Below are 115,343 nucleotides of genomic sequence, written 5' to 3' on the forward strand. Positions count from 1 at the left end.
ACCTCGGCGAGCCCCGCACGAACCTGCGCCATGGTGGCGCGCTGGGCGGGCTGGCGACGCAGCCCCGCCTGCAGCAAGCGCGCGAAGCGGCGCGTCTCCGTGAAGCGCGACAGCATCTGGATGCCCTCGGGCACGCCGTCGTGCTCGATGTGAGCCCCGATCATCCCGATCTCGGTGTCCGCGCTGAAGAGGCACAAGTTGGTGATGAGCTCGAACGCCATGCAGCAGAACGCGTAGACGTCCACGGGCGGGGCCAGATCCGACTCGAGCGCGCCCCACACCTCGGGGGCACCATACTCGGCGGTGCCGCAGCCCGGGCGCATGTGACGACCGGCCAAGCCGAAGTCCACCAGCACGGGCGACTCCACGCCGCCGTCACCCTGCCGCACGATGATGTTGGAGGGCTTCACGTCCAAGTGGCCGACGCCGATGGCGTGCATGGCCTCGAGGCCGGTGGCCACGCCCTCCAGCAGGCGCAGGGAGCGCGCCATGCTGAGGTCGCTGGTCTCGAGCAGGCGCTCGATGTTGGGGCCCTCCACCAGCTCCATCACGAGGATGGGCTTGGGCCGCGCGCCCGCGTCGAAAGTCACGAAACGCGCGATGTTCGGGTGGTCGGGCAGCGCCAAGAGCGCGCCGGCCTCCTCGCGGAAGAGCCGCAAGAACTCCGCCTCGGAGAGGGTGCGCGCTGCGGCGCCCGAGTAGTCCGGCACCTTGAGCGCGAACAGGTCGGCGCGCGCCGTGTGTCGCTCGCCGGCGCGCTTGGCGGCGAACACCGAGCCACCCGCGCCGTTGCCGATGGTGTCGGTGACGTAGAACCCGCCGAGCGTGCGGCTGGGCGGCATCCACGCGGGCATCTTGACCACCTTCTTGGTGGCCACGAGCAGGCTCGGCCGCTCCGAGCGCGCGGCCTCCACCGGCAGGCGCGCGATGTACCGAATGGTGGCGCCGAGCACGTCGGCGATGGGCCGCGGAAAGTCGTGCAGCGCGGCCTCCACGAACGCGGCGGCCTCCTCGTCCAGCGGCTCGGCGCCCGAACGGATGGCGCGCTGCACGCGCAGGTCCATGAGCCGCAGTGTGGCCACCGAGTGCGGCTCGCCCACGTCCAGCATCGCAAGGCGGCGGCGCGCGCCCGCCACCAGCTGCGCGAGGTCCACCACGTAGTCCTCGAGGTCACCGAGCGGCGTGTCCGACGAGCGCTCCCCGAGCTCGGCCAGCGAGTCGCAGCGCAGCGCGGTGCCGAGCCCCCGGCACAGCCGGTTCAGCGCACCACGCAGGGCCTCGACGCGCGGCGAGCAGGCCACCGGGAGGTCGGCCGCCAGCTTGGCCATGGCGTCCACCGCCTCGAGCACACGGTCGCCGCGGTCGAGCGTCTGGGTGGCCTTCACCAGCCCCTGATACGCGTCGAGCGCGCGCTCCACCTCGGGCATCATGGAGGCCTCGGAGATGGAGCGGATGTCCTCGGCGCTCTCGCTGAAGTCGCCCGCGAAGATGACCACGTCGGAGATCTCGGCCACCTCCTCGCGCACGAGCGCGTCCATGGCGCGGGCCGAGGCGGCACACAGCGCGCGTCGGAGCCCCACCCCCTGGTCGCTGCGCAGGCGCGTGAGGAGCACGCGCGTGGTCAGCACGCGGCGCGCGCGCAGCATGTTCTCGCGCGCCTCCACCTGCGTGCCGTCGGCGTCCACGAGGTGCAGGAACGACTGCAGGCGGCGGATGCGCAGCGTGAACTGGTGGGGGTCCGCGGTGGGGCCCAAGGGCTCCCCCTCGTGGATGACCAGCCAGTTGGTGAGGCGCTGGAAGAGGTCCCCCAGCGTGCGGCGCGTGCCGTCCTCGTCGTCGGTCTCGGAGCGGCGCTTCAGCACCAGCAGGTTCACCAGGCCGTCCGTGCTGAGCAGCGCGGCGTCCAGCTCGCGCAGCGCCAGGAAGGCGGTCTGGCGCCCGAGCCGCTCGCTCAGGTCGCAGTCCTCGAGGCGCGTCACGCGCTCTTCGGTGGCCTTCAGGATCTCCTGCGCCATGCGCGCGGCCACCACAGGGCCGTCTTCCGCGAAGGCGCTGAGCGCGTCGGCCACCATCTGCGGCAGCGAGGTGGCGGCGTCGGCCTGGCGCTCGCCCAGCTCGTTGGCCACGGCGATCATGAGGGCCGCCTTGCCCTCGTCCTCGCGGTCGTCTCCGGCCAGCGCTTCGCGCAGCTGCACGCGCGCGCGCTGCGCCGCCCACACGGCGAAGTCTTCCCCCAGGCGCTCGCGCCGCAGGTCCAGCAGCACCTCGGCGATGGGCAGCGAGCCGTCGCGCACCAGCAGCTCGAGCAGCTCTTCCACGGCCTCGGGTTCGCGCTCGGCCGCGCGGGGCAGGCCCAGCATGAGCGCCGAAGGGAGCCCGCGGTCCTTGACCACCAGGTCGCTCGCCAGCAGCCGGTGACAGGCCGCCAGGGCGGACTCGGGCTGGACGGTGATGCTGGCGGCGAGGGACGCCGCCGCGCGCCGCCACTCGGTGACGCTCAGGCTGGGCGACAGGTTGTGGTGGATCTGCTCTTCGAGCGCGGGGACCGGAGTCCGCCAGGAGCCCGCGTGCCGAGGCCACGTGCCGCCACACCAGCGACTCGCGGTCGTTCAGCAGGCGGTTCCAGGCCTCGCTCACCTCGGTCGTGCGGAAGATCTGCACGCCCGACGCGTCGCCATCCGCCGCGCGCTGGGCCGCCTCACGCGCCGCGCGCTCGATCAAGCGGGCCGCGAGCCGGCGTGAGGGCAGGGACCCCATGGCCGGGCGCAGCAGCCACTCGTCGCGCAGCTCGTTGCTGGAGATGAGGGCATACGCCAGGCTGTCTGCGCGGGCGCCCGTGCCGATGGGCAGGTCCAGCGAGAGGGCCACGCGGGCGCGCACCCCCGGCCCGCTGAGCACGCGCGCGCGCCCGAGCGCCAGGCGGGTGGCCAGCGCCACGAAGGTGGCCGCGTTGCCCGTGTGCAGGCGCCGGAACACCAGGCGCCCGATCTCGCGCTTGGCGTCGCTCGGGGGCAGGGCGGCCGCGAATTCGTAGAGCGAGGCCGCCGCGAAGGGGCCCGGGAGCCACTCGAGGTCGTCGAACAGGCGGTCCGCGCGGGCGCGCTCCACGCTGCGCAGCAGGTCGTCCGGGTCCAGCCCCTCGAGCGGCGCCGGGTGTTGCAGGTTGACGATGGTGGCGCCCAGCGTGGCGAGGCTCTGACGCCACAAGCCACGACGCTCCTCGGGGTCCTCCAGCCGATGGAGCTGCGTCAGGCCTTCGAGGTAGTCGCGCGTCCGCATGAGGGCGGGTCAGCCTAGCAGCGTTCCGCGCCTGCGGGACATTTTCCTGGCCCGCCGGCGGGGGGGTGCGGGACGACTCAGAGGCTGTCCACGCGGTCGTCGTCGGGCACCGCGATACCCGCCATGCCCAGCAGGCGGAGGGCGTTGCTGGTCTTCACCACGCCTTCGCGCAGGCGGTAGTCGAAGATCATCTCGTCGCCGTCCATGACGTCCGTGAAGTGCACGTTGGTCACCTCGCCGACGCGCTCGTGCTCCAGCTCCGACAGCGCGATGTCGTGCGTGGCCGCGAGCCCCAGCGCGCCCCGGTCCAGCAGGTGGGTGAGCACGGCCCGCGCGCCCAGGTGGCGGGCCCGCGCGTTGGTGCCGCGCAACAGCTCGTCCAGCAGGAAGAGCAGCGGTGGTTGGCTGTCGGCGCCGGCCACCACGCTGCGCAGCTTGGCGAGCTCGGCGTGGAAGTAGCTGGCGCCCTTCTGCAGCGAGTCGTCCACGCGCATGCTGGCGCGCAGGCGCACCACCGGCAGCGAGAGGCTCTGGGCCAGCACCGGCCCGCCCGCGAGCGCGAGCGCGGTGTTCAGGCCCACGGCGCGCAGCAGCGTGCTCTTGCCCGCCATGTTGGAGCCCGTGATGATCAGCGCGTGGCCGGGGCCCCCCAGCGTCACGTCGTTGGGCACGCGGGCGCTCGCGGGAAGCAGCGGATGGGCGAGGCCCTCGGCATGGTAGCCCTCGCTGGCCGACACGATGCGCGGGAAGCTGGCGTCGGGATCGGAGTCCAGGAACGACCCGAGCGACGACAGCGCCTCGAGCTCACCGAGGGCCGCGAACACGCGCTCGAGCTCGGTGCCCACGCTGCGGTTCCAACGCTCCAGCTGCAGGAGCACGTGCAGGTCCCACAGCGTGAACAGGTTCACGAAGAAGTGCACCGGGAACTGGTGGCGGAACTCGGCCAGGCCAGCCCAGCGGTCGAGGCGCCGCATGTACGACGATGGCGCGGTGCCTCCCGCGTGCACGTCCTGGTGCAGCTTCTGCAGGAGTGGGTCCTCGAAGCGCGCAGCCTCCACGCACGCGAGCGCGCTGGCGTAGGCCTCGATGTACCCACGCCGCGCGGCGATCAGCTCGAAGACGTCGAGCGGGTGCTTGGCGAGGCCCAGCGCCAGCAACGCTTGCAGGGCGAACGCGACCCAGAACGCGAGCGAGGGCACGAGGCCGAGCCTGCCCGCGATGTAGAGACCCAGCAGCACCAGCGGCGACAGCACGATGAGCACCACCAGCGGCGTGCCCAGCACCCGCGGCGCGCGCTTGGTGAAGGCCAGGAAGGGGGCCGCGTCGAGCTTGTCGTTGCCCGTGGCGAGCCGCCCGGCGGCCTCGAGCTCCTGGCGGAAGTCGTGCAACGCGGCCAGCTCCCGCACGGCGCCCTGGCGCGCGAGGATCTCCGCTTCGGTGGCGGGTGCACCCAGCCAGCGCGCCAGTGTCTTGGTCCCCAGGAGCGTGCGGGCGGCATCGAGCCGCTGCAGCAGGCTGGCCGGGCCCACCAGGTCGATGTCGATGGCGTAGGGGTGACCGCCAGGCAGTAGCCCGTCGTGCGCGGCCGGCAGCTGGCTGGCACGGCCCGTCATGCGCAGCACGTGGTCGTGGTGCACGGCGGCGCGCAGCTCGGCCTGGCGTTGGCGGCCCAGCAGCCGGGCGTGCACGCCCAGCAATACCGCGAAGGCCAGCGTCCCGCCGATGGCGAGGTATAGCCCGAGCGCCCCACCACCCGTGGCCGCGCTGATGCCGCCGACCACCGCCGCCAGGAAGGCCACCAGCCGCAGGAACGACACGCGGGCACTGGTCGAGCCGAGCGTGTTGGCCTCGTCGAGAAAGCGCCGCTCGGACGCGAGCGTGCGGGTCAGCGCGGGCGTCGGCGCGGTGGCTTCGGCTGCGGGGGCGGAGGCGGAGTCTGGTGGCGGAGAGGAGGGCACGGGGGGTCGTTGTAGGCCACTGGAGGGGCCGCGGCCAGAACGCAGCGCGGATCCCCACTCGGCGTGAGCGTTGTCGGCGGAAGGCGACGCTCACGTTCACGCTCGCTGCCGTTGACGTACGTCGACATTGTCGGACTCCCTCCCCCTGTCGGGGTAGGGCTGGGCGGTCCCAGCGAGTGAGGGGTTGATCATCGTCGCCGTCGCCGCCAAGGAACGTAGACGTAGACGCAGACGTGGTCGTAGCCGTACTCGTGCTCGTAGACGTGCTCGTGCTCGTGCTCGTACTCGCCAACATCGACGTCGACAGAAAGCAGCTCCCGCCGCCCCAAGCCGACTTCTGGGCGTAGGGAGGGACGAGCAGCATCGCGAGGCGGTCGAGTTGCTGGGGCGGATGGTGTCGAAGCTGTCTCGGTAGCCGGTGGGGGGTGGTGGGACACGAGCATGAGCACGAGCACGAGCATGAGCACGTCAACGAGCACGACCACGTCTAACGACTCATCACAAGTTCGTCGGGGCAGTCCGAGGCCGAGTGGATTTTGCAGGTTTCGTTCTGGGCCTTATTTCAAGGCACTTTTGGCGCCCCGGCTTGAAAAGCCGGGGCGCCCAAGTGCCTTGATACAAGCCGCTTCCGGCCCAGCGAGAGTCGGCCAGGGTCCTTGGGCCGGCTCCGGTGACCATGGGCCGAACTTGTGATGAGTCGTTAGACGACCACGTCGACGTGGACGTCCGCCAAGGACCACGCGAACGACCACGACAACGCTCACGTCAACGTGGCCGCTGTGGTGGGCTTTGGGGGGCGCTCAGCGGCCGCGCAGCAGGCGGGTCAGGTGCTCTTTTTCCCAGGCCTGCGCCCGGGCGAAGCACTCGAAGGCGCGCTCGCGGCGGCGGAACTCGGGCGTGTGGAAGCAGCGCTTTCCGTCTTTTTCCACGGCCCCGAGGTCGTGGTGCAGCAGCTCGTGGAAGACCACGGACTCCACGTAGAAGTCGGGCACCCACTCTTGGTCGAGGACCGGGTGGATGCGGATGAGGCGCTCGTCCGCCGAGTACGTGCCCAGCTGGATGCTCTTGCGGCGACGACCACGCTGCATCCCGAGCACGCGGCGGCCCCAAGTGATGCGTGCCTCGGTGAAGCCCCCGAAGTGGCGGTCCACGATGTCGCTCATCATGGCGTCGAGGTCGTGCACCTCGCCCTCCACGCGGATGCGCGTGGAGCGCCGCTTGCTGCCGCTGATGGCGTCTTGCCGGGCAGCGATGTAGGCGTCGATGCGCCCCGAGGCGGCGCGGTCGGAGCGGCCCAGGTAGGCGCCGATGGCGTTCAGCGTGACGTCGTCGGCGTCGAGGAACATGTGGTGCAGACGCACCTCGAGCTTGCCGGCCCGGCGGCGCGCCGAGAGCATGGTGCGCCGGTTGTCCGTGAAGGCCACGCGCACGGGCTCGCGCAGCTGGGTGGCGATGTGCGTGGACAGCTGGCTGGCGCGCGAGAGCGCCTGGTCCGGGCTGCGCAGCAGGAAGGGCATGGGTGCGCTCAGCACGCGTGGGGCCTCATCGACCACGGCGGGGCGCGCAGCCGCCACCGGCGCGTGCGCACGCGCGTCGGCCCGCGCGGCAGGCGCGGCGGAGGGGCCGAAGTCGAATCCCAGCTGCAGAGTCACCGGGTGGGGCTACGGGATATGCCCCCCCTGTGTCAAGAAAGTTGCCGGCGGGTGCCGGTCTCTAGAACGAAGCTCACCGTGGTGGTGGCGCTGCCCCCGATGTTGAGGGTCTGTGCACGCCGGGCACCCCGCACCTGGGTTTCCCCTGCGCGATCCGTCACTTGGCGGGCGGCGTCCAACACCATGCGCACCCCGGTGGCCCCCACGGGGTGGCCGAGCCCGACGAGCCCGCCGCCCGGATTGACCACACACTGCCCCTCGCCACTGAATTGTCCATCGGCGATCCGTCGGCCCAGCTCCTCGGGGGCACCCAGGCCCAGGTGATGCAACAACATGAGGGCGGTGATGCTGAAGCAGTCGTGCAGCTCCACCACGTCCACGGCCTGCTGCGCGTCCCACCCGGCGCGCTGCCGTGCCTGCGCCACCGCGCGGGCGACCTCCGGAAAGGGCAGGCCCGTGCTGGGCGCGCGGCCCAGCTTCTCGGCCAGCGACATGGGCGCCGTGCGGTGCCCGAAGCCACGCAGCACAGCAAAGGAGTCACGTACACCCAGCCTGGCCAAGAAGCGCTCGCTGACCAGCACGAGCGCGGCCGCGCCGTCCGTGATCTGCCCGCAGTCGAAGCGCCGCAGCGGGGCCTCCACCAGCGGGTTCAGCACGTCGTCGAGCTCGAAGCTGCCCTCGGGGAATGCCCACGCGCGCGTCTGCGCCAGCGGGTTCCGCGCCGCGTTCTCGAACATGCGCGCAGACCACGCGAGCCCCGCCTCGGGGCCCACGCCGAAGCGCTGCGCATAGAAGCGGGCCACCTCGGCGAACAGCGTGGGCCACACGAAGCGCGCGTCCTGCGCCTCGCGCCCGTGGAAGGCGGCCACGCCCAAGTGCGCCGCCGCGGTGGCTCCGTCCACGTTTCGCATCTGCTCCACACCCAGCACCAACGCCACGTCGTAGTGCCCCGCTTGCAGCTCGGCGCAGGCCGCCAAGAGGGCCACGCTGCCGGACGCGCACGCGGCCTCGTGGCGCGCGCTGGGCACGCCCACCAGGTCTTCGTGCATGGACGGGAAGAAGCCGCCCAGCTGGCCCTGGTGCGCGAACAGCTCGGCCGTGAAGTTGCCCACGTGCACGGTCTCGACGTCCGCCCACGCGAGCCCCGTGTCGGTGAGAGCGGCCGCCGTGGTGGCGCGCATCACGTCGAAGAGCGAGCTGCCTTCGCGTGCGAAGTTCCGTGCGAAGTCGGTCTGTGCGCCGCCCAGCACGAACAGCGGCGCCATCACGCGCCGGGCACCCAGCAGGCGTGGAAGCCGAGCGGCACGCGCCGCGGCAAGAGCACCCGAGCCACAGGCCCAGCCGCGACGTCGCGCGCGTTCAGCACCAGCACCTCGCTGCGGCTCGTGTTCTCGTCGTGCACGAAGCTCAGCAGGTAGCCGGCGTCCTCGTGCTCGGGCAGCCCGGCGCGCGCAGCGTCACTCGGCGCGAAGGGGCTCTCGCTGCCGTAGCGCCCCGGCCCGAACTCGTGCGTCTGGGCGTCCCCGGTCTGCGTGTCGTACTTCACGATGGCGTCGAAGCGCAGCGTGGGCCGCCCCGCCAGGCGCACGTTGTAGCTGAAGCGCGTGGGCCTCCCCAGCTGCTCCACGTTCATGGAAGGGAACTCGGTGTTGCGGTCGTCCAGCGTGCGCCCGCGGGTCTGCCCCGTGCGCAGGTCGAAGCGCCACTCGTAGAGCTCGGCCGTCATTTGCAGGTTGGCCATCATCACCGCGTAGATGCCGTCGCTCGGGTCGATGGGCGGCAGCGGGTCCAGCACGCGGCAGCCCACCAGCACCACCTCGTCGCCTTCCTCCCACGCGTTGATGGTGTGGTAGACGTAGCAGGGCTCGGTCTCGAACCAGCGCACGCTGTCGCCGCTCCCGCCCTGCGGCAGGATGCCGAAGCGCATGGGCGTCTCGGCCGGCAGCTCGAGCCCCCAGCGCCCCGCTCGGAGCGCCTTCTGACTGACGCGCAGCGGCGGGTCCATGACGATGACGTGCTTCTCGGACAGCGCCATGTCGTGCGGGAAGCGCGGCCCCTCGAGCGCGATGTCGGTGCGGTGCACGAGCTCGCCGTCTGGGCTGATGACGCCGTAGCGCATGAAGGGCGCCACTGGTCCGTAGTCGAAGAAGTGCAGCGCCCCGGTGCGCGGGTCCACCTTGGGGTGGGCCGAGAACGTGAGCGGCCCCTCGGCGCCAAAGCGCACGGGGCCCTCGGTAGCGAGCGTGTGCGGGTCCACCTGGTACGGCGCGCCGCACATGTACCAAGAGGTGAGCCCCTTGCCGCGGAACGCGAGGATGTCCGTGTTGGACGTGTCCTTGTAGGGCGCCCCCGGCGGGTTGTCGCGCGTGGGCTCCATCAGGCCCGTGAAGAGCGAGTGCCCGGCCTTGCCCTCGCGCTCGAACCACTTGGTGCGCACGTACCGGTTCTGGTAGGTGGCGCGCCCGTCCTCGAGGCGCAGCGCGTGCACCATGCCGTCGCCGTCGAACCAGTGGTGCAGGCCGCTCGAGGGGAAGCGCGGGTTGGGCCCGTTGCGCAGGTAGCTGCCGTTCAGCTCGCGCGGCAGCTCGCCGAGGATCTCGAGCTCTTCGTGCTCGCAGCGGCGCTCGTCGTCGATGGGGGCGTAACTGCCGCTCAAGTACGGGTTCGTGTCGCGCATGGTTCTGCTTGCATAGCGAAACTCACTCCGATTTGCAACAGCCTCCTGGCCTCCGTGGAGCGCTTGGGGCACGCGCCGCAGCCCAGGCGAAGCACCAGCGGGGCCCCGCATGCGTGCGTGAGCGTGAGCGAGGGCCGCCCGCGCTGCGCGTCGCCGTACGCGATCAGCGCGACCACCAGCGGATAGAGCGCGAGGCCACGCGCGCTCAGCTGATAGGCCGGCGCTTGGCCATCGTCGCTCACGTGGCGCAGCAGCCCAGACTCCACCAGGCGCCCCAGCCGCTCACTCAATATGTTGGGCGCCGCCTGCGTGGCGTGCTGCAGCCCCGTGAAGCGCCGCTCGCCCATCAACAGCGCCGCCACGGTCTTCGCCGCCCACGCGTCCTCCAGCACGTCGCGCGCGTGGCGGTACGGCTGCCGCGTGGACCGCGCACGGGTGGCCCGGGGCGTCTCACGCCCACGCTGAGCAGCCGCGAGCGGCGGCGCGTGGTCCAGGTAGCCCACCGTCACCTGTCGGGCCGAGACGAGCCGCCCGCACGCGTCGCAGTGCGCCTGGGCCAGCAGCGCGTGAGCGGGCCCGCGCGCAGGCTGATGCCAGAGGCGTGCCGTGGCACCCCCGTGCGAAACGTCGAACGCGTCGGCCAGCGCCAACACCGGCAAGAGGCTCGCGCCGCGCTCCGTGAGGGCGTACTCGAAGCGCGGCGGGCGCTCTTCGTAGGCGTGCCGCGCCACCAGCCCGTGCTCCTCGAGGTGCCGCAGCCGCGCGGCCAGCGTGCTGCGCGGCACGCCCAGCGCCTGCTCGAGCGCAGAGAAGCGCTGACGCCCACCCACCAGCGCCGTGAGCATCAGCAGCGTCCAGCCGTCGCCCAGCGTGGCGAGGGTGCTGGGCACGGAGCTCCGTGCGATTCGGTCGCGGGTGGGCATGGGAACGGGCTATGGTATCAGCCGCATGCAACCGTCACCGCAGTTCACCCCGCCCGCCAGCTCGTCTTCGGGTCAGGGCTCCGGCGTCTGGATCTTCGTGGGCTGCGGCCTGCTGCTTCTGCTCACGCTCTGCGCCGGCAGCGGCGGGCTCATCTACTACGCCATGAACCAGGGCGCAGCGGCGGGCTTCCCTGCCGGTCCCACCGGAGCCCCCACACCGACGGGTGCTCCGGGAGATCCCGCCGTGCCTGCGCCTGCGGGCACCCCGCTGCCCTCGCGAACCGTGCAGGCCACCGTCACCCAGGCCATCGGCAACTCGCCGGCGCCGGTCAACGCCACCTGCAACTTCGTGGTCACCGCCGTGGCCGATGCCGCCAACCCTGCCAGCGTCACGTGCCGCGCGCAGGTCGTGTGCGGTGGGCAGCTGCTCTACGGAGGCCCGCAGTCGGGCTACTTCCCCTGCACCGTGAGTGACCAGCCGCCGCGCATCAGTGGGCGCGACGAGAACACCACCAGCACCGACACCGACGCGGCCATGACCCTCGACACCACCACCGGCCAGCTCATGGTGCACGACGACGCCGGTGGCCCGCACGGCGCCTTCAGCGTCACGGCGCGCATCGACTCGGTGCTCTGAGCGGCCATGGCGCGTCGCAGGGGTCTACGCTCCATCTCCGTGCCCATCACCATGGGCGCCATCGCCGTGCCGCTCTCGGCGGCGCTGCTGGTGGGCTGGACGGTGCTCTTCGGGCAGAAGATCGCCTCGCAGCAAGAGATCGTGGTGGAGGTCTGGCTGCTGGTGCTGGGCGCCATCTCCTTCACCGTCATCATCGGCGTGCTGGTGCTGCTGAGCTACTTCCTGGCCCGCGAGATCCTCGAGGTGCGCCGCCAGAACAGCTTCATCGACAGCGTCACGCACGAGCTCAAGTCGCCGCTCGCGTCCATGCGCATGTGCCTCGACACGCTGGCCCGGCCCGAGCTGCCCGAGAACCAGGTGGAGCGCCTGCTGGACATGATGCGCAGTGATGTGGACCGCCTGAACGACTTCATCGACGACGTGCTGCAGTCGAGCCGCCTCTCGCACGACGGAGACACCTTCCTCAACCTGGGCGACTTCTCGCTGGCCGAGCTGGTGGCCGAGGTGACCGACGCCACGCGCAAGCGTCATGGGCTGCCGGCCGAGGCCATCGTGGTGGACGTGCCCGAGAGCCTTCGCCTGATCACCGACCGTCCGGCGCTGCTGCTGGTGGTGAAGAACCTGATCGACAACGCGGTGAAGTACAGCAACGAGCCCACCCGCGTGGACGTCACGGCCAAGCTGGACCCGCGCAACGACCGGCCGCTCTGCCTGACCGTGAGCGACAACGGCATCGGCATCCCGCGCCGCGAGCTGAACCGCGTCTTCCACCGCTTCTACCGCGTGGACCACGAGAAGGTGCGCACCCGCAAGGGCACCGGCCTCGGGCTCTTCGTGGTGTCGCAGCTGGTGCGCAACCTGGGCGGCACCATCCGAGCGGAGTCCGACGGCGTGGGGCATGGCTCCCGCTTCGTGCTGCGGCTGCCGGTCACCCCGGCGCGGCCGAGCTGACGTCGTTCAGGGCTCCGGGACGAACTTGTAGCCGGCCCCGCGGATGGACAGGAAGTGCACCGGGTTCTTCCCGTCGGCTTCGAACCGCCTCCGCAGGCGCGAGATGAAGTTGTCGATGGTGCGGGTGTTGTTGTAGTTGCGCAGCTTCCAGACGTTCTCGAGCAGCTCGTCGCGCGAGAGCACGCGGCCGGGGTTGTCCGAGAAGTAGCGCAGCAGGTCCAGCTCCAGCTGGGTTAACTTGACTGACTCGTCACCAATCGTGACCTCGTGGGTGTCGAAGTCCACGCGCACACCGCCGAACAGGAGGGTGGCGGTGTCCAGGGGCCGCAGACCGCGGTCGGTCTCCCACTTGCGGCGGCGCAGCAGCGAGCGCACGCGGGCCAGCAGCTCGGCCAGCTCGAAGGGCTTGACCATGTAGTCGTCGGCCCCCGCCTCGAGCCCGCGCACCCGGTCGTCGGGTGACGAGCGCGCCGTGAGCATGATCACCGGAACGAAGTTTCCCGCATCCCGCAAGCGCTGACAGAGCTCGAAGCCGTTCACGTCGGGCAGCATGACGTCCAGCACGATGGCGTCGTAGCGGTCCACGCGGATGAGCTTCTCGGCCGCCTGCTTGGCGTTGGCGGCCACGTCCACGTTGTACCCGTCCAGCTCCAGGTTGAGCTTCAGGCCGGCCGCCAGGTGCGCCTCGTCTTCGACAACGAGCAGGCGCTTCGGGGGTTCGGCATCGCTCATCGGGCGAGCATAGCAGCTCGCCATGACACAACTATGACAAAGCGGGGCTCTGTTGTGATGGAAGTGCAGGCGGGCACCACCTAGGGTGCGCCCATGGCCTCCACTCCTGTCGCTGATGCTCCGAAGAAGAAGCTGAACCTCTCGCTCACCGAGGTGGTCCCCTTTGCCCTCTGCCACGTCGTCATCCTGGGCGCGTTCTACACGGGCGTCACCTGGCAGGCCTGGGCGCTGTGCTTCGGGCTGCTCTTCGTGCGCATGTGGGGCGTGACCGCCGGCTACCACCGCTACTTCTCGCACCGCACCTACAAGACCAGCCGGGTCTTCCAGTTCCTGCTGGCCTTCCTGGCCCAGACCACGGCGCAGAAGGGCGTGCTCTGGTGGGCCTCGCACCACCGCAACCACCACAAGCACAGCGACCAGGTGGGTGACACGCACTCGCCCGTGCTCGAGGGCTTCTGGTACTCGCACATGGGCTGGCTCTTCGACAACACCGCCGAGACCGACTTCTCGCGCATCCAGGACTTCGCCAAGTACCCGGAGCTCATGTGGCTCAACAAGTACTTCCTGGTGCCGCCCACCCTGCTGGCCATCGGCTGCTCCCTCATCGCGGGCTGGCCGGGCCTGATCATCGGCTTCTTCCTCAGCACCGTGCTGTGCTGGCACATCACCTTCCTGGTGAACTCGCTGGCCCACGTGTCCGGCAAGCGCCGCTTCGAGACCACCGACCAGAGCCGCAACAACTGGTTCATCGCCATGCTCACCCTGGGCGAGGGCTGGCACAACAACCACCACCACTACCAGAGCTCCACCCGTCAGGGGTTCTACTGGTGGGAGATCGACATGACCTACTACGGGCTCAAGGCGCTCTCCGCCATGGGCATCGTGTGGGACCTGCGCGAGCCCCCGGCCCGCGTGCTGGAAGAGGGCCGCGCCATGGACGTGGCCCGCAAGGCCGCCAAGAAGGCCGGCGTGCTGGGCCTGCCGGTGGCGGTGGCCGTGGACCACAGCGCCGAGCTGGATCCGGTCAGCGCGGAGTGACGGTTGCTGTGAGGGGGGCGTTGGATGCCAGCCGAGAAGTCCTGAATTAGGGCACCTGGGCTGCCATGGTTCAAGAATGGGCCATGATTCAAGGCACAATGGGCACCCCGGGTTGAAACAGGGGTCGCCTGTTTGCTCCCAGCTAGTCCTCGCCGGAGGGGAGGACTTCTCCACGAAGCGCGGCGAAGGAACCTGCCCCGGGTTTCAACCCGGGGAATTGCATCCACCCAGTCCTCCCCGCAGGGGAGGACTTCTCCAGGAACCGAGGCCAAGTCTGCCGCCTATGGGCTTCAGCCCTAGGTGCCCAATTGAGCCTCTGCAGTTGCTCCTCGAGGCCGCCGGTCCCGACCGCCGAGAGCACTCCGACGGATCGCAGGGGACACTCCAACACCGAGAGCGTATGATTCCTTGGTCGCTGCCGGCTCCCCCGGCACTTGTGAGAGGAACGCCACGGTGAAGCTCAAGCTCTGTCTCATCGCCCTGCTCGGGGCTGTCTCGGTCGGCTGCTCCGGTTCGGGTGGATCCCCGACCGGGGCGCCTGCGCAGCAACCTGGCCAGGCCGCCCGGCCGCTCTTCGAGCAAGACGGGCAGCTGGCACCGGGTGGGCACGTGAACCTGAACGTCCCCGTCGAGGCGGGGGAGCAGGTGGTCGTGACCCTCACGGCCACGGAGTTCGACCCCATCTTGGAGGTCACGCCCCCCGGCGCGGCGCCGCTCACCAACGACGACTGGCGGGGGAGCCGCACCGAGTCGCGTCTGAGCGTGATCGTCAGCGAGGGCGGCACGCTCAAAGTGGGCGTCACCAGCTTCTCGCCCGCCACGGGTGGCAGCTTCCACGTGCGCGTGGACCGGGGCGGCTTGCCCGTGGTGGCCGAGGCCGCTCCCGGCGTGACGGCAGTTCCCACCGGGGGTGCCACGCCCAGCCTGCCCAGCGGCATCGCCAGCCAGATGGCCGTGGCGCCCGCCACGCTGCAGCCCGGCCAGACGTACCAGGGCGAGATCGGCAACGGCGACAGCACGCTGGCCGACGGCAGCCGCCAGGAGCAGGTGCTGGTGAGCGGCGCCACGTCAGGCCCGCTCTCGCTCTTCATCCAGGCCCAGACGCAGGTCATCCCCAGCGCCGTGGTGCTGGACCCGCAGGGGCGCGCGCTCAGCGCCGCCAGCAACGGCTCGTACACCATCACGCAGCCGGGCACGCACCGGGTGCAGCTCATCGCGGCGGCCAACCAGACGGCTGGCTACACCATGCGGCTGAGCGCGGCGGCGGCGGCTCCGGCGGCGGCGCCCACCACGCCCCAGCTCTCGCGCACGCACCACCAGCTGCCCACCGGCGGCACGCCGCAGAGCGTGACCATCGGCCAGCGCGTGTCGGGCCAGCTCAACGGCTCGTCGGCGCTCCCCACGGGCGAGCCCATGACGCTCTACTCCTTCAACGCCACGCCGGGGCAGTCCATCACGGTGGACCTCACGTCCACGGCGTTCGATCCGTACCTCATGGTGATCGGGCCCACGGGCCGTCACTGGGAGAACGACGACGCGGGCGGCGGGCTCAACTCGCAGGTGGTGTTCGACGCCGACGCCGCGGGCACCTACCGCGTTGTCGCCACCGCCTACCGTGCGGGCATGGCCGGCGCGTTCGACCTGGGCATCACCCTCGGGCAGCGCGGCACCACGCCGGCCGCCCCCACGCCGGGCGTTCCCAGCACCGTGGGTGTGGCCACCGGGCCGGGCACCTCGCAGCGCGGCGCGCTCGCGCAGGGTGACGCCACGCTCAACTCGGGCGAGTTCATGGACACCTACGAGATGAACTTTCCGGCCGGCACCGCGGTGCACCTCGAGGCCGTGTCCACCGGCTTCGACACGTACCTCATGGTGCGCCCGCCCAGCGGCGAGCAGCTGGACAACGACGACCAGGCCTCGGGCAACACCAACGCCGCGCTCAACTTCGTGTCCACCGGCGGCTCCTACCGCGTGATGGTCACCAGCTATCGCCCCGGCGAGGTGGGTGACTACGAGCTGCGCGTCAACCAGGGCGGCGCGGCCCCGGCCACCAGCCCCACCACCAACCCGGGCACCGAGGTCGGTCACACCGGCGGACCGGGCGCTCGTCCGGCCACGGCCGTCAGCGGCACCACGGCCACGGGCGCGCTCGCGCAGGGCGACGCCACCATCCAGAGCGGCGAGTTCGCGGACTACTTCACGCGCACCTTCGAGGTGGGCCAGTCCGTGGAGATCCGCCTCACGTCGTCGCAGTTCGACCCGTACATCATCGTCATGAGCCCGAGCGGCCGTCAGCTGGACAACGACGACATCAACGGCCAGACGCGCGACGCGGGCATCAACCTGCCGGCCGCCGAGGCGGGCGAGTACCGCATCACCGTCACTAGCTACCGCCCGGGCGAGGTGGGCAACTACAACCTCACGTTCGGCGCGGGCGCAGCCGTGCCCCGTCCCAGCACGGGCACCGGTACGGCGGCCAACGGCCAGGGCGGGCGCATCTTCGGTGTGTTCGTGGGCATCTCGGACTACCCGGGCAGCGGCAGCGACCTGCCGGAGTGCGCCAACGACGCCATCAAGCTGGCGCAGGCGCTCCGTGAGCGCAGCCTCTTGGTGGAGACGCGCCAGGTGGTGCTGACCGACAGCCAGGCCACCCTCGCGAACGTGCGCCAGGCGATGCAGCGCATGGCCACGGAAGTGCGCCCCGACGACATCTTCGTCTTCTTCTACTCGGGCCACGGCAGCCAGGGGTCTCCCGGCTCCACGGACGCGCGCGAGATCGACGGCATCGACGAGTCCATCGTGCTCTTCGACGGGCAGATGGTGGACGACGAGATGGGCCGCCTGTTCGACGGCATCAATGCGCGCCTGGCGGTGCTCTCGCTGGACTCGTGCTTCGCGGGCGGCTTCGCCAAGGACGTCATCACGCGCCCCGGCCGCGTGGGCCTCTTCAGCTCCGAAGAGGACGTGCTCAGCGCGGTGGCGGGCCAGTTCCAGGCCGGTGGCTACCTCAGCCACTTCCTGCGCACCGCCTTCCAGGGCTCGGCCGACGCGGCGCCCAACGACGGCGTGCTCACGGTGGGCGAGCTGACCCACTACCTCCACCGCCAGTTCGCGCAGCACGCGGCCGACGTGGAGATGCAGGGGGCCTACCAGCACCTCGTGGTGGACCGCGGCGCGGTGACGGTGGATCAGGTGCTCTGGTCGTACCGCTGAGCGCCCTAGGCTGACGAGCGAGAGCCCGGTCCGGCGATGAGCCGCACCGGGCTTCTTCGTGTCTGCGACAAGGTCAACGTAGACGTAGACGTAGACGTAGACGTAGACGTAGACGTGGTCGTAAGCGTGCTCGTAAACGTGCTCGTGCTCGTGCTCGTACTCGCCAACATCGACGTCGACCGAAAGCAACTCCCGCCCCTCCAAGCCGACACCCCTCCATGCTCACCTTTCAAAAGCTGGATGTGTACCGCTGCTCCATCGACTTCGCGGCCATCGCCACTGACCTGTGCAAAGCGATTCCCCGCGGCCACGCGGAGCTACGCGACCAACTGAGGCGCGCCGCGTTCTCGGTTCCACTCAACATTGCCGAAGGAACCGGTCGAGTGACCGCGGCGGACGGGGCGCGACACTTCGCCATCGCACGCGGTTCGGCGATGGAGTGCGCGGCAGTGCTCGACGTCGTTCGTCTTCTGGGGGTCGGGACGGACGAGCAGCATCGCCAGGCGGTCGAGTTGCTGGGGCGGATGGTGGCGATGCTGTCGAAGCTGTCCCGGTAGCCGGTGGGGGGGTGGTAGGGACACGAGTACGAGCACGAGCACGAGCACGTCTACGAGCACGAGTACGACGACGACCACGTCTACGTCTACGTCTACGTCAACGTGATCGTAGGCTTTGGGTCACTCGTCGAGGAACTCGTTGGAGCCGCCACCACCGCCCCCGCCCCCGCCGTAGTCTTCCTCCGGGGCGCCGCCGTAGTAGTCACCCTCGGCGAGGTTGTCGAAGCGGGTGTACTCGTTGAAGAAGCGCACGCGCGCGGTGCCGGTGGGGCCAGCGCGCTGCTTGCCGATGATCACCTCGGCGATGCCGCGGTCTTCGGTCTCTTGGTTGTAGACCTCGTCGCGGTAGATGAACCAGATGGTGTCGGCGTCCTGCTCGATGGCGCCGGACTCGCGCAGGTCGGACAGCTGCGGGCGCTTGTCTTTGTTGCCGCGGCTCTCGACGCCACGGTTGAGCTGCGAGAGGGCGATGACGGGCAGCGACATCTCCTTGGCGAGGCCCTTCAGGTTTCGGCTGATCTCCGAGATCTCCTGCTCGCGCGAGTCGTTCTTGGAGCCCGAGCGCATGAGCTGGAGGTAGTCCACCACGATGAGCGAGAGGCCGTGCTCGCTCGCGATGCGGCGCGCCTTGCTGCGCAGCTCGAGCATGGAGATGGCCGGCGTGTCGTCGATGAACACGGGCAGCGTGCTGAGCAGGCCGGCGGCCTTCGACAGCTTGGGCCAGTCCTCGCGGATGAGCTTGCCGGTGCGCAGGCGTGTGCCGTCTACGCGTGCTTCGCTGCCGAGCATGCGCTGGGCCAGCTGCTCCTTGGGCATCTCGAGCGAGAACACCGCCACGCCCTTGCCCGACTTCACCACCGCGTTGATGGCCACGTTGAGCGCGAACGAGGTCTTACCCATGCCGGGACGGCCGGCGATGATGATCAGGTCGCCGGGGTGCATGCCCGCGGTCATGGCGTCCACGCGGGTGAAGCCCGTGGGCAGGCCGGTGATGGCCTCGCCGCGCTGAGCCGCCTCCTGGATGGTCATGAAGGTGCGCTTCACGATCTCGCGGATGTGCTCGTAGGGGTTCTTGGCGCGCTCTTTGGCCACGTTGAAGACGCGGCTCTCGGCGGTGTCGAGGAAGTTCTCGATCTCGCCGTAGTCGCCGTAGCCCTCGGCCGCGAGCTCGTGGCAGACCGAGAGCATGCGCCGCACGATGGCCTTCTCTTTGACGATCTTGGCGTGCGCCTCGATGTTGGCCACCGTGGGGATGCTCATCGACAGCGACAGCAGGTAGTCGTCGCCGCCCACCGAGGCGAGCTTGTTCGCGCCCACCAGCGCCGAGCGCAGCGTGACCTGGTCGATGGGCTCGTTGCGCGCGAACAGCGTGCGCATGGTCTCGAAGATGATCCCGTTGGCCGAGCTGTAGAAGTGCTCGGACTCGAGGACCTCGATCACGATGTTCATGGCGCCGTTCTCGAGCAGGATGCCTCCCAGCACGGCGCGCTCGGCGTCGAGTGAGTTGGGCGGCACCCGGCCGGTCGAGGACTCGCGGTTCATCGTGGCAGCGTGTACCACGACGCGGGCTCCGGCAGTAGTCGGCCAATAGCGTGACCAACGAGTCGTGTCGCGCGTGGCGTAGAACGTCATCCAGTGTCGGATAGAGTGTGTTTTTGGGGCTTCTCTTGTGAGCGCCCCGCACGTATCCTCCGCGCAGCACGCGGGACCAGGGCCAGTCGGTCCACCGCCAACTCTCGGAGTGAATTGGATGTTAAATCAATCGACCACGCGCACGAAGCGCGTGTTGGCTGGCCTCGTCGCGGGAGCGCTCGGCCTGACCCTCGGCGCCCCCACCGCAGAGGCCGGCGGCTTCGACATGCCGGGCATCGGCACCCGTGGGCTCGGCCGCGCCGGTGCCTACGGTGTTCGCACGGACTCACCGCTCGCGCTGCACCTGAACCCCGCGAACCTCGCGCGGCTCTCGGGTATCAACGCCGAGCTGAACCTGCACATCGCGAGCCTGCAGTCGTGCTTCGATCGTGACGGAACGCCCACGCGGGACGGCGAGGGCGGGGTCCGTGCGCAGGAGACCGACACGCCTGGCAACGCCAGCGACTTCGGGAACCCGAGCGACTACGCCGACATCGAGTACCCCGAGGTCTGCAACGCAGCGGGACTGTTCCCGATCCCGCAGCTGGGGCTGTCGTTTCGGCCGCACGAGCGCGTCGGCCTCGGCGTGGGCTTGATCGCTAAGAACAACATCGGCCACCGCACCTTCGGCGCGGCGGGCGGCGACAACATCGGGACCTACGCGGTCCCCGGCACGCCGACCGGGCGACTGCCCGTCTCGAGCCGCTACGACGTCATCGAGGCCAACGTGCTGCTCGCGTTCATCGCCGTCGGTGCCGGCGTGGAGATCCATCCTCGCCTGCGCGTGGGCGCCACCTTCGGCTACGGCTTCGCGAGCACTGGCTTCACGCCGGCAGTCGCCCCAGTGGCCAGTCAGGACTTCGCGCGCGACATCATCGCCGTGGTCGACGCGCACGACCGCTTCGTTCCTCGCATTGCGTTCTCCATTGACGCCGAGCCGGTCGACGGCCTCGAGGTCATGGCCGGCTTCACCTGGACCGCCGACGTCAAGGCGTCGGGCGACCTGAACCTGCGGCCCGTCTTCTGGGGCAACATCGAAGACCAGGTCACGCAGCCCCGCCTCCCGGCCGACGAGGGCTGGGAGGACGTGACCTTCCCGGTGAACCTGACCGCGCCGCAGACCTCGGTCATCAGCTTCGGCACGCGCTACGCGATGGCGCGACCGGGCGCGCGCACCACCTCCGATCGCGTGGCCGGCGTGCCCGCTCCCACCCTGGCCGAGGGCGAGGTCTCGCGACCTTTCGATCCGATGCGGGATGAGGTCTTCGACCTCGAGCTGGACGTCGTGGTGACCCTCGGCAGCCGCGTGGACACGTTCAACGTGGTCGCGAGCCCCGTCGAGGGCCAGCGCTTGGTCTCGGGCGTGCTCACGCTCCCCGCGCCTCCGCCCATCGACCTCCCGCACAACTGGAAGACCCAGGTCATGGTCGCGCTCGGCGGCGACGTCAACGTGCTCCCCGAGGTGTTCGCGCTGCGCTGGGGCCTCGTCTACGAGTCCCACGGCGTCGAAGCGGGCTACGAGCGTCTCGACTTCACCCCCTGGCAGCTGTTCGGTGGGTCCTTCGGCATGACGCTGCGCATTCAGCGCTTCGAGCTCTCGCTCGGCTACATGCACACGCACTACTTCACGGTGAACAACAGCAACGAAGACGCGCAGGTGCGCGCTCCCAGTGCCGCGGGGCCCGGCGAAATCATCAACGCCGGCCGCTTCACCGCCAGCGCCAACCTGCTGTCGCTCGGGTTGTCGTACCGCTTCCAGTAAGCGGCGGCGTGGTGGATGACTCGACCCCCTGGGCGGTGTGCCTCGGGGGTCGATGTCTTTCGGGGGGCTGGAGGGCTCGGCTTGGACGTGACTGAGCGTGGGATCAGTTGGCGCACCGAATCACAGTGAAGTTCCCCGTTACGCCGTGGCTAGGACCGTCAGCTTCCATACTGCCGAACTGGAGCCGCGCGGAGACGGAGTCGTTGTCGACGGCTGAAATGTGCACGGTTGCGCCGACTGCGGCGTGCGACTCGAACCCGTCGACTCTGCGATACCAAGTCACCACCTGGTTGTCGTATGAGCCCACCACGAACCCGGGCACGCTGACCGCCATGTTGAGGTCGGTGGACGACACGCCCTTCAGTCTCGGCGCAGACCCGGTCGACAACCACCTCCTGCTCCGCACCTTCACCTACGACACGCTGGGCCGCCGCGTGGCGTCCACCGATCCGGACAGCGACTCGCGGGCGAGCGGCACCACCGCCGCCAACCGCACGTGGCGCTACCTGTACAACGACGTGGGCGACCTCGCCGCGGTGCGTGACCCGCGCGGCTGCGGCCAGAACTTCTACTACGACCACGCGGGCCGGCTGATCGCGGAGGACTACGTGTGGTGCTCGGAGGCGATGCCCCCCGGCGACCTGCCCGATACAGCCTTGCCCGTGGACGCCATTGGCATGGGCGTGGTGGGTCCCAGCGGGCAGCTGGTGGATGCCCGCTACTTCTTCGACGAAGAGCCCGACTTCGACCTGGACGTGACCCTGAGCACCACCCCGCACTGGGTGGGGCGCATGAGCGGCGCCACGGACCGGGCGCAGCGCAGCGTGGTGGTGTACGACCAGCGCGGCCAGCCGCGCGCCGCCGCCCGGCAGATGGCGGTACTCCCGCGCGCTCGCCGTTTGAACCCCACGCTGGCGGCGAACCTGCAGGCGACGGGGCTGCGCGCGCCATTGGCCCCCAGCACGCGCCGCTGGGACGAGGACCACACCTACGTGGCGCGCACCACCTATGACTACCTGGGCCGCCCTGTGTCCATGGACTACCCCAGCGACCCCGACTGGCTGGCCATGGGCGGCATGGGGCCTGCGCCCGAGGTGGGCGCCTCGCTGCGCTACAACCAGCTGGGCCTGTCGCTGGGCGTCACGCTGGCCGTCTCGCAAGACGGGGAGACCCTGTACGGCGTGCCCATCGTGCGGAACGTCACCTACAACGCCAGCCGGCAGCCCGTGCGCACGGACTTCGGCGACGAGCAGGTGATTGGCCCCCTGTTCACTGAGGTGAGCTACGACCTGCGCCAGCGGCCCGTGCGTGCGCGAGCGGTGCGCCAGCCTGGTGACGGCGCTGTGGCCCCCGAGCTGAACGCCGTGAGCGTGGTGCACGACTTCCAGTACGCGTGGGACGAGGTCAACAACCTCACCCAAGTGACCGACGCGCGCGCCAGCGCCGAGTGGTCCGCTGGCTACCGCCCCTGGCGCCAGGACATCTCGCACGACGCGCTCTACCGCGTGAACCGCGTGGAGTTCACGTACATGAACGCCGAGGGCGTGTTCGACCCGGGCTACGACGACGCCGCCACTGACTGGCGCCGCGAGCAGCTGGACGAGAACCTGGACGGCAGCACGCACGAGGAGCGTGACCCCATGCACCGGCGCCCGGCGCCCATGATCTCGCAGAACGGCGCCACGCGCGTGCGCGACCTAGTCTACGACTACGACTGGCTGGCCAACCAGACCGAGTGGACCGACGACCAGGGCGTGTTCTACGAGCGCTCGGCCGGCCTGCTGAGCAGCGGCAACGACGACCCGGGGTTCACCGCCCTGTCACCCGCGCCCCGCCCGAGCGCGCTGTACCTGAGCACCAACATCCGCGAGGCCCCGGCCACGCGCCAGGTGGGCGTGGACCACGGCGGCTTCGTCACCCTGAAGTACGGCAACGACGGCAACGTCACCGAGATGACGGTGCGCAGCCAGTGCCGCGACCGCTCCGCCACGCTGGTGTGCGCCGACCCGCAGACCGCCAGCCTGGCCACCCGCCAAGCCACGCTCGAGAACAACTGCCGCTGTCAGGCCGAGCAGCACTACCGCTACGACTGGGACGAGCTCAACCGCCTGAGCGAGGCGCGCCGCTATGACCGCCAAGCGGCTGCGGGCGCGTGGCGCCTGATGGTGCAGCAGCGCTACCGCTACGACGCGGGCAACGTCCGCATGATCAAGGAAACCATCAACAACGGCAACGACGGCGCGTCCTTCGCGGCCACCACGCTGCACCCCTTCCCGGGCGACTACGAGCGCCGCGGCCTCGAGCACGACTACGCGGGGCGCACCTACCACGCCAGCACCGCGCTGGGCACCGAGACCCAGTACATCGTGGGCGGCGCCCGCCTGGTGTGGGCCAGCAACGAGCCGCGCGACCCCAACAACCCCAGCCTGACCCGCGAGCAGCGCCTCACCCTGCCCCTCACCGACCTGGTGCAGAGCACCGCCGCCGTGGTGGACCTCCAGAGCGGCGACCTGCTAGAGCACACCACCTTCTACCCGAACGGGGCCCGCGAGACGCACCACACCACCGACGAGGTGTCCATGCAGCTGGAGCCGATTGGCTTCACGGGCAAGGAGGCCGACGAAGAGGTGGGGCTGGTGTACTTCGGCGAGCGGTATCTGATTCCGCGGGTTGGCCGGTGGGCGAGCGTGGACCCGCTGAGCGCGCATGCCATGGGCGGCGGGGAGGCGATGAATGGGTTCCACTATGTGAGTGGGAACCTGCTGCAGGCTCGGGACCCCTTGGGGCTGGATGTCTGCGGGGTCGACAAATCATGCGACCCAAACGACCCCAACACCGACGCCACACGTTCAAACCCGGACGGGACCGCTGCGAACGCCCAAGCACAGGACGAAGAGCGGCGCGAAGAGGATGAGCATCGCCGCGCGGCATCACCAAGCGCCATCGCCAGTGGACCGGATGGCGAGACCATCGACGCTTCCAGTCAGCTGTGCGACACGGATCAGTGCGTTACGCCGCCTCCCACGGAGCGTGCCTTTCGCGCCGCCCCGCCGCTTCCCGTTCAACGCCCCATCCCTTTGGAAGAGCCTGCGGAAAATTTCGTGCCGGACGGGCCACCTGCACCGTCGGATGAGGAGTTGGCGGAGCGGCAGGCGGATTTGGAGGCCGAGACACGTCAGATTGTTCCCCACGCAGGTTGGGCCACCAGTTTAACTGCGAATCTCTCCGCCATAGCTGGCTTTGGGGGCACTTTCAGCCTTGGAGGCGTGGTGGGCGAGGAAGTCTACGACAACGGTGATGTTGACACTGTGCGTGGTATAGTGCTCACCTTCGGTGGTGGAATTGGGGGTGATCTGGGAGGAAGCGTCGGTGTGAATCACGCGGATACGCCGGAATCTATGGCAGGCTGGGGCACCAACTATAACTACGGATTTGGCCTGAACGGCGCTCTCTCGGAATCCGATCCTCCGGAGGACGACCCCTACCGATTCTGGTCCGGAGGTGGTGTATCTGTCGGATTGGAGGCCGGAGTATCGGTTACGAGAAGCTTTACTCTAGTGATCGATCTCTGGCCAGATTGAGTCGGGAATGTTCTGCAATGCACTTTGAATCAAGCAGTCTTATCGGTGAGTTCGCTGCGATGCTACTTGTGGTGGTTGTCGTTTGGGGCGCGTTCTCCCACCGAAGAAATCTGTCATTGCGAGTGTCTTCTATTGGCTGGGTCGCAATACTCGCCTTCGCTCTAGTTTTGGGCGTTATTGCAATGGGTCGACATCGCGCTCTGCTTAGTTGTGCGGAGCACACCGGTGTTGTCCATAGTGTAACGCGCGAAGGAAAGTATCATGTTCTTCACATTGGTCATCACCGGTTCTACGTACATGGAGCAATCTCGACGGGAGGATTCACGCGACTTGACGAACTCGATGTTGGTCGTGAGTACGCATACTGTCATGGGCGATTCACCATCTGGCGGATCCGCTCGCTTTAGAGCCTGTCGATGCCGAAGTGGGCGCGGATCATGAAGCAACGACCTTGAGGAAGGGCTTCCGGTCGTTGGCTTCGAAGTAGCGCGAGTGCCAGGTCTGGACGGTGCGCCAGGAGGGCGGCGTTCAACAGCTATCGACGCGAGAGCCATGCGTCCACGTCGGCGACGTAGGATTCGAGATCGCCGAGGTGATTCTCGACGACGTCGCGGACGATGCGGAGGTCGACCACTTCGTAGCCGTGGACGACGACGTTCCTGAAGTCCGCCATCCGCGCCATCTCGGTGGCACGGGTGGCCGCGAGCAGTCCGTGCTCTGCGAGCTTGGCGAACGCATCGCTGTTCGACCGAGGCTCTCCGAGACCCTCCTCCGAGATCAGGTGGAACGCCACGTCGAGCGCCGCCTGGATCGCGAGCTGGAGGGTGTGCACCACGAAGCGCTCCTCGCGCAGGTCGGTGTTGGCGTCCAGATTGGCGTCGTAGCCGGCGGCCGAACTGGCGTCGTAGCGATCCGAGGCGAAGTCCACGCTGACGTCGCAAATCGCGACCGCGGGGGTCATATCCCGGGCGGAGCTGGTGGGCGCGAAGCGGCCCGCCACGTCGTAGACCACCGGCTCTCGATGTTCGTCTACGACGTGGCGGGCCGCTTCGCGCCGGCTCGTTGCTAGAGGATGTCTTGCTCGCGCCTCCAGTGCGGCTGCATGAGGACGCGGTTGACCTGCTTGAGATCCACGCAGCGCACGCGGTCACGGACGGCCTCGAGCATGGTGGCGACGCAGAGGTTGCGTGCGCGGCGGAGGAGGCCCTCCGAGGCGCGGACGATGAGCTGGAGCGCATCGGGCGTGAAGGTGCTGTGCGCGAGGGCGACACGGTCGAGCTGCTCGTGGATGAAGGCCAGCAGGTCGTCGGGGGCGAGGCGCTGCATCAAGACGGAGTAGGTGACGCGGCTCTTGATGTCGTCGTTGACGCTGAGGGTGAGCTTGTGGAGCAGCTCGGGCTGCGCGAAGAGGATGAGGTTGTGGTTCTTGGGGAAGTCCTCGAGGAGCAGGCGCAGACGGCGCAGAGCGTGCACGTCCATCAGGTGTGCGTCGTCGATGATGGGGGCGAGCATCTTGCCGAGGTGATTGACCCGGTGGGCCTCTTCAATGAGGCGGCGCTCGCAGAGGAAATCGCGGCCGTCGGTGTCGAGCTGGAACGCCTCGCAGAGGATGCGTAGGGTGCTGTGATAGGTGTGCAGGGTGCGGTTGACGACGGGCGCGATGAGACGCTTGGGGTCGTGTTTGCAGAGGGCCTGCTTGATGACGGTCTTGCCTGTGCCCGGCTCGCCGACGACGAGGCATAGGCCACCCTGCTGGCAGTGGACGCGGAGCGTGTCGAAGACCTCTTGCTGATGCGCGAGGAGGGTGAGGTCGACGTGCTCGTGCTCATTCAACACCTGAGTCGGCGGGTGTCTGACTGGGTGTCATGACCATCCAGGCCATCGCACCGTCTGCTTCTGCGCGGTCGAGGACTACGCGGGCTTCGACTTCGCAATGCGCTCGAGCTCCGAAGCGACGGCCGCCTTGTCGATGCGTCCTTCGGCGACACCCATCGTCAGTTCGTAGAACGCCTCGGAGCCATGATCGAGAGTGATCCCGTTCAGATCGAGGAAAACCTGGGCGGCAAGCAGCCCCGCCCGCTTGTTGCCGTCGATGAAGGGGTGGTTCGAGACGATGTGAAACAGATAGGCCCCCGCCATCGCGAAGAGGCCCTCGTGCGCGTAGGCGCCACCGAACGAAGCCTGAGGCTGGGCCAAGGCCGACTCCAGGAGTCCACGATCACGCAGGCCCGCGCCGCCTCCGAAGCGAACGAGCTGAGCCTGGTGCAGCGCGAGCACCACCTCGACCGTGAGGAACTCGATCTCGGCAGAAGCGTCGCTCACTTCGCGAGCTTCCGATACGTCTCCTCGTGCGCGTCCATGAGCCGGTCCGCAGCGGCGAGCGCGCGGTCCATCAAGGGCGCCTTCCTCACCGGGCGGATGATGAGCGCCTCGCCGTCGGTCGTGACCTCGAGCGGAGTGTCCTTGTTGATGTCCAGCAGCTCCAGAATCGGGCGCTCGATGATGAGGCCTAGGCTGTTGCCGACCGCGGAGAGCTTCTTGACCATCATGGGTGCCTCGTTCTTACGTGCGTAACACGCTGAGTGTAACGCCACGGCGCGCGCCAGCGCCAGCTGCCGACGGTCGAGCCTCGACCACCCGACCGACCAGCGCTCGGTCCAAGAGGGTCGGGGACGCACAGCGGCCAATGTGCTCGCGGACCAGCGACCGCGCTGATGCGTGGAATGATCATTGCGCCGGGGGCTATCGGCGCGAGAGCCATGCGTCCACGTCAGCGACGTAGGACTCGAGATCGCCGAGGTGATTCTCGACGACGTCGCGGACGATGCGGAGGTCGACCACTTCGTAGCCGTGGACGACGACGTTCCTGAAGCCCGCCATCCGCGCCATCTCGGTGGCCCGGGTGGGCGCGAGCACACCGTGCTCGGCCAGCTTGGCGAACGCATCGCTGTTCGAGCGAGGCTCGCCGAGACCCTCTTCCGAGATCAGGTGGAACGCCACGTCGAGCGCCGCCTGGATCGCCAGCTGGAGGGTGTGCACCACGAAGCGCTCCTCGCGCAGGTCGGTGGAGATCCGTGTCGGGTCCGCCATCGTGCGGAGCTCGTGCAAGCAGCGCAGAACGAAGGCGAGCTTCTTCTGGACGAGCGCGACGTCGGTCATGACGCGACCCGACGCGCGCGGCGCAGCGCGGCCTCGCGGATGCTCGCCAGTCTCGGCACGAGGTCGAAGTACTCGTGCCGCTTGCGGACCTCGAACGCGATGCGGCGCGGGCGGTCGCGGTCCAGCACCAGCACCCCGTCCCGCAGCACGCGATGGACGAGCTCCACGTCGGCATCGTCGATGACGACGAGATCGACCTCCCGGCCGACCGCGCGCTCTAGGTAGAGCGCGAGCTCGGTCGGGAGATCCTCGAGGGTCCCGGACGCGGGCTTACCGCGCAGCACGGCGATGTCCACGTCGCTGTCCGGTCGCGCGCTCCCCCGCGCCACGCTCCCGAAGACCCAGGCCGCGACCACGTCGCCCCGCTCCGCGACGGCTCTCCGGACGGCGTCGATCGAAGGGTTCATCGGGACAACCATACCACGTGGAACCCAGGCGGAGCCTAAGGAGACCATCGCGCGGAAACTGGGCAATACGTGTCCGGGTGCGCCGACACACGGGTGGTGACCAACGCCAACGACGCCGCCATCACGATCGCGTGTGCCTGAGAGAGGACCAGCGAGTCGATGGTCAGAGCCAAGCCATGGGCGCGGGTGGAAACCGAACTCGACGGTGCTGCCTTCGCGTTCCCCGTTCCTGGGCGGTTGGTGCTGCTCGGCTCGGACCCAGCGGCGGTCGACTTCTACGACGCGCTCGGAGCCCTGCCCTGCGCGCCAGCGGCCTGGAAGGCGCCACCGGGAATGGTGGCGAGGGTGATCCCCGCCACGGTTTGTGCCACGATGTCCACCGTGGCTGCCGCGCTCCGAGACTGACACCATGCCGAAGCTGACCCGCGAAGAAGCAGAAAATGCCTTTCTCCAGACGTTCGAGCGGGCCGCGCCGCATGATCACGGTGGCGTGCTCGTGGGTGGCGTGCCGGTGGCGTCGAAGATCGAGCCGCCCAGCACGCTGGCCGAAGGCGGCCAAGCTCGAGCGCACGGCACCGGCAAGACTCGCTGACGGACGACCAGCGCTGCTGGCGCGGATTCCGGGCTTGCTCACCTAGCCGGGAGGGGGCGACCATCGGCTCGTGCAGCTCGGAAGCGCCCGTGTGAGTCGTCGTCGGCCAAGATGGCCGTCCCCCGACGCGCGTCGCTGGGTCGGCTCGGGCATGCTCATCGCCACCATGATGCTCGCCGCGTCCTGCGACCGCGCCATCGACGAGGCCACGCTCACCCGCGAGACCGAAGAAGCCCAGCAGGCCGAAGCCGCCGCACGGGAGCGCTTCGGGACCGGCGACGAGCGCACCGCGTGGACGCTCACGGTCACCGGGCGCGTCCCCTCCACCACGGTGCTCCCCTTCCGCGAGGTGGAGCGGCTCGCCACCACGGAGTACCTCGCGAAGCCCACCAACGAAGACGCGGACCCGCCGCCGGCGCGCTTCCGTGGGGCCCGGCTGGTGGAGCTGATGGCACGGGCGGAGGCGCCGGCGGATGCCGCGGAGGTCACGCTGGTGGCGAACGATGGCTTCCGAGCCACGTTCGCGGCGCCGGACGTGCGCACCTACCCGGTGATGCTCTCCATCCTGTGGGACGGCGTGCCCATCACGCGCAGTCGCGGCGGGCCGCTGCTCTCCACGGTGCCGAACTTCACCGAGCCGGCGATCGAGGAGCGGTACAACTACTCGTGGTGGGTGTTCTACGTGACGCACCTGGTGGTGGACACCGCCGAGGTCGCGCTGCGCATCGGGGACTGCACGCTCGGTCGGACGCAGCTGGCCGCGCTGCCCCCAGCCGAGGTCACGGTGCGCCACGGCTTCCGCGTGGGCTGGCCCAGCGGGGAGCTGCGCATCGCTGGCGTGCGCGTGCGGGACGCGCTGGCCGCGTGCGAGGCGGCCGTCGGCCCAGGCGACCGCGTGCGCGTGCGCGTGATGGCGCCGGTGCCGGACGGGGACGGTCACGCCGTGCGGCTCGACGCCCGGTCCATCGCGGACACCGACGTGCTGCTCGGGCTGCGCTTCGGAGCCGACGACCAGCCCATCCCGGCGCGGCTCGGTGGCCCGGTGGTGCTGGTCTTCCCGCCCGGCGTGAGCGGGCCGAGCCAGAGCGAGTGGCCCACGTTCGTGCGTGGCCTCGACGTGGAACGCGGGAGCGCACCATGAGACACGAGACCCGGCCGTTCCGCTCCATCGCCGCGCGTCTCTCGCTCACCACCACGGCGCTCGTGGCGAGCGTGCTCGTGGCGGTGGTGGCCGTGTGGACCACCAGCCAGCAGCGGGCCATCCGCGACGCCACGCAGCACGAGGCCAGCTCCATCGCCACCAGCCTCGCGGCGGCGTGGGCCAACGAGCTCATCGACGAGAACTGGAGCCAGATCCGCACCATGCTCAGCGTGGTCATCGAGCAGAGCCCGGACATCGTCTATGTGTTCGTGACCGACCGGCGGCAGCACGACCGGGTCATCGCGGCCGTGCCCGACGACCAGATCGACCGCTTCGTGCCCGACCTGGTCCCGCTCCGTACCACCGAGGCTGCGAACGCCGACACCCAAGACGCGCGCGAGCTCGAGACGCACCTGCTGCGCGACGTGACGTTCGAAGGGGAGCCGCGCGCGCGCCGGGGCGACCGCATCGTGGAGGTGGCGGCCGACATCCGCGCCTTCGAGGGGACCGAGAGCTTCGGGGTGCTGCGCGTGGGCATCTCCACCGCGCGCATCGAGCGCGTGCTGGCCGACACCGCGAAAGACGTGGTGCTCATCGCCGCGGGCTTCCTGGTGCTGGGGCTGCTCGGGTCGCTCTTCGTGGCCCAGCGCATCGCGAGCCCGGTCCGCTCGCTCGAGCGCAGCGCCGCGCGCATGGCCGAGGGAGACCTCGCCCATCGCGCGAACGTCCAGCGCACCGACGAGATCGGGGCGCTCGCGGCCACGTTCAACGACATGGCTGGCACGCTCGAGGCCAGCTTCGGGCGGCTGGAGGCCACCGTCACCTCGTTCGAGCGCTTCGTGCCGCGCAAGTTCCTGGGCGTGGTGGCGCCCGACGGCATCGAGAAGATCCGCGTGGGCGAGCGGGCCACGCGCACCATCACCATCCTGTTCAGCGACATCCGCGGCTACACCTCGCTCTCCGAGGCCATGAGCGCGGAGCAGATGTTCGAGCTGCTCAACGACTACCTCGCGCGCATGGGCAACGAGATCGACCCGCGCGGCGGCTTCATCGACAAGTACATCGGCGACGCGATCATGGCGCTCTTCGACGAGGAGCACACGGACGAGGCGCTGCTCGCCTGCCTCGCCATGCGCCGCTCGCTGGCCGAGTGGAACGTGGAGCGCAAGGCGCGTGGTGAGCCGCCCATCGACACCGGCATCGGCCTGCACCGCGGCGAGGTGATCATGGGCACCGTGGGCTACCGCAGCCGCATCGACTCCACGGTCATCGGCGACGCGGTGAACCTGGCCTCGCGCATCGAGGGCATGACCAAGAATTACGGCTGCGCCATCCTCGTGACCGACGAGGTGAAGGACGCGCTCCTGCACCCGGAGCGCTTCAAGATCACGCTGGTGGACGCAGCGGTGAAGGTGAAGGGCAAGGACATCGCCGTGGCGCTCTACTCGGTGGAGGAGCCCGCGAACGTGCCGAGGCCGGAGCTCGGCTGAGTCGCCGCTCGTGACGGTTGGCAAGGAGGGCAGTCGGTCCCTACACTCGAAGGATGCAGCCCATGCTGATCCACGTTCCGACGCTCGCTGAAGAGGTGGCGCCGTATCGGGCGCTCTCCGACGTGCAGCGCGCGGCAATGCTGAGAGCGGTGTGTCGAGCGGGGGCGCGAATGGCGCTGGCTCGTCCTGATGCGGCCGCCGTCCTCGCCTATCGTGACCCCGTGTCGCCCGAGACGGAGGCCGCGCTGGCTCGGCTCATCCGCGAGTTCCGGCGCTCATGAGCATGCCGGTCGCCCCGGTCGACCCACTCGATGCGGCGTTGCACCTCGGCGATCACATGAGTGCCGCGGGTGTCTCGTATGCCATCGGTGGCGCGCTGGCGTACGGTTGGTGGGCGGTCCCCCGCGCGACGATGGATGTCGACATCAACCTGTTCGTCGAAGACCAGCTGCTCGACGCAGCGCTCGACGCACTCTCGGCGGCGGGAGTCGAGTTCGTGCGCCCCGCAGCTCGCGCAGAGCACGAAGCACGCGGCATGTTCACCGCCATGCTCGGGCCGTTCCGAATCGATGTGTTTACGCCGAGCATTCCGTTCTCGATGGAGGCCGCACGCACCAAGGTCCTCATCCACATCGAGGGTCGCCCACTGTGGGTGCTCTCGGCCGAGGCCATCTGCGTGTTCAAGATGCTGTTCTTTCGCCCCAAGGACCTGGCCGACCTCGAGCGTTTGGTCTCGCTTCGCGCGGACCTCGACGGCGCCTATGTTCGGAAGTGGCTGGTGGACATGATGGGTGAGGACGACGTGCGCGTGCAGCGCTGGGACGAAGTCCTCGGCAGCTGAGCGTCGCGCCGCTCAGTCCGTGGCCTTGGCCCGCAGCGCCCCGGCCTTGTCGCGCAGCCCGGCGTTCGCGAACAGCCGCGCGGCCAACGTCCACGCGCGCCTGGCCCTCTCCAAGTCGCCGGCCTGCTGCGACAAGTCGCCGGCCAGCTCCACCGCCTCGATCACCGCGCGGTCCAGCACGGCCTCGTCGTTCACCCGTGCGCTCAATCGGCCCTCGTGCTCCGCCCAGCTGGCGCGGTCTTTGGCCACCACGGCGCACGGCAGACTCAAGGCGTGCAGCGCGGCCAGCGCGCCCACCTGGCCGAGCACGTCGGCCATGCGCCACGCCACCTCGAGCTCGCGCAGGGCTTCGTCGTAGCGGGCCTCGCGGATGAGCACCAGGCACAAGCCGCCCACGATGGTGGCCTCCAGCTGGGCTGCGCCCTGGCTCTGGCTGATGCCCAGGGCGCGGCGGTAGTGGGCCTCGGCCTCGGCCAAGTGCCCGGCACGGCGGTGCAGGTCGGCCAGGTTGTTGAGGGTGGAGGCCACGCCAAAGAGGTCGCCCACGCGCTCGAAGAGGGCCAGCGCTTCTTCCAGGTGGCCGGCGCTGGCGGTGGGGTCGTGGGGCGACGAGAAGCCCAGGCCCGCCAAGCTCGCCGCGGCCCCGTGCATGTCGTCATATGCGCGGCAGGTCTCGAGCGCGGTGAGGTATGCCCCGAAGGCCAGCGGGTGGTCTCCCCGCAGGGTGGCCGAGAAGCCGAGGCCCCGCATGGCGCGCGCGGACTCCACGCGGCGGCCCAGGAGGTCGAAGTCCTGCGCCGACTCGAAGAGCAGCGGCTCGGCGGCGTCCAGCTTGCCCAGGTGCACGTCCAGGTAGCCGCGCAGGTAGCGCGCGTGCGCCAGCTGGAAGGGCTGGTTGGCGAGCACGGCCAGGTCCAGCGCTTCGTCCGCCAGGCGTGACGCGCGGGTGAGGGCGCCCTGCTTCCACGCAGCCTCGGTGCGCATGAGCAGGTTGTCCACCCACTCCACGTGCTGAGGGTCGGCCTCGATGTCGATCAGCGTGCGCGAGTGCAGGTCCAGCAGCTGGAGCGAGCGCTCGATCTCACCGCGCTTGCGGCGCACGTCGGCGGCGATGCGCAGCGGGGCCACGGCCTCGCGCAAGCGGTTGGCCGCGCGCAGGTGCATGGCCAGGCGCTCGGCCACGTCCACCTCGCCGTCGGTGAGCTTGGGGCGCAGCACGTCGGCCACCGCGCCGTGCAGGTGCGGCCGCACGTCACGCTCGCGCGCGCTGCGCTCCAAGGCCTCGCGCAACATGCCGTGCACGAAGCACACCTTGCTCATGGTGTGGTCGAGCGGGTCCTCCAGCTCCATGAGCTGCGCGCGCAGCATCTCGCTCAGGAAGTCCTTGGGCACGGCCAGGCGCAGCACCAGGCACGCGCTGCGCCACTCGTCCACGGGCACTACGCGCCCGAAGGTGGCGGCCAACTCGAGCGCCACGCGGCCGTCCTCGATGCCCTCCACGGCGCGCGCCACGCGCTGCGTCCACACGCTGAAGAGGTCGTCGGGCAAGTCGGCGCTGGCCCCCTCGCGCAGGGCGAAGCCGCGCTTGCTCAGCTCCAGCACGCCGCGCTGCACCCAGTCGCCGATCAGCTGCGTGGCAAACAGCGGGTTGCCGGCCGTGCGCCGCGCGATGCTGGCCGCCAGCTCGCTCTCGAAGCGCAGCAGACTGGCCACCAGCGTGAGGTGCTCGGGTGGGTCCAGCGGGCCCACGCGGATCACGGTGACGTCGGAGCGTGCCTCCATGAGCTCCAGCTGCGCGCGCTCGGCCGGCCGCTCGGCGATGGCCTCTTCCTGCACGGTGAGCACGAACAGCAGCGGCAGCGGAGTGGCCGCGTAGTCCAGCACGTACTCCACGAAGTAGAGCGTGAGCGCGTCCCACTGCACGTCGTCGAACGCCACGATCAGCGGCCGCTCCGCGCTGGCTCGCTGCAGCAGCCGCGACAGCAGCGCGAAGCGCGCGGAGGGCTGCACCACGCGCACGGCGTCGGTCTCGTCCGCGCTGCTGGCGGGCGTGGCCAGCGCGGCCAGGCCCTCCCACTCGCGCTCGTCGTCCACGCCCTCGGCGCGAAGCAAACGGCGCACGCGCGCCAGCGTCATCTTGCGGTCGAGCCCGCGTGTGTTGAGGCGCTGCTCGGCCAGGCGCAGGAGCGCGTCACCGGCTTCGCTGTCGGGCTCGTGCTTGGCGCGCAGCACCTCGGCGCTGCCCACCTCGTGCGCGCGCTCGCACACCCACGTGGCCAGGCGCGTCTTGCCGAAGCCGCTGGGCCCCTCCAGCACCAGCACGTGCGGGCGCGCCTCGTGGCGCACGCGCCGCAGCGCATCCCACATCTGATCGCGCGCCACCTGGCGGCCCACCAGCGGCACCTCGCGCACACCGAACAGCCCGAGGCCTGCTCCCAGCAGCGTGTCCGGAAGCGGCTCCTGCGCGGTCATCCAGCGCTCGGGAGTGGGTGGCGCCTCACTCGGCTCCCACAGGCTCTCGTCCGGCTCGAAGGGGATGATGTCGGTGATGACGGTGGGCTGCGAGCGCGCCGACGTGTTCGAGACCTCCTGCAGCTGCGTGGAGAGCGACACACGCTGGCTGTCGGGGGGTGGCACGCGCGGAGGACGCTCGCTGACGGTGCCGTCGTTCGTGATTTCGATGGGCGCCGAGGGCTTCGACTCGGCCTCGCCCATGACGGTCATGGTCTGCGTGGCCACGACCTCGCCGGTTTCCCAGGGCGACGGGCCGGGCTCGTCGCTGGGCCGCGGCGGAAGGTCGCTTGCGGGCAACCCGGCCACCAGCTTGTCCAGCGCGTACAGCGCGTCGGCAGCGCAGCGATAGCGAGCCATCGGGTTCTTCGCCAGCAGCCGGCGCACCCAGTCTTCGTAGCCATCCGGCACCAGGAAACGGGGCACCAGCGGGAGCGGGATGGAATGCAGGTGCGCCTGCGCGTGCTCGGCCTCCGTGCGCGCATCGAACGGACGGCGCCCCGCGGCCAGCTGATACGCCAGGCAGCCCAGCGCATAGAGGTCGGTCCACGGACCGAAGTCGCGCATGGCCCCGCGGAACTGCTCGGGCGCCATGTAGGCCGGCGTGCCTGCGGCGCGCGTGCGGCCACCCGCGTCGTCCTGCGTGATGACGTGCGCCAGGCCGAAGTCGGTGAGCTTCAGGTCCGGCGGGTAGTTGGGCGCGCGCCGCACCCACAGCACGTTCGCGGGCTTCAAGTCGCGGTGCACGATGCCGCGCGCGTGGGCGTGGGCCAGCGCCGTGAGCAGGCGCGCCAGCACGGCATAGGTGGCGTCCCAGGTGACGGCCGGGTAGGCCGACGCCAGCGTGCCCTCGGCCAGCTCCATGACCAGGAAGGGGCTGCCCGCCACCAGGCGCCCGCGCGCTTCGTAAGCCGCAGCGGGTGTGATGACGCCGTGGTCCAGCACCGACACGATGGCGTCGTGATTCAGCCGGGCGACGGCGCGCACCTCACGGCGGAAGGTGGCCAGCGAGCGAGGCTCGCGCGCGCGCTCGAGCGACAACACCTTCACCGCGACGGGCTGGCCACGCTGCAGGTGCACCCCGCGCCAGACGGCACCCATTCCGCCCTGACCGATTTGGTCTTGGAGATAGAACGCTCCCAGGCGGACGGGATGCCCCATGGGCCGACGGTATCACGGGCGGGGGGCCGCGTGGCGCGCTTCGATGGCCTGCACCTCGGCGTCGATCAGGCGCTGCAGCATGCGTGGGAACGGCCACATGAAGAGGTACGCCGGGCCCGTGAACTGCAGCAGGATGTACGCGTGCAGCGTAGGGTCGGCCGCCGCGCGTGGGCCGTACACGTCGGCGTAGGCGCGCAGCGTCTCTTGGTAGGCCCGCCACTCGATCCACGCCCGCCCCATGGCCATGCCCACGGGCAGCACCGGAAGGCCGTAGATCAGCGTCATGCCCAGCACGCCGTAGCGCCGGAACTGGCGCAGGTGCACCGCCTCGTGCCGCAGCGTGATGTAGCGCGACTCGTCGCTGCGCGTGTCCCATGACGTGGGCAGGTAGATGGTGCGGCCCAGCACGGTGGTGTAGGTGCTCACGTAGGCCGACTGGCCGCCCAGCGTGAGCCCGCGCAGCAGCTTGTCGATGCGCTGCGACCACGGGTGGTCTTGCTTCTTCACGATGCGCAGGCCCGGGAACTCCGCGCGAAGCTCTTCGAGATACGCGTCGGTGCGCGGCGAGGCGGTGCAGGCCGACGGCGGCCGCGAGCTCACGGCGTGCTTGCCCCGGCCGGTGCTGCGGGCTTTGGCTTCTGCGCGGCGGGCTTGCTGGTGGCCCCAGGCTTCTGCGAGGCGCCGTTGTTGTCGAGCTCCACCACCAGCGCGAACAGCATGGCGATGGGCGGCGCGAAGAGCAGCGGCAGGCTGGTCCAGGCGGTGTCTTCTGGCGCGCCGAAGACGCTGAACGAGACCTGCGCCGGGATGAAGCGCACGGCGGCCCAGTAGAGCGCGGCGCTCACCGCCAGGCCGAACACGCCCTTGAGCAGGCTCTCGAGCCAGGCCTCGTGCAGCCACGGCGGCCGGCCCGCGACGATGCCCGCGGTGGCACCCGTGCCCATGGCGATGGGATCCCCGAGCAGGTCGCGCGCCACACGCCAGCCCAGCCCGAAGTGGAAGAAGCACGCGACCAGGATGCCGAGCGCGAGGCCCTTGAGCAGGCCGAACAGGATGCGTTTCTGCACGCGTCGAGGGTAGCAGCCCCGGGGGCCCATGGGCAGCCCAGTGCTACTCGGGCCGAATGCGCGGCCGGCCCGCGTCGCGCTGGACCTCGGCGGGGTAGGGGCAGTGCCGGCAGCCGCTCCCGCAGCAACGCTCGCGCGCGGCCAGCGCGGCCGCGGTCATCACGAAGAGGCCCGAGCTGGGGTCCAGGTAGCCTTGCTGGCCCCGCGCCTCGGCTTCGTCATGCGCGCGCTGCGCTGCCGCCGGGATGGGCGGATCGTGAGCAGCCCGCACGCTAGCCGCGGCCCGTGCGGTAGCGGTCGGTCCAGCGTGGCAGCGCCGGCGCGCGGCTGGTGAAGGGACCCAGGTCCGTGGAGCTCAGCGTGTGGATGAACAGCAGGCGCTGCCCACGGCGCTCGCCCTCGGCGTGCCGCAGCATCTGTGCGAAGGCCTTGGCGGTGTACGTGGGGTCCAGCTCGATGTCCTCCGAGAGGGCCAGCTCGCTCGCGCGCGTGGCGGCGTCATCGGGCTGACCGTAGCCCGCGCCGCGGCTCTCGTCGGTGATGGTCACCAAGCGCTTGGCGGCCTCGGCCACGCGCGGGAAGCGCGGGTCGCGCGCGTGCAGGTCGTGCACCACGCGCTCGATCAGGCCGTCCACCATGGCGCGCGGAGCTACCAGGCGGGGCGTGACTCGCGCGGCGATGATGGGCACGCGCAGGCCCCCTGCGGCCAGCCCCACCGCGAACCCCACGGCGGTGCCGCCGCTGCCGAGCGCCATGTAGATGGCCTGCGGCTCGGGCGTCTGTCCGGCGTCGATCTGGGCGACCAGCTCGAGGCCCGCGTCCACGTAGCCGAGCGCCCCCAGTGGGGAAGTGCCGCCATGCGGGATGAGGTAGGGCCGCCGGCGCGAGAGCCGCAGGCGCGCCATGACGCGCAGCAGCTCTGCGGGCGCGAGCGCCGAGTGCCGCACGGGGTGGTGGGTGGCCCCGGCGCCGAGGCCCGCCAGCAGGTTGCGCTCCACGTGCGAGGTGAAGGGCTGCGGGACCAGCACGCCGTGCACCGCGAAGCCGTGCCGCGCGCCGTGAATGGAGGTGGCTAGCACGTGGTGCGAGCCGAACGCTCCCACCGTGAGCAGCGTGTCGGCACCCTGGGCCGTGGCCTCGCCGATCAAGTAGGCTAGCTTGCGCGCCTTGTTGCCGCCGTAGTGCTGCGCTGAGCGGTCATCGCGCTTGATGAACAGCTCGGTGCTGGTCATGCGGCTGAGACGCGGGAGCGCGGTGACCGGGGTGGGCAGCGGGCCCAGCAGGTCGGCCCGCACCAGTGTGTCGAGTCCGGGGAAGCGTTGTGCGAGCGTGTGGGTCATGAGGCGGGCGTCTTGGGCGGCTTCTCCTGAGGCTTGTCAGGCTTCTCGCCCTTGTCCAGCTTCGGGTGCTTGGTGGTCGCTGGGCTCGCCCCGGCGCCCTCCTCACCCACCGTGGTTTCGCGCGGCCGCGCGGCCTTGGCCTCTAGCGTCGCCAAGTGCGCCTCCGCGCGCTCCAGCAGCTGCCCCTGGAAGGCCGACGCGAAGCTGGCCGAGAGCAGCCTGCCGCGTACCTGCCAGAGCTCCGGGTCCACGGGGTCGCGCAGCACCTGTGGCTCGCACTGTGGCGTGGTCCACGGAGACGCCAGCACGGCGTCGCGCAGCGCGCGGCGGATGTCGGCCGCGTTGCCCTTGCTGCCGAGCCGCAGCACCACCTCCTGCACGGTGTCGCCCTCTTCGTCGCTCACGATGGGGATCTGCATGAGCATGCGGTTTGGCACGGCCACGCGGTGCCCCTTGCTGTCGCGCAGCCAGCTGGAGCGCAGGCCGATGCGCTCCACGGCGCCGGAGAACTCGTCGGAGCGGATCCACATGCCGCGCCGGATACGCCGCTCGAACACGATCACGATGCCGGCGATCAGGTCGGGCATGACGTCGCGCATGGACCAGCCCAGCGCGGCGCCGCTGGCCATGAGGATGAAGTAGACCACCCAGCGGACGTTCGCGGGGACCACCTGGATGACGAGCGCCAGCGCGATGAGCAGCGCCAGCAGGCGCGCCGCGACCTGCACGAAGGACAGCAGCGTGGGCAGCCAGCCGTCCCGCAACAGCCGTGCGCGCAGTCGCTCGATGACGCCTGAAATCAGGGCCATGAGCGCGAGCAGCGCGAGCAGGCCGAGCGGGCCAATGCCTCCCGTGGGAATGCCGGGGATGATCTCGCGCAGGCCCTCCCACGGGTCGCCCACCTCGGTGGGTGGCACGAAGGGCATGGGCACCTGCACGAAGGTGGTGGTGGGCGCGGGTGGCGGTACGGGTGCGACGACCGGTAGGACACCGGCGTCAGCGGGCACACCGGCGTCGACCACCAGGGCAGCGGGTGCAGCGACGCTGGCGTCCGGCGGGCCGGCGTCCGGCAGCGCTTCGCTGGGCACACCGGCGTCCATGGCCTCGCTGGCTGCCGACGGGGCCGCGAGCGGCGTGGGGGCCGCGCTGGGATCGGTGGTGTCGGTGTGGGGTGGGTCCTCGGCGGCCTCGCGGTCCGCGTCCGCTTCGACTCCGACGGGGGGCTCGCTCGGCTCGCTGTCGCGGCCTTCCGGAGCGCCCGCTTCTCGGGCTGTCGCGTCGGCTTCGCTGACGGAGCCCTCGTCCTGCACAGGCACCCCCGCGTCGCGGGCTGCGGCGCGTCGTCGCCATGCGGGGCGCGCCGGTGCGTCGGCGGCGTCCGCCTCGGTGTTCCGCGCGGGCGCAACCCCTTCGGGCGGCGGGGTCTGTGCCGACAGCGGCGTGACCATGCCGAGCACCGTGAGCAGCGCGATGCAGCGGCCCACGAGGAGCACTCGGCAAGGGGTGAGCGAGGCGCGCACGGTCATCGCACCCAGCCCTTCTCGATGAGCACACGCGCCAGCGCGCCGCGCAGGTGCACCTCCACGCGGTAGACCTGACCGTCCATCTCTTCGAGGAGGCCCAAGTGCGCCAGCCGCGCCAGCTCGGCATGCGCCGTGCCTTGGTCGATGCGGAACAGGTGCGCCTGCACGCGCGGGTGCATCCAGCCCTGGCGCATGATCTGGTAGAGCGTGATCAGCACCTCGTCCGGAAGCCGCGAGAGCGCCGCATAGGGCGAGGGCGGCACGCGACCCACGCGCACCAGCTCGTCGTTCTGCACGCCACGGATGGACGCCAGCCAGAGCCGCAGCGCGTCGCGCACCAGACCACCGCTGGCCGCGTGCAGCTCCTGGAAGTAGTGGTCCATGGGCCCACGCAGGCGGCTGGCCGAGCGCGCCAACCAAGCCTCGAAGCGCGAGTCCCCGTCCACGCTCTCGAACGCGGTGCCGAGCCCGCTGTGGCTGGCGCGGTCCATCACGGCCCCGCGCAGCGCCTCCGCCGAGAGCGGCTCGAGCCGGATGCGGTCGGGGAAGGCGTCGGCCAGAGGCGCCACGCTACTGGCGTAGCGGAAGAACACTTCGTCGGCGTGCAGCAGCCAGGCGTGTCGGCCGCCGTCGGCGATCACGATGTCCGCAAAGCGGCGCAGCGCCTCGAAGCCGCCCGGCTCCATGCTCAGCAGCCAGTGGACACCATCCACCACCACCAGCTGGCCCTCGGAGCCACCGCGCACCACCTCGTCGAAGACGTTCGCGTCGCTGGGCGCGGTGAGCGTCACACGCCTCACGTGCTTGAATCGCCCGGTGCGCACGATGGCGTTCGACACGGCGGCCTTGCCCACGCCGTCGATGCCCACCAGCACCACGCTGCGCATGCGGCCCTTCACGCGACGCGCCAGGATCTCCTGCGCGTGGTGGATCTCGCGCTCGCGCCCGAGCAGCACGTCGCCGGCCTCCATGGTGTCCGCCGAGAAGAGCCGCTTGTAGATCACGGGCAGATCCGCGCGTGGAGCCGGGGCCGCAAAAGCCTTCGGGTCCATCGCGGGCGGCCGCACCACCCCCTTGACGCCCAGCGTGTCGCGCCAGCGCTCGTAGCGCTCTTCGCCGGCGATGAGCCGCAGCGAGCCCATCACCTGCCGGCGCAGGCGCGCCAGCGCTCCTGGCAGCTGCTCTGCCCGGTGGCGCAGCTTGCGGCTCTCGGTCTCGCGCTTGAACTCGCGCAGGCGCGCCCGTGAGAAGTCCCCGGCGGCCAGCAGGCTGCGCAGCTCGCGCAGCTCTTGCTGCACGGCCTCGCGCAGGCGTGCCCCGAAGAGGGCCGGCCAGGTGGCCGAGCGCGAGACGAAGTCGTCCATGATCGCCTTGTGGCGTTCGAGCGGCACCCCGATCATCTCGGCCAGCAGCTCGCGCACCTCGCGCGAGACCTTCTCGTCCGCCACCACGTCCAGCTCGCTGGTGGCCAGCTCCGTGTTGAACGCCAGCTTGCGCTCGAGGTCCTGCAGCGCGGTCAGCAGCGGCTGCACGTGCCGCGCGATCTCATGGGTGGTCGCCCGCAGCTCCGGGCCGATGTGCGCGTCGATGCGCGCCTGCACGATGTCGCGGAACGCCACCTCCACGGGCTCGAGCGCCGCGGGCAGCTTCCACTCCCCGGTGCCGACGTGCCCCTCGAGCACGTCGTAGCGGCTGGTCAGTGCGCTGGCCGACACGGTCAGGGCGTCCAGCAGCGGCGCCACCTTGGACTCGTCGCGCAGCTCGTCGTGCAGCTGCAGCACCACGCGGCTCGCCTCCGAGCCCGCGCGCTCCGCCTCCTCGGTGAGGAGCCTCACCTTGGCGGCCAGCGCCTCTCCGCCCTGCTCCACGGCGAGCGCCTCGTGGAACCCGCGCAGCGCCTCGCCGAGGGCCTGCTGCACGCGCTCCACCTTCTGGTAGACGCGGCGCTGCAGCTCCCCCTCGAGCCGCTGGCTGTGGTCCACCATCACGTCCTTGACGCGCGCCTCGAGCCCCACGAGCTCCAGCTCCATGGCCAGCATTCCGTAGGTGGCGGCGCTGGCGCGACGGTGCGCCACGATGTCGGCGCTCAGCAGCTCGATGGCGCGCAGGCGGCGGGCGAACACGCGGCTGCTGCGGCGCTTGCGGGACGGCAGGTGATAGGTGCCGTAGACGGCGGTGTCGCGCTTCAGCGACTTGAGCCCGGCGGCCAACGCGGTGGCAGTGCGCAGCGTCCCGTCCTGAGCGATGCGCCGCACCTCCTCGAGGCCGATGGCCAGCTCCTCCTCCACGTCGGCACGCAGCGCCTTCAGGCGCGCCTCGACGTCCACCACCGCGCGGGGGCGCTCGCTGTCCGCCTCCGCCCCCGGGGGGGTCTCCACGGCGGGGCGTGCGGCGTCGTGGTCCAGCTGTGCGGCCAGCGCGTCGTAGCCGCGCACGATGGCATCGAAGATGCTGCGCGTGCGGTTGGCGAGGTGACGATCACCCTGCACGAACAGCGCGATCAGCGCCTGCAGCTTGTCGGGGGCGGTCCCGCTCAGGTGGAAGCGGCCCAGCTCACGCAGCGCGAGTTCGCGCGTGGGCTCGGGCTGCCCCAGCAACCGCAGCCCTCGGCGTTTGGTGTTCAGGGCGGCTCGCTGCACCGACTGCAGCAGCGTCTCGTCGTTGCGCCCCGAGAACGACTGCGGGTCGTAGGGCACCGTGATCACCTGCGGGAGGTTGGCCACGATGGTGTCGAGCGCCTCGACGATGTCCTCGGGCTTCCATGTCACCTGCGTGATGCGCGAGCCGCGACCCAGCACGATCCCGCGCCACCGCTCGGCCAGCTCGGCCTGCTCGCTGCGCAGGGCGGGCGCGGCGTCACTCGCGCGCTGGTCCTTCACGCTGCGCGCGCGCACCACCAGGCGCCGGTGATGGCGCAGGAACTCACGGCGCAGCGCACGCAGGTAGGCCTCGGCGTCGGCGCGCCACTCGCGCAGAGGCCCGGACGACACGTCACGCACGATGGCGTGCAGGTCCAGCTCGAGGTCCTTCACGCGCTGGTCGAGCGCGGCCGAGCCCGACGTGAGCGACTTGCCCCACGGGTTCTTGCGCTCCTGCTCGGGCCACGTGGCGAGAGCGTCGTCGGCGCGGCCGTCCTCTGCTGCAGAGGCGGCGTGGGGGCGCGAGCTGGTGGTGGTGGGAGGCGGCGGAACGCTCAGGTGAGGCAGGTCGGCGTCGCCGGTCGCCACCGTGGCCTTGCCCTCGCCCGCCAGGCTGATGGCCAGCTTGAAGAGCACCGGTCCGAACAGCTCGTTGAGGGCGATGCCGCCCATCACCATGGTGCCGAGCGCGATCCCCTTTTCGCCGTGGATGCCCATGAGCTGGTTCGCCAGCGCGAGCGCAACGCCGGCCTGCGCGATGAACCCCAGCCAACCGTACTTCACGGTGTTGGGCGGGGCCCCTCCCAGCCGCGCGCCCGTCTTCACGCCGATGTAGATGGAGAAGAAGCGCAGGGTGCACAGGCCCATGGCGAAGGGCAGGGCCTGCTGTAGCTGCTCGATGTGCAGGCGCGCACCCGCGATGGTGAAGAACACCACGAAGGTCGGGAGGGACAGCTGCTCCACCTTCTCGATCAGGTGCTCACCAGCCTTGCTGAAGTTCCCCACGATGAACCCCAGCGTCAGGAACATCAGCAGCTTGTCAGCGTGTACCTGGTCGGCCACGAGCGTGGCCGTGTAGACCACACCCACCAGGAAGATCATCAGCTCCTTCCCCACGAAGCGCAGGTACAGCACCACGCCGAGGCCGAGCACCAGGCCGAGGCCCACGCCGCCGCCCACGTGCTGCGCGAGGTAGGTCCCAATCGAGACGACCTGCTCGCCTGCGATCTTGGCGGCGAGGAACTTGCCGACCACGAACGTGACGATGACCAGCACGTCTTCGAACACGATGGTGTTGAGCACCGTGCGGCTCATGGGGCCCTTGGCCCCCGTCTCGCTGATGATGGCGAGGGCCGCTGCGGGGGAGGCTGCGAACGCGATGGCCGCCACCACGATGCCGAGCCCCAGCGCCTCCATGGGCGAGGCGAGCCCCAGACCGGGGAGCGCAATGGCCGGGATGAAGCCGCTGATCAACACCACGAAGGCCGTCACCGACAGCATCACCAACGTGTACTGGCCCGCGATGATGGACAGCATCACGCGCATGCCCTGACGCACCGCCGCGAGCTTGAGTTCACCACCCGCGCTGATGGCGATGAGGGCGATGGCCAGCGTGTCGAACAGGCTCAGCTGCTGGATCACGCTCTCGTTCAGCACGCCGCGGTCGAACGGTGCCCAGGGAGCTTCGACGCCAATCCACGACGCGATATGGGGCGCGAGCGAGTGCGCGATGGAGGGCCCGAAGAAGAGCCCGGCCAGCAGGTAGCCTGTGATGTGCGGCAGGCGCACCACCTCGGCGAGCTGCCCGATGGTGTAGCTGCCCAGCACCACGAACCCGAGCGCGAGCATGCCGGTGGGGTCGAGGTCTCCCACCATGGCCGTGCCGGCCCACTGGTGCAGGAAGATCAGCACCACGACCAGCGCGACCACGATCACGAGCTGCAGCAGGGAGCGGCCCTCGTGGTGTCCATTGGACGGCTGCGTGGAGGGAGGCTGGCTCATGTCAGCGCTTCCAGAACCCGGGCACGAACAGTGCGAAAATGGTGAAGAACTCGAGGCGCCCGAGCAGCATGCCCAGCGAGAAGACCACCTTGGTCACAGGCTGGTAGTGGGCGAAGTTGTCGGCGTGACGCACCGCCGTGACGTCCCCCATGGCCGGCCAGACCAACTCGTGGAAGGGAGCCGGCCCCATGTTGCTGAGGCAGGTGAGCATGCCTCCGAACGCCGTGGGGACCGGGCAACCCTCGATCCAGCACACCGCGAAGGCGCCGCCCGCCAGGCAGCCCATGTAGATCAGGAAGAAGGCGGCCACGTCCGCCAGCACCTCGTTCTCCACCACGGCCCGGCCCATGCGCACGTTCAACATGGTGCTGGGGCGGAAGCTCTTCTTCACCTGCGCCACGGACTGCTTCACCAGCAGCACCACGCGCTCTACCTTCAAGCCACCGGCCGTGGAGCCACTGCAGCCGCCGATGAACATGATGAAGATCATCAGGCCGAAGGCCGGCGAGGGGTAGACGGTGTAGTCGTCGGTGGTGAAGCCCGTGGAGGAGACCGTGGTGCCCACCAGGAACAGAGAGCGGCGGAAGGCCAGCTCGAGCTGCCCGTGCACCCCGCTGCTGTAGAGCATGGCCGTGATGGCCAGCGTCGCGCCCACGACCAGCGCCAGGAACACCTTCAACTCGACGTTCTGGAGGACCCGCCGCAGGGAGCGGTCGCGAAACAGCGCGTAGTAGAGGGCGTAGTTGACGCTGGCCACGACCATGAAGATGGCGATGACGTACTCGGCTGCTGGGTTCTGGAAGGCGCCGATCGAGGCGTCGCGCGTGGAGAGACCGCCCGTGCCCATCGTCGCGAACGAGTGACACAGCGCGTCGAAGGTGCTGATGCCCGTCAGGCGGAGCGCGATCACGAGGACGATGGTGAGCAACGCATAGAGCTTCCAGAGGACCACGGAGGTCTCGGCGATGCGCGGCCGTAGCCCCTCGGCCGTGGTGCCCGGCACCTCGCCCCGGAACATGTGCTTGCCACCCACGCCCACGTTCGGGAACACCGCGACGAAGAGGACCACGATGCCCATCCCGCCGAGTCCCTGGATCATGGAGCGCCACAGCAGGAGCGGCCGCGAGAGGCGCGCCTCGATGTCGGTGATGACCGACGCGCCCGTGGTCGTCAGGCCGCTGACGGTCTCGAAGAACGAGTCGGTCGCGCTCATGTCGGCGCCGTAGAGGAAGGGCAGGCCTCCCACTAGGCTCGCCGCCAGCCAGATCAAGCACACCGCCAGGATGGCCTCTCGGCGCGAGAACTGCGCCCGCTTGCGCGTCTCGCCCGTCTCGCCCACCCACGCCATCAGCGCGCCCAGCACCAGCGCGCTGCCACCCGCCAGGCCCAGCGCGAGGTAGCCCTCTCGGGCGTCCGGCTTGCTGGGGTCGGGCGCGACGAGCTCGAAGAGGAACGCCGTCACCAAGCACAGCCAGATGCACACGCCGAGCCCGATGACCACCGCGCCTGCCGGCCGGAAGACCGCGCGGTAGTCACGCTCGTTGTGCCGTGCCACTAGCCCGTAGACCAGCGCGGCGGTGCCGAGCAGCAGCAGCGTGCTCTCGTGGTGCGCGAAGGGGAGCTCGGGGCGCAGCCCGGTGAGCACGGCATAGCCCAGGAGGAACGCCCCCACGAACAGCCCGAGGGCTCCGCTCTGGCGCACGCGCCGAAGGTCCATGGGGCGCTCGCGCTTCAACTGTGCCTCGGTCGGAAGAGCCGCTCCACCGCCTTGCGGGCGTGGCTCTTGGTCATGACGATGACGCGGTCACCCGCGCTCAGCTTGGTGCTGCCGTGCGGGATGACCACCTGGTCGCCGTGGATGATGGCGCCCAGCAGCGCGCCGTGCGGCAGGAGGTCACGCATCTTGGTGAGCTCGCGGCCCACGGCAGGGCTCTGCGAGCTGACGGTCAGCTCCACCACCTCGGCCTGGCCGTCCTCCAGCACCGTGAGGCTGTGCAGCATGCCGCCGCGCGAGAGGCGCAGGATGTGGTCGCTCGCCACCGTGCGTGGCGAGAGCACGATGTCGATGCCCAGCTGCTTGTAGATGGGCACGTAGTCCGCGCGCTGAACCGTGACCGCGGTTCGTGAGCAGCCCACGCGCTTGGCCAACAGCGACGCCATCAGGTTGACCTCGTCCATGGCCGTCACGGCGCAGAAGAGGTCATAGGAGTCCACCTCCTCTTCTTCCAATAGGCCCTGGTGCGTTCCGTCGCCGTGCACCACGTCGATGCCCTCGAGCTCCACGCTGATGGCCTCGGCCGTGTCGCGGTTCTTCTCGATGAGCATGACCTTCGCGCCGGAGCGCTTGAGCTCACGCGCCAGCGACTTGCCCACGACTCCGCCGCCCACGATGCACACACGCCGCGCCTCGCGCGTGCGGCTGAACTGTCGCTCTGCGGCCAGCACGCCATCCGGCGATCCGATCAAGTAGACCCGGTCACCGCGCTGGAAGACGTCGTCGCCACCGGGCACCTCCAGCACTCCGTCGCGAACGATGGCGGCCACCAGCGCGTTGGTGGGCAGGTCGATGCTCTTGAGCGCCTTGTTGAACAGGCGCGACTCGCCCTGTAGCTCGATCTGCACGAGCTCCACGCGGTCCTGCGAGAGGTCGATGACGTCGCTGGCGCCGTGCGAGCGCGCCACCCGCGCCAGCTCCTGGGCCACCAGCACGCGCGGGTTGATCACCACGTCCACGCCCAGCAGCCCGTAGCGAATGCCCTCGGTCCAGTTGGCCCACTCGTCACCCTGGGCGCGCGCCACCGCCTGCTTCGCGCCCAGCTGCTTGGCAGCGAGCGCGGCGATGAGGTTCACCTCGTCGTGGTTGCTGACGGCCACCACGATGTCGGCGCGCGACACTCCCGCGCGGTCCAGCACCTCTTGGCTCGCGCCGTAGCCCACGATACAGGCCACGTCGTAGTGCTCTTCGGCGTAGGCCACCGCCTCGGCCGAGGCGTCTACCGCGACCACGTCGTGACCCTCGTGGTCCAGCACGCTCAGCAGGTGTCGTCCGACTTCACCAAGGCCAATCACCACGATGTACATCAGTAGCCGTCCTCGCGAGGGTCGCTCGAGTCCACGCTCTCGCGCGGCAGCTGGGGTGGGCGCGGTAGCGCGATGGACACACCCACGGGCACCACGCCGTGCGGGGCCCCGTCTTGCTCACCGTCGGGGATCCCGTCGCCGTCTTTGTCCGCGTCGGCGCTGTCCGCCAGCTCGCGGTCGAGATCGCCGGCGTCCACCAGCAGCGCCCGCAAGATGCGCGGGGCGACCAGGTCGTTGAGGATCACCGACCCGAGGATCACGGAGTACGCGATGTCGATGGCGGTGGTCTCCGGGAAGATGCGCTCGTAGACCAGGCGGAACGACACGGCCATGGCCACCGTGACCGAGCCGTGCGCCAGGAGGCCGCGGTAGAGGTCGCGGCGCAGGTCGCTGCCGCGCGCGCCGATCCAGCTGCCCAGCCACTTGCCGGCCAGCCGCAGCCCCACGAAGACCACCAACCCGATCAGCGTGGGCAGCCAGGGGGAGGGCTTCCAGAGCGTGCCCGCCAGGATCATGAGGACCAGCGCCATGGGCTTCTCGGTGCTCTGCAGCGTGGCGCGGATGCGTCGGCCGCTCTTGCTGAGGTTCACCAGGAAGATGCCCAGCACCACGTTCACGGCCAGCGGGCTCAACCGCAGGAAGTACGCGGCCCCCGACGCGAACGTGATGATGCCCACCAGCGCCAGGAAGCGACCGTTCTCGGACTCGTCGGCGCCCATGAAGGGCGTGAACAGCGCGCCGAGGCCAGCCCCGAGCCCCAGCGTGATGAGCCACCACTCGGCGGCGTCGCTGGTGCCTTCGGAGCTGCCGTGGAAGACGGCGAACACCACGCTGAACGCGATGATCACGAGCACGTCACCGAAGCGCGCCGCGCGGCTCAGCAACGGGGCGAGGGTCCCCTGGATCTGGTAGCGCCGGCTCAGCAGCTCGAAGGGCGCGGCCGAGTCGGCTGCGGCACAGCACGCCAGCACCGACGCACACACGCCGGCCGTGCGGGAGTCCACCTCACCAATGAAGCCGCTGGTGAGCATCAGGTAGGACGCCGCGCCCGTCAGCGTTCCGGCCAGCACATGGTGCAGCAGCACGATGGACCAGGTGGCCCCGGTGGACGCGCGCAGCTCGTCCGTGTCGAACTGCGTGCCGCGCAGCAGCCCAACCCAGCCGGCCGCGAGCGCGATCACGGGAAAGAGCGAGCTCAGGTTGTTGAGGGCGTGCAGCTGCGGCACCTCGGGGCCCAGCAGGTAGCCGAGCAGCAGGTACTCCACCCCAGCCAGCACGAGGAAGCGGCGCTGCACGCGCTCCACCAGCGTGTTGGCCACCAGGTAGCAGAAGCCCACGGCCAGGATCCCGATCACGATGGTGAACGTGCCCCCGCGTCCGCCGGTCTCGACCGCGTGGCCCGTGGGCCCTTGGAGCGCGTCGCCCACGGCCAGCGCCGCGTCGAGCGTCAGCCCTGCGTCTGGGATCCCGCCGTCCAGCAACCCGCCGAGATCTGCGGTGCCCGCGTCCACAGGGGCTACGCCGAGGTCCAGCGCGGCCTCGAGGGGGGCCAAACCGATGTCGCCGACGCCTGAGTCGCCAGCGGCTTCCACCGCGGCGGCACCCCATTCCATCGGCAATCCGGCGTCCGTGACCCCTGCGTCAGGCGCTGGTCGCCGCTGCGAGAGCACCCGAGCGGGCGCGAGCGCAGCCGCAGCTGCCAAGGCAGCCCAGCGCTTGTAAGGAAGAGCACTCATCGGTTCGGGTCAGTGTGACCCGAAGCGCCCCCAAAAGGGAAAGTTGCGGACCTCTCCGTGGGGCCCGCGGCCGAGGCTCACGCGGGGCGCTTGCGGATGCCGTCCAGCACGATGCGGACCAGCATGGTGCCCAACTCGGCAGGCGACAGGTCGATGCGTCCGTCGAGGTAGAGCAGCCCCAGCGCCTCCACGGCACCGACCACGGCGGTGGCGGACACGCGCGGATCCGGCACATCGAGCAGGCCGTGCTCCACGGCCACCACCGAGAGCGCGATGGCGGCGTCCGACAGGTCGCGCGAGAGCTGCCCGATGCACGCGCGCGCGCCCACGGACGGCGCTCGATGTTCCTGCAGGTAGAGGCGCACCACGTCTTGCATGGTGCTGGCGGCGATGGCGATGTGCGCGCCCAGCGCCACGTACGCAGCCGTCACGTCCGCGTCGGTCTTGGCCACCTCGAGCGCGCCGCGGCAGGCGCTCATACCTTGGCGGATCTGATCGGCCAGCGGGCTCATGATGGCCGCGACCAGGTCCTCCTTGTCATCGAAGTAGCGGTAGAAGCTGCCCTTCGCGACACCCGCCTCACGAGTGATCTCGTCGATGGTGACCGTCTCGATGCCGCGCTCGAGGAACTGTCGGAGACCAGCGCTCACCAGGCCGGCGGTGCGCTCGCGCCGATTTTGGTCGCGCTTGCCACCCACGGGGCCTGGACGCTCCTTGGGGATCTTGTGGGGGGATGACATCGGCCGGGAGCATATCAAAAGCCGACCTTCACGCGGGTATTGACAAACGCTGACGTGAAGGTCACTCTAAATAGGTGACCGATTGGTCGCGTTACTGTGGGACACGCTCCCACACGAAAGGACAACGCCCATGCTCGGAATCCCGCTCGGACTGCTCGCTGCCAACGCCACGGAGTGGGCCGTCCACAAGCACGTCCTGCATGGCCTCGGCCGGCACAAGTCCTCGCTGTGGGCGTTCCACTGGCACGAGCACCACCGCAACGTACGCAAGCACCACCACTACGACGAGCACTACGCCACGCATCCCTTCCGTGCGAACGGCCAGGGCAAGGAGCTGGCGGCCCTCGCGCTGGGTGCGGCCGTGCTGGTGCCGCTCATCCCCGTAGCCCCGTTCTTCGTGGGCACCATGTGGTACAGCGCGGCCAACTACTACGTGAAGCACCGCCGCTCACACCTCGACATCGAGTGGGCCAAGCAGCACCTGCCCTGGCACTACGATCACCACATGGGGCCCAACCAGAACGCCAACTGGTGCGTGACGCATCCCTTCTTCGATCACGTGATGGGCACGCGCGAGCCCTACCTGGGCACCGAGCGCGAGCTGCGTGCCCGTGAGCGACGCGCCGGCCAAGTGGACGCAGGGGCGCTCTCGACCGCGGCGGCCTGACGCCCTCCGGTGGGAGGGGACGTCGACGCCGACCTGCACGGCACTTTACCTTGTGCCGCGCGTCGGTGATTCTGTCGCCAGCGCCGATCCGAGTTTGGAGCGGCCTCGTAGTGCACGGAGAGATATGCCCGCTTCCCGAGAGTCCTCGTCGCTCCACTTGCTTGCTCCACGCTCCGCTTCGGGGGCCTTGCTGCTCACGGCGTTGCTGGCCTCGGCCTTCGGCAGCACATCCGTGCAGGCGCAGACCGGGGCGGGCGCCCCGGTCCAAGACGAGCCCGTCGAGTCCGTGGAGGACACCGCCCGCTCGCACTTTCGCGTGGGCCAGCTGATGTACGGCGAGGGGCGCTTCGACGAGGCCGCTGCCGAGTTCGACCGCGCCTACGAGCTCTCGGGGCGCCCGCAGCTGCTCTACAATGCGTTCCTGGCGCACCGTGACGCGGGGCATGTGCCCGAGGCCGTGGCTCGCTTGCGGCAGTACCTCGAGCAGACGCCCGACGCCGTAGACCGCGAGACGCTCGAGCGCCGCTTGGCGGCCATGGAAGAAACGCTGGAGCAACAGCGCCGCGAGGCGTCGATGAGCGCGGAAGAGCGTGCTGCCCTCGAGGCCGAGCGCGCGCGCATCGCAGCGGAAGCCGACGAGCACCGCACGGATGCCGAGCGTCTGCGTGAGGATCGCGAGCGCGAGAGCCAGCGCCGCAACCCGACCCCGCTCATCATCATGGGCACGGGGGCGGGCGTGTTGGTGGGCGGCGTCATCCTCGGAGTGATCACGCAGACCACCAGCCTGGCCGACCTCGAGGACAACTGCCCCAATGACGTGTGCGTTAGCGGCTTCGACCTCGACGGGACCCGCAGCGAAGCGCGCCGCCGAACGATCACGACCGATGTCCTCCTCAGCGTGGGGGCCGCTACCGCCGTGACAGGCCTGGTGCTCTTGCTGATTCAACGCAAGCGCTACGCCGCAGACGATGACGAGGCATCGACAGCGAGCAACCGCCACACCGACGTTGCGGGTGGCTGCGGACCCCAGGGATGCAACATGAACGTTCAGGTGACCTTCTGATGACCCACTCATCCCGTCTCTTGGTCGGCACGCTGCTCGCGCTCGCCTCCTCTGGCTGCACCGTCGTGGCCGACCTCGACAGCTACATCAGCGCCGACGACATCGGCTGCGACATGGAGATGGCGGTGCGGGACTTCTCGCCCCACTTGACCGACCGAGTCTTCTTCCAGGCCGTCACGCGCGACGACGCTCAGCTCCTCCGAGCGATGGCCATCATCGATCCGCTGGGGGATGCCGACCGCAGCTTCATCATGCCCGACGCCATCGGTGAGGGTGCCCACGCCTTCAACTTCTGGGCGGACGAAAACGGCAACGGCGTCGTGGAGACCAGTCCGTTCAACGGGCCCGACCACTCGTGGCGCCTGGAGGACGTGTGCAACTGGGCATCGACCTGCATGGGCGAGGACGCCGACCTGCCGAACTGCTTCAGCCATGTGGCGCCCTTCGACGCCATCACGGACCCGGCTGAGCCCGGGAACAGCCTGGTGCTCAACCTGACCGGCCTCCCCGCCGACACGGGCTTCGTCGAGGTGCACCTCATCGAGGTGGACGCGGTCGCCCAAGTGCGTCGCGTGGTGGGCCTCTACCGGCGAGACACGCCCTTGCAGGGTACGATGGACCCGGAAGCGGACCCGGAAGGAACCCGGTGCGCCATGGACGCCGACAGCACGCTCATCGAATGCACACTCGTTCTCCGAGGCCTCGCGGTACCCGGCCGGCGCTACTCTGCCGACGTCGTCGTGGACCTGGATGGAAACCGCGAAATCAACGGCACCACCGAGGTGTTCAGCATCACCGAGTCGGACGGCAGCGCGTACGCGAGCCCCGTGGTGCTGGACGTCTCGACCTTCGATCCGGCTGGCGCGCTCCCGGAAGAGGGCGTGCTCGTCTCCCCGCTCCCTGCTCCCTGAGGGCTCGCGCCGTGGCGGTCGACAAGCACCCCGTGACCCAAGCGGTGCGCGCTCTGCGTGCCGCCAAGGTCGCCTATGAGGGCCACCTCTACGAGTACGTGGAGCGCGGTGGCACGGAGTCGAGCGCGGCCGCATTGGGCGTGGACGAGCACATCGTCATCAAGACCATCGTGCTCGAGGACGAGCGGGCCAAGCCGCTGGTGGCGCTCATGCACGGCGACGCCAGCGTGTCCACCAAGGCGCTGGCGCGACACCTGAACGTGAAGCTGGTGCGGCCCTGCGACCCCGCGGTGGCCGAGCGCCACACGGGCTACAAGGTGGGCGGGACTTCACCTTTCGGGCTCAAGCGGCCGCTGGCCATCTTTGCGCCCGAGAGCGTGCTGGCGCTGCCGCAGCTGTTCATCAACGGCGGGGCGCGTGGCTTCCTGGTGGCCATCACGGGCGCGGACATCGTGCGGGTGCTGCAGCCCACCGTGGTGGACTGCGTGGCGGCATGACGTTCAGTCGAGCGGCTGCGTGAACGGCCGCACCTCGACCGCGCACGCCCGGCAGCGTGGCGAGGCCGTCGCGCACTTGCTCGGCTTCCGCCACCACCACCAGCGCCATGTCGTCGGGTGAGAGCCGCGCGCGCAGCGCCTCGTTGGCCTGCTGCAGCGTCACGGCGCGCATGCGCGCGGGGTACTTCACGAAGGCATCGGGATCGAGCCCAGCGCCGTGGCGGTCGAGCCGGATCTCGAGGCGCTTGCTGGGCGTCTCCACGTCGAACGCGTAGCTGCCCGCGAGAAACTGCTTGGCGGCCCTCAGCTCGCGCTGCGAGACCCCGCGCTCCACCCAGCGCTCCATGAGGCTGATGTGCAGGCGCGCGCAGGCCAGCGTGTGCTCGGCCTCGGGGGCGCTCTGCATGGACCACAGCTCGCGCTTCTCGGCGCGCCCCAGCGAGCTGCTGGCGCCGTAGGTGAAGCCACGGCGCAGGCGCAGCTCGCCGTTCAGGCGGCTGGCAAACGTGCCACCGAAGACGGTGTTCGCCACGATCAGCCCATCCAGGTGCGGGTCCGTGAGGTGCGTCCCCAGCGTGCTGAACACCATGGGTGTCTGCGTGCGCTCGGGCTTGTCCACGATGCGCACGCGACGCCCCCGCGCCAGCTTGGGCGTGGGCGACTTGGGGCGCGCGCTGCGGCCCGCGGGCAGGTCACCGAAGTGGCGCTCCACCAGCGACTCGGCCTGCGCGGCGGTGATGTCGCCCGCGAACCCGAAGACCAGGTTGCCGCGCCGCAGGTGCTGCGCGAGGAAGGCCCGGCCCTGGGTGACGTCCACGCGCGCGAGCGATGCGGGGTTGCCCACCAGCGAGCGCGCGAAGGGGTGGCCGTCGAGCGCCAGCTTGCGGACGTGCCGTGCGGCGAGCGAGTCGTCGTCGTCCAGCTGCGCCATCAGCATGGCGTGCGTCTCGCGGCGCTGGCGCGCGAGGTCTGCCGGACGCAGCGCAGGCGTTCGCACCAGCCGGGTGAGCAGGTCGAAGAACGGCTCCACGTGCCGCGTCAGCACCGAGCCCGTCACGCGCAGCGCGCGCCGAGCGGTGGACACGTGCAAGCGCGCGCCGAGCCCCGCCAAGAGGTCCTCGGTGCGCTGCTCGGACATGCCCATGGGGCCCATGCGTAGCGTCTTCAGCGTGAGCCGCGCCAGGCCCTCGAGCCCCTCCGGGTCGAACTCGGCGCCCGTCGCGATGCGCAGCGAGATGTCCACCACCGGCAGCGCGTGGCTCGACTCGAGGAAGATGGGCATTCCGCGCACGCTCGTGCGCTCACAGGCGAAGGCCGTGCTGCTCACGCGAGCTCCCCGCGACCCGCTCGGTCAGTGGCCCGTGCCGCAGCTCGCGTGCGCTTCGGGCGCGCCTTGGTCCCGGCCTCGGGCTTCGCCGCGGGCCGCACCTCCACCACCACGCGCGCGCGCCCGTCGAAGAGCTGCTGCGCCACGCGCTGAACATCCTCCGGGCGCATGGTGCGGTAGGCGTCTGCCCGCACGAAGACCTCGCTCGGATCGCCCAGCACGGCGTCGTAGAAGCCAATCTGCTCAGCCTTGCCGGCGGCGGTCTCCATGCTGGTCAGGAACGACAGCTCGGCCTGGTGGCGCACCTTGTCGAGCTCGGCCTTGGTGACCGGCTCGTGCGCCAGGCGCAGCAGCTCGCGCTCCACACGCGCCTCGGCGGTTTCGACGCTCACACCCTCGCGAAGGTCCGCGAAGATCTCGAACAGCGTGCCGTCGCGGAAGGGCGCGGCGCTCGCATACACCATGGACGCGAGCTCGCTCTCACGCGTCATGGCGCGCGTCAGGCGCCCGCTGAGCCCGCCGGTGAGCAGCTCGCGCAGCACGCCGAGGATGGTGTTGTCCGGGTCCAGCATGCCCGGGGCGCGGTAGCCCATGAGCAGCTTCGCGGTGGGGGTGGGCTTCGTGAGCGCCTTGCGCCGGGTCTTCAGCAACCGCTGTGCCGCGGGGGTCTCACGCCGCTCGATGGTGGCCGGACGCAGGCCGCCGTAGGCGTCGCGCACGCGCTCGAGCACGTCGGCCTCGCTCACGTCGCCCACCACCACCAGCGTGGCGTTGTTGGGGGCATACCAGCGGCGATAGAAGCGCAGGCAGTCCTCGCGCGTGTACTCGGCGATGTCGCGTGCCCAGCCGATGGTGGGCCACCCATAAGGGTGCTTCGCGAACGCCAGCGCCCAGAATTGTTCGGAAGCCGCGCCGTACGGGTCGTCGTCCACCGACTGGCTGCGCTCGTTGCGCACCACCTCGCGCTCGCGTGCCCACTCCGCCGGCTCCAGCTGGAGGTTGCTCATGCGGTCCGACTCGAGCGCGATGGCCAGCGGCAGCGCCGACTTGGGCAGGTTCTCGTGGTACTGCGTCCAGTCCGTCCAGGTGGAGGCGTTGTTCTCCGCGCCCTGGGCCTCCAGCAGCTTGTCGAAGTCCCCGGTGGGGTGCGCGCGCGTGCCGAAGAACATGAGGTGCTCGAACATGTGGGCGAGGCCGGTCTTGCCCGGCTCCTCGTCCCGCGAGCCCACGCGGAACCACGTCTGGTAGCTGATCACCGGCGCGCTGGCATCGGGCAGCACGTACACGCGCAGCCCGTTCCCCAGCCGGTAGCGCGACAGCTCGAGCCCTGGCCCGAAGGGAACGCGAGACTCGAAGTGGATTCGGCGGTGCCCTCGGACACCGTGATTGAGCTTCTGGGCGAGCGCGTCGGTCACAGGGGTCGGAGCCTGCGGGCCGGCGAGTGCAAGGTCAACCGGGAAACCGGGACGGAGTCCGAGGCGGAGGCCGAGACCGAGGCGGAGGCCGAGACGGAGACCGAGACGGAGACCGAGACCGAGACCGAGGCGGAGGCCGAGACCGAGGCGGAGGCCGAGACCGAGGCGGAGTCCGAGTCCGAGTCCGAGTCCGAGTCCGTGGCAGCATCCGAGTGCTCCCGGCGGACCGCCACCCGCGAGTGACACGTGTCATCCGAAATCAAGCGCGGAGCGTCTTTCCGAGTGTGAGCCGGCACCGAACGACGATGCCGATGCCCCGGTTGATGCGAGCGCGGACGCGCGAGTAGGTGGGGAAGCCGCTGTCGCTGCCAGCAAGCGGCTAGGTGAAGACGCGCGAACGGTGGATTCAGGCGACGGCCTCGGTCTCGGACTCGGTCTCGGACTCGGACTCCGTCTCTCGGTCGGCCTCCGTCTCGGTCTCGGCCTCCGCCTCGGTCTCGGTCTCGGTCTCGGTCTCGGTCTCGGTCTCGGTCTCGGTCTCGGTCTCGGTCTCGGTCTCGGTCTCGGTCTCGGCCTCGGCCTCGCCCTACCCGACGGTGTACACCTCGGTGCGGTTTCGTCCGTTGCGCTTCGCTGCGTACAGCGCCTGATCGGCGGCGCTGATCAGGTCGTGTGGGTGCTCGACGGGTACCTGTGGGGTGGCGGCTACGCCCACGCTGATGGTGATGGGGATGATGGTCTCGTCGAACGAGAACTCGTACTCGGCGATGAGCTGGCGGATGCGCTCGGCGAAGGCGCGGGCTGCGGCCATGTCGAGGCCGCGGCTGAGCACGGCGAACTCTTCGCCGCCGTAGCGGGCGAACACGTCTTCGCGGCGGATCATGGTGCTCACCCGCTCGGCGAAGGTGGCCAACACCGAGTCGCCGGCCAGGTGGCCGTGCGTGTCGTTGACCGGCTTGAAGTGGTCGATGTCGAAGAGCATCAGGGCCACCGGAGTGCCGTGGCGCTTCGAGAACGCCACTTCGCCAGTGAGCCGCTCGTTGAAATACTTCTTGTTGAACGCCCCGGTCAGGCCGTCACGCAGCGCGGACTCCAGCATCTGCCGCTGGAACTTCTCCTCGAGCGCGTCGTGGTAGCTGAACTTCAGGATCGTTGTCGTTCCGATCTGGATCTTGTCGCCGTCCTGAAGGGCGTGGAAGCGCACCTGGTGACCATTCACGAACGTGCCGTTGGTCGAGTTGTTGTCCGCCACGATGACGGTCTCGCCGCGGTTGATGATCTTGGCGTGCAGGCGCGAGATCTCGTTGTCGGGCAGCAGGATGGTGGCCTCGCTGCCGCGTCCCACGGTGGCCTCGCCCGGGGGCAGCCGGTACATCTCCCCCACGTTGGGGCCCGCGATGACGATGACGTAGGCGTTCTCGCGCGCGGCGGCGGTCGAGATCTGGGCGGCGATGGCGGTGGGGTCACCGACCATGGTGCGCTCGTCCGAGAAGTCGTCGTTGCCCATATCGGTCAGTGTATCCGTTATTTGTGGCCGAATCTACTTTCAGCCGCGCCCGACAGCGACACTGGACGAGCACCGCGTGAACGAGGGTTCACGGCACACGGGCGGAGTGTGCACCGGCGCAGCGCGTGCTTCCTTCTCTACGAGCGCTGCAGCCGAGGACGGGAACTCACGCCATCCGCACATTCACGCTATCCTTGGGTTCGGACTCCCTGGCTGGCTGCTCTCTGCCGGAGCTGGCACGGATCGTGGATCCCCTCGAGACTACCATGCGCCAAACGTACGCTTTGATGTTCGCCCTCTTCGTCACGGCCGCCTTCACCTCGGGCTGCCGGTCCGAGAACTACTACTGTGACGCCGACGGTTGCTTCCTCTGCGACGGGCTCGGCTGCCGACCGGTGGAGGCCCCGCCCCGGCCGGACTGCAATGGCGACTACGAGTGCCCGGACGGGCGCTTCTGCACCGACATCGGCTGCGTGACCGAGTGCACGGGCGACTCGGACTGCCCGCAGGGCACCGAATGTCGGGATGGTGTGTGTCTGAACCCGACCGAGCCCGAGCCGGAGCCGAACCCCGGCACGTGTACGCGCAACTCGGACTGCCCAGCCGGCAACAACCTCATCTGCGTGGACGGCGTCTGCCAAGTGGACAACACCTGCGGCGCCACGGGCTGCGAGTGCTCCGACACCGTGCCGTGTGCGACCGGCTTCAGCTGCGTGGACGGGAGCTGTCGCGCCGACGACTCCATCTGCCGCTTCAGTCACGAGTGCGGCACCGGGCGCATCTGCGTGAACGGCGAGTGCCGAGAGGGCTGCGAGGACAGCACCACCTGTCCCACGGGCCAGACCTGTGAGAACGATGTCTGCGTGGACCTCCCGCCCGTGGACGAGTGCGCGGACAACACCGACTGCGGCGCCGGTGAGATCTGCGTGGACGCCGAGTGCGTGACCGGCTGCACCAACGACACCATGTGCGGTGCCGAGGAGTACTGCCTGGGTGGCATCTGCGTGTACGACGACCGCCCGCAGCCCTTCTGCTCGTCCAACGCGGACTGCCAGCCCGGACGTCCCTGCGTGGGTGGCGTGTGCCGCACGCCCTGCGAGACCAGCATGGAGTGCCTCAGCTTCGACGTTCAGTTCCGTGTCTGTCAGAACCTGTTCTGCGTGACCAACAACGAGGCCACCTCCAACTGCGAGCTCAGCCAGGACTGCTCCACCGCTGGAGACACGTGTATCGACGGCGTCTGCCGCTGACACGCTAGCTGCCGCGAGAACCTACGAGCGCCGCTCACCCACACGGGTGCGCGGCGTTCGCGCTTTCGGAGCCCCAACCGCCGGGGCACGTGTTCGGGTCGGCGTCAGCGCTCAGGCCAGCGACTCGGGGTGCTCGAGCGCGTCCAGCACCGCGTAGGCGAAGCTGGCGCCCACGTGGCCGTCGATGACGCGGTGATCGAAGCTGAAGCTCAGCATCATGAGCTTGCCGGGCACCACGGCGCCGTGCCGGATGACGGGCTTGTCCTTGATGCGGTGCACGCCCAGGATGCCTACCTCCGGGTAGTTCAGCACGGGCGTGGCCAGCAGGCCGCCGAGCTTGCCGAGGCTGGTGACGGTGAAGGTGCTGCCCGAGAGCTCGTCCGCGCGCAGCGTCCCAGCACGGGCGCCTTCGGCGAGTCGCTCGATCTCGCGCCCGATGGCGAGCAGGTCTAGGCGCTCGGCGTTTCGGATGACGGGCACCAGCAGGCCCGCCTGGGTGGCCGCAGCCACTCCAATGTGGAGCGCGCTGCGCGTGACCAGCTCGTTGCGCGCCTCGTCGAGGTAGCTGTTGAGCATCGGGTACGCGGCCAGCGCTCGCGTCACGGCTTGGATGATGAAGGGCAGGTAGGTGAGCTTCACCCCCGCCTCAGCCGCCTGCGGCGCCAGCAGGTCACGCCGGGCCAAGAGCGGGCCCACGTCCAGCTCCTCCACGAAGGTGAAGTGCACGGCGCTGCGGGCGGAGGCCTGCAGGCGATCCGCGATGCGCCGCCGCATGCCCACGAAGGGCCGCCGAATGTCGCCAGCGTCTGCGGTGGTGGGCGCCGGCACCTGGGCGTGTCCACCGGCGCCGCCATCTGCTCGATGGGCAGCCGTCGCGGCCTGCGCGCGCACGTCGCTGTCCTGCACGCGGCCCTCTGGACCAGTCGGCCGCACCGTCCGCAGATCCACGCCCAGCTCCTTGGCGAGCGCGCGGACGGCGGGCGTGGCCTGCGGCTTGGCCTCGAAGTAAGCACCCCCTGCGGCCGGGACGTCGGCGGCCGCGGGCTTCGGGGCACTGTTCCGCTGGAAGTAGCCGGCGCCTGGGAGCACATCCCTCAGGTCGCCCACGGCGGTCGCCGCGGGGCCCTCGCTCTCGATGGCGGGGGCCTTCGCCGTGCTCGCCGCACCGGCCGCGTCGGCTTCCAAGAGGCCGATCACGATCAAGACGTCGCCCACCTTGGCCGTCTCGCCCGGCCCGAAGCGCAGCTCGCGCACCCAGCCGCTGCGCGGCGCCCCGATGGTGACGGTGGCCTTGTCGCTCATCACCTCCAGCATGGGGGCGTCTTCGGTGACCGTGTCGCCCACGGCCACGTGCCACTCCACGATCTCGCCCTCGGTCATGCCCTCGCCGAGGTCGGGCAGCTTGAACTCGAACTGTGTGCTCATGGTCTTCCTAGAAGCCGACGGTCTCACGCAGCGCCGGCACGATGCGCCGGGCGAGCGGAAGGTAGTCGTCCTCGAGCGCGTAGGGGAAGGGCGTGTCGAAGCCCGTGACGCGCCGCGGCGGCGCCTGGAGGTGCACGAACGCGTGCTCGCACACCAGCGACACCAGCTCGGCGCCGAAGCCACACGCCCGCGGTGCCTCGTGCACGATGACCAGCCGGCCCGTCTTGCGCACGCTCTCGAGGATGGTCTCGAGGTCCAGCGGCCACAGCGTGCGTGGGTCGATCACCTCCGCCTCGATCTGGTCGTCGCCCGCCACCTGCTCGGCCGCGGCGAGCGCCTCGTAGAGCATGGCGCCCCACGCCACCACGGTGACGTCCGTGCCGGGGCGCACCACCGCGGCCTGGCTGAGCGGCACCTCGTACGGGGCCGTGGGCACCTCCATCTTCACCGCGCGGTACACCCGCTTCGGCTCGAAGAAGAGCACCGGGTCGGGGTCGTTGATGCTGGCGCGCAGGAGGCCCTTCGCGTCGTACGGGTTGCTGGGGCAGACCACCTTGAGGCCGGCCGTGTGGATGAACAGCGCCTCGGGCGACTGGCTGTGGTAGAGGCCGCCTTTGATGCCGCCCCCGAAGGGCGTGCGCACCACCATGGGCACGGTGTACTCGCCGCCGCTGCGGTAACGGTACTTGGCGGCCTCGCTCACCAGCTGGTCGAAGCCCGGGTAGATGAAGTCCGCGAACTGGATCTCGGGGATGGGCTTGAGGCCGTAGAGCGCCATGCCGATGGCGGTGCCGAGGATGCCGCTCTCGTTGAGTGGCGTGTCGATGACGCGCTCCTCGCCGAAGGCCTCGTGCAGCCCCTGCGTGACGCGGAAGACACCGCCCACGCGGCCCACGTCTTCGCCCAGCACCACCACGTCCGGGTCCGCCGCCATCTCTTGATGGAGCCCGGCGTTGATGGCCTGCACCATGTTCATTTCCATCACGTGGTCCCTCGAAGGTGCCATGGGGTGTGCGCGTACACGTCTTTCCGGAGCGTGTCGAGCGCAGGCTTCGGGCGCTCTTCGGCCACGCGCAGGGCCTCTGTGATCTCGGCCTCGACCGCATTGCGCAACGCCTCGTCCGCCCGCTCGTCCAGCTCTCCCGTCTCGAACAGCGCGCGCTGCATGCGTGCGATGGGCTCCTGCGCCATGGCCGCCGCCACCTCCTCGTCGCTGCGGTAGAAGCGCGGGTCGTCCGAGCTCGAGTGGGCATCGAGGCGGTACGTCACCAGCTCGAGCAACGTGGGCCCTTCGCCCGCTGCCGCAGCCTCGAGCGCGTCACGCGTGGCGCGGTACACCGCCAGCGCGTCGTTGCCGTCCACCTGCTCCCCGCGGATGCCGTAGGCCACGGCCTTGCAGGCGAAGCCATCCGACGCGGTCTGCTTCGACGCCGGCAGGCTGATGGCGTAGCCGTTGTTGCGGCAGGCGAAGACCACCGGCGCACGCCACACGCCCGCGAAGTTGAGCGCGGCGTGGAAGTCGTTGCTGCTGGTGGCGCCGTCGCCGAAGAACACCAGCGCCACGTCGTCTTTGCCCTTGAGGCGCGCCGCGTAGGCGATGCCCACGGCGTGCGGGAGCTGCGTGCCGATGGGCGCGCTCACCGAGAGGCAGCGGTGCGCCTTGCTGTGGAAGTGGTCGGGCATCTGGTGACCGTGGGCCGGGTCCGCGTCGTTGCCGAACATCTGGTCGAGGTAGGCCGACAGCGGCGCCCCTCGATACAGCAGCGCTCCGAACTCGCGGTAGCACGGCACCAGCCAGTCCTGCGGGCGGAGCGCAGCCGCGGCGCCCAGGATGGCGGCCTCCTCACCACGGTGCCCCACGTGGAAGCCAATCCGCCCCTGGCGCTGCAGCGCCATCAAGCGCTCGTCGAGGCGCCGGCTGAGCAGCATGGCCCGGTAGAGGCGCAGCTTGAGCTCCCGCGGCACCTGCGTGGGGAGCTCGCTGGTCTGTCCACTCGGGGATCGCCGCCTCTGCCATGCGCGCTCGTCCAGGCTGGTCACGCGCTCGTTGGCGGGGACAGAAGCAAGGTGACGGGCTCGGGGCATGGGGACCTCCTGTGTGGGTGGCGGTGTCGGTCAGGGCTCGCGTACGAGCGGCAGGCGCGGCTTGCGACCGTAGCGGTCGGCGCTGGCGGTGCCCTCGGTCTTCAAGACTCCATGCAAGAACGCCTCGGCGGCGCGGTAGCTGCTGCGCACCAGGGGCCCCGAGGCAACGAAACGAAAGCCGAGCTCGCGGCCCGCAGCGGCGTAGGCGTCGAACTCGTCGGGCTCCACGTAGCGCACCAGCTCCGCGTGCTTGGGCGTGGGGCGCAGGTACTGGCCGATGGTCAGCACGTCCACATCGATCTCTCGGAGGGCCTGCATGGCGGCGAGCATCTCTTCTCGGGTCTCTCCGAGGCCCACCATCAGCGAGGTCTTCGTGATGGCACCGGCCTCCTTAGCCCAACGCAGGACGCCCACGCTCTGTTCCCACGAGCAACGCACGTCGCGGATGGTGCGCTGCAGGCGCGGCACCACCTCCACGTTGTGGGCGAACACGTCGGGCTGCCCGTCACGGATCAGCGTGTCCACGTCGCGGCGCACACCCTGGAAGTCGCCCACCAGCGTCTCCACCAGCAGGTCTGGGCAGCGCTCCTTGATGCGGCGCACCGTCTTCGCCACGTGCGCCGCGCCGCCGTCCAGTAGGTCGTCGCGGTCCACCATGGTCATGACCACGTAGGCGAGGCCCATGCCCTCGAGCGCGCGCGCGGTGTTCTCGGGCTCGCGCGGGTCCGTGAGGCCGCCCGGGTCTCCCGTGTTCACGGCGCAGAAGCGGCAGCCGCGCGTGCACGTCTCGCCCAGGATCATGATGGTGGCGGTGCCCTGGCCCCAGCACTCGAAGATGTTGGGGCAGCGTGCCTCTTCGCAGACCGTGTTGAGGTCCCGCTTGCGCATCTCGTCGCGCAGCTGGTTGAACTGCGCCTGCTGCTCTCCGGCGGGCAGCCGGACACGCAACCAATCGGGCTTTCGGGCGGGCAAATTCATCGGGTGATTTCAACGTAGGCTGTGGGCCGGGGGGCGTCAATCAACGCGGCGCGGGCTCGACCCCGGGGAGCGACTCGGGCACGCTGCGGAGCCGGCCCGGGTGACGGGTCCACGGCTCCGCACCATGAACGACCGGTCCCTGTTTCCAGCACTGCGGCGCGCGCTCTGCACCACGCGAGGCATTGGCTTCGGTGCCTGCGCGGCGTTCCTCGTGGTGGTGGCAGGGTGTGGGCCCGACGCCGAGACCCCCTCGGCTCCCGCGCCCGAGGGCGTGGCGCCCACGGCGGCCCCCGCGAGTCCGGCTCCGGGTCTGCAAGAAGCTCCTACAGCGCCTCGCCCAGCAGCCCTCCCGCCGGCACCCCCGGCAGACGTTCGTCCCGTGGGCCCCTATCAGGCCGACCATGGGCGAGACTGCGACGGCTGGCCGCGCCTGGCGCTCGAGACGCCGCCCTCGACCTGCGTAGGGATCGTCGCGCACGCCACACACCCGGCCATCGCGGCGGCGGGGCCTCGCTTCAGGCCGCGCTCCATCGTGCAGGACCCGGCGCGGGACGACGTCTTCTGGATCATCGACGGAGGGGCTCAGCGTGACCACGCCGGCCGCGTCTTCCGGCTGCGCACGGCGCTGCGCCCAGGCGAGCCGCCTGCCGTGCACCTGGTGCTCACGCGCCTCCACCGGCCGCACGGAGGCCGGGTGGGCCCCGACGGGAAGGTCTACGTGGGGGAGGTGGACGGTATCTTCCGCTTCGACCCCACCGCGGTGAACGTGGCCATCGACGGGCTGCCGCCCGCGCCGCCGGGGCCCCAGCCCGTGGTCGCGGTGGCCCGCGAGGCCGTGGTCAGCGGGCTCGCCACCCAGCTGCGCCGCGAAGACCGCATTCGCTACCACCCGCTTAGCGCATTCGTGTTCACGCCAGGCGGGGACCTGATCGTGAACCGCGGGTCGTCCACGGACCGCTGCCTCGAGTCGTTGCCGGCCGCGCGCTGTGAAGACGAGGCCGACGACCTCGCGTCGCTGGTGCGCTACGCCTACTTGGGCGCGGGGCGCTACGCCACGGAGCCCGAGGTGCTGGCCCGCGGGCTGCGCAACTCGGTCGCGCTCGTGGCTCACGCGAGCGGCACGCTGCTGCAGGGGGAGAACGGGGCCGACTTTCAAGAGGCCGACAGGCCGCACGAAGAGCTCAACGTGATCGTGGCGGGTGGCCACTACGGCTGGCCCTACTGCTTCGACGCGCGCGGGCGTGACCCGTCGTGGGCACACTCGGACTTTCACTGCGACCCCGCGCGCAACCTCACCTATCACCCGCCGCTGCGCCTCCTGCCGCCGCACGGCGCGCCGCTGGGGCTGGCCTACTACGACCACCCGGCCATGCCGATGCTCACCGGCCACCTCTTGGTGTCACTGCACGGCTATCGAGCGGCGGGGCATCGTTTGCTGGCGCTGCCGGTGAACGCGCGGGGTCTGCCGCCGGCGCATGGCGGGGAGCTCACGCTGCTGGGCGGTTGGGACGCGAGCGAGCGGGGGCCCAAGGGAGCTCCAGTGGAGCTGTGGGTCGCGCGCGATGGATCCGTGTGGCTGGTGGAAGACAAGAACGGCACGGTCCTGCGCATCGCCGCGGAGACCTATGCGCCGAGCGCCGACGCGGACCCTCACGCCAGCAGCGGTGAGGTGGTGCAGCCACCGGACGCCGTGTTCGCGGGCCTGCGCACCGAGGTCCTCGGTCCGCGCTGTGGGGCATGCCACGCGTTCCTGCTCGGTCCGCCGGGCGACGCGGCGCAGGCGCTGCGTCACGAAGGCTGGCTGGCGCTCGATGGCGACACCACCGCGCTCGAGCTGCGCATCACGCGAAGGCACGAGCGGCCGATGCCACCCGCAGCGCCCCTGCCCGCAGACGAACTCGCGCGGATCCGTGCTTGGCTCGCGGGCCAACGCTAGACGTCAGGCGTCGCAGACGCGCGTCCACTCGAGCAGGATGGCCTCCTCGATGGCGTCCTCGTCGTCCGGGCTCAGGTCGCGGAAGTGCAGCTCCAGCTCCACGGCGCCAGGACCCGTGTCCACACGGCGCCCCACGTGGCCCCACACTTCGAGCGGCTCGGGGCGCGAAGGAAGCGCCAGCACCACGTGCACGCGCCGCCCGATCTGCTCCGCCCAGGGCTGCCCACGCAGCAGCGCCCCGCGGGACGTCAGGTCGCGCACTCGGTACTCGCCCACCGGGTCCCCGTCGGCGCCGAACAGCAGCGCGCTCCCACCCAGATCAACGTGGCTCGCGCTGCGCGTCGCCGACTCCACTAGCTTCGTGTGTGCCATGCCCTTGCTCCCGACGTGAGGGTTCGTTCGTTCAAGCAAGAAGGTTCCGGCGGGCCTTTGCCGGGCTCGGGTATGGTGATAACGTTATCATCTCCCTACGAGTGATGCACGTGTCATCACGGCAGTCGGGAACGGGGGTCACTATGAAACGAACAATCCGAGAGGTGCTCGATCAGAAGGGCAAGGCCGTGCATTGCGTCGAGGTCGATGCGAGCGTCATGGACGCGGTGGCGATGATGAACCAACACCACGTGGGCTCGGTCTTGGTGTGCGACCGAGAGGTGTGGGTGGGCATCTTCACGGAGCGCGACGTCCTCACGCGGATCGTGGCGCCGCGCCGGGACCCGGACACTACGCGGGTCCGTGATGTCATGACACCCGAGCTCTTCACGCTCACGGCGGAGCACGACCTGGGCGATGCGATGGAACTCATGACCACACGCCGCTGCCGTCACGTGCCCATCGTCACGAAGGGGCAGCTCGACGGCCTGCTCTCGATCGGCGATGTGACCAAGGCGCTGCGCGTGCAGCTGGTCAACGAGCTGCACGAGCTGGAGACGTACATCGCCAGCCCGTACGTCTCCTGAGCGGTCGGTCATGGTTCTAGTGGCCAATCCCGCGGCCGGCTGATACCAAGCGGCATGCGAATCCGCTTCGTCATCTTGCTGGCCCTTTTGGGGCTCACGAGCACCGGTTGTGCGACCGAAGAAACCCAGCGCGTCGCGCCGGGAGCGGCTGCCGCGTCTCAACCCGGCGAGGCGGCGCCGAACGTCCCGGGTCCCGCTGCCCCCCAGGCGGGAGCCCCGGGCGACCCCTCCGTGCCGCCCGCCCTCGACCCCAATGGCGCACAGGTTGCCGTGCAGGGCGCCACGGGGACCGTCCAGAACACCCGCACCATGGAAGAAGTGGGCATGGCCATCGAGGCGGCCATCGCGGCTGCTGCGGCGATTCCGGCCAACGGCGACGACACCTGTGCCATCTCGTACCGCGGGCTGGAGGCGATGGTCGATCAGCTCCACCGCACGATGCCCGACCAGCCCACCAACCCGCTGCCGCCGCGTGACGCGTACCTCGAGATCTGCCGCGAGCTGCCTCAGGAAATGCAGCAGTGCCTCGTCATCGCCCACGCGGTGGATCACCAGGACGAGTGTGAGCGTGCCAGCGCCAACCTCGACCCCGCGCTCCGCGCTCGCATGGAAGCCATGATGGGTTCCGGCGCGGCGCCCGCCCCCTGAGCCGCGCGCCCTCGCTCAGGCCGCGACGACCATGTTGCGGCCACCGTGCTTGGCGGCGTAGAGCGCCTTGTCGGTGATGTCGAAGAGGCCCTCGGGAGTCTTCGCGTGCGTGGGGAAGGTGGCCACGCCCAGCGACGCGCGTACCTGCAGCTTGCCGTTCTCGGTCTGGAAGACCGTCTCGCCCAGCTCCTCGCGGACGCGCTCGGCCAACAGGATCGCGCCGTCGGTGTCGGTCTCCTCGCACAGCACGCAGAACTCCTCGCCACCGAAGCGCGCCACGAGGTCGGTCTCGCGCTTCACGCGCATGAGGATCTGCCCCAGCTCGCGGATCACCACGTCGCCCGTGGCGTGACCGTAGGTGTCGTTGACGCTCTTGAAGTGGTCGATGTCCGTGACGATCAGCGACAGCTTGCGGCCGAAACGCTCGGCCGAGCGCACGCGGCGATCGAGCTCGTCCAGGAACGCGCGCTTGTTCAGGCAGCCCGTCAGGCCGTCCGTGGTGGCCATCTCCTCGAGGCGCGCCACGGCCTTGGCGTTGCTCAGCGAGACCGCTAGCTGGTTGGCCAGCACCTGCAGGGCCGGGCGCACGGCGTCCCCGAAGGCGTCCCTACGCCGCGCGGCGAGGGCCAGGGTTCCGATGGCGTCCTCGCGCACGATCAGCGGCAGGATCAGCAGCGAGTCCATGCCGCGCAGGTTCTCGCGCCGCGTGTAGACCGTCTGCTGGCGGGGGTCGAAGTCGCCGCGGTACGGCAGGTAGTGGTGGTTCTTGACCGCCATGGCCGTCAGCGAGTTGTTGTCGCGGAAGGTCAGGTTCTGGAACTCGTCCGCGTGCACTCCCACGGCCTTGCGCACCGTGTGGCGGCGTGAGTCGGCGTCGTAGAGCGTGATGGCCGCGAATTCGTAGGGCGCGATCTGCTGCGACGCCTCGAGGCCCGCGTCGATCACGGCGGCTTCGTTGAGGGCGGCCCCCAGCATCTGGGACGCGCTGAACAGGATGCTCTGCTCGCGCTTGCCTCGCTCGAGCTGCACGAAGACGCGCTCGTTCTCGAGGGCGCGCAGCACCTGGCGGATGGCGCTCTCGAACACCTCTTCTTCGCGGGCGCTGAAGGGCCTGTCGGCCAGGCGGTCGCCACAGAGCACACCACGCACCTGGTCACCCTCGCGCACCGGGACGCCGATGAACGCCTGAATGGGCGCGCCGTCGGCGTAGTACGGGAGGCCCTTGTAGTTGGGGCGAATGTGCTCGAGGTTGGTCGTGATCTGGCGGCGCACCACCGCGCCCAGCGCTCCTTCGCCGGCCGCGAATGGGCCCTCGGCGATCTCGTCGGCGTTGGTCACCAGCTCCACGATGCGCAGCTGCTCGCCGCGCTCGTCGAGCATCAGCAGCACGCAGGTGTGCAGGTCCAGGCTGCGGTGCAGCAGGTGCAGCACGTGGTAGAGCGCGTGGTGCACCTCCTCCACGGAGGACTGGAAGAGGCGCTCCTCGTCGTGCGCGCGCCCGCTGGCGGGGGCCACCAGGCGGAACATGCGCGACTCCTCGCGGACCTTGGCCTTGTCCTCGTCCAGCGCCTTGATGCTGCGCTCGCGCACCCGAGCGATCTCGACGCGCGTGAACATGAGGTTGAGCGCGCCGAAGAAGACGATGAAGACCGCGTGCAGCACGAAGGGACGGGCGCTCGCGTGGTCCTCGGTCATGAACCAGATGGGGGCCTCGAACAGCAGCGCCACCAGCACCAGGCCGTGCCCCATGGGCTTGCGCGCGAACGACGCCAGGAACGCGACCACCACGTAGACCAGCGGATAGAGCGGCCCCTCGAGCCCGCCCATCAGCTGCACCAGCGCGTGGCTGGCGATCAGCAGCAAGAGCCCCAGCTCGAGGTCCAGCCGCACCCCGCGCCCCTCGGTCTCGATGGCCTGGCTGCGCAGGGACGCGCGCTGCGCGAACAGCGCCAACCACAGCACCGAAGCCGCCGCATGTTCCAGCCCCATGGAGTCGGGGCCACCCTGAAAAGCGCCGAGCCAGACCACACAGCCGAGCGCCAGCGACGCGATCAGCACCGCGCTCGCACGGACCGTGCGCCGGAGGGAGAGCGCTGCCGTCACCATGCTCGACATCAGACGGCGGTGGTACGTCGGCGGCAGGCGAACGGGCAAGAAACCGACGGAGACCGAGACGGAGACCGAGACCGAGACCGAGACGGAGACCGAGACGGAGAGACCGAGTCCGAGACGGAGGCCGTGGCCGAAGGCCGAAGCCGGGACCCCGCCCGTCCGCGACCGTTCACCCGCGGTGCTGATAGCGGTGTGTGTCAAACGAGTTGTCGCCTGAATCTTTAGGCGGCCTTGCCCACCGTGGGTGAGACGGTGATCGCGGGCCGGTCCGGGTTGAGGTGGACCACCGAGGGGCGGTCCCACGGACGGACGTTGCGTGTCCAGCGCTCGGGGTGCTTTGCGTGGGCCTGTTCGTAGACGAGGCGGCGGTGGGCGAGGATCGGGAGGTCGGCGCCCACATGGCGAGCCTGCGGAGTGACGAAGCCGATGGCGGAGTGCAGGTGGTCGTGGTTGTACCAGCGCACGAAGGCCTCGATGGCAGCGACGGCTTCCTGCAGGGGCTGGAAGCGACTGGTGTGGTCGGGGCGGTACTTCAGAGTGCGGAAGAGCGCCTCGATGAAGGGGTTGTCATCGCTCACGCGGGGTCGACTGAACGACGACACGATGCCGAGGGAGGTCATCATCGCGAGCATGGTCGCGCCCTTCATCGGCGAGCCGTTGTCCGAGTGCAGGACGATGCCCTTGCTGGTGACGCCGAGCTGGTTGCAGGTGGCTTGGAGGAGCAGCGCGGCGAAGTCGTCGGACTCCTGCTCGTTCACGCCCCAGCCCACGATCTTGCGGCTCCACACGTCGAGGAAGACGTAGAGATAGAAGAACTTCCCGCGGACCGCAGCGGGAAGGTACGTGATGTCCCAGCAGAGCAGCTGGTTCGGGCCCGTCGCCGCGCGGGCCTTCGGGCGCTTGTTCGTGCGCGCCTTCACGGGGCCACGATGCGTCTTCAGGCCGTGCTCCTCGAGCACCCGGTACATGGTGGACTCCGAGCACAGGTAGTCGCCCTGGTCGGCGAGGCGCGGCACGATCTGCCGCGGCGAGAGGTCGCGCATGGCCTCGCTGGTGGCGACCTGCACCACCTTCGCGCGCTCCGCCTCGCTCAGCTTGTTGGCCGGCGGCGTCTTCGACCCGTGACGGCGGTCGTCGCCACCCTGAGGCCCCTGCTCGCGCCAGCGTTGGAGCGTCCGCGCGGGCAGCCCGATGACCTCACAGGCCTCGCAGGCGCGCTCCGGAGCGGACGGCTTCGTCGACGAGGGAGAGGATCATTTGCCGCGCCTCCCGATGTGTCGTCGTCCTCGTCCCCCCAGAGCGCGTGGACTTTTTTTGCCAGCACCAGCAGCGCCGCCGTCTCCGCCAGCGCCTTGTCCTTGCGGTTGAGCTCACGCTCGAGCTCGCGGATGCGCTGCTGCTCCTTCGTACGTGGGCGGCTGCCTCCGAGGGCGGCCAGCGCCTGCTCCCGCCACTCGGTCACGGTGGCTTCGTGCAGCCCCTCCCGGCGCAGGTACACGCCGAGCTCCGAGCCCATCAGCCCCGCAGTCTCTCGCACCACCCGGAGCCGTTCGTCTGGAGACCAGTCTTCCGGGCGGCGGGCCTCACGAGGGGGCGGCTTCTTGTCCGTATCGTTTGCCACGAGCGCCACGCTAGCCGCTTGTCGCAGCCACCGCGAGAGGGTGACCTGGGAGACTCCGCTGGTCTCCGCCAGCGCCCTCGCGGACGGCCCACCCGGCAGCATCAGCTTCTGGATCATGCCTGTTTGAACTCATTCGAATATCGACCCATCGGGTCCCTGCCTGCCTCGCCCCCGAGGTGGTGTGGTGCGGTTCCTGAGCCGGGCTATGCACCCGCCGGAGGCGACAACTCACGCTGACACAGGGGGATAGCCATCAGCGCTCGAAGCTCGAGGAGGAGCACAACGCCGGGGCCGCGGCGCCACGATCACCACCCTGACGGCGGCAGCGACTGGGCACGGGCCAGGACGGCCGCTTTCATCAGCCTGCCACCACGCTGTCTGGCGGTCGGAGCATGGGCCGCCCCCCTTCAGTGGCGTTCACGACGGCCTCGGCCTCGGACTCGGCCTCAGACTCGGACTCGGCCTCGGCCTCGGACTCGGCCTCGGCCTCGGACTCGGTCTCGGACTCCGTCTCCGTCTCGGCCTCGGACTCGGCCTCGGACTCGGCCTCGGACTCGGACTCACCGCGGCAACAACGGCAACACTTCGAACCGTCGGGCGTCGCGGCTCTCGGTCTCCTCGGCCGGGGTCCACGACTGGTCCGCCTCGAGACGAAACGAGCCTTCGAACGCGGCGGGGGCCCGCGTGCCCCAGTCCTCCGGGGACAGCATGGAAAAGAACAGCTCGCCCTGGTCGTCGCGGTAGAGGTGGTACGTCTGCCCGGGCTTTCGGCGGAACGGGCAGCGGGCCGCGTTGAGGCGCAGGTCGCGCTCGGCGTCGCGCAGGACCGCCTCGGCCTGGGCGCGGAGGCTGCGCATCTGCTCGGCGATCAGCTCGAGGCGCCGCGTGGTGACCGCGTTCACCAGAGCGTTCGAGGACTCCACGCGTGCCGCGAGGTCCTCCATGTGGAAGGCGGGAGCCAGACGGCTGACGGGGTAGGGCGAGCTCGCCTCGCGTCCGCGATGCCGCTCGTCGGAACCCTTGTCTGCCCGAGCGCCTTGGTCGTCCATCACGAAGAGGTAGCGTGCGCTCGCCGCAGAAGCAAAAGCTGGCGAAAACTGGCGCTGGCCGGCGTGCAGGGCACACTCCGCCCATGTCCGAGGACGACGAACCGCTCGACGCAGAAGTTGCGCCTGCTCCGCGTGCCAAGCGCAGCCAAGCGCCCGCGTCCGAGACCACCTTGCCCGGGGCGAGCCAAGACGTGGTGGTGGACCTTCAGCGCAGCCTCACCTGGCTGCTGCCGTTCGCGATGCTGGTGTGCGCCATCGTGGCGGTGCCGCTGCGCATCCTCGCGGAGGAGGGTCTGCCCCGCTACCGCGCGCTCCAAGCGGAGCAGGTGGACCTGGACGCCCAGAACGAGCGCATGCGTCGCGAGGTGCGCGACCTCCAGCGCGAGGTCGAGGCGCTGCGGTCGGACCCAGGGGCCATCGAGCGCATCGCGCGCGACGAGCTGGGGATGGTTCGCCCGGGCGAGGTCATCTTCCAGTTCAACGAGTAGGGGCTGGCGCAGACGGGTCGCGGTCCAGCTGCCCGAAGAGCGCCTCGATCAGGGCGCGGTCGACCGGGCCGGTCTCGTCAGGGACGGCCAGCGCCGCGGACAGGGCCAGCGCCAGCGCCTCGCTGGGCGCCAAGCGCAGCACCACGTCGATGGCCGCGCGTGCGCCCTCACGGTCGCCCACCGCCGCCAGGAACATCGCGTCGTGGAAGCGGCGGTACAGCACCTGCGCGCGCGTCTCGGGGTCCAGGTTGGGCCCCGCCTCCGCCAGCAGCTCCGTCCAGAGCGCTTGCTGTCCCGCGCGGCCCTCTTGGATGTCGGTGTCGGTGGCGCCGCCAGCCAGCACCCGCACGTAGAGCCCCTCGGGGGCCAGTGTCTCGTAGAGCGAGAGCGGCACGCGCGCGTCCAGCTCGATGAAGAGCGGACGCTCCGCCGCGAGAGACTGCAGGTCCGGCTCGCGCAGGTCCCCGGTCAGCTCGAGCCCTGCAAAGAGCTGCCGCAGCTCGGGCGCTTCGGACAGCATGCGCGCCGGCAGGTTGGGGTAGTGCATCAGCGGCATCGGAACGAACGTCACGTCGGGGCGCAGCCGCTCTTCGCCGAGCGTGCCCATCACGCGGAACACCGTCTGCGGCGAGTAGAGCAACACCACTGCGCCCGTGGGCAGGTTGCGCACCAGCGCGTCGTCGAACCGGTCGGCCACGTCGAAGCGCGCCAATGAGGCCTGCTCGTGGTGGAGCGGTATCTGTACCAACGATCCACACGCGAGCAGAGCCACCAGCGCCAGCGCCGCGCGGGGCCAGCGCTGCTCGATCAGCCCGACGACGACTCCCACCCCGGCCGCGCCCAGCAGCCCGAGCGCCATGAACGCGGGCAGCAGGTAGCCGAGCGCGTCGGGGTTGTCCCGCACGAAGCCGAGCCAGGCGCGTCCCGCCACGAACACCAGCGTGACCAGCCCCAGCAGCACGCCCAGCCGGCGCGTCTTGGTGAAGCGCGTGAGCACGTAGAGCCCCAGTACCGCCGCACAGAGCCCCAAGGGGTGCAGGTCCAGCAGCAGCTGCATGATCACGTCGGCGAAGCGCTCGCCGAGCGGAAGGGGCACCCCGTCACCCTGGTTGCCTTGGAAGGCGGCGGCCGACACCACCCAGTAGAAGCGCCCCGGAGACGTGGGGTCGCCCAACGTGAGCAGGGGATCCCGCGCGGCGCGGATGGGCAGGTAGAGGTAGAGCATGAGCCCCGCGGCCACCAGCGCGGCAGCCTGGGCCAGCGGGCGCGCGCCACGCGCCAGGACCACCCGCGCCATGGTGGGGGCCAGCGCAGGCAGCAGCAGCAGCGCCAAGAAGTGATGCGTGGTGAGGGCCAACCCGAACGCCACTGCGGCCACGCGCACGGCGTGCGTGTCGCGCAACGGGAAGCGCGACTCGATGTACACGGCGCGCTCGAGGATCAGGGCCGAGAGCGCGGCCTCGAGCGCATAGACCTCGGGACGCACGCCCTGGAACCACCACGAGTACGTGAGGACCGTGAAGAGGGTGGCGCCCAGCGCGAGCACGTCCGAGGTGGTCTCGCGCAGGCCGAGCGCATCCAGCACGTGCCGCCCCGCGCGCTGCATGAGCGCCGCCGCCGTGGCTGCCGCGAGGGCACACACCAGGGCCACCCGAAACGCGAGCGGCCCGAGGGGCAGGATGCGCGCGAAGCTGAGCGTCAGCCCGGCCAGCGGGTGCCCCGGGGGGTGCGAGATGCCCAGGTCGGACGCGACCGCCACGAACTCCCCCGTGTCGAGCCAGTGCGCCACGCCCGAGCTGGTGCCCACGAACACCGCGAGGGGCACGGTGCCAGCCGCAAAGGTGGCCACCCAACGGGGGAGGGGAGCGCGCATCGGCGCGATGATGGGCCGCGCCGGGTGAGCGGGTCAAACGCCTGCGTGGACCCGGGGGCGCTCGTCTCGCCCGTGCGGCGCGCCTCGGCTACGTTGGCGCGTGGCCAAACCCCCGCCCAAGACCGCACCCAGCACCAACGCGGCGCCTTTCCACAGCCCGTTTGCCGCGCTCGGCGGGCTGCGGGATGCACTGCCTGCCCCGGCCGAGACGCCCGTGTCCGACGTGTCGGAGGCCCCGCATCCGGCCAGCGCCAAGCCTGCGGCACTGGGCAAGCTGGTGCTCCAGCGTGAGAAGAAGGGGCGCGGCGGGAAGACCGTCACGCGCGTGCGCGGCCTCCCCGCGAGCGAGCTCGACCGCTGGGCCACCGACATGAAGCGGGCGCTCGGCTGCGGCGCGAGCGTGGAGGACGGCGAGGTGATCCTGCTCGGCGACCTCGTCAGCCGCGCCGCGGACTGGCTCGAGGCCCGCGGCGCGTCACGGGTGGTGCGCGGCAACTGACGCACGCCCACCGTGTGCGCCTCGCCGAGGGCGCGCGCGCCACGAGCAGCCCTTCACCAAATGGCGCGCACCCGTGCGTTGAGGGTGTCGATGAAGAGGATGTGCGACCCCCGCCACGCCTCCACGCCCTCGGGCTGGTCCACACGCGCGCTGCCGGCCGTCGTGCCGTCGCCCATGAAGCCACCCATCCCGCTCACGCCCGCGATGGTGGTGATGACGCCTCCCGTGATCCGCCGGAGCCGGTCGCGGCTCCGCTCCGCGATCACGATGGAACCATCGCCCAAGGCGGCGACCGGTCCGAGCTCGAGGTCCGCGGAGAGCGCGCCGACACTTTCTCCGGTCGCGTCCGCACCGCCGCCAGCAACGACCGTGAAGCTCCCGTCCGGCGCCACGCGGAGGATGGCGTACCGGTTGAAGTTGCTGATGTGCGTCAGCACATACACATCAACCGATCCTGGGATGGGGGCCACATACTTCACGAGGCCGCTGACGAGGAGCGTGCCCGACACGTCACCCCCCGTGATCAACGTTCGGATCACGCCGGCTGTGTCGATGTACCGCACGGGGAGGCCCCCTCCGCCACTCTCGGGTGTGAGGTACACCACACCCGTGTCGCTCACCGCCAGGTCCACCACATTGTTGAGAGTCGCCAGCGTGGCTTGGTCCCCGTCACCGGTGTAGCTGCACGTGCCAGTCCCAGCGACGTGGTCGAGGAGGCCACTCGTGAGGTCCACGGACCAGACTCGGCAGCCGAACTCGAAGTAGAGGCGATTCACCGCAGGGTTGCCCGCGATCAGGATTCCCCCGATGGCCGAGAGGCCAACCGAGGTTGCTGCAGCCCCATCGCTCGCGAGTGTGAGCGAGCTGGCGCCCCCTCCCGCCAGGACGGTCGTCCGCCCACTGTTGCTGACGCGCAGGATCCGGTCGCCGGCTGTGTAGGCGAAGCTGCCATCTCCCAGCATGGCGAGCGAGTTGTACTGGCCCCCCACCGAGCCGCGCGCGTCTCTCGCGGGCCCCGGGACGCTCCCATAGGTGGTCGAGCCCGCGCCGTTGACCACCGTGAAGATGGTGCCCGCCGCCGGCGCCGTGCCCGTCAGCGCCGCCGTGGTGGAGGCCACTCCGAGCGACGCGAACTCCACCGTCTCGACGCCCAGCCCGAGGCCAGCACGCGGCGTGTACGTGACCCGACCCATCGCATCCGTGACGCCCACGTAGCCGCTCGCGTCCGAATAGTTCGCCCCCGTGCTCACGCCCTCCGTGAACATCGACACGGTGCGCCCTGCGATGGGCATCCCCATGCCGTCCGTCAGCATCACCTCGATGGGCGCGCCGAAGGGCATGTGCAGCGCCGCGCTCTGCGTCCCGCCGGACATCACCGTGAGCGTGGGGCAGCCCAGCGCGCACGAGGAGTCGTCACAGTCGGCGTCCCCGTCGCAGTCATTGTCGAGCACGTCATTGCACACCTCGGTGGCGCCGGGCTTGGCCGCGAAGGCCGCGTCATTGCAGTCGGTGCTGTTGCTCACGAAGCCGGCTGGCGCGCCGCACGCGCTCATCATCATCGCGGGGTTGCCGAACCCATCCATGTCCTGGTCGCGATACCAGACCGAGATGGTCGCGTCTTCGTCCACCGTCATGTCGCAGTCGTCGTCGGTGCCGAGCGTCGTGGTGCAGTCGTCGGCGCGGCCGGGGTTCCGCTGCGGGTTGGCGTCGCTGCAGTCGCTCCCGAGGGCCGCATGTCCGGCCGGTGCCACGCAGGCCAGCACGGCGGCGCCGGTCCCATAGCCGTCGCTGTCGCCGTCGCTGTACCAGGCAGTGGGCATCACGGCCTCGTCCACCATGGAGTCGCAGTCGTCGTTGATGCCTGCGAGCCCCGTGCACGTGTCGCTGCGGCCCGGGTTCACCGCCACGCGCGACTCGTCGCAGTCCCCCGCCGTGGCCGTGTGCCCAGCCGGCGCCGCGCAGGCCAGCGTGGCCGCGCCGGCGCCAAAGCCATCACCGTCGGTGTCGCGGTACCACGCCGTGAGCATGGCGCCCTCGTCCACCATGCCGTCGCAGTCGTCGTCCACCAGCGCCACGCGCGTGCAGTCGTCCGGGACTGCCGGGTTGCGGGTGGCGCTGGCGTCGTCGCAGTCGCCCGCGGTTGCCACATGGCCAGACGGGATGACGCAGGCCATCAGCGCCGCGCCCGCACCGTAGCCGTCGTCGTCGTTGTCGCGGTAGTAGGTCCGCGGCGCCAGGTCTTCGTCCACCGACACGTCGCAGTCGTCGTCCACCCCGATCGTCGTGCCGCAGTCGTCGGGCACGCCGGGATTCCGCGCCGCGCTGTTGTCGTTGCAGTCGCCGCCCAGCACGCTGGTGCCCACCGGCTGGGTGCAGCCCTCCATCGGCGCGCCGGCGCCGTAGCCATCGCCGTCACCGTCCGTGTAGAAGACGCGGGGGGCCAGCGTCTCGTCCGTCCGGCCGTCGCAGTCGTCATCCACGGTGGCCAGCGCGGCGCAGTCGTCGAGGGCCGCGGGGTTCACGCGGGTGTCCGTGTCATCGCAGTCGCCCGAGCGTGTCGCGGTCGCCGCGTCGCTCTGGCAGGCCACGATGGCCGTGCCCGTGCCGTATCCGTCCCCGTCGGCGTCCGTGAAGAACGAGAGCGCGTTGCCGCCTTCGTCCACGTCCTCGTCGCAGTCGTCGTCCACTTGGGGCTGACCCCCACAGGCATCCGAGCGCCCCGGGTTCGTGGAGCCGTTCAGGTCGTCGCAGTCGCTCGCGTCCAGCACGCGTCCGGGAATGACCGCGCACGAGCTGACCGTGGCGGCGGGGTCACCGAAGCCGTCGCCGTCCATGTCCGCATACCACGCGCGGTCGGCAGCGCCCTCGTCCACCATCGTGTCGCAGTCGTTGTCCCACACATCGCACAGCTCGAGCCCACCCGGCGCGATCGTCGGGTCGCGGTCGTTGCAGTCCGCGGTGGCCGCAGCGCAGGCCGCGTCCGGCACGCCATCGCTGTCGTCGTCCTCGAAGTCGTGGGCCCCGATCTTGAAGTCAGCGCGCCCACTGCAGTCGTCGTCCACCCCGTTGCAGCGCTCGCGCGCCGTGGGCGCCACGTTCGCGTCGCCATCGTTGCAGTCGCCCAGGCGAATGGCCCGGTTGGCCGGCGGCACGCACGAGTCCACCGGCAGCGCGTCGGCGCTGACCACGCCCCAGCCGTCGCCATCGGCGTCCACGTACCAGGGCACGGCCAGCGTGTGCTCGTCCGTGGCGCCGTCACAGTCGTTGTCGAGCACGTCGCAGATCTCGGGTGCCGTGGGCCGCACCGAGGCGCGCGTGTCGTCGCAGTCGCCGCTCCCGCTCGCGAAGCCCGGCGCGCCCGGACAGGCCAGCGCCGTGGACGCCGTGATGCCCACCCCGTCGTGGTCGGCGTCGCGGAAGAGTTCCACCAGCAGGCCCTCGTCCACGGTCCCGTCGCAGTCGTTGTCGAGGCCGTCGCACACCTCGGGCACGCTCGGGTTGGTGCCGCGCCGTGCGTCGTCGCAGTCCTGCCCACAGGCGGCGCCGTTGCAGCACAGCGCCGAGCTCACGCCGTCGCCGTCCACGTCGCGCTCGCCCACCGTGCTGGGGTCGCAGTCTTCGTCCACCCCCGCCCCGTCACACACCTCGGCGTTGCCCGGGAAGCGGCTCGCGTCGTCGTCGTCGCAATCGGCGCCTCCGCACACCACGGAGCGCACGCCATCGCCGTCGATGTCGGGGTTGCCGGTGCAGTCCGCGAAGCACTGCGCGGTGCTCTCTTCACACAGGCCCACGGGGCAGCCCGCGCTCACCACACACCCCAGGCTGTCCGCGGCGTCGTCGTCGGGGCTGCAGCGCTCCACGCCGTTGCAGAAGAGGCCGTCGTCGCAGTCCGCTTGGCTGCTGCAGCGCACTGCAGCGTCGCCTCCGGGGGTCACTCCACCGCCGCCGCAGGCGGGCAGCGCCATGGCCAGCGCGACCAGCGCCGCGGCCCGCATGAAAGAACCCACCCCTGAATCCCCAGAAAATGACGTGCCCAAGAACCCACCTCTTCCACGGCGTTGCTGCGCCCGCCGCCCACGTCTGTGGCCGGCGTGGTCGAGGATAGACCTTCTAGCCAGACATCAACACGGTGGATGTTTGAATAAGGAGCGAATAAGGTCGTCCACCACCGCCGCGGCGTACGTTGAGCGCCGTCCCCTCGCGGCGCGGGCGGGCGAGACAATACCAAGGGAGAACAGTCATGGTAAACGTGAAGCGGGTTGCGAGCTGGGGCCTCATGGTGGCCCTCGCATGGGGGTCTCAGGCGGACGGTGCATCGGCGCAGTTCAACCGCTTTGCGCGGTCACTCCGCTACAACAACGGGGACGTCACATCCACGCCGGTGTCGGGGCGCACCGGAACGCCGCGCGCACTGAACACAGGCACCGAGCCGCTGCCCATCGCGGGCGTCGCGTTCATCAACTCCGGCAACAATACCTGCATCGTCAAGTCGCGCACCCGGGGGCCGGGCGTAGTGTCGAACTACGACTTCGAGCGCAGCGCTCCGTCGTGCATGTCAGTGACTGCCGGCGTGGTCACCCGCAGCGTCGACGCCCCTGCGGCCACCTTCATCACGGGCCTCGAGGTCTGCCTGCCGAACACCCCGGACACCACCACCGGCGACCGTATCGCGGGGGTGCGCATCCACCTCTCGCGCGTGGAGGCCGACGGCACCGTGGTCTCCATGAACAGCAGCGAGTCGGCGGTGACGCCCGACTGCGCCAACTGGCAGCCGCGCGTGGACTGCCCCGCCAACAGCCTGGCCGTGAACGTGCTCGCCCAGACCAACCCACAGGGCGTGATTCGTGGCGGCCTGGCGCTCAGCTGCGCCGCGCTCGTCGGTCCACCGCTGCGCGCACCGCTCGATGGCACCAACTGGGGCATCAACCTCACCCCACGGGTGGTTGGCGCGGGCTTCACCGGGCCCAGTGGTGCCACGCTGCGGCGCATCGAGTCCGACGGCATCGTGCAGTCGGCGGTGGTCGGCCGTGGCTCGGACGGCAAGGTCTGCGCGGTCCAATTGGTGGTCCGCACCGTCACGCGGGGGGCGAACCAGGGCCGGGCTCGGCTCTATGGTGAGATGCTGCGTACGGGACTGTGTGCCCAAGCGGGTCAGCCGGTGGTGTGGTCGGAGCCAGGTCCCATCGAGAGCAACGACGCGCTGATCAATCGCATCAGCGCACACCGCAGCATCGCCGCACCGGGCGCGGGCACCAGCGTCTCCGTGGAGGACGGTCGCTTGGTGGTCCGGACGGCCGACGGGGCCGGGCTCGCCTACGAGAACGTGCCGCCACCGGTTCCAGGCCTCGTCAATCCCCAGGCCGACGTGACGCACACGCGTCACTGCCCGTCCGACCACGTGGTGACGGGCGTGATCCTGTACGAGGTCAACGGCGCGTACATCGACCAGAACGTCAGCTGCTCCCCCATCGACCGCCCGGCCCAGCTCACCAGCGGCACGCGCGTCCGCCCGCGCTAGCCCACACCGTCAGTCGTCGACCAGCGTGCACGCCACGCTGGTCGCGATGCCGTACCCCGCCGCGCGGGCCATGGGCATCAGTCGGCAAGCGTCGCCAGGCCTGCGGCGGCCGCTTCGGAGTGCCAGGTGTTTCCATCCGTTCGGCACTGGGACGACTGAGTGCCCGCGCTGTAAGGACTGCCCGCGTAGTTCACGTAGTTCCCGTAGTAGAACTCCTCTGGGCCCATCGTGTCCTCACAGGCTCCCTTTAGGTCGGCCGTCGGGCAACCGCCCGTGCGCACCGTTCCCTGGCAACTCGCCTGGGCACTCTCGAGAGTTTGGTTCCCACTCGCTTGGTAGATGTGGCAGATGCCCCGCGTTGCCGACTCATCGCACGCGTAGGAGCCGCTTGGGGGCGGCCATGTGAGGTCCTCACCGAAGCCGCAACCTGGAAAGGCAAGGACGGCAAAGATCATGACGATTGAAGGACGTTTCATGCGTTGTCTCCTGAAGGTCTACTGGCGTTCTCGCGGTTTGGTGATTTCGACGACCCCGCGAAACCACTCTTCACGCCCACTGCCGCCTTGCCCCGTCACATTGCCCCAGACGACGCCGTTCTCATTCGAGTGCCCAAGAACCCAGGATACATCGATCTCACGCCCCCTCGACATGTGTGGGAGGGAATAAGGTCCGAATAAGGTTGTCGATCGCCGTCAGTCGTCGACCAGCGTGCACTCCACGCTGGTCGCGATGCGGTACCCCGCCGCCGAGTGCTCGAGGTCCTCCGCCAGCCCCGCGCGCCGCAGCCCGCTGATGGCCACGTACACCCGGTTGGCCGCCGCGCTCGGCATGATCCGTTCCCCCGGCCAGCACGCTGCGCACAGCGCCATCACGTCCAGTGACGCCCCCGGGTTGTCGATTCGCTGGCGCACCAGCACCACCAGCATGCGCGCCAGCACCGTTCGGCGCGCGAGATCCACGCGTGGACCCTGGCCACGCTCCAGGAACGCGCCTGTCACGCTGGTCCGCAGCGGCGGCCGTGCCGCATGGTCGACCGGGCCGTAGGCTTTCGCCAGCGTGAGCGCGACGCGGTTCTCGAACGCGGCCGGGTCCGGGCGGCAGCCGATCAGCTCGCGCACCCGGTTGGAGACCTCGATGGTCTCCTCCACCGAGGCCCGCTCGTTGGGGTTGGCGTGCACCACGTGGCGCTCGATCCAGATGATGCGCCGCACCAGCTCGATGTCCTCGCTCAGCGAGTTGCCCGAGATGGCGCGCGCGATGGACGTGTTGATGTCCACGAACGCCAGCATGCCGCGCAGCAGCATCAGCACCGCCACGAAGTCGCTGCGCTCGCTGGCCTCGCCGCCCACCGAGATCTCGGGGGCCTGGAAGAAGCGCGTGCGGGCCACGAGCGCGCCATGCTCGTCCTGCACGGCGGTGTTGTGTCCAAGCCCCACCAGCCAGAAGCGCCCGTCGCGCGCGAAGAGCAGGTTGCCAAAGCACAGCGTGCCGATGAAGCGCGCCGCCGGGTCACGGCCGGGCTCTCGCGCGCTCGCCAGCAACGCGTCCCGCACGGTCACGATGAAGCCGTCCGCCTCGGAGTGCGTGGCCCGCGAGCGAGCATCGGCGCCCACGCGAACGAGCCCGTCGAGGTCCACGCAGGCGGGCACGTCCAGCACCACCATGCCGTCCGCGAGGAAGTCTTCCCCCTCGAGGGTGGGGGCGATGGCGGGATGCGGCGGGAGCGCGTGCGCTTGCATCAACCGTCGGAGTGCCCTCTCCGAAGCGGGTGTTCGGCGCAGCGCCTCCACCAGCACCACCGAACGCTGGGTGTGCCGGTCGCGCGCCGAGGAGAGGCGAAAGGCCGAGGTGGCCGAGATCGGGGCTAGCTCACCGAACCGCAGGTTGCGGCCAGTCATGACCATGAGAGGGGATGCCTTCGACTGGTTGGCGTGGGGGTCTCCAGACGCGCGATGGTCGCGATCTCTTCAATCGGCGTCAACGTTGGGATGAGGCGTCACACGCGCGTTACCGTGACCAACTGGTCCGTGGCGGACGGGGGTCCGCTTGCTACCCTCCCCCCGACACGATGTTCGACTTCTTCCGTCGGCTGCTCGGCGAGCCAGCTCCTCAGCCCATCCCCGATGCGCTCTGGGACGACGTCTTCGCGGGCATCGTGTGGTTCGACGACCTCACCGAAGGGGAGCGCGCGCGGCTGCGCGAGTTCGCCGCGCGCTTCCTGGCCACCAAGAAGTTCGTGGGGGCCGGCGGGCTGCAGGTCACACCTGCCATGGCGCTCACCATCGCCATGCTGGCCTCGTGGCCCGTGCTGCACCTCGGCTTCCGAGAGCTGGGTGGCTGGACCAGCGTCATCGTCTACCCCGGGGGCTTCCGTGCCCAGCGGCGCGACGAGTGCGACGAGACGGGGGTGATCTCCGAGTACACCGAGGACCTGGTCGGCGAGGCGTGGGAGAAGGGGCCGCTGATCGTGTCGTGGTCGGAGATCGAAGAAGACCTGGCCAACCCGGACGACGGAACGTGCGTGGTGCTGCACGAGGTGGCCCACAAGCTGGACGCACGCAGCGGCGAGATCAACGGCGCGCCAGCCTTGCCGCCCGCCATCCCGTTCGAGCACTGGCTGGCCGTGCTGCAGCAGGCGTTCGAGGCCCTCGGCGACTTGGTGGAGGCGGACCGCGAGGACGAGAGTCTGGTGGACCCGTACGCGGCGACGGCCCCCGAGGAGTTCTTCGCGGTGTGCTCGGAGTACTTTTTCGTGCGCCCCGACCTGCTCGAGGAGCAGTTCCCGGACTTCGCGCGGCTGCTGCGCCTCTACTACCTGCCGCACTCCGTCAGCGGCAGTACTCGTCCGTCGTCGTGAACGCGACGATCTCCACGCTGGTCTGCGCGGGGATGACGAACTCGCTGGCGCCGCGCTCGCTCGCGCCCGCAGCCCAGTCGTACGTGTAGCCGAGGCGCGTCCAGGGGTAGCCGCCTTCGCCGTAGGAGCGCCCGCGCAGGTCGTCGAACCACGCGCGGTGCGCGTGCGTGCCCAGCTGGACGTCTTCGGCCACGTCGCTCGCGGCGCAGGTCGTGGCGCTCACGCTCGGGTCGGCGCACGGCCGCACCACCGTGCTGGGCCGCGCCCACAGCGTCACGAAGTAGGGCTTGCCCGCCCCCGGGCGGATGCCCAGGTACTCCGTCAGCCGCTCGTTCAGGGCTTCGCCCGTGAGCCCCGTACCACGGCAGAACTCCTGGACCTCGGGCGCAGCGGTCACCCAGATGGCGCGCCCCAGCGGCACGGTCTGTCCCACTTGCGCTTGGTAGCCGTCCCAGTCGGTCCAGGCCACGAGCTGCACCCAGGGCTCGCCGGCTTCATCTCGTCGCCAGCTCAGCGACGGCTGCTCCGGCGTGAGCGCGATCAGGTCGTTCACCACCTCGTCCGGGTCGGCCTCCGCAGCGTCCAGAAGCGCCCGCGCGATCCGCTCGTCGGCCGACAGAGCCGCGGACGGCGTCTCCACCTGCACGGTGTGACCGGCGCAGGCCGAGAGGCCGCCCGTGGCAAACAGGGCGAGGGCAACCCGCCGGAAGACGAGACCATGACGCGAGCGCGTGTGCAGCATGCCGCATGTGGTACACCATGCCTCATGGCGTCCCTGCATGATTTCTCCACGTCCAGCCTCTCGGGCGAGCCCGTCGCGCTGGCCGACTTCGCCGGCAAGGCCGTGCTGGTCGTGAACGTCGCGTCTGCCTGTGGGCTGACGCCGCACTACGCCGGCCTCGAGGCGCTCCAGCAGCGCTACGCAGACCAGGGGTTCTCGGTCATCGGGTTCCCGTGCAACCAGTTCGGCGGGCAGGAGCCCGGCAGCCCCGAGGCCATCGCCACCTTCTGCTCCACCACCTACGGCGTCACCTTCCCGCTCATGGCCAAGACCGACGTCAACGGCGACGCGCGGCACCCGCTCTTCGCGTGGCTCTGCGGCGAAGCCTCCGGCCCCGAGGGCAAGGGCGACATTCGCTGGAACTTCACCAAGTTCGTGGTCGGTCGCGACGGGGCGCTGGTCGCGCGCTTCGGCCCCACCACCACCCCCGAAGACCCCGCGCTGGTGGCCGCCATCGAGCGCGCGCTGAGCTGAACCCACGTGCCCAGCCTCTTTACCAGCGCGCTCCCCGTGGACGAGCGCATCCGCAAGAGCGTCGACCGCCTGGAGCTCGGCTTCAGCAAGCACGGCATCGACGCGTACGGCATCGACAAGGCCGAGCTCGCGCGCTTCTTCACGGCGCTCGAGTGGGCCTACCGCAAGTACTTCGACATGGAGGTCCACGGCACGGAGCACATCCCGCTGAGCGGCCGCGCCATGATCATCGGCAACCACTCGGGGGGCGTGGCCCTCGACGCGCTCATGGTGTTGGCGTCCTGCTTCTTCGAGCTGGACCCGCCGCGCCTCGCTCAGGGCATGGCCGAGAAGTTCATCAACAAGGTGCCGGGCGCGTCCCAGATGGCCAGCCGCCTCGGCCAGTTCACGGGCCTGCCCGAGCACGCCGACCGCCTGCTGCGCGACGAGCGCCTGCTCATGGTCTTCCCCGAGGGTGCGCGCGGCACCGCCAAGCTGGCGCGGGACGCCGACAGCCTGGTGCGCTTCGGCACGGGCTTCATGCGCCTGGCCCTCAAGACCCGCACGCCCATCATCCCGGTGGCCTTCGTGGGCGGCGGCGACGCCATCCCCACCGTGATGAACCTCTACAAGCTGGGGCAGCTGCTGGGCGTCCCCTACATCCCGATCACGCCGTACTTGGTGCCGTTCCCGAAGCCCGTGAAGCTGCAGCTGCTCTACAGCGAGCCGCTGCTCTTCGAGGGCGACGGGAGCGAGGCCGATGACGTGATCCACAGCTACGTGGAACAAGTTCGTGCGCGCATCGCCTGGCTCATCGAGCAGGCCCGCGCCTTGCGAGCGGGCACGCTGCGGCCCGAGGAGTTGGAGCTTCGATGAAAGTCTTGATCACGGGCATCAGCGGCAAGCTCGGGCGGCTGGTCGGCAAGCGCCTCGATGGCCTGGGTCACACGGTGCTCGGTGTGGACCGGCGCCCCTGGGCGGGTGCCCCGGAGCGCGTGCAGATGTTCCAGGTGGACATCCGCAAGCGCCCCGCCGAGGACGTGTTCCGCACCGAGCGTCCCGACGCCGTCATCCACATGGCCACGGTCACGCACCTCACGCACAAGAGCCCGGACCGCTACCGCATCAACCTGCAGGGCACGCGCGCCATCGTGGAGAACTGCCACCGCTACGAGGTGAAGCAGATGCTCTTCGTGGGGCGCCACACCTACTACGGCGCGGCGGCGGACTCACCGCTCTACCACACCGAGGACGAGCCCCCGATGGCGCTCAACAGCTTCCCGGAGCTGGCCGACCTGGTGGCCGCCGACCTCTACGCAGGCAGCGCGCTCTGGCGCTACCCCGAGGTCAACACGTGCGTCCTGCGGCTCTGCTACACGCTCGGCGGCAGCAAGCACGGCACGCTCGCCAACTTCATCCGCGGGCCGCGCGTGCCCACCGTGCTCGGGTTCGACCCGCTCTTCCACTTCATGCACGAGAACGACGCCGCAGACGCCATCGTGGCCGCGCTCGACAAGAACCTGCGGGGCGTCTTCAACGTCTCGGGCCCGCCGCCAATGCTGCTGAGCGACGTCATCCGCGACGCGGGTCGGCAGAACGTGCCGGTGCCCGAGGTGCTCATGAACCTGACGCTCGGGCGCTTCGGGCTCCCGCGTCTGCCCACGGGCGCGGTCGACCACCTCAAGTTCCCCATCGTCATCGACAGCGCAGCCTTCAAGAAGGCCACGGGCTTCCAGCACGCCTACGAAGAGTCCGAGGCGCTCACCGCGTATCGCAAGTCCGACTGACGAACGGGGGCGGCGGGGTCAGTCCACCTCGGGCGTGCCGTGGTCTGGCGCGGGTCCGAACCGCAAGTGATAGCTGTAACGGGCGGAGCCCCCGGTGGCGGGCTGCGTCACGCGCAGGTGCCCTGCGGCCGCGCCCACACAACGCTGGAACGTGCGGTCGAAGATGGTGAAGTTCTCGAGCCGGATGTCGCGCACGCGCCCCTCGGGCGTGACCGTGAACGTCAGGAACACACGCCCGCGCTGGTGCGCGCTGTGGGCTGTGAGCGTCTCGTAACACGCAGCGATCTGCGGCGCGATGCGGTCGACCGCCTGGCGCACGTCCTCGTTGTTGGCGCGGCCGAGGCCGTCCACACGCTCGGCCTGCACCAGGAAGAGCTCGCGGCTGAGCCGACGGCCAGACTCCAGCACCTCCGTGGCGGGGTTCGCGGTCTCGGCCGGGTGCGGGGTGGTCTCGCCCTCGTGCTGCACGACCACCCGCGGTGTGGTGGTGGCGGTGCTGCCCGTGGCTCCGGTGGTTCCCGTGGTTCCCGTGGTGGTGCCGGCAACGTGCGTGGTGTCCGTGTGGGTGCCCGCCGCGTGGGTGCTGCCCGCGTGCGGAGCGGCCTGGCCCAGGCAAGCGCGCAGCTCACCCACGATCACCCCGAGGCGCAGCTCCAGCGCCTCGGCGCTGTGCACCGCGTCGCGACGCGCGGCCTCTCCCGATGTGCTGGAGCGGGCCTGGCGCTCTGCTTCCTCGAGCAGCCGCAGCGTGCTCCCCAAGCGCTCGTGCTGGGCTCGCACGCACGGCACCTCTTGGGTTAGCCGCTGTGCCGTGGCCGCGATCTCGGCTGCGGTCTGCGCATGCGACGTGCGGGGTGTTGCGAGCGCCAGCAGCGCGAGGGCAGTGGAAGCGGTCACGAGGGCGAAGGGATGCGCTCGGCTCATAGGGACTCCAAGGGTCAGTGCAAATAGCGATGGGACAGGGGGGGCCGCGCGTCCGACGCGTCAGCGGCCCAGGATCTTCAATCCGCGTTCTCGCTGGAGTGTACCCTCCGAGCCAGCGCCACCGGCAACTTCCCGCGCCGCCACCGAGGCGCTATAGTTCGGGGATGCGTAGAGTGTGGCTCGGGTTGGTCCTCTCCCTCGTGGTGGTGGGCTGTGGTGGCGACGACGGCACGATGACGATGGTGGGCGGGTTCGGAGACCCCTGCGCGCGCCCCTCGCAGTGTCGCGCCGGCCTCATGTGCAACGGCAGCGGCGTCTGCATGCCCATGGGCGGCAGTGAGGAGGGCGCGGTGTGCCAGCTCGACCTCGACTGCGCGGACGGCCTGCGCTGCGACGCGTTCCGGCGCTGCGCCACGGAAGGCGACGCAGACGTGGGCGAGCTGTGCGCCGGCTCCCACGAGTGCCAGTCCGGCCTCGTGTGTCAACTGCAGGGTGTGAGCGCCACGTGCCAGACCAGCGGCACCGCCGACATCGGCGACGTGTGCACCAACGCCGCCACGTGCCTCGGCGGGCTGACGTGCACGCCCGCGTCGCCCTCGCCGTTGTGCACGAGCGCCGCCCCCTTGCCCACCAACTCGCCGCCCCCGCTCCCCAGCGTGGGCTTCTGGGCCGGCGTCACCTGCGCGGAAGACAACGACGCGCCGCGCGCCTATTTCGACGTCCCCACCAATTCGGAGCTCGACGGTGACTTCTATCGGCTGCCCTTCCCGAATGACGTTCGTCGCACCACCACGGGGCTCGATCTCTCCACGCACCCCACGCCCGCCACGGCGCTGAACATCGACGCCATCGACCGCTACCTGCGCGCGTCGGAAGAAGACCTCGATGGCTTCAGCACCAACCCCGTCGTCTACTTCCGCTTCTCGCGCGGCTACGACTGGGACACGAGCGGCGGGGCCATCCACTTCATCAACGTGGACCCCGACTCGCCCGAGTTCGGCCGGCAGCACCTCGCCGGCTGGCTCAATACCTTCGGCCCCATCAGCAAGTACATGTGCGAAAACTGGCTGGGTCTGCGCACGCTGCACGGCGACCCGCTTCTGCCCGGCACCACCTACGCGGTGGTCCTCGACACCTCGCTCCTGCCGGCCACCGACGTGGGTGGCACCTTCGCGCGCTCGCCGGACCTGGACGCGGTCCTGGGCGGCACCCGGCCCACCTCCGTTCACCTGGGCCCCGCGTGGGACCACTACGCGCCGCTGCGGGACTTCATCGCCGACGGTGCGGACTTCGTCATGGCCGACGTGCTCAACGCCACCGTGTTCACCACGCAGAGCGAAGTGGACATGGACGCCTTCCGCGACGCCGTGCGCGCTGAAGCGGTCCCCACGCTGTCGGACCTCACCCTGTGTGACACCGGCGTCACCTCGCCTTGCCTCGACGCCACCACTGGGCGCGGGGCCTGCGGCGCGGCCGACCCCGACTTCTACGAGCTGCACGGGCGCATCGCGCTGCCCATGTTCCAGGCGGGCACGCCGCCCTACGCCACCCCCACGGACGGGGGCGCCATCGCCTACGACTCGTCGGGCGCTCCGATCGTGGCGCGCACCGAGGACGTGTGCGTGGCCATCACCATCCCCAAGAACGCCACCATGCCCAACGCGGGCTGGCCCGTGCTCATCACCGGGCACGGCACGGGCGGCTCGTTCCGCGACGCCATCGACGGCGGACGCGCGGACGAAGTCTCGAACGGCACGGCGGGCGCCACCACCGTCAACGCCGCCACCATCTCCATCGACCTGCCCATGCACGGCTCGCGGCGCGGCGCCACCACCGAGGGCCCCGAGACCCTCTTCTTCAACTTCGTCAACCCACGCGCCGCACGGGACAACGTGCTGCAGGGCGCGGCCGACCTGCTGAGCGTCATCTACTTCCTCGAGCAGGGAGCGGTGGCAGCGGTCGACTCGCCCACCAACGAGGCCTTCTCGTTCGACTCCACGCGCCTCGCCATGTTCATGCACTCGCAGGGGGCCACCCACGCGGCGCTCATGATCGCGGACGAGCCGCTGGCGCGGAACGTGGTGCTGAGCGGCGTGGGCGGTGACCTCACCCAGTCGCTCCTCAACAAGACGCAGCCGGTGGACATCCGGGCGCTCTTGCCGCTGGCGCTGCTGGACATCGGGGGCGACGGTCGCCTTCCCACAGGCGACTTCCATCCGGCCCTCGCGCTCTTCCAGATGTTCTTCGACTCGGCCGACCCCGTGAACATCGTTCGCCGTCTGCACCGCGCGCCGCGCGTGGGCCAGGTGGGCACGCACGTCTTCATGACCTACGGCATGGGCGACACGTACAGCCCCGAGGCCACCATGCAGGCGTACATCACGGCCGGCAGCATCTCCGCCGTGAACCCACGCATCGCTACCTTCAACGTGGCGTCGGCCGATGCCCCGGTCAGCGCCAATCGCTCCGTCAACGGCGAGAGCATGACCATCGCTCACCGCCAGTATCAGCCCATCGCGCCCATCGACGGTCACTTCGTCGCGTCGCAGACCACCGAGGGGCGTGCCGACACCGCGCGCTTCCTGCTCCAGGCGCTAGCGGGTCAGACGCCGGTCATCGGCCAGTAGTCCGGGCGGGGCTGCAGAGGTGTCGCCCACTGACGACGCCTCTTCAGTACGCGAGGTTGCTCTCGCCCTCTTGCCGCTCGGGGCCAGCACCCACCTCTTCCATGACGTTGCCGCCCATGTCGGCGTAGCGGAAGCCCTCGGCGATGCGGAAGGCCGGGCCGTCATCGGCACGCACCACGATGTCCACCGTGATGGGCTCGGGCACGGACGGCGTCTCCACCTGCAGCGTCTGCGGGTCTACCAAGCTCACCTTGGTGGCGCGCTGCGCTCCGAAGTAGACCGTGTAGCCGATGTCCGGGCGGAAGTTGCGCCCCTGGATGGTGATCCGCTGCTGGCCCTGGATGGCGCCGGCTTGCGGGTCCACGCGCAGGATCTCGAGCTCGCCGGTGTCTTCACCGCAGGCCACGGTCCCGAGCGCGGCGGCCGTGCCGAGCAGCAACGTCCCCCCCCATCGCGTGAGGCGGCTTTTGAGCGAAGGGCGGGCTGAGGTGGCGGGCGCGTGGTGCATGATGCGCAGGACGATATGTGATGCGCTCGAAGGGCGTCAAGGACGAGCGCCGCCCCCACCCGGTCCCGGTTGGCGCGCACCCCCTCCGGGGCAGTCCGAGAACGTGGTCGACGCGCCGCGCCGAGGCCCTTACAATGGCCAGCGAGCAAGGATCCCTAGAGCCCGTGGCCAAGCAAAACCTCCTCCTCGTCGATGCCGACCAACGCAGCCTGCGCGTGTTGGAGGTCAGCCTGCGCAAGGCCGGCTACAGCGTCACCACCTGCGCAGACGCGCTCACGGCCATCGAGATGATCGGGCTCAGTCGCCCTGATATGATCATCAGCGACACCCGCCTGCCCGACGTGGACGGGTTCCAGCTGGTGGAGCGGCTGCGCGAGAGCGAGGACTCCCGCGAGATCCCGTTCATGTTCCTCTCGAGCGACGGCTCGGTGGAGAGCAAAGTGAAGGGCCTCGAGCTGGGCGTGCAGGACTACCTGACCAAGCCCATCTACATCAAAGAGATCATCACCCGCGTGAACCTCGAGCTGCAGCGCCGTCAGCGCGTTGGGCTCGAGCGCAAGAGCGTGGAGACCAAGACCCGCTTCAGCGGTTCGCTGGCGGACATGGGCCTGGTGGACCTCCTCCAGACCATCGACATCAGCCGCAAGAGCGGCGTCCTGCACCTCACGTCGCCCATCGGGCAGCGTGGCGCCATCTACTTCGACGTGGGCGGGCTCAAGCACGCCGAGCTCGGCAAGCTGCGCGGCGAGTGGGCGCTGTATCGCTCCCTGGTCTGGAACGAAGGCAACTTCGAGCTGGAGTTCCGGCCGGTGCGGCTCGAAGAAGAGACCATCTCCATGAGCACGCAGGGGCTCTTGATGGAGGGCATGCGCCGGCTCGACGAGTGGGGGCGCTTGCTGGAACAGCTCCCCCCGCTGGACGCGGTGTTCGAGATCGACGAGGCCGAGCTGCGTGATCGCCTGGCGGAGATCCCGGACGAGATCAACGACGTCCTCAAGTACTTCGACGGCGTGCGCTCCCTGATGGACGTCGTGGACGAGGTGGCCAAGGACGACCTCGAGACGCTGGCCGCCATCTCCAAGCTCTATTTCGAGGGCTTGATCGTGGACAGCGGCATGCGCACCTCGCTGCTCACGCCGGCTTCGGCCTTCAGCGACACCACGTCGGAGTCCGGCCTGGACGACTCGGATCACGAGATGGACGAGGAGGCGGCCGCCATGGCTGCTGCAGGCGTGGTCCCGGGTGAGTCCGGCGACATGCTCGTCTCATCGGGTGAGACCCCGCTCGAGCCCGAGGACTTCGGCCAGACGCTGATGCCCACGTCCAGCCTCGGTCCCGCCTCGCTGGCCGGCATGCGTGCTGCCGACTCCGAGCCACCACCCGCGCGTGAGCGGCCTCAGCGCGAGCGCTCGGACACGTCTCCCGGCATCGCGAGGGGCGACATCGCGCAGGCTCAGCTGGACCGCAACTCCGCGGAGCGCGCGATCGGGATGCTGGGCGACGACGAGCCCACGGCTCAGCCAGCGTCAGCGGCCACCCCGGCTGCGCCCGCCGGCGGCCCCGACACCCCGGCCGAGACCGACACCGACGCGCGCCCCACGGCGGTGGACACGGCCCCGGTTTCCCCCGCGAACCCCGAGCTGCCCGCGGCCCGCGAGGACGCGCGGCCCGAGCCGCCTGCCGAAGCGCCCGCCGAGGCGTCCGCCGAGGAGCCCCGCGAAGTGCGAGCCTCGCGCACGCCCGCCGAGACCCTGCCCGGCAACGTCATCCGCTTTCCGCAGAAGGGTGGCGCCGCGCTGGCGCTGGCCGAGCCCGAGGCAGAGCGTGAGGAGCCCCCGCCGGAAGCCGAAGACCCACTGCCCGTGCAGGACCCGGCCGAGGAAGACACCAACACGGCCAGCAAGGGCAACAAGCCCAGCGCGTCCACCGGACAGAGCGGCGCCCATGCGCGGCCCAGCGATCCTGGCGTGGCCGCCGTGGTGGGGGTGCCCGTCCCCGAAGCCGCTGACTCCCCCGCGCGCGCGTCGTCGCCCGCACCCGACACCATCCCCACCCGTCCGCAGGAGGGTGGCCACGACGCTAGCGACTTCTCGGACGAGTTCTTCGTCGCCGAGAGCTACGAGTCCACGCGTGCCTCCCAAGTGGTCGCGCGCCCCGACCGCACCGCCGACTTGGCCCCCGAAGAGGCTGACCGGCCCGCCCCCTCGGCGTCCGATGTGGCGTGGCGCTACTTGGGGTTGCTCACGGCCGCGGCGGTCATCGTCTTCTTCGTCTATCACCTGGCCACGCGGGACCGTGAAGGGCGCTTCGGCGACATCGGGCACCCTGCACACGTGGTCACTCCGGACATCCGCCCCACGCTGCCCACCGAAGCCAGCCCCGCGCCCGAGGCTCCGGTCGCGGACGAGGCGGCCGCCGATCCACAGCCCGAGGTGGCCGCGCTCCCGGACACCGCCGCCGCGGTGGATGCCGGCGTGGCTGCGGTGCCCGCCGAAGTCCCGTCCGTGGCCGAAGTGGCCCCCGCCGCGGCCGCTCCCAGCGCGGCGCTCGAGGAGGCGTTGGCCGCCGCGAGGGCGGCGCGCAGCCGTGACGCCCAGGCGGCTTGGGAGGCGGTGCTCGCCATTCAGCCGGCCTCCGCCGAGGCTCTCGAGGAGCTCGCCTGGCTCGCCATCAATCGCCGCCAGAACCAACAGGCACGCGATTTTGCCCGGCGCGCGGTCGCCATCGACGCCACGCTGTCACGCGCGTGGGTCACGCTGGGCGCAGCGCTCCAAGAGCTGGACGACGACGCTGGGGCCCGCGTGGCCTACCAGGCGTGCGTGGACCACGGCGCAGGCCGCAACGTGCGCGACTGCCGCACCATGCTGCGCATGCTGGGCACCCCCTGAAGCCAGGCGGGACGCGAAACGCGTCGGCTGCTGCTCAGGTCATGGAGAGGCCGGCGCGGAGTGGCCGGGCGGCTCAGCTCTGGGGAGAGCCGGCGATGATGTCCAGCTGCACGGACTCGCCGTTGCGGACCTCGAGGCGGTAGCGGCTGTTGGCGGTCTGCACGTAGTAGACCTCACTGCCGCAGATCCGGAGGATGCGCTTCACCGGCGTGGTCACGTACTCGTGCAGGCCATCCGGAAACTCGATGACCACGACCGAACCCTTACGAGGTGGCCGTAGCAGTCGCCCCACTACGGCGCGACCGGGTTTCCGTCCAAGCTTGCGCAGAACAACTTCCACGATGGGATCAAGCTAGCACACTCGCTCTCGCCAGCAAAAGCCCTGCGTATGGAAATTCGTCGCCAGCTCGAAATGAAGCGGGTTGTGGCGGACGGCTAGCGCACTTGAAAGCGGAACGAGACTACGGCCCCGTCGGGCAGGGTGCTGCCGGTGACGCGCATGAGGGGGGGAGACACGCAGCGGTTCAAGACCCCGAGGTCGATGCCGGCGGCGCCACGCTCGCGAAACCGGACATCGGTGACTGCCCCGGCCGCCACGCTGACGCGCACATCCGCCTCGCCCGCGGTGCCCAGGCAGGCTCCCAGGCGGTCGAGGGTGCGCCAGACGCTGCGCTCGAGGCCGTGGTCGCGCGGGCAGGTGTCGTTGGGGCACTGGAAGTAGGCCACGCGGCCGTGCTCCAGGGTTCGCTCCCCTCCGGGCGTGTCTCCGGTGGTGCCGGGCTGGGGGACGGGGGCGGCGTCTCCGGCCGCCTCGGGCAGTGGCGCGTCCGCAGCGACCTCGGCTTCGGCAGCCGTGGCCTCCGCGTCCGCGGCGGCTGCTGCCACACCCACATCCACGGCCCCCGCGACCGCCAGCGTGTCGGGGCCGGGCTCCGGGGCGTCCGCCACCGGGGCCTCGTCGAGCGGTTCGTGGGGTGAGGCGGCAGAGCCTTCGCCCGCAACGGGCTCGAGCGCCCCAGCTTCGGGCCGCGGGGCCACCAGCGACAGCTTCAGCAGCAGCAGCCCGAGCGCCGTGCAGCCCAGCGCCACCGCGAAGAGCGACAGCGGACGAGGGGTGCTCCCGCGAGGGTCGGCGATACGAACGATGGGCGACATGACGTTGGCTGCCTAACGCGCGCCGGGAGCCTTGTAAAGCCCGGGCGGGCCAGCCCTCAGGCGGCCGTGTGGAACGCCGCCAGGCTGACCTGGAGCTTCTTCTTGGCGCGCGCCTCGAGCTGGCGGACGCGCTCCTTGCTCACGCCCATCTCGGTGCCCAGCTTCTCGAGCGTGCAGGGATCCTCGGCCAGCATGCGGGCGGCCACGATGCGGCGCTCGCGCTCCGTCAGCTCGTGGAGAGCGCTGTCGAGCGCCTCACGCACACCCTGGATGGCCTGCTCACGGGCGACCAGCTCCTCGGGGTTGGGCACGTCCATGCCCATGCGCTCGAGCGCCGACTGACGGTCCTCGTACTGGGCGTCCACCGACACGTCGCCCTGCGTGAGCAGCGGCCAGAGCTTCTCGGCGCGGGCGCGCGGCATGCCCGAGCAGGTGGCCAGGTCGGCCGCGGACTGCACGTCCTGGCGGCGATAGGCCCGCATGGCGCGGCGCTCGGTGCGGGTGGTGCCCAGGCGCACGATGCGGTAGCCGCGCACCACGTAGTCGCGGATCTCGGCGCGGATCCAGTACGCCGCGTAGGTGATCAGGCGGCAGCCCTTGTCGGGGTCGTAGCGCGTGGCGGCCTTGAGCAGCCCCAGGTTGCCCTGCTGCACCAGGTCCTCGATGGGCACGCCCCAGCGGCGGTACTCACGGGCGATGCGGATGACGAAGGGCAGGCTGGCCTCGATGAGGCGCCGGCCCGCGTCCTGGTTGCCGCTGCAGTAGAGGCGCGCCAGCTCGCGCTCGGCCTCGGGGTCCAGGGTCTGGACGTGCTGCAAGGACGCGCGGTAACGATCGAGGGAGGTGACGTTGCTCATCGGGGATACTCCAGGGTGCTGCGGCGCGTCATTGCACACCCCGTGCCTACCTTTCGCCTTCTGAAATCATTATCATTTTCAGAATGACGCGGCGCGTCGTGGCGATAGCATCATCACCGCCGCGGCAGAACGCCGCACCCCGCTCCGCGGACCTGCCGCAGTGCCGCGGTTCGGGGCTTGCGCAGCCGCCGCGTTGACCCTAGCCCGCTGTCCCCGTTCTGGGCTACTCGGGGTCGCAGGCCACGTACTCGCTGGCCAGCCCCGGCGTGGGGGTCTGGGCGAACGCTCCCGCCGGCACCGTGACGTTCAGCGCGATGTCCTGGAAGCGCACCAGCGTGTCTGCGTCGTGGCGTTCGTCTTCGAAGTGCACCACGAAGGGCAGCTCCACCTCGGCGGCGCCGTCCTGCACCACGCGGTAGTCCTCGTAGCTCACGCGCCACACGGTGGCCCCGCTGGCGTCGAAGAGCTCCGAGCGCACCAGCCGCAGGCGCTGGTCGGCCGGTCGAGCGTTCCGGTCCGCCGTGGGCACCAAGAACGCCAGCTCCTGGCGCCGGCCATCGGGGGCGCGCAGCGTGACCGTGTAGCCGTCTCCCTCGCAGGCCATGCTGGCCTCGGCCGGATCGAGGCGCGGCGTGTCACCCATCAGGAAGCGCGCCACCTCGGCGCCCTCGAGCGACACCCCCAGCAGCCGCGCGATGTTGGATGGACAGGTGGGGCCTTCCAGGAAGCGGTTCTCACGAACGTCGGTGAGCTGGAAGCGCTCGCCGTCGCTGGTCAGGATGGCCGCCGCGCCGAACTGGGTGAGCACGTCGAAGCGCACCCGGTCGGGGCGCTCGAGGAACATCATGACCGTGCCGCGCACGCGGCCTTCGCGCCCACGGGTGTCCACGCGAGCCTCGGCCCGGACCACGCGCGTGACGGCCCGGGCATCACGGTGCGCGTCGAGCGCCGCCGCAGGCCCCGTGTGCGGATAGGCTGGGCAGGCGCCGCTCGGGCCACAGCCGCTCACGCCGGTCCACGCCACGGCGAGCAGGCTCAGCACGCCGAGGCTGCGCAAGCCGCTGACGGGCAGAGAGGAGCGCGGGCGTGGAGCAGTGGGTGATGGGACGAGGGGCGAGACGGGCATCGCCCGAGTGTATCGCCCCCAGCAGGCCGCGCGACCCAATCAGTTCTCGGGCGCGCCTTCGTCGATCCACTGGCGGATGACCGCCATGAACTCGGGCGGGAACAGCCGGCCGCCGGACGGCATCGGGTCGCCGCAGCTCGGGCTGTTGTTCTCCATCTTGTCGATCAGGAGCGAGCCGTCGGCGTCGCCCGGGATGATGAGGATGCCGTTATCCTCGCCGCAGTCCTCGCCTTCGGCCCCGCGGTTGACCATCTGGTCGTAGGCCAACTCGATGTTGCTGAGGTCCAGCTGGCTCTCCTCCCGGAAGTCCGGCTCGCCGGGGCCATGGCAGCTGTCGGCGCAGAACGGCTGGATGAGCGTCTCGTAGATGGAGGCCCAGTTCGGCTCGGGGGGGTCCGCCAGGGCGTCCACACGGTAGACGCAGTCGGTGGACCCGCGGCAGTTGCGCCCGGAGTCCTGAGGCGTGTTCGGGATCTCGTAGCGCTCGACCACCGGCAGGCCGCACGACAGCCAGTTCGCCACGATGCGCCGGCCCTCGCGGGTGCCGGCCTCGGGGAGCGCCTCACCCTCGTCGACGCCACCCACGAAGAAGGGATCGGCCGTGTCCACCCGCACATAGGTGCCGGCCTCGTCGCGGATGTCGCTCCCCAGGCGCCCCGGCGGCATGGACCCCCGCTGCAGCTCCTGCAGGATGTGGTGGCGGTAGTCGAAGGCCACGGCCTGGTTGGCGCGCAGCCGCGAGACGGCGCCCGGCAAGCAGCCCGAAGCATCGCAAGGGACCGAAAAGTCGAAGTCGAGCCCGGTGGGAACGCCGTAGCGCTCGCCTTCGGTGGCGGCGTTGGAGTGGCAGAACTGACCGTCGCCGCAGCTCACCTGCATGAGCGCCTGGCCCGCGAACATGGGCGTGCCGTTGTTCGGGTCGCCCACGATGCCCGTGTTCAAGTACACGATCTCGCGCGCAGCGAAGGGGTCGCAGGGGCCGACATCGACCGTGCAGCCGGCCGACGCCAACAGCAGACCGGCCACCAACCACGCCGGCGTGGGGTGCAGCACAGGCCGCGCGGACACTTGCAGGGACGAAGGAGCGACGCTGACCGCCGACGGTTGCGGGGCTTCGAGGGGGGAGTATGAGCTGTTCATGAAGGTCTGCGGGATGCCCCGCTCGGACGATACCTTGCGACGCATGCGTGCGCTGGGTCAAGCTTAGCTGCCGATCGCGCCCTTCGAGCCACTCGATGACGACTGCTACCACCACCCGCCCGCGCCGCGAGCGCAACCGTGAGGCCACTCAAGCACGGATCCTGGCCGCCGCGGAGGCCGAGTTCGCCCAGAAGGGTTACGACGGGGCACGGCTGCGTGACGTGGCCGCCCGCGCGGGGGTGCACCACGCGCTGCTGCACCACTACTTCGGCGACAAGGTGGGGCTCTTTCGTGCGGTGGTGCAGAACGCCTTTGCGGGTGTCTCCACGCGCGCGCTCGCCGCGCTCCGCTCGGGGTCGTCCATCCGCGCGCTGCTCGAGACCTACGTCAACATGCTGATCGACTTCCACACCCAGAACCCGAACTTGGTGCGGCTGCTGCACTACGCGTCGCTGGATGTGTCCTCGCCGGCGTTCACCGCCATGGAGGAGGTCACCCGCGAGATCAGCGCGCCCGTCATGGAGGCCGTGGGCCGCGCTGTGGAGGCCGCGCAGCACGCCAAGGTCATCCGTCAGGACATCGACGCACGTCGCCTCGTGAGCCTCTCCATCGGCGCCGTGGCCTACGTGTTCCACGAGGACCGTTTCTTTTCGCTCTTCCACGGCGGCGAGGTGCGCGCGCCCGAGTCGGTGGAGGCGCACCGGCGTGCCGCCATCGCGTTCGTCAACGCAGCGGTGTTCCCATGAACGACGTGCGCTGGGGGGCGCCGTACGAGGGGGTTCGCTTCGGGCTGCGGCCGCCGGCCGTGGCCGAGGCGGGCGGCTCCATCCTGGTGGGGCTGCTGTGCCACAACGTGGGCAACGCGCCGGTGCGCATGTTCGGCTTCCACCCCGCGTATCCGCGTGCGCTGCGCGTCTCGCCGCCCAAGGCCGACCGCCCGTACATCCGCGTGTCGTTCGGCGACGTGAACGTGCTGCACCCGCTCGATGCGTTCTCGGTGCTCGCGCCCGGCGCCACGCTCGAGACCTCGCTCGATCTCTCGTTCGCCTTCGACCGCCGTGGTACGGGCACCTGGCAGCTGGCTTTCGCCTACGACGCCGTGCGCACGGGTGCCCACTTCGTGGCGTACCGCGGTGGCGACGAAGCGCCTCAGAGCCCCGTGGTGGACCTGCTGGTCAGCTACTCGCGCTCGCTGCGCGACGCCGGCATCGACGAGGCCACCGAGGCCAAACTGGATGGCGCGCTCTACGCTGGCGAAGCCCGGCTGTTGGACCTGCTGCGGCATCATGGCGCAGGCGGGGTGGCGTTCGCAGCGCGGCGTGTGGCGCGCGTGCTCTCTCCGGGCGCCGAGTCCATCGCGGGATGGAACGCGCTCGACGCGCTGGCGCTGCTGGGCCCGCAGGCCATCGACGCCGTCAACGTGGCGCGCGAAGAGATCCCGCACGCCGACCGGGCGCTTGCGTTCGCCACGCGCTGGCTCGCGTTCCGGCACGGGTCGTCGCCGGACCCCTACGACCTGCCCTTCGTCACCATGCTGGACCGCATCGTCGAAGAGCCAGCCACGCGCGGCAACCTGCTGGTGGGCTGGACCGGCGTGGACTCGGCCATCCATGGCCTGCGGCGGGTGCAGATCTTCGGCAACGGCGAGCGCATCGTGACCTCGCGCGACCCGGGCTCCGAGTTCAGCCGCACGCGCCGCACCATGCTGCGCCCGCACGAGATGCAGGCCCTGGTGGAGGCCATTCGGCACAGCGCCGTGTGGCTGGCCGCTCCGCTGCGCGAGCAAGGCCTCCCGGACGAGCCGCGCCCCGCGTTCGAGGTGCAGCTCGGCATCGGTGGCCCCTTCAGCCGGCAGGTGTCCATGTGGAACGGCGAGTGGCGCCGCGGCCCCTCGTCCCACCTGGCCGAGCTCATGGATCGGCTGGCGAGCGACCACATCGGCGAGTCCATGCCGCCGAGCTGAGGCGTGCGGAGGCTCTACAAGGAACGGTTGACCCGAGCCCCGGGTTCGACGTCTAATGCCCCGTGGCCCAGCGAATTTGTCACGGACGGTCTCACACGGACGACTCGCGACGTGTGAGCGAGTGGGGGAAATCATGATCCGGACCAAGTTCTGGGGCGTGCGAGGGAGTATCCCCGTGCCCGGCGCCACCACCGTGGGGGTGGGCGGCAACACCAGCTGCGTGCAGGTCACCTGCGGGGACACGCACATCGTCTTCGACGCGGGCACCGGCCTGCGGCTCTTGGGGGCCGAGCTGGTGCGCAAGATGCCCGTCTCGGTACACCTGTTCATCAGCCACGTGCACTGGGACCACATCCAGGGCTTCCCGTTCTTCGCGCCCGCGTTCGTGGGCGGCAACAAGATCCACATGTACGGCGCGTCCAACTCGCGCGGCACGGTGGAGTCCGCCATGGCCGGCCAGATGGAGTTCCCCAACTTCCCGGTGAAGCTCAGCGAGCTGGGCAGTGAGCTCATCTTCCACCACGTGAGCCCCGGCGACGTGGTGCACGTGGGCGCCAACGTCTCGGTGCGCGCGGCGGCGGGCACCCACCCCGGCGGCGTGCTGGCCTACCGCGTGGACTACGAGGGCGCCTCGGTGGTCTACGCCACGGACACCGAGCACAGCGACGACGGCGAGCTGGACGAGCGCTTGGTGGAGCTGGCTCACGACGCAGACGTCTTCATCTACGACAGCATGTACACGCCCGAGGAGTACGACGGGCGCGCCGACGGGCGCTCGCGCATCGGCTGGGGGCACAGCACCTTCGAGGTGGGCGCGGCCATCGCCACGGCGGCGGGCGTGAAGCAGTACGTGCTCTTCCACCACGACCCGGAGCAGGACGACGCGGAAGTGCGCGTCAAAGAGCAGCGCGCGCAGGCGCTCTTCCCGAACGCCATCGCCGCCCGCGAGGGCCTCGTGCTGGAGTGCAGCCGCTAGCTCAGCGCCCGGCGGGGCCCAGCAGCTCGCAGCTCAGGCCCAAGAACAGGGCTCGGTAGGCGTCGTCCGCGTCGCCCCCGCTGGCCGCGTGGCGTTCGATCAGCATCTGCGGGGTGGCGTCGCCGCGCACGGAGTCCAGCACCGCTTCCCACGCAGCAGGGAGCGAGAACGCCAGGCTGGGGACCGACGGGGAGAGGTTGCTGACCAGCACGCGCTCCTCGAACGGCAGCAGCGCCGCGAACAGCTCGCGCACGTCGGCGGCGGCCACCGCGTCGCGCAGCAGCTCGAGCGAGTCGATGCCCAGCGGGAAGGTCTCCTCGTGGGAGCGCAGCTCGGGCACGAACGCCCACTCACCGGCGCGCCAGCGGAAGGCCTCGAGCAGGCGCCAGCGCACCTGGCTGGCGATGACGCGGAACAGCTCCACGGGGCGCAGCACGCCCAGCCCCACCAGCGCGTCGCCGATGCGCCCGCCGTAGCGTGGCAGCAGCGCGAGGGCCATCTCCACCTCCATGCGCAGGCAGTGCCCGTTGGACACCAGGTACTCGCCCAGCAGCTCGCGTGACTCGGTGGAGGCCACGTACTCGGGCTTGCCGTCCACGAAGTAGATCTTCTTGCGGCGCTGCCCATCGAACAGGTGCAGCACCCCCGTGCGGCGCGTGACGAAGGTCTGGAAGAACAGCGGCAGCAGGCGCGTGACCCCCAGCGGCCCGCGCTGGTCGGCCTGGGCCAGTTCCTCCAGCTGCCACTGCAGCGCCGGCGACGTGACGAAGCGCGTGAACTCGGGCAGCCGCGTGATGGCCGCGAAGCCGTCTTCGTCCTTCGACACGCGCGTGCGCGCGTCGATCTGCCCGCTGGTCACCAGCTCCACCAGCTTGGGGAAGGAGAACGGCCCGAGGATGTTCCCGTTCGCGTCGAGCACCCGGTAGATCTCGGGCGACGTGAGCACGGGCCGCACGGCATTGAGCTCCGTGCGCAGGTCCATTTCGCTCGTGTCGAACAGGTTGGTGTCGCCCTTCACGTGGTCCGGATCGCTGCTGCTGACCGGGCTGATGGGCAGCCGCTCGATGAGCGCCGCCAGGCGCGCGGGGCCGTGGGCCATGCCGCGCTGCCGCATGATCTCCGCGCAGCGGTGAGCGAACGCGCCCGCCGACAGACGGTCCCGAGGTTGCCGCGCGAGGGCCGCGATCAGCAGCTCGCGCACGTCCTTCGGGATCTGCCGGTCAGTGGACGTGAGCGCCTGCAGGTTCACGTCGCGGATCTGCAGCAGGATCTCGATGTCGCTGTTCCCGCGGAAGAGCGGCTGCAGCAGCAGCAGCTCGGCGAACACGGTGGCCAGGGTGAACACGTCGCTGCGGGAGTCCACGCGCTGGCCCACCACCTGCTCGGGGGACATGTAGCCCAGCTTGCCGCGCACCTGGCCCGAGCGTGTTTGGGGCAGGCGCAGCGCGGCCGTGGCGATGCCGAAGTCCGTGAGCTTCACGTGCCCTGTGCGCGTGAGCAGGATGTTCGCGGGGCTCACGTCGCGGTGCACGATGTGCAGGCTCTCGCCGTTCTCCGCGCGCAGGTTGTGGGCGAAGTCCAGCGCCTCGGCCGTTTGCGACACGATGTGCAGGGCCACGTCGAGCGGCACGCGCCCCTGGGCCGCGGCGGCGTTCAGCAGGCGGTGCACGGTGGTGCCCTCCACCAGCTCCATGGCCAGGAACAGGGCGCCGTCGGCCTCGCCGAAGTCGAACACCTGCACCACGTGCGGGTGCGTCACGCGCACGGCCAGCTGCGCCTCGGCCACGAACAGCTCCACGAACTCGGGGTCGCTCGCGAACTGCGGGAGGATGCGCTTGAGGGCCACGCGCTTCTTGAAACCCCGGCTGCCCTCGCGGCTGGCGATGAACACCTCGGCCATGCCCCCGGTCGCGAGCCGGCGCTCGACGAGGTAGGGGCCGATGCGTTGGGGGGTGGCCACACCCGTACCGTGACAGAAATAAAGGAGTGTGTGTATGCTGGTCGCCCCACGATGACCGAACGAAAATCATCCGCACGGACGAGCACCAAAGACACTCTCCTCGGCAAGGTGGTTGCCGGCCGATATCGCCTCGAGGCACGCCTCGGCGAGGGGGGCATGGGCGTCGTCTACCGGGCCCGGCACGTGCTCATCGAGCGTGTGGTAGCTCTCAAATTGATCCGCCCCGACCTGCGCGGCGAGACCCACCTGCGGGCCTGGATGCTGCGCGAGGCGCGCGCCGCCAACCGCGTGGATCACGCTCACATCGTAGATATCCACGACGTCGGCGAGACGGAAGAGGGCGACCTCTACCTGGTCATGGAGTACCTGCTCGGCAGCTCGCTCTCGAGCGAGATCGCCAAGGGCCCCATGCCCATCACGCGGGCGGTCGACGTGCTCGAGCAGATGTGCGCCGCCCTCGCGCGCGCGCACGACCTGGGCGTGGTGCACCGCGACCTCAAGAGCGACAACATCATGCTGACGGTGCGCGGCGGCCGTCAGGACTTCGTGAAGATCCTGGACTTCGGCCTGGCCGCCTTGGCGCGTGACCCGCGGCTGGCGCCCAAGGGGGCCGTGTTCGGCACGCCGGAGTACATGGCGCCCGAGCAGGCGCGCGGGGAAGACGCGCAGGCCAGCAGCGACTTGTACGCGCTCGGCATCCTGTTCTACGAGATGGTCACGGGCCGTCTGCCGTACCGGTCGAGCGACCGCGACGAGCTGCTGGAGATGCAGCGCACGGCGCCCGCGCCCGACCCGCGCAAGCTGCGCCCCGAGCTTCCGGACGGCGCGCGCAACATCATCTTGAAGCTGCTGGAGAAGGACTCCACCAAGCGCTTCCGCGACGGCCACCACTTGCTCGAAGAGCTGAAGTCGGTGCAGCGCTCGCTGCCGTCCACGCCGTGGGACCTGCGGATGAGCGAGGCCCCGGTGGGCCCGCCGCCGCCGCCGCCTGCGCCCACGCCGGGCGTGGTGGAGTGGAGCCGCCGCGCCGCCAACTTCCTGCGCGCCACCGCGCGTGCGTACCCCAACGGCCGCGCGCCCGAGAAGGTGCAGCAGTCGGCCGACCGCATGTGGGAGCTGGCTGCGCGGGCTTCGCGCCTCGAGGGTGAGCTGGCGTCGCACTCGCGCAAGCTCGAGGCCATCGAGAAGCGGGGCCGTGCGCTGCGCGCCGAGATTGGTCGTAAGGTGGAGGAGCTGGCCGGCGAGGAGTCCCGCGCGCTGCGAGAGGCGGCCCTCGAGCGCGAGCGGGCCCACGACATGACCGAGCGCTCGCAGTCCGCGCGCGCGGAATATGACCGGCACCGCGCCGTGGTGGACCGTGGGCAGGCCGACGGGCGCACCTACGAAGCGTTGGGGGCCGAGCGCGCGCGCATCGAGACCTTCAACCAGGTGCACTCCGAGTACAGCGAGCGGGCCACCATCAAAGAGCAGTACGGCGCCGGCCTGCGCAAGCAGATCGACGACCTCAAGAACCAGCTGCAGCGCTACAGCGAGGCGCTCGAGAACGACCTGCAGGCCGGGCGCGACCGCATCGCCACGCGCGTGCGCGAGGCCCTCGGCTACGAAAAGGGCTTCCAGGAGGCCAGCGCCGTGCTCATCGAGCACCTGCGCGACAAGCCCGAGTGCCGCGAGCTGCTGGAAGAGGTCATCGAGGCGGGCTCGGAAAACTCGAGCGCGGCGCCGGGCGCGTGATCAGGGTGCCCGTGGCTCGCGCCTGTTGATTCCACACATCTTGCTAGGGGGCCGATTCGCCTTGCTGCAAGGCACTATGGGCACCCCGGACTGAAGTCCGGGGCAGCATCCCGGGCCTGGATCAATGGCGGAAGTCCGCCCCCTACCGGGCGCGGACTGCGTCGTTCAAGGTCGGATGGGTGTCGAGTTCAGCGCCATCCACCACTTGGAGCTCACCACTTCCCCTGCTTGGAACTGCCCAGTCCGGGCCCGTTAGGGGCTGGACTTCCGCGCCTGTCGGGGCGGGGGATGCTGCCCCGGCTTTCAAGCCGGGGTGCCAATGCCCCTTGAAACAGGCCCGATTCATGATGACCAGAGCCTGCCAAGACTTGTGTTGAATCCTCAGGCGGAAGCCGTGGGTGCCGAGTCCGCGCTCAGCTTCACGGTCACCCCGAACACCTCGTTGAACAGGTCGGCCTTGCGCTCGGCCGTCCACAGCTCGAGCGAGGCGTCTTCGTTGGCCGTCACGCCCACCTGCAGCGTCTTGCCGCTGCGCACGATGCTGAGCTTGTCCACCTTGCTGCGGTGACCGCGGTCGAGGGCGTCGGCCACGCGCAGGATGGCGGCCAGGCGCCGCACCCGCTCGCGCGTGTCTTCGTCCAGCGCCTTGAACTTGGGGTGCCGCGTGGTGGGGAACGAGCGGCGGTGGTAGCGCGCCACCTGCGCGATGACCTGACGACGCTCGAAGGGCAGGCCCATCACCTCGCTCGACTCGATGATGTACTCCGAGTGCTTGTGGTGCCCCGACGGGTTCAGGAAGTCGCCCACGTCGTGCAGCAGCGCGGCCAGGCGCAGCACGGATCTGTCTTCGTCGGACAGCCCGTGGATGCTCTGCGTGCCGTCGAAGAACTCGAGGGCCAGCGCGCTCACGCGCATCGCGTGCCGCTCGTCGAAGTGGTAGCGCCGCCCGAGCTGTAGCCCAGCCGCCAGCAGCTTGTCGCGCTCGGTGCCGTAGTCCCACACGCGGTAGTGCTTGGCGATGAGCTCGGTGAGGATGCCGTCTTTCACGCCCACGCCGGGCGCCACGATGGTCTTCACCTTGGCCAGGCTCGCGATGCGCGTGACCACCTGCAGTGCGGGCACGATGACGTCGGCGCGGTCGGACTTGATGCTGTAGCGCTTCTCACGCTTCTGCGCGCTCATGCCGCTCATCTCGGCCAGCATCTCCTTCGCCTTCACGATGTCGATGGTGGGGTGCCCACCGACGGACGTGCTGGCCGGGCACAGCTTGGCGATGGCCTCGAGGTTGCCACCGGTGCCCACCACCACGTCCCACTTGCGCAGCCGCAGGTCCTTGCGGTGCGGCTCGAGGACGCGGTCTAGGTACTCGCGCACCAGCTTCTCTTGCTTGCCGGTGACCACCCCGTCGCCGTCCAAGAACGCTTCGAGGATGCGCACGGTGCCGATGGGCAGCGAGAAGACGAAGTCAGTCTGCTCGTTCTCGATGTGGGTGACCTCGAGGCTGCCGCCGCCGAGGTCCATCAGGAGCGCGTACTCGCCCAGCATCATCTTGCTGCGCACGGCCATGGTGACCAGGCGCGCTTCTTCGGCGCCGTCGATGGGGCTCAGCGTGAGGCCGGCCTCGTCGCGGATGCGGTCGATGAGCACGCGCCCGTTCTTGGCGCCGCGCGCCGACGCCGTGACCACCGCGCGGTAGTTCTGGACGTCGGCCTCGTCCATGGCGTCGGCGAACATGCGCATGGTCTCGACGGCCTGGTCGATGACCAGCGGGTCCAGGCTGCCCGTCTGGAACACCGAGTGCCCGAGGCGCACGGGGATGCGCTCGCTGCGGAACGTGCTGACCCGCTGCGGGTCCGTGGCCTGCGCGATCTGGAGGCGCATGGCGTTGGAACCCACGTCGATGGCAGCGAAGAGCGGCATGTGGCGCGCAGTATAGCTACGGACGCGCGGAGCGGACGGCTACTCATCGTCGTCGTCATCGTCGTCATCATCGTCGTCGTCGTCGTCATCATCGTCGCTCTGAACGCCTTGCTTGGCGAGGGCGGCTTGGCGGTTGGCCTGGAATTTCCGGTCGAACTCGGCGTCGGCCTTGTGGCTGTCGCGGGCCATGTTGATCATCATGCGGGCGATGTAGGCCATCACCAGCGCGGCGAAGAAGGGGGCTGCGCTGTACAGGTAGAAGAGGTACTTGTCGCGGTTCAGGTCCACCAGGAGCGCGTCTTCGCTGATGGTCAGCCCCATGTTGGCGAAGATGGCGCGGTCGCCGGCGCTCACGCCCTCCCAGAGGATGTCGCGCGCGATGCCCGTGAAGACCTGCGTGCCGATCACGGCGCCGTCCACCTGGGTGTCGTAGGCGATGCCGCGGTCGATGTGCAGCAAGAGCGGGACGGGCTGCCCCGGCTGCCAGTCGAGCGGCACCACGGGCACGAACTGCTCCACCTGCGAGACGCTGCCGTCGGTGGTGGTGGTGAGCTGGTAGGCCTGCTCGTAGAGCGCGCGGCCGCCCGTGATGGTGACGTTGCCGGAGTCTGGGCGCTGCCCCGCGGCCAGCTCGGCCAGCGTGATGGTGGAGCTGCCGAAGTCGAGCGCGTGGCCCAGCTGCGGCAAGAGCGCGACGGCGATGGCGATGGGCACCAGGGGGAAGAGCGCGATGACCTTCCAGTTGACGTCGTCCTTCCAGTCCTTCGGCTTCTTTCCCTTACCCATGATCCCACCCTTGGGGTTCCCCTGCACCGCTGCGGCCCCCGCGGGGCGGGGGGGGGGGGCGGCACGTACCCGTCGCGGCGCAGGTTGCCGCGCGCCGTGGGCCACGGCAGGCAGTTGGTGGAGGACCCGGCCACCTCGTAGATGAGCGTCTGGCGCTCGCCGTCCACGCCGTCCTTCAGGCTGACCACGATCTCGAGCGTGCCGTTGCCGTTCACGTCGCCGATGCTCGGGATGGGCATGGCGCCGCGGCCCGGCAGCGGCAGCTGGTGCAAGAGGTTGCCGCCCGCGTCCAGCACGAACAGGTGGCTCACGTCCTCGTCCGGCGAGTAGCTGGCGAACACCACCTCGGGGATGCCGTCGCCCGAGAGGTCGGCCGCGATGACGCCGCCCGTGAGCACGCGGTCGCTCTGCGTGTAGGCGTAGACCCAGACCTGCTCGCCGCGCGCGTTCACCGCGTGGATGCGCCCGTCGAAGCCCGCGAAGAGCACCTCGAGGCCCGCGCTGGCCGGGTCGAGGTCCAGCACCGCGACGCTGTTGTTCTGGCCCACCACGTTGGTGCCGTCGAAGTCCCACAGGCCCGCGCGGTAGTCGGGCACGTGGTAGGGCGTGAGCCAGTTGGCCGGGCGCGTGCCGTCGGGGTTCACCACCCACAGCGCCACGCCCTGCAGGCGGTCGCTCTGCGCCGCGTTCTGCACGCTGCCCAGCACGATGAGCTCGCGCCCGCCCACGCCGTCCAGGTTGGCCACCACCGGCGAGCTGTTGGTGAAGTGCGCCTGGAGCGCGGTCTGCTCCATCTCGGCGTAGCCCTGCTGGGCCTCGGCGTAGTCGTGCAGGAAGCGCACCCCCAGCACCTTGGTGCGGTCCTCGAAGATGCTGGCCGCGTCGAAGGCGCGCCCCGTGCCGTCGTGGATGCTCAGGTAGGCGTTGTCGTGCGGCACCACCACGTCCACCACGTCGTCGCCGTTCAAGTCGCCGAGGCCCACGTTCTGGTCGAACGCGCCCGTCACGTAGCAGGCCTCGTCGCAGCCCGACGCGCCCGTGGTGTTGGGCGGGAAGCCGGCCACCGCGTTGCCGTTGGCCTCCACCGCGAACACCACGTCGCGGAAGGCACCGCTCTCGAGGCGCTGCGTGGTGCTGGCCACCAGCTCGAACGCGCCGTCGCCGTCGATGTCGCCCGCGGCCAGGCTGCGCAGCTCGTCGCGCACGTCGGTGGGGAAGCCCGGCAGGCCGTTGCCCGCGGCGTCGTAGGCGTAGATCTGCCCGCGCGCCGCCACGGCCACCTCGAGCCCCGCCGTGCCGGGCAGGAGGTCCACCACCACGGGGCTGCTCCAGATGCGGCCTTCCACCTCGTGCTCGCGCAGCAGCGTGCCGTCGGCGTGCCAGACCTGCAGGCGGTCGTGGGGCGGGACGAGGATCTCCACCACGTCGTCGCCGTCGAGGTCCACCAGCGCGGGCGAGCCCGACCAGCCCTCGTGCCAGCGATCGAAGAGGGTGCGGATGAGCGTGGGCTCTGGGACGGTGGTGCTGCCCCCGCCGTTGGCCGCGTCGCAGCTGGCCGTGGGGAGGGGCGTGGGATCGCTGCCCAGGTCGCCGGGGCCGCTAGAGCCGCTGCTGCCGCAGCTGGCGATGCCGAGGGCGGTGGTGGTGGTGAGGGCGAAGAGGAGCGAGCGCGACATCCGGATACTGTTCCACGGGTGGGGATGGCGTGGGTAGAGTCCCTGGATGGGTTCGGGGGTGGGTGGCGTGGTCGCAGGCTAGGATGGGCAGCCACGGCTGGAAGCCGTGGGCAGCAGACCAGGCCTCGGCATGCTGAAAGTCCACCCCTGTCGGGGCGGACTACGTGGCGGAAAGCGGGGTGCGTTGGTCGCCGAGGTACCCGGACGCAGGGGGTGGTTCCGCTTCTGTGGGTTGGCGCGGGGATTGACGGCACCGGCGGGTCGCGTTAGACACCCGCCTCTCCTGGCCGAGTGGCGGAATGGCAGACGCGGCGGATTCAAAATCCGCTTTCTTCGGGAGTGCCGGTTCGAGTCCGGCCTCGGCTACCAAGGCTTGTTTTAGGGCGGTTCCAGCGATGGGACCGCCCTTCTTCTTGGGCGCGCTGGAGGAGCTGGGCCCCAATGGGGCCCCAATGGCCGGTTTTGGCACGGCTCGATTGGGTCCCAGGTGCTTGACCCGCGCCCTTTGGCGCGCAACGTTGAAGCGGCGCTGGAGACGGCGCACACGAGCCTCGGGCCCTATGCAGTCCCTCCCCTCCTTGCACGCCCGAGGCTCGACCTTTCTGGCCCCCGTTCACCTTCGCGTGAGCGGGGGCTTTCGTTTGCTCCCGAACGGCACGGCCGCAACGCCCGTACCTACAGGTCCAGCATCGCAAGCGAGCGGTCGGCTTCTTCCATCGCCGCGTCGAGTGCCGACGGATCTCCTGTCAGCTCGGCAAGAAGTGCGTCCGCCAGGTACACCACGGCCAGGCACTTTGCGCTGACGCTTTGGCGAGTCTGCACGATGTGGCCGAGTTCCACGCGATACTGCGAGTCGACGCCGAGTGACTGCATGCTGCCACCTACGTGCCGTCGCTGAGAGATGTCGCGAGCGATCTTGAGCACGCGGTGGCCGATGGCCTGCTCGGGGACTGGCAAGTACGGGACGAGGCGCACGACGCGGGGAAGAACGCTGGAGTAGTCCATCGCTGCGACCATATCTCGGAAGGGCGACGAGTCCAAGGCTCAGGCCTGGGCAGATGCTGAGCGGAACTCTGGGATCACCTCGTCCAGCGGCAGCAGGGGACCGAGGTTGAGCTCCGCGAGCGAGCGCGCTGCACGTCGGTACCGGTTGATCATCACGCTGGATGTGTGCCCCGTGCGGTCCTGCACCCACGTCTCGGTGCGTCCATTGGCGAGCGACACGGTGATCATGGTGGCGCGCAGGTCGTGGGCCCGAATCGGCTGACGTGAGGCCGTGCGCTCGAACAACGTCGAGCGGTCCACGCCGGCCACATTCAGGTGCTTCCGAAACTGAGCGGCGAGCTGCTTCATGTGGACGTGGAAAACGGTGTCGCCTGCGTCAGACGGGGTCGCATCACCTTCCACTTGGCCAGCGCCCGGACGACACCGGGATCGAGCGCCCAAGCGCGGGGCTGCTTGGTCTTGTTCTCGTCGAGCGTGAGAGCACCGCGTTCCAGATCGACGGCGGACCACGTGGAGCTGCTCGACCTCTGACACGCGCATGCCCTCGCGTGCGAGGAAGCCCCAAAGCAGCCGATGCTCGAGCGGCACCGCGGTGCAGGCCAAGAGCTGCGCATCCTCGCCGGGGTACAAGTAGCTGAACGCCTTCGTGCACTTCGCACTCGGCAAGAAACCACGAGGGAGTGGGTTCGTGGTTCGGAGCCGCGCGGGGTAGACAGCAAGCGCGAGCACGCGGTGCATGAGCTGCGCGACGTGGCGTCGGGTGGCAGTGGCAAGCCCAGGCGGCAACGCGCGCATCACCGCGTCGGCATGGTCCAGACCAAACTCCGCGACCGGCACGTGGCCGACAAGCGGGTACACGTACTTCGCAAGCCGCTCGCGGTCATCGGTGCGCGACGACTTCTGCTTCACGTGGTCGGGCCAGCGCGCATGTAATCGCTCCTCCGTCCAGTCCTCGGCGAACGACTGAAACGTGGTGCCGATGACGCGCGGTACTTCGATGTCGCCCTCGCAGATCCGTTCCACCGCCTCCAGCACGTCAGAGAGGGCTCGGCCGTTGCGCTCAGCGGCTCGCTCTAGCAGGGGTGGTGCGACCTCGATGTGTCCAGTGGCACGAAGCCGCGTCAGGATGTCGACCAGCTGACCGACAGCGTGTTGCGCAGTTAGAATGTTATGTAAACTTTCCGTACAACAGCTTGAAAGTGTTCATGTTTCCTATGGGCTCGCTGGGCGCGGTGATCGCGGCCGTGTGGGGACGGCGCTCGCGCTAGCCGAACCGCTCTGAGGGCCGAGGCGCCGCCGCAGAAACTCCATCGTGGTCCGAGGGGAATGGTCCATCGTTCTCCTATGAGTCCGTTCTCGTTGGAGGCGCACGCCGTGCGCTGGTCGGGGGTCATCCACCCCGAGAGCAAGGCGCAGGTCTCCGTGAACGTGCCCGACACGCAGGCGGGGTTCGCCGAGCTGCGGCAGGCGCTGCAGGACGGTGACGCGCTGGCCGCGGACACGGCGGTCCGCGCGGTGCCCATGCCGTTGACCATGCTGCACGACCTCGCGAAGCACTGCCTCGCCACCGTGCGAGAAGCTGCCCTCGACGTGGCGGCGGGCAAGGGCGCGCCGGATCCTCGCTGGGCGATGGCGCTGTCCGAGATGGCTGGCCACCAAGGGGCTCATGGCAAGCCCGAGCTGGCCCCCGCGCGCGACCTGTACCGGCCTGCGAAGGGGCTGCGCGTCAATCGGCTGCGCGAGCTCGGCGGCGCGCTAGCGGTGCAATGTCTCCGTCCTCGGCAAGCACCGCTGGCTGCACTGCGAGCGGCACCACCAGCTGTTCGGCTCGGCGCTGGTGGTGGAGCACCAAGATCCGTGGAAGCGGCCGCTGGTCGTGGGCAACTGGCTGCTCTCGTTCGGCCCGCGGCACTTCGACGCGGCACGCCGCGAACACATCAGCTCGCACTTCACGTGGACCTCGCTCGACCGCGCGGCGAAGGACGTGTCGTTCTCGTGGAACGAGACGGTCTTCAGCGCCGCCGTGATGGACGGCTTCGCGATCCTCGGCACCGCCAACGGTGTCTTCACGGTTGCGCCCGGTGGCCAGGCCGAGCGCCTGGTGGAAGGCCGCTGCTTCGGCATCGCCACCGATGACGCGCACTTCGCCGTCGTCGTGGGCCGCACGGTGCGGCTCTTCGATGCGGTCACCCGTCAGCAGATCATCTCGTTCTCGCTCGGCAGCGACACGTATCGCGTGACGCTCACCAAGGGCTGCATCGTCGCTTCCGACTACGCGCGGGCCTGGGTGTTCTCTCGCACCACGAACGCGCTCGTCCTCGACTCGGGGGAGCGCCGGGAGCCTGCGGCGCAGCCACTCCGAAATGGCCACACGCTAGTGTCCGCGGGTGAAGTGGTGGCCGCCTTCGACGCGCAGGGCGCGCTGCAGGGCAGCACCTCGCTGCCCTACGATGGTCAGCTCGTGGGGGCGACGGACACGCACGGCATCTTTGGTCCGGTGTCGGGCGGTGTGCCGCGTACGCAGCCCGACGGGCTGTATGCCATCGACTCACGCGCCCAGGTGGTGAGCGCGCTGCGCTTCGACGACCCGGGCTACGCGCCCCGCCCACTGCGCACGCGCTACGGCGGCGGCACCGAGACGGACGGTGGTGTGATCCTCCACGACCGGGTGCTGGTGGTCAGCGGCTCGGGCGCGCTGCTCTCGTGGGACCTCGCCACGGCGAAGGCCGTGCGGGTGCTGATGGAAGCGAAGCGCATGCCCATGGCCAAGGGCGTGACCGAGACACGCTTTCACACCACCAACCCGCGCGACGAGTGGCCGGTGCCCGGCGTCGAGGTGCAGGGGGCGACCTTCCTCGCCGTGGGCTGCACGTATCGAGGCACCACCGGGGTCTCGAGCGGCGTGGCGGTGCGTGTGCGCAACGGCGCTGTGGCCACCTTCGTGGGCTGCACGCTCGGTGGTGGCGAGGGCGGCGGCATCGAAGCCGAGCAAGGCAGCACCGTGGTGCTGAAAGACTGCGACATCGGGCCCGGCGCGGTGAAGCTCGGCGCGGGCTGTCACCTCGTCATGCTGTGATGGATTGCCTGTGTCCGTCGGACCGTGCGCGCTTGACATCGAAGCATCATTGTCGCACGTTGATATCATGAAGCGCACGGTGATATCACTCGAAGAGCGGGATAAGGCTTGGCTCGACGCCACCGCCGCGCGTGATGGGACGCCCGCGACCGAGCTCGTGCGTCGCGCGGTGAGGCTCCTGCGCGACCGTGAACCTCTCGATCGGCAGCCCTTCGACGAAATCCTGCGCAAGACACGTGGGTCGTGGCGTCGCGGCGACGGTCTCGCGTATCAGCAGAATCTGCGCGATGAGTGGTGATGTCGTCCTCGACTCCGTGATCCTCATCGATCACTTCAATGGCGTCGAAGAAGCCACGGCCTATCTCGCGCAAGTGGGTGAGGCGGCCGCGATCACGGCGATCACCCGTGCCGAAGTGCTAACTGGCTTCGACACTGCCGACGTGCCGTTGGCGCTGGCGCTGCTCAGCCGCTTTCGGCTCATCGCGATCGATGGTCCCGTCGCCGATCTCGCGGCTGCGCTTCGTCGCGAGCATCGCTGGAAGCTTCCTGATGCCCTTCAGGCTGCCGCGGCGCGTCAGCACGGCCTGCGGCTGGCCACCCGCAACACGAAAGACTTCCCACCGGCGAAGCACGCGTTCGTCGTCGTTCCCTACACCCTTCGCGCGAAGTGACCGCGGGCGAGCTTCTTGACGATTGGCCTGGTCTTGACGCCTAGGCGGGCGGCCGCCGGCGGACGTCCGGCGATCCGCCAGCACGGGGCTCTGTGCGCCGTGTGATTCCTCGGCGCCAGCGCAGGCATCCGGCGTGCAAAGGCCGGGCACGTGCCCGCCGCCGCGCACACTTCACCGTCGCCGAACCTGCTCACCTACCAGCGGCGGGATCCGAGCGCGGGCCCGCTGCACCAGCTCCTCAGCGCTCGGCTCGAGTCGTACCTCGAGGCCCGCAGCGAGCGCCCGCTCCCCCGCTTCGTCACCGACGCCCTTCACGGCTACCTGCGCTGCGGCATCCTCCGGCACGGCCTCGCCAGGTTTCGCTGCGACGACTGCGCGCAGAGCCGACTGCTGGCCCTGAGCTGCAAGCAGCGCGCCTTCTGCCCCCGCTGCGTGGGGCGCAAGATGGCCGATCAGGCCAAGCACCTGGTGGAGCAGGTGATGCCGCCAGTTCCCTACCGCCAGTGGGTCCTCTCGTTTCCGCACGGCCTGCGCTGGCGCATGGCCCACGACCACGAACTGACGCGGAGTGTCTGGGCGATCGCCCGCAAGGCGATCGACGGCCTCTACCGCGCTCGCGCTGCCAACGTGGGCCCACCCGGCCACCACGACAGCGCCCGGCCGGGCAGCGTCATGGCCATCCAGCGCTTCGGCGGCGCGCTCAACCTGAACGTGCACTTCCACGCGTTGTACACGGACGGATCGTTCCACGAGCGCAGCGACGGGCAGGTCGTGTTTCTGCCGACCAGTCCGCCCACCGTGCCCGAGATCGAAGCGCTGGTGACCCGCATCAAGCTGCGAGTGGCCTCGCTGCTGGAGAAGCTGGGCCTCGGCACCGACGACGAGGATCCCGACCAACTCACCTTGGACATGGGCGAGCTGTACGCGGAGGGCGTCTTCAACAAGGGGGCCAAGCACCTGCGCCACGGCGCTCCCCGCGGCCCTAGCCCATTCGTCCGCAGAAAGGCCCACGAAGATGGCTTCGACCTCGACGCCCACGTGAGCGTGACGGCTGGAGCCCGCGAAGAGCTGGAGCGCCTGGTACGATACATCCTTCGGCCACCCTTGAAAGAGACGCGGCTGAGCCTCCACCACGATGGTGTGGAGCTCACGTTGAAGACGCCATGGCGCGACGGAACCACTCAGATCCGCATGAGCGCCGAACGCTTCATCGACCGCCTCGTGGCCCTCGTCCCCCGCCGCGCGTCAACACACTGCTCTACGGCGGCCTCTTCGCCGCCAATGCCCGCCTACGCCCCCAGGTGGTGGCTCACCGCCGCGCCGGCGCTGCCGCTCGCAAGCGCCCGCGCCCTCAGAAGGCCAGCAAGCCCCGCAACACCGCATGGGCCGAACTCATGCGCCACAGCTTTGGCCTGGACGTCCTGGCCTGCCCCCACTGCGGCGGCCGCATGCGTCACGTGGCCACCGTCCTCCGGCACGCCAGCATCCAGCGCATCCTCCAGCACGAAGGCCTCGACACCGCGGAGCCCCGCGCCCGCTCTTCTCCCCTCAGTACCGACCTCCGCCACAGCCAGGAGACCGGTTGGCGCGGACGTACCGGAAGGAGGACGACTTTTCTGGTCGACACCAGCGACGCCTGGTGGTGCGCCAGACACCCCCGCGAAGCCGGCAAGGCACCGCTCCGTCGGCGCTCCATCGAACGCCCGGTCACCGATAGAATTGGCAGCCAAGCCTCCCCTCGTGCCACCCTTCCTGGGCCGGCAGGGGCTTCATGCGCGCTGACCGACAGCGTATTGCGCAGAAGTCGGTTTGAACGAAGCCGCTCCGCGGCAGGCCTGATGTCGCGCGGCTGAGGGACATCGCGACGTTCAGGGGCACGGCGGCTTCAACGGATCGACGCTGTGGATTGAGCCCGTCCATCGGGGACGTGGCCAAGCCATGGAGGCGAGCGATGGGCGAAGTACGAGATCGAATGGAGCAGGACCTGTTCCTGCGAGGCGTTGCCGCGAACACGCGGGAGACCTACCTGCGGTACGCAAAGCAGTTCGTGGCGTTCCACAGGCGCGACCCGCGGGCGCTGGACACGGAGGAGGTGCGCGCATGGGTGATGCACCTTCGACGAGCGGGCCGGGCTCCGAGGAGCATCAACGTGGCGCTCAGCGCGCTGCGCTTTCTCTTTGGGGTGACGTTGCGTCGCCCCGAAGTCATGCACTCGATCCGTCGCGTGGTGGAGCACGACAAGCAGCCCGCCATCCTCTCTGGGAGCGAGGTGCAGCGGCTGCTCGACGCCATCGAGCGCCCTCGCGACCGCGCCCTCGTCATGCTGCTCTACGGCTCGGGGCTGCGCATCTCCGAGGCGCTGTCGCTGACGATAACCGACGTCGACTCGGGACGCGGTGTGCTGACCATCCGCCACACCAAGGGGCGTCGTGACCGCATCGTGCCGCTGCCGGCCGTCACGCTCGAGGCGCTGCGTGAGTGGATGCGTCTGCGTCGACACCGGAGCGAGGGTCTGTTTCCAGGGCGCAAGGGTCGGGCGTCGCTGACGCGCGAGGCGGTGCACGCCCTGCTGCGGCTCGCGGCCGTGCGCGCGGGTCTGACCAAGCGCGTCTATCCGCACTTGCTGC

Annotated in this window: 92 protein-coding genes, 1 tRNA gene and 1 pseudogene (2 of these 94 running past the window's edge); 41 read left to right on the forward strand and 53 right to left on the reverse strand. The window is 70.0% G+C overall.

Features of this window, described 5'->3' with window-relative positions:
- From IPI43_05320 to IPI43_05345, 6 genes are all read right to left on the reverse strand, one after another.
- Positions 1-2,393, reverse strand: partial view of a protein kinase gene (locus IPI43_05320; protein MBK7773543.1) — the 5' portion only. Its footprint begins 49 nt before the window's first position; the window shows 2,393 of its 2,442 coding nt (coding positions 1-2,393); the start codon lies at positions 2,391-2,393; its stop codon lies beyond the left edge, outside the window.
- 963 nt (positions 2,394-3,356) lie between these two features.
- Complete coding sequence (locus IPI43_05325; GenBank protein MBK7773544.1) at positions 3,357-5,237, reverse strand: DNA mismatch repair protein MutS; 1,881 nt, start codon at positions 5,235-5,237, stop codon at positions 3,357-3,359.
- Positions 5,238-6,037: 800 nt separating this feature from the next.
- Positions 6,038-6,889, reverse strand: coding sequence for a hypothetical protein (locus IPI43_05330; GenBank protein MBK7773545.1), 852 nt, complete (start codon positions 6,887-6,889; stop codon positions 6,038-6,040).
- A 32-nt stretch (positions 6,890-6,921) separates the two neighbouring features.
- Positions 6,922-8,154, reverse strand: coding sequence for a thiolase domain-containing protein (locus tag IPI43_05335; protein MBK7773546.1), 1,233 nt, complete (start codon positions 8,152-8,154; stop codon positions 6,922-6,924).
- Positions 8,154-9,566: a carotenoid oxygenase family protein gene (locus tag IPI43_05340; GenBank protein ID MBK7773547.1), complete on the reverse strand. Its 1,413-nt coding sequence runs from the start codon at positions 9,564-9,566 to the stop codon at positions 8,154-8,156. Before IPI43_05340 ends, IPI43_05335 begins: the two co-directional genes overlap by 1 nt.
- Positions 9,542-10,489 (reverse strand): helix-turn-helix transcriptional regulator, encoded by a 948-nt coding sequence (locus tag IPI43_05345; protein ID MBK7773548.1) that lies wholly within the window; start codon positions 10,487-10,489, stop codon positions 9,542-9,544. Before IPI43_05345 ends, IPI43_05340 begins: the two co-directional genes overlap by 25 nt.
- Positions 10,490-10,514: 25 nt before the next feature.
- Here IPI43_05345 and IPI43_05350 point away from each other — a divergent pair, with 25 nt between their 5' ends.
- Positions 10,515-11,126, forward strand: a complete 612-nt coding sequence (locus IPI43_05350; GenBank protein ID MBK7773549.1) for a hypothetical protein — start codon at positions 10,515-10,517, stop codon at positions 11,124-11,126.
- A 39-nt stretch (positions 11,127-11,165) separates the two neighbouring features.
- Positions 11,166-12,077 carry a HAMP domain-containing histidine kinase gene (locus IPI43_05355; protein MBK7773550.1) on the forward strand — a complete coding sequence of 304 codons (912 nt, stop codon included), beginning with the start codon at positions 11,166-11,168 and terminating at the stop codon, positions 12,075-12,077.
- 6 nt (positions 12,078-12,083) lie between these two features.
- Here the strand turns inward: IPI43_05355 and IPI43_05360 are convergent, their stop codons facing one another.
- A complete protein-coding gene (locus IPI43_05360) occupies positions 12,084-12,809 on the reverse strand; it encodes a response regulator transcription factor (GenBank protein MBK7773551.1) in 726 nt (241 codons plus the stop codon).
- A 93-nt stretch (positions 12,810-12,902) separates the two neighbouring features.
- Between IPI43_05360 and IPI43_05365 the strand changes: the two genes are divergently transcribed.
- The 3 genes from IPI43_05365 (at position 12,903) to IPI43_05375 (ending at position 17,617) form a co-directional block, all read left to right on the forward strand.
- Positions 12,903-13,847, forward strand: a complete 945-nt coding sequence (locus IPI43_05365; protein MBK7773552.1) for an acyl-CoA desaturase — start codon at positions 12,903-12,905, stop codon at positions 13,845-13,847.
- A gap of 453 nt (positions 13,848-14,300) precedes the next feature.
- Positions 14,301-17,060 (forward strand): caspase family protein, encoded by a 2,760-nt coding sequence (locus tag IPI43_05370; protein ID MBK7773553.1) that lies wholly within the window; start codon positions 14,301-14,303, stop codon positions 17,058-17,060.
- A 218-nt stretch (positions 17,061-17,278) separates the two neighbouring features.
- A complete protein-coding gene (locus IPI43_05375) occupies positions 17,279-17,617 on the forward strand; it encodes a four helix bundle protein (protein MBK7773554.1) in 339 nt (112 codons plus the stop codon).
- A 120-nt stretch (positions 17,618-17,737) separates the two neighbouring features.
- On the opposite strand, the gene dnaB is transcribed toward IPI43_05375, so the two are convergent.
- Positions 17,738-19,159: a replicative DNA helicase gene (gene dnaB / locus IPI43_05380; protein ID MBK7773555.1), complete on the reverse strand. Its 1,422-nt coding sequence runs from the start codon at positions 19,157-19,159 to the stop codon at positions 17,738-17,740.
- Between the two features lie 208 nt (positions 19,160-19,367).
- On the opposite strand from dnaB, the gene IPI43_05385 reads away from it, so the two are divergent.
- Positions 19,368-21,011: a hypothetical protein gene (locus tag IPI43_05385; GenBank protein MBK7773556.1), complete on the forward strand. Its 1,644-nt coding sequence runs from the start codon at positions 19,368-19,370 to the stop codon at positions 21,009-21,011.
- 332 nt (positions 21,012-21,343) lie between these two features.
- On the forward strand, positions 21,344-24,592 hold the full coding sequence (locus IPI43_05390; protein ID MBK7773557.1) for a hypothetical protein: 3,249 nt from the start codon (positions 21,344-21,346) through the stop codon (positions 24,590-24,592).
- A gap of 535 nt (positions 24,593-25,127) precedes the next feature.
- Here IPI43_05390 and IPI43_05395 read toward each other — a convergent pair.
- From IPI43_05395 to IPI43_05420, 6 genes are all read right to left on the reverse strand, one after another.
- Complete coding sequence (locus IPI43_05395; protein ID MBK7773558.1) at positions 25,128-25,604, reverse strand: DUF86 domain-containing protein; 477 nt, start codon at positions 25,602-25,604, stop codon at positions 25,128-25,130.
- A gap of 53 nt (positions 25,605-25,657) precedes the next feature.
- On the reverse strand, positions 25,658-26,425 hold the full coding sequence (locus IPI43_05400; protein MBK7773559.1) for an AAA family ATPase: 768 nt from the start codon (positions 26,423-26,425) through the stop codon (positions 25,658-25,660).
- A gap of 78 nt (positions 26,426-26,503) precedes the next feature.
- Entirely contained in the window at positions 26,504-26,914 is a 411-nt protein-coding gene (locus tag IPI43_05405; protein ID MBK7773560.1) for a type II toxin-antitoxin system death-on-curing family toxin, read from the reverse strand.
- Entirely contained in the window at positions 26,911-27,138 is a 228-nt protein-coding gene (locus tag IPI43_05410) for an AbrB/MazE/SpoVT family DNA-binding domain-containing protein (GenBank protein ID MBK7773561.1), read from the reverse strand. Before IPI43_05410 ends, IPI43_05405 begins: the two co-directional genes overlap by 4 nt.
- A gap of 196 nt (positions 27,139-27,334) precedes the next feature.
- Complete coding sequence (locus IPI43_05415) at positions 27,335-27,751, reverse strand: DUF86 domain-containing protein (protein ID MBK7773562.1); 417 nt, start codon at positions 27,749-27,751, stop codon at positions 27,335-27,337.
- Positions 27,748-28,158 carry a nucleotidyltransferase domain-containing protein gene (locus tag IPI43_05420; protein MBK7773563.1) on the reverse strand — a complete coding sequence of 137 codons (411 nt, stop codon included), beginning with the start codon at positions 28,156-28,158 and terminating at the stop codon, positions 27,748-27,750. Before IPI43_05420 ends, IPI43_05415 begins: the two co-directional genes overlap by 4 nt.
- A 186-nt stretch (positions 28,159-28,344) precedes the next feature.
- Here IPI43_05420 and IPI43_05425 point away from each other — a divergent pair, with 186 nt between their 5' ends.
- The 6 genes from IPI43_05425 (at position 28,345) to IPI43_05450 (ending at position 32,222) form a co-directional block, all read left to right on the forward strand.
- A complete protein-coding gene (locus IPI43_05425; GenBank protein ID MBK7773564.1) occupies positions 28,345-28,563 on the forward strand; it encodes a hypothetical protein in 219 nt (72 codons plus the stop codon).
- Positions 28,564-28,567: 4 nt separating this feature from the next.
- Positions 28,568-28,750, forward strand: a complete 183-nt coding sequence (locus IPI43_05430) for a hypothetical protein (GenBank protein ID MBK7773565.1) — start codon at positions 28,568-28,570, stop codon at positions 28,748-28,750.
- 151 nt (positions 28,751-28,901) lie between these two features.
- Complete coding sequence (locus IPI43_05435) at positions 28,902-29,891, forward strand: hypothetical protein (protein MBK7773566.1); 990 nt, start codon at positions 28,902-28,904, stop codon at positions 29,889-29,891.
- Positions 29,888-31,381, forward strand: coding sequence for a HAMP domain-containing protein (locus tag IPI43_05440; protein MBK7773567.1), 1,494 nt, complete (start codon positions 29,888-29,890; stop codon positions 31,379-31,381). Before IPI43_05435 ends, IPI43_05440 begins: the two co-directional genes overlap by 4 nt.
- A 62-nt stretch (positions 31,382-31,443) precedes the next feature.
- On the forward strand, positions 31,444-31,662 hold the full coding sequence (locus IPI43_05445) for a hypothetical protein (GenBank protein MBK7773568.1): 219 nt from the start codon (positions 31,444-31,446) through the stop codon (positions 31,660-31,662).
- The gene (locus IPI43_05450) at positions 31,659-32,222 is read left to right on the forward strand and encodes a hypothetical protein (protein ID MBK7773569.1); all 564 of its coding nucleotides are present in this window, start codon (positions 31,659-31,661) and stop codon (positions 32,220-32,222) included. The genes IPI43_05445 and IPI43_05450 overlap by 4 nt, the downstream gene beginning before the upstream one ends.
- A gap of 12 nt (positions 32,223-32,234) precedes the next feature.
- Here the strand turns inward: IPI43_05450 and IPI43_05455 are convergent, their stop codons facing one another.
- The 11 genes from IPI43_05455 to IPI43_05505 form a co-directional block, all read right to left on the reverse strand.
- Positions 32,235-35,894, reverse strand: coding sequence for a protein kinase (locus tag IPI43_05455; protein MBK7773570.1), 3,660 nt, complete (start codon positions 35,892-35,894; stop codon positions 32,235-32,237).
- 12 nt (positions 35,895-35,906) lie between these two features.
- Complete coding sequence (locus tag IPI43_05460) at positions 35,907-36,494, reverse strand: hypothetical protein (protein MBK7773571.1); 588 nt, start codon at positions 36,492-36,494, stop codon at positions 35,907-35,909.
- Complete coding sequence (locus IPI43_05465) at positions 36,491-36,961, reverse strand: hypothetical protein (protein MBK7773572.1); 471 nt, start codon at positions 36,959-36,961, stop codon at positions 36,491-36,493. Before IPI43_05465 ends, IPI43_05460 begins: the two co-directional genes overlap by 4 nt.
- A 43-nt stretch (positions 36,962-37,004) precedes the next feature.
- Positions 37,005-37,232, reverse strand: coding sequence for a hypothetical protein (locus IPI43_05470; GenBank protein MBK7773573.1), 228 nt, complete (start codon positions 37,230-37,232; stop codon positions 37,005-37,007).
- Position 37,233: 1 nt separating this feature from the next.
- Positions 37,234-38,301 (reverse strand): pyridoxal-phosphate dependent enzyme, encoded by a 1,068-nt coding sequence (locus IPI43_05475; GenBank protein ID MBK7773574.1) that lies wholly within the window; start codon positions 38,299-38,301, stop codon positions 37,234-37,236.
- Entirely contained in the window at positions 38,298-39,827 is a 1,530-nt protein-coding gene (locus tag IPI43_05480; GenBank protein ID MBK7773575.1) for a mechanosensitive ion channel, read from the reverse strand. Before IPI43_05480 ends, IPI43_05475 begins: the two co-directional genes overlap by 4 nt.
- On the reverse strand, positions 39,824-44,464 hold the full coding sequence (locus IPI43_05485) for a cation:proton antiporter (protein ID MBK7773576.1): 4,641 nt from the start codon (positions 44,462-44,464) through the stop codon (positions 39,824-39,826). Before IPI43_05485 ends, IPI43_05480 begins: the two co-directional genes overlap by 4 nt.
- A gap of 1 nt (position 44,465) precedes the next feature.
- A complete protein-coding gene (locus tag IPI43_05490; protein ID MBK7773577.1) occupies positions 44,466-46,181 on the reverse strand; it encodes a TrkH family potassium uptake protein in 1,716 nt (571 codons plus the stop codon).
- Between the two features lie 14 nt (positions 46,182-46,195).
- Positions 46,196-47,545: a Trk system potassium transporter TrkA gene (trkA, locus tag IPI43_05495; protein MBK7773578.1), complete on the reverse strand. Its 1,350-nt coding sequence runs from the start codon at positions 47,543-47,545 to the stop codon at positions 46,196-46,198.
- A complete protein-coding gene (locus tag IPI43_05500; protein MBK7773579.1) occupies positions 47,545-49,158 on the reverse strand; it encodes a hypothetical protein in 1,614 nt (537 codons plus the stop codon). Before IPI43_05500 ends, trkA begins: the two co-directional genes overlap by 1 nt.
- A 200-nt stretch (positions 49,159-49,358) precedes the next feature.
- Positions 49,359-50,021, reverse strand: a complete 663-nt coding sequence (locus tag IPI43_05505; GenBank protein ID MBK7773580.1) for a TetR/AcrR family transcriptional regulator — start codon at positions 50,019-50,021, stop codon at positions 49,359-49,361.
- A 130-nt stretch (positions 50,022-50,151) separates the two neighbouring features.
- Between IPI43_05505 and IPI43_05510 the strand changes: the two genes are divergently transcribed.
- The 4 genes from IPI43_05510 to IPI43_05525 all read left to right on the forward strand — a co-directional run bounded on the left by IPI43_05510 (position 50,152) and on the right by IPI43_05525 (position 53,159).
- Positions 50,152-50,688: a hypothetical protein gene (locus IPI43_05510; protein ID MBK7773581.1), complete on the forward strand. Its 537-nt coding sequence runs from the start codon at positions 50,152-50,154 to the stop codon at positions 50,686-50,688.
- A gap of 124 nt (positions 50,689-50,812) precedes the next feature.
- Entirely contained in the window at positions 50,813-51,751 is a 939-nt protein-coding gene (locus IPI43_05515; protein MBK7773582.1) for a hypothetical protein, read from the forward strand.
- Positions 51,751-52,662: a hypothetical protein gene (locus IPI43_05520; GenBank protein ID MBK7773583.1), complete on the forward strand. Its 912-nt coding sequence runs from the start codon at positions 51,751-51,753 to the stop codon at positions 52,660-52,662. Before IPI43_05515 ends, IPI43_05520 begins: the two co-directional genes overlap by 1 nt.
- Positions 52,663-52,673: 11 nt before the next feature.
- On the forward strand, positions 52,674-53,159 hold the full coding sequence (locus tag IPI43_05525; protein ID MBK7773584.1) for an aminoacyl-tRNA deacylase: 486 nt from the start codon (positions 52,674-52,676) through the stop codon (positions 53,157-53,159).
- Here IPI43_05525 and IPI43_05530 read toward each other — a convergent pair.
- Positions 53,098-54,486: an insulinase family protein gene (locus tag IPI43_05530; GenBank protein MBK7773585.1), complete on the reverse strand. Its 1,389-nt coding sequence runs from the start codon at positions 54,484-54,486 to the stop codon at positions 53,098-53,100. The two genes, IPI43_05525 and IPI43_05530, sit on opposite strands and share 62 nt — an antisense overlap.
- Positions 54,483-55,901 (reverse strand): insulinase family protein, encoded by a 1,419-nt coding sequence (locus tag IPI43_05535; protein MBK7773586.1) that lies wholly within the window; start codon positions 55,899-55,901, stop codon positions 54,483-54,485. The genes IPI43_05530 and IPI43_05535 overlap by 4 nt, the downstream gene beginning before the upstream one ends.
- Here IPI43_05535 and IPI43_05540 point away from each other — a divergent pair.
- Positions 55,869-56,144 carry a hypothetical protein gene (locus IPI43_05540; GenBank protein ID MBK7773587.1) on the forward strand — a complete coding sequence of 92 codons (276 nt, stop codon included), beginning with the start codon at positions 55,869-55,871 and terminating at the stop codon, positions 56,142-56,144. The two genes, IPI43_05535 and IPI43_05540, sit on opposite strands and share 33 nt — an antisense overlap.
- A 343-nt stretch (positions 56,145-56,487) precedes the next feature.
- Here the strand turns inward: IPI43_05540 and IPI43_05545 are convergent, their stop codons facing one another.
- Complete coding sequence (locus IPI43_05545) at positions 56,488-57,408, reverse strand: GGDEF domain-containing protein (GenBank protein ID MBK7773588.1); 921 nt, start codon at positions 57,406-57,408, stop codon at positions 56,488-56,490.
- Positions 57,409-57,695: 287 nt separating this feature from the next.
- Between IPI43_05545 and IPI43_05550 the strand changes: the two genes are divergently transcribed.
- Positions 57,696-58,658 carry a hypothetical protein gene (locus IPI43_05550; GenBank protein ID MBK7773589.1) on the forward strand — a complete coding sequence of 321 codons (963 nt, stop codon included), beginning with the start codon at positions 57,696-57,698 and terminating at the stop codon, positions 58,656-58,658.
- A gap of 111 nt (positions 58,659-58,769) precedes the next feature.
- Here the strand turns inward: IPI43_05550 and IPI43_05555 are convergent, their stop codons facing one another.
- Genes IPI43_05555 through lipA form a run of 4 tightly spaced genes read right to left on the reverse strand, consistent with a single transcriptional unit; the run spans position 58,770 to position 63,146 of the window.
- Complete coding sequence (locus tag IPI43_05555; GenBank protein MBK7773590.1) at positions 58,770-60,083, reverse strand: 2-oxo acid dehydrogenase subunit E2; 1,314 nt, start codon at positions 60,081-60,083, stop codon at positions 58,770-58,772.
- Positions 60,084-60,090: 7 nt separating this feature from the next.
- Positions 60,091-61,068 carry an alpha-ketoacid dehydrogenase subunit beta gene (locus IPI43_05560; GenBank protein MBK7773591.1) on the reverse strand — a complete coding sequence of 326 codons (978 nt, stop codon included), beginning with the start codon at positions 61,066-61,068 and terminating at the stop codon, positions 60,091-60,093.
- Positions 61,065-62,168: a thiamine pyrophosphate-dependent dehydrogenase E1 component subunit alpha gene (locus IPI43_05565; protein MBK7773592.1), complete on the reverse strand. Its 1,104-nt coding sequence runs from the start codon at positions 62,166-62,168 to the stop codon at positions 61,065-61,067. Before IPI43_05565 ends, IPI43_05560 begins: the two co-directional genes overlap by 4 nt.
- A gap of 30 nt (positions 62,169-62,198) precedes the next feature.
- Positions 62,199-63,146 carry a lipoyl synthase gene (gene lipA / locus IPI43_05570; GenBank protein ID MBK7773593.1) on the reverse strand — a complete coding sequence of 316 codons (948 nt, stop codon included), beginning with the start codon at positions 63,144-63,146 and terminating at the stop codon, positions 62,199-62,201.
- 124 nt (positions 63,147-63,270) lie between these two features.
- On the opposite strand from lipA, the gene IPI43_05575 reads away from it, so the two are divergent.
- Positions 63,271-65,082 (forward strand): PQQ-dependent sugar dehydrogenase, encoded by a 1,812-nt coding sequence (locus tag IPI43_05575; GenBank protein MBK7773594.1) that lies wholly within the window; start codon positions 63,271-63,273, stop codon positions 65,080-65,082.
- A 3-nt stretch (positions 65,083-65,085) separates the two neighbouring features.
- Here the strand turns inward: IPI43_05575 and IPI43_05580 are convergent, their stop codons facing one another.
- Entirely contained in the window at positions 65,086-65,454 is a 369-nt protein-coding gene (locus IPI43_05580) for a PilZ domain-containing protein (protein MBK7773595.1), read from the reverse strand.
- 164 nt (positions 65,455-65,618) lie between these two features.
- Here IPI43_05580 and IPI43_05585 point away from each other — a divergent pair, with 164 nt between their 5' ends.
- Together IPI43_05585 and IPI43_05590 are read left to right on the forward strand one after the other, a co-directional pair.
- Complete coding sequence (locus IPI43_05585; GenBank protein ID MBK7773596.1) at positions 65,619-66,041, forward strand: CBS domain-containing protein; 423 nt, start codon at positions 65,619-65,621, stop codon at positions 66,039-66,041.
- 54 nt (positions 66,042-66,095) lie between these two features.
- Positions 66,096-66,689, forward strand: coding sequence for a hypothetical protein (locus tag IPI43_05590; GenBank protein ID MBK7773597.1), 594 nt, complete (start codon positions 66,096-66,098; stop codon positions 66,687-66,689).
- Positions 66,690-66,704: 15 nt separating this feature from the next.
- Here IPI43_05590 and IPI43_05595 read toward each other — a convergent pair whose 3' ends face one another.
- The 3 genes and pseudogenes from IPI43_05595 to IPI43_05605 form a co-directional block, all read right to left on the reverse strand.
- The gene (locus tag IPI43_05595) at positions 66,705-68,804 is read right to left on the reverse strand and encodes a diguanylate cyclase (GenBank protein MBK7773598.1); all 2,100 of its coding nucleotides are present in this window, start codon (positions 68,802-68,804) and stop codon (positions 66,705-66,707) included.
- Between the two features lie 218 nt (positions 68,805-69,022).
- Positions 69,023-70,539, reverse strand: a pseudogene (locus IPI43_05600) (IS3 family transposase).
- A 443-nt stretch (positions 70,540-70,982) separates the two neighbouring features.
- Entirely contained in the window at positions 70,983-71,471 is a 489-nt protein-coding gene (locus IPI43_05605) for a DUF2452 domain-containing protein (protein ID MBK7773599.1), read from the reverse strand.
- 83 nt (positions 71,472-71,554) lie between these two features.
- On the opposite strand from IPI43_05605, the gene IPI43_05610 reads away from it, so the two are divergent.
- The gene (locus IPI43_05610) at positions 71,555-71,959 is read left to right on the forward strand and encodes a septum formation initiator family protein (GenBank protein MBK7773600.1); all 405 of its coding nucleotides are present in this window, start codon (positions 71,555-71,557) and stop codon (positions 71,957-71,959) included.
- Here the strand turns inward: IPI43_05610 and IPI43_05615 are convergent.
- Positions 71,949-73,832 (reverse strand): DUF2723 domain-containing protein, encoded by a 1,884-nt coding sequence (locus tag IPI43_05615; protein ID MBK7773601.1) that lies wholly within the window; start codon positions 73,830-73,832, stop codon positions 71,949-71,951. The genes IPI43_05610 and IPI43_05615 overlap by 11 nt on opposite strands.
- 100 nt (positions 73,833-73,932) lie before the next feature.
- Between IPI43_05615 and IPI43_05620 the strand changes: the two genes are divergently transcribed.
- Positions 73,933-74,331: a translation initiation factor gene (locus IPI43_05620; GenBank protein ID MBK7773602.1), complete on the forward strand. Its 399-nt coding sequence runs from the start codon at positions 73,933-73,935 to the stop codon at positions 74,329-74,331.
- Between the two features lie 53 nt (positions 74,332-74,384).
- Here IPI43_05620 and IPI43_05625 read toward each other — a convergent pair whose 3' ends face one another.
- The gene (locus IPI43_05625; GenBank protein ID MBK7773603.1) at positions 74,385-78,338 is read right to left on the reverse strand and encodes a hypothetical protein; all 3,954 of its coding nucleotides are present in this window, start codon (positions 78,336-78,338) and stop codon (positions 74,385-74,387) included.
- A 233-nt stretch (positions 78,339-78,571) separates the two neighbouring features.
- On the opposite strand from IPI43_05625, the gene IPI43_05630 reads away from it, so the two are divergent.
- A complete protein-coding gene (locus IPI43_05630; protein ID MBK7773604.1) occupies positions 78,572-79,849 on the forward strand; it encodes a hypothetical protein in 1,278 nt (425 codons plus the stop codon).
- Between the two features lie 692 nt (positions 79,850-80,541).
- On the opposite strand, the gene IPI43_05635 is transcribed toward IPI43_05630, so the two are convergent.
- Positions 80,542-81,747 carry a hypothetical protein gene (locus IPI43_05635; GenBank protein ID MBK7773605.1) on the reverse strand — a complete coding sequence of 402 codons (1,206 nt, stop codon included), beginning with the start codon at positions 81,745-81,747 and terminating at the stop codon, positions 80,542-80,544.
- A 170-nt stretch (positions 81,748-81,917) separates the two neighbouring features.
- On the opposite strand from IPI43_05635, the gene IPI43_05640 reads away from it, so the two are divergent.
- On the forward strand, positions 81,918-82,706 hold the full coding sequence (locus IPI43_05640) for a zinc-dependent peptidase (GenBank protein MBK7773606.1): 789 nt from the start codon (positions 81,918-81,920) through the stop codon (positions 82,704-82,706).
- Here IPI43_05640 and IPI43_05645 read toward each other — a convergent pair.
- Positions 82,678-83,448, reverse strand: a complete 771-nt coding sequence (locus IPI43_05645; protein MBK7773607.1) for a hypothetical protein — start codon at positions 83,446-83,448, stop codon at positions 82,678-82,680. The genes IPI43_05640 and IPI43_05645 overlap by 29 nt on opposite strands.
- Before the next feature lie 24 nt (positions 83,449-83,472).
- On the opposite strand from IPI43_05645, the gene IPI43_05650 reads away from it, so the two are divergent.
- Genes IPI43_05650 through IPI43_05660 form a run of 3 tightly spaced genes read left to right on the forward strand, consistent with a single transcriptional unit; the run spans position 83,473 to position 85,727 of the window.
- The gene (locus IPI43_05650; protein ID MBK7773608.1) at positions 83,473-83,961 is read left to right on the forward strand and encodes a glutathione peroxidase; all 489 of its coding nucleotides are present in this window, start codon (positions 83,473-83,475) and stop codon (positions 83,959-83,961) included.
- 48 nt (positions 83,962-84,009) lie between these two features.
- On the forward strand, positions 84,010-84,816 hold the full coding sequence (locus IPI43_05655) for an acyltransferase family protein (protein ID MBK7773609.1): 807 nt from the start codon (positions 84,010-84,012) through the stop codon (positions 84,814-84,816).
- Positions 84,813-85,727, forward strand: a complete 915-nt coding sequence (locus tag IPI43_05660; protein MBK7773610.1) for an SDR family oxidoreductase — start codon at positions 84,813-84,815, stop codon at positions 85,725-85,727. Before IPI43_05655 ends, IPI43_05660 begins: the two co-directional genes overlap by 4 nt.
- Positions 85,728-85,745: 18 nt before the next feature.
- Here IPI43_05660 and IPI43_05665 read toward each other — a convergent pair whose 3' ends face one another.
- Positions 85,746-86,624: an AgmX/PglI C-terminal domain-containing protein gene (locus IPI43_05665; protein ID MBK7773611.1), complete on the reverse strand. Its 879-nt coding sequence runs from the start codon at positions 86,622-86,624 to the stop codon at positions 85,746-85,748.
- A gap of 191 nt (positions 86,625-86,815) precedes the next feature.
- On the opposite strand from IPI43_05665, the gene IPI43_05670 reads away from it, so the two are divergent.
- Positions 86,816-89,278 carry a hypothetical protein gene (locus IPI43_05670; GenBank protein MBK7773612.1) on the forward strand — a complete coding sequence of 821 codons (2,463 nt, stop codon included), beginning with the start codon at positions 86,816-86,818 and terminating at the stop codon, positions 89,276-89,278.
- A gap of 43 nt (positions 89,279-89,321) precedes the next feature.
- On the opposite strand, the gene IPI43_05675 is transcribed toward IPI43_05670, so the two are convergent.
- A complete protein-coding gene (locus IPI43_05675; GenBank protein MBK7773613.1) occupies positions 89,322-89,717 on the reverse strand; it encodes an IPT/TIG domain-containing protein in 396 nt (131 codons plus the stop codon).
- A gap of 233 nt (positions 89,718-89,950) precedes the next feature.
- On the opposite strand from IPI43_05675, the gene IPI43_05680 reads away from it, so the two are divergent.
- Positions 89,951-92,674 carry a response regulator gene (locus IPI43_05680; GenBank protein MBK7773614.1) on the forward strand — a complete coding sequence of 908 codons (2,724 nt, stop codon included), beginning with the start codon at positions 89,951-89,953 and terminating at the stop codon, positions 92,672-92,674.
- 73 nt (positions 92,675-92,747) lie between these two features.
- Here the strand turns inward: IPI43_05680 and IPI43_05685 are convergent, their stop codons facing one another.
- The 5 genes from IPI43_05685 to IPI43_05705 form a co-directional block, all read right to left on the reverse strand.
- Positions 92,748-92,927: a hypothetical protein gene (locus IPI43_05685; protein MBK7773615.1), complete on the reverse strand. Its 180-nt coding sequence runs from the start codon at positions 92,925-92,927 to the stop codon at positions 92,748-92,750.
- A gap of 182 nt (positions 92,928-93,109) precedes the next feature.
- Positions 93,110-93,829, reverse strand: coding sequence for a hypothetical protein (locus IPI43_05690; GenBank protein ID MBK7773616.1), 720 nt, complete (start codon positions 93,827-93,829; stop codon positions 93,110-93,112).
- Between the two features lie 56 nt (positions 93,830-93,885).
- Positions 93,886-94,686 (reverse strand): sigma-70 family RNA polymerase sigma factor, encoded by an 801-nt coding sequence (locus IPI43_05695; protein ID MBK7773617.1) that lies wholly within the window; start codon positions 94,684-94,686, stop codon positions 93,886-93,888.
- Positions 94,687-94,909: 223 nt separating this feature from the next.
- The gene (locus IPI43_05700; protein MBK7773618.1) at positions 94,910-95,812 is read right to left on the reverse strand and encodes a DUF4292 domain-containing protein; all 903 of its coding nucleotides are present in this window, start codon (positions 95,810-95,812) and stop codon (positions 94,910-94,912) included.
- A 39-nt stretch (positions 95,813-95,851) separates the two neighbouring features.
- Complete coding sequence (locus IPI43_05705) at positions 95,852-96,997, reverse strand: hypothetical protein (GenBank protein ID MBK7773619.1); 1,146 nt, start codon at positions 96,995-96,997, stop codon at positions 95,852-95,854.
- Positions 96,998-97,047: 50 nt separating this feature from the next.
- On the opposite strand from IPI43_05705, the gene IPI43_05710 reads away from it, so the two are divergent.
- The 3 genes from IPI43_05710 (at position 97,048) to IPI43_05720 (ending at position 99,891) form a co-directional block, all read left to right on the forward strand.
- Entirely contained in the window at positions 97,048-97,698 is a 651-nt protein-coding gene (locus IPI43_05710; GenBank protein MBK7773620.1) for a TetR/AcrR family transcriptional regulator, read from the forward strand.
- The gene (locus IPI43_05715; GenBank protein MBK7773621.1) at positions 97,695-98,915 is read left to right on the forward strand and encodes a hypothetical protein; all 1,221 of its coding nucleotides are present in this window, start codon (positions 97,695-97,697) and stop codon (positions 98,913-98,915) included. The genes IPI43_05710 and IPI43_05715 overlap by 4 nt, the downstream gene beginning before the upstream one ends.
- A gap of 133 nt (positions 98,916-99,048) precedes the next feature.
- Positions 99,049-99,891 (forward strand): MBL fold metallo-hydrolase, encoded by an 843-nt coding sequence (locus IPI43_05720; protein ID MBK7773622.1) that lies wholly within the window; start codon positions 99,049-99,051, stop codon positions 99,889-99,891.
- A gap of 1 nt (position 99,892) precedes the next feature.
- Here IPI43_05720 and IPI43_05725 read toward each other — a convergent pair whose 3' ends face one another.
- Complete coding sequence (locus IPI43_05725; GenBank protein MBK7773623.1) at positions 99,893-101,851, reverse strand: protein kinase; 1,959 nt, start codon at positions 101,849-101,851, stop codon at positions 99,893-99,895.
- Positions 101,852-101,959: 108 nt separating this feature from the next.
- Here IPI43_05725 and IPI43_05730 point away from each other — a divergent pair, with 108 nt between their 5' ends.
- Entirely contained in the window at positions 101,960-103,582 is a 1,623-nt protein-coding gene (locus tag IPI43_05730; GenBank protein MBK7773624.1) for a protein kinase, read from the forward strand.
- 381 nt (positions 103,583-103,963) lie between these two features.
- On the opposite strand, the gene IPI43_05735 is transcribed toward IPI43_05730, so the two are convergent.
- The 3 genes from IPI43_05735 to IPI43_05745 are packed head-to-tail and all read right to left on the reverse strand — an operon-like array spanning position 103,964 to position 107,964.
- Positions 103,964-105,502: a Ppx/GppA family phosphatase gene (locus tag IPI43_05735; GenBank protein ID MBK7773625.1), complete on the reverse strand. Its 1,539-nt coding sequence runs from the start codon at positions 105,500-105,502 to the stop codon at positions 103,964-103,966.
- 39 nt (positions 105,503-105,541) lie between these two features.
- Positions 105,542-105,961 carry a hypothetical protein gene (locus tag IPI43_05740; protein ID MBK7773626.1) on the reverse strand — a complete coding sequence of 140 codons (420 nt, stop codon included), beginning with the start codon at positions 105,959-105,961 and terminating at the stop codon, positions 105,542-105,544.
- Positions 105,907-107,964 (reverse strand): VCBS repeat-containing protein, encoded by a 2,058-nt coding sequence (locus IPI43_05745; protein ID MBK7773627.1) that lies wholly within the window; start codon positions 107,962-107,964, stop codon positions 105,907-105,909. The genes IPI43_05740 and IPI43_05745 overlap by 55 nt, the downstream gene beginning before the upstream one ends.
- A gap of 285 nt (positions 107,965-108,249) precedes the next feature.
- Here IPI43_05745 and IPI43_05750 point away from each other — a divergent pair.
- Positions 108,250-108,333 (forward strand) — tRNA-Leu (locus IPI43_05750).
- Positions 108,334-108,639: 306 nt separating this feature from the next.
- Here the strand turns inward: IPI43_05750 and IPI43_05755 are convergent.
- Both IPI43_05755 and IPI43_05760 read right to left on the reverse strand, forming a co-directional pair.
- Entirely contained in the window at positions 108,640-108,969 is a 330-nt protein-coding gene (locus tag IPI43_05755; GenBank protein MBK7773628.1) for a hypothetical protein, read from the reverse strand.
- Between the two features lie 39 nt (positions 108,970-109,008).
- Positions 109,009-110,004: a site-specific integrase gene (locus IPI43_05760; protein MBK7773629.1), complete on the reverse strand. Its 996-nt coding sequence runs from the start codon at positions 110,002-110,004 to the stop codon at positions 109,009-109,011.
- Positions 110,005-110,806: 802 nt separating this feature from the next.
- On the opposite strand from IPI43_05760, the gene IPI43_05765 reads away from it, so the two are divergent.
- From IPI43_05765 to IPI43_05785, 5 genes are all read left to right on the forward strand, one after another.
- Complete coding sequence (locus tag IPI43_05765; GenBank protein MBK7773630.1) at positions 110,807-112,045, forward strand: hypothetical protein; 1,239 nt, start codon at positions 110,807-110,809, stop codon at positions 112,043-112,045.
- A gap of 67 nt (positions 112,046-112,112) precedes the next feature.
- A complete protein-coding gene (locus tag IPI43_05770) occupies positions 112,113-112,343 on the forward strand; it encodes a CopG family transcriptional regulator (protein ID MBK7773631.1) in 231 nt (76 codons plus the stop codon).
- The gene (locus IPI43_05775) at positions 112,333-112,716 is read left to right on the forward strand and encodes a PIN domain-containing protein (GenBank protein MBK7773632.1); all 384 of its coding nucleotides are present in this window, start codon (positions 112,333-112,335) and stop codon (positions 112,714-112,716) included. The genes IPI43_05770 and IPI43_05775 overlap by 11 nt, the downstream gene beginning before the upstream one ends.
- 150 nt (positions 112,717-112,866) lie before the next feature.
- Positions 112,867-114,498: a transposase gene (locus IPI43_05780; protein MBK7773633.1), complete on the forward strand. Its 1,632-nt coding sequence runs from the start codon at positions 112,867-112,869 to the stop codon at positions 114,496-114,498.
- 169 nt (positions 114,499-114,667) lie between these two features.
- On the forward strand, positions 114,668-115,343 hold the 5' portion of the coding sequence (locus IPI43_05785) for a tyrosine-type recombinase/integrase (GenBank protein MBK7773634.1). 182 nt of this gene lie beyond the right edge of the window; only the first 676 of its 858 coding nucleotides appear in the window; the start codon lies at positions 114,668-114,670; its stop codon lies beyond the right edge, outside the window.

It is taken from the genome of Sandaracinaceae bacterium (genome assembly GCA_016706685.1).
Lineage (GTDB): Bacteria > Myxococcota_A > Polyangia > Polyangiales > Houyiibacteriaceae > JADJJE01.

Coding starts and splice junctions, on each gene's coding strand:
- IPI43_05335 (MBK7773546.1), bottom strand. CDS start 8,154: ATGGCGCCGCTGTTCGTGCTGGGCGGCGCACAGACCGACTTCGCACGG.
- IPI43_05340 (MBK7773547.1), bottom strand. CDS start 9,566: ATGCGCGACACGAACCCGTACTTGAGCGGCAGTTACGCCCCCATCGAC.
- IPI43_05345 (MBK7773548.1), bottom strand. CDS start 10,489: ATGCCCACCCGCGACCGAATCGCACGGAGCTCCGTGCCCAGCACCCTC.
- IPI43_05350 (MBK7773549.1), top strand. CDS start 10,515: ATGCAACCGTCACCGCAGTTCACCCCGCCCGCCAGCTCGTCTTCGGGT.
- IPI43_05360 (MBK7773551.1), bottom strand. CDS start 12,809: ATGAGCGATGCCGAACCCCCGAAGCGCCTGCTCGTTGTCGAAGACGAG.
- IPI43_05365 (MBK7773552.1), top strand. CDS start 12,903: ATGGCCTCCACTCCTGTCGCTGATGCTCCGAAGAAGAAGCTGAACCTC.
- IPI43_05375 (MBK7773554.1), top strand. CDS start 17,279: ATGCTCACCTTTCAAAAGCTGGATGTGTACCGCTGCTCCATCGACTTC.
- dnaB (MBK7773555.1), bottom strand. CDS start 19,159: ATGAACCGCGAGTCCTCGACCGGCCGGGTGCCGCCCAACTCACTCGAC.
- IPI43_05385 (MBK7773556.1), top strand. CDS start 19,368: ATGTTAAATCAATCGACCACGCGCACGAAGCGCGTGTTGGCTGGCCTC.
- IPI43_05390 (MBK7773557.1), top strand. CDS start 21,344: ATGTTGAGGTCGGTGGACGACACGCCCTTCAGTCTCGGCGCAGACCCG.
- IPI43_05410 (MBK7773561.1), bottom strand. CDS start 27,138: ATGGTCAAGAAGCTCTCCGCGGTCGGCAACAGCCTAGGCCTCATCATC.
- IPI43_05415 (MBK7773562.1), bottom strand. CDS start 27,751: ATGACCGACGTCGCGCTCGTCCAGAAGAAGCTCGCCTTCGTTCTGCGC.
- IPI43_05420 (MBK7773563.1), bottom strand. CDS start 28,158: ATGAACCCTTCGATCGACGCCGTCCGGAGAGCCGTCGCGGAGCGGGGC.
- IPI43_05430 (MBK7773565.1), top strand. CDS start 28,568: ATGCCGAAGCTGACCCGCGAAGAAGCAGAAAATGCCTTTCTCCAGACG.
- IPI43_05435 (MBK7773566.1), top strand. CDS start 28,902: ATGCTCATCGCCACCATGATGCTCGCCGCGTCCTGCGACCGCGCCATC.
- IPI43_05440 (MBK7773567.1), top strand. CDS start 29,888: ATGAGACACGAGACCCGGCCGTTCCGCTCCATCGCCGCGCGTCTCTCG.
- IPI43_05445 (MBK7773568.1), top strand. CDS start 31,444: ATGCTGATCCACGTTCCGACGCTCGCTGAAGAGGTGGCGCCGTATCGG.
- IPI43_05450 (MBK7773569.1), top strand. CDS start 31,659: ATGAGCATGCCGGTCGCCCCGGTCGACCCACTCGATGCGGCGTTGCAC.
- IPI43_05455 (MBK7773570.1), bottom strand. CDS start 35,894: ATGGGGCATCCCGTCCGCCTGGGAGCGTTCTATCTCCAAGACCAAATC.
- IPI43_05475 (MBK7773574.1), bottom strand. CDS start 38,301: ATGACCCACACGCTCGCACAACGCTTCCCCGGACTCGACACACTGGTG.
- IPI43_05480 (MBK7773575.1), bottom strand. CDS start 39,827: ATGACCGTGCGCGCCTCGCTCACCCCTTGCCGAGTGCTCCTCGTGGGC.
- IPI43_05485 (MBK7773576.1), bottom strand. CDS start 44,464: ATGAGCCAGCCTCCCTCCACGCAGCCGTCCAATGGACACCACGAGGGC.
- IPI43_05490 (MBK7773577.1), bottom strand. CDS start 46,181: ATGGACCTTCGGCGCGTGCGCCAGAGCGGAGCCCTCGGGCTGTTCGTG.
- trkA (MBK7773578.1), bottom strand. CDS start 47,545: ATGTACATCGTGGTGATTGGCCTTGGTGAAGTCGGACGACACCTGCTG.
- IPI43_05500 (MBK7773579.1), bottom strand. CDS start 49,158: ATGGAATGGGGTGCCGCCGCGGTGGAAGCCGCTGGCGACTCAGGCGTC.
- IPI43_05505 (MBK7773580.1), bottom strand. CDS start 50,021: ATGTCATCCCCCCACAAGATCCCCAAGGAGCGTCCAGGCCCCGTGGGT.
- IPI43_05510 (MBK7773581.1), top strand. CDS start 50,152: ATGCTCGGAATCCCGCTCGGACTGCTCGCTGCCAACGCCACGGAGTGG.
- IPI43_05515 (MBK7773582.1), top strand. CDS start 50,813: ATGCCCGCTTCCCGAGAGTCCTCGTCGCTCCACTTGCTTGCTCCACGC.
- IPI43_05520 (MBK7773583.1), top strand. CDS start 51,751: ATGACCCACTCATCCCGTCTCTTGGTCGGCACGCTGCTCGCGCTCGCC.
- IPI43_05545 (MBK7773588.1), bottom strand. CDS start 57,408: ATGGGCAACGACGACTTCTCGGACGAGCGCACCATGGTCGGTGACCCC.
- IPI43_05550 (MBK7773589.1), top strand. CDS start 57,696: ATGTTCGCCCTCTTCGTCACGGCCGCCTTCACCTCGGGCTGCCGGTCC.
- IPI43_05555 (MBK7773590.1), bottom strand. CDS start 60,083: ATGAGCACACAGTTCGAGTTCAAGCTGCCCGACCTCGGCGAGGGCATG.
- IPI43_05565 (MBK7773592.1), bottom strand. CDS start 62,168: ATGCCCCGAGCCCGTCACCTTGCTTCTGTCCCCGCCAACGAGCGCGTG.
- lipA (MBK7773593.1), bottom strand. CDS start 63,146: ATGAATTTGCCCGCCCGAAAGCCCGATTGGTTGCGTGTCCGGCTGCCC.
- IPI43_05575 (MBK7773594.1), top strand. CDS start 63,271: ATGAACGACCGGTCCCTGTTTCCAGCACTGCGGCGCGCGCTCTGCACC.
- IPI43_05580 (MBK7773595.1), bottom strand. CDS start 65,454: ATGGCACACACGAAGCTAGTGGAGTCGGCGACGCGCAGCGCGAGCCAC.
- IPI43_05590 (MBK7773597.1), top strand. CDS start 66,096: ATGCGAATCCGCTTCGTCATCTTGCTGGCCCTTTTGGGGCTCACGAGC.
- IPI43_05595 (MBK7773598.1), bottom strand. CDS start 68,804: ATGTCGAGCATGGTGACGGCAGCGCTCTCCCTCCGGCGCACGGTCCGT.
- IPI43_05605 (MBK7773599.1), bottom strand. CDS start 71,471: ATGGACGACCAAGGCGCTCGGGCAGACAAGGGTTCCGACGAGCGGCAT.
- IPI43_05610 (MBK7773600.1), top strand. CDS start 71,555: ATGTCCGAGGACGACGAACCGCTCGACGCAGAAGTTGCGCCTGCTCCG.
- IPI43_05615 (MBK7773601.1), bottom strand. CDS start 73,832: ATGCGCGCTCCCCTCCCCCGTTGGGTGGCCACCTTTGCGGCTGGCACC.
- IPI43_05630 (MBK7773604.1), top strand. CDS start 78,572: ATGGTAAACGTGAAGCGGGTTGCGAGCTGGGGCCTCATGGTGGCCCTC.
- IPI43_05635 (MBK7773605.1), bottom strand. CDS start 81,747: ATGACTGGCCGCAACCTGCGGTTCGGTGAGCTAGCCCCGATCTCGGCC.
- IPI43_05640 (MBK7773606.1), top strand. CDS start 81,918: ATGTTCGACTTCTTCCGTCGGCTGCTCGGCGAGCCAGCTCCTCAGCCC.
- IPI43_05645 (MBK7773607.1), bottom strand. CDS start 83,448: ATGCTGCACACGCGCTCGCGTCATGGTCTCGTCTTCCGGCGGGTTGCC.
- IPI43_05650 (MBK7773608.1), top strand. CDS start 83,473: ATGGCGTCCCTGCATGATTTCTCCACGTCCAGCCTCTCGGGCGAGCCC.
- IPI43_05660 (MBK7773610.1), top strand. CDS start 84,813: ATGAAAGTCTTGATCACGGGCATCAGCGGCAAGCTCGGGCGGCTGGTC.
- IPI43_05670 (MBK7773612.1), top strand. CDS start 86,816: ATGCGTAGAGTGTGGCTCGGGTTGGTCCTCTCCCTCGTGGTGGTGGGC.
- IPI43_05690 (MBK7773616.1), bottom strand. CDS start 93,829: ATGTCGCCCATCGTTCGTATCGCCGACCCTCGCGGGAGCACCCCTCGT.
- IPI43_05695 (MBK7773617.1), bottom strand. CDS start 94,686: ATGAGCAACGTCACCTCCCTCGATCGTTACCGCGCGTCCTTGCAGCAC.
- IPI43_05700 (MBK7773618.1), bottom strand. CDS start 95,812: ATGCCCGTCTCGCCCCTCGTCCCATCACCCACTGCTCCACGCCCGCGC.
- IPI43_05705 (MBK7773619.1), bottom strand. CDS start 96,997: ATGCGTCGCAAGGTATCGTCCGAGCGGGGCATCCCGCAGACCTTCATG.
- IPI43_05710 (MBK7773620.1), top strand. CDS start 97,048: ATGACGACTGCTACCACCACCCGCCCGCGCCGCGAGCGCAACCGTGAG.
- IPI43_05715 (MBK7773621.1), top strand. CDS start 97,695: ATGAACGACGTGCGCTGGGGGGCGCCGTACGAGGGGGTTCGCTTCGGG.
- IPI43_05720 (MBK7773622.1), top strand. CDS start 99,049: ATGATCCGGACCAAGTTCTGGGGCGTGCGAGGGAGTATCCCCGTGCCC.
- IPI43_05735 (MBK7773625.1), bottom strand. CDS start 105,502: ATGCCGCTCTTCGCTGCCATCGACGTGGGTTCCAACGCCATGCGCCTC.
- IPI43_05745 (MBK7773627.1), bottom strand. CDS start 107,964: ATGTCGCGCTCGCTCCTCTTCGCCCTCACCACCACCACCGCCCTCGGC.
- IPI43_05755 (MBK7773628.1), bottom strand. CDS start 108,969: ATGGACTACTCCAGCGTTCTTCCCCGCGTCGTGCGCCTCGTCCCGTAC.
- IPI43_05770 (MBK7773631.1), top strand. CDS start 112,113: ATGAAGCGCACGGTGATATCACTCGAAGAGCGGGATAAGGCTTGGCTC.
- IPI43_05775 (MBK7773632.1), top strand. CDS start 112,333: ATGAGTGGTGATGTCGTCCTCGACTCCGTGATCCTCATCGATCACTTC.